The following is a 113,647-nucleotide window of genomic DNA, read 5'->3' on the forward strand; positions in this document are numbered from 1 at the left end:
CGGGCAATTGCCCGGCCGATGTGCTGTTCAGGACTGCGTGACGCCATTCGCCTCGCTTCGATTCCACCGGATCGAGGACCATAGCGCGATCCCGATCAGACCTGCGCCGCCAAGGCCGGTGATCACCTCGGGGATATGCACCAGCGTCTGACAGAACATGATCACCGACAGGATCAGGATGGCATAGAACGCCCCGTGTTCCAGGAAGCGATACTCGGCCAGTGTGCCGCGCTCGACCAGCATGATGGTCATGGAGCGCACATACATCGCGCCGATGCCCAGGCCGATGGCGATGACGAACAGGTTCTGGCTGAGCGCGAAGGCCCCGATCACACCATCGAACGAGAAGCTGGCATCCAGCACCTCCAGATAAAGGAAGGCGCCGAGACCACCTTGCGCCGCCGCTTTGGTGGTTTCCTGGGTCTTGTCGAGAAAGCCGCCAAGAACCTCGACCAGCAGGAAGGTCAGCAGGCCATAGATGGCGGAATAAACGAAGGCCTCTTGCTCTGCCCCTTCCAGCAGGCGCGAGAACCCGAGAATCAGCGCAAGCACGAAGGCGATCTCGACCCCTTTGATCGTGGCGTAGCGCGCCATGCGGCTTTCCAGCCATTCAACCCAGTGAATGTCTTTCTCATGGTCGAAGAAATAGGTCAGCGCGACCATCATCAGGAAGGTGCCCCCGAAGGCCGCAATCGGCAGGTGGGCATCGTGCATGATGCGGGCATATTCTTCGGGCCGGGCCGCGGCCATGATCATCGCATCAATCGGGCCGACATTGGCCGCGATCACCACAATCAGCAGCGGGAACACGATCCGCATGCCGAACACGGCGATGATGATGCCCCAGGTCAGGAAGCGATGCTGCCAGACCGGCGTCATGTCCTTGAGTTTGTTGGCATTCACAATCGCATTGTCAAAGGACAGCGAGATTTCGAGCACGGCAAGAACCGCAACGATGAAGAACACGGTCAGCGTGCCCGACAGGGTGCCGGTGGTTTGCCAGCCCAGGGCGATCCCGAGGGCGAGGCCGATCACGGTCGAGATCAGCGCCCATTTCAGATAGGACATGACGGATTTGGTTTCAGAGACACCGTTCATTGTTTTGCCCCCGATTGCTGGATCACAAGGCAAAAGGCGCGAAAACCGCGCATGGTTCCGTTCAACATGGAAATCACTTCCATCGGCAAGCTTTTGGGGAAGTGCCGACATCGCAAGAGCGCCGTAAACTCTCGCCAGAGGGGCCCGGTCACTGGGTTATACGCAGCAGGCTCAGGTTCGCTGCGTTGCTTCGTCTATGACCACATTTTCAACTTTTTGTCAATTGACACGTGAATACGGTGCGCCCGCCAGGGCGCACCGACAGATCACGCGGCGGCGCGGCGGTTCAACACTGCCGCCATGGTCTGACCGATGACCGAAGGGTTGGGGGCAATGGTGATGCCCGCAGCGGTCAGGATCTCCACCTTTTCCTGTGCGCTTTCGCCAAAGGCCGACACAATCGCCCCGGCATGGCCCATCTGGCGGCCTTTGGGGGCAGAGAGGCCCGCAATATAGGCGACCACTGGCTTTGACATGTGATCGCGCGCCCAGGCTGCGGCCTCGGCCTCTTGCGGGCCACCGATCTCGCCGATCATCACCACGGCATCGGTATCGGGGTCTGCCTCGAACAGGGCGAGGATGTCGCGGAAGCTGGAGCCGTTGATCGGATCGCCGCCAATGCCGACCGAGGTAGAGACGCCGATGCCCAGCGCCTTCATCTGGCTGGCCGCCTCATAGCCCAGCGTGCCAGAGCGCCCGACGATACCCACCCGCCCCGGCATATAGATGTGCGGCGGCATGATCCCCATGAAGCCACGACCGGGAGAGATGATGCCCGCGCAATTCGGGCCGATCAGCCGCATCTTGCGCTCCGACAGATAGCGCCGCAGGAAGCGTTTCACCTGCATCATGTCCTGCGCCGGGATGCCGTCGGTTACGCAGACTGCGGTGCGGATACCCGCGTCCGCCGCCTCCATGATTGCATCGGCGGCAAAGGGCGGCGGCACGAAGACAAGGCTTGCCTCGGCGCCTGTCGCCTCCACCGCCTCGCGCACGGTGTTGAACAGCGGCCGGTCGAGGAAACTTTCGCCACCCTTGCCCGGTGTCACGCCCCCCACAACATTGGTGCCATGCTTGATCATGTCGGCGGCATGGAACTGACCGATCCGGCCCGACATGCCCTGCACGATCACCTTGGTTTTTTCCGTGATGAGAATTGCCATTCTGCCCTCCCCTCAGGCTGCAAGTTTGTGGCGCAGGCTCACCGCCGCTTCGGCGGCTTCGGCCAGCGTATCGGCGGTGATCAGCGGCAGGCCCGAATCCGCCAGGATGCGCTGGCCTTCCTCGACATTGGTGCCCGCAAGCCGGACCACCACCGGAATGGTCATGCCGACTTCGCGGTAGGCTTTCACCACACCTTCGGCCACCCAATCGCAGCGGTTGATACCCGCAAAGATATTGACCAAGATCACGCTGACATTCTTGTCGGTCAGCACAGTGCGGAAGGCGCGCACCACCCGTTCGGGGCTGGCACCGCCGCCGATGTCAAGGAAGTTGGCAGGCTCGCCCCCCGCCAGCTTGATCATATCCATCGTCGCCATGGCGAGACCCGCGCCATTGATGATGCAGCCGATATCGCCATCCAGCCCGACATAGGCCAGCCCGTGATCGCCCGCCATGCTTTCGCGCGGGTCTTCCTGACTGCGGTCGCGCAGCTCTGCGATGTTGGACCGCCGATACAGCGCATTGGTGTCAAAGCTCATCTTGGCATCCAGCGCCACCAGATCGCCCGCGCCATTGATAATCAGCGGGTTGATCTCCACCATGGTGGCATCAAGATCCCGGTACGCGCGATAGCAGGCGGTCAGCACCGTGACCATCTGCGCAATCTGCCCACCCTTCAGCCCCAGCGCAAAGGCCAGTTCACGCGCCTGGAAGGGCGACAGCCCGACCGCCGGGTCCAGCACCATGCGGCGCAACGACCCTGCATCCGTTTCGGCCAGATCCTCGATTTCCATGCCGCCATGGGCCGAGGCGACAATCATGATGCGCTCCGACTTCCGGTCGAGCACGAAGCCTAGATACAGCTCCTGCACGATCTCCGAGGCCGCCTCGACCCAGAGCCGGTAGACGCCCTTGCCATTCGCATCGGTCTGTTTGGTGACAAGCTGCTTGCCGAACAGGGTTTGTGCGTAGTCCTGCACCTCCTCTTCGCTGCGGCACAGCTTTACCCCGCCTGCCGCCCCCCGCCCGCCGGAATGGATCTGCGCCTTGACCACCCAGGCATTGCCGCCCAGTTCCCGCGCGCGGTAGCCCGCCTGTTCCGGGCTATAGGCCAAGCCACCCCGCGGCACCGGCACGCCAAACCGCGCGAGGATTTCCTTGGCCTGATATTCATGAATATCCATCTGGTTTCCTCCTGTCAGTTGCCGGCAATGGCATCGGCCAGCACCAGCACATTGCGCGCCATGCGTTCCGAAGCCGCGTCGATCATCTTGCCATCCAGCGCCGCCGCCCCGCGCCCTTCGGCCTCGGCCTTGCGCAGCTCTTCGATGATGCGGCGGGCCTTGGTCACCTCCGACTCCGGCGGCGAGAACACGTCATTGGCCAGCGTCACCTGCGACGGGTGGATCGCCCATTTGCCATCACAGCCCAAGGCCGCCGCGCGCCGCGCGCCTTCCTTGTATCCTTCGGGATCGCTGAAATCGCCGAACGGGCCATCAATTGCGCGCAGACCATAGGCCCGGCAGGCAATGACCATGCGGCTGATCGCAGAATGCCATTGATCGCCCGGATAATGCGGGTTCAACCCGCCGATATTCGTGGTCCGTGCCCGCATCGAGGCGGCATAATCCGCCACCCCGAAATGCAGCGCCTCAAGCCTGCCGCCGAATTGCGCAATCGCCTCCACATTGGCCATGCCCAGAGCGGTTTCGATCAGCGCCTCCAGCCCGACGCGGGTAGTGAAGCCGCGGCCCTGTTCGATCTGGTTGACCATGGCCTCGACCATATAGAGATCGCCGGGCACGCCGACCTTCGGCACCAGAAGTGTGTGCACACGGTCGCCCGCCTGCTCCATCACATCCACCACATCGCGGTACATGTAATGCGTATCCAGCCCGTTGATACGCACTGAGACCGTCTTGCCGGCCGCCGCCCAGTCAATATCGTTCAGCGCCTGAATGGCATTCTTGCGCGCCTGTTCCTTTTCCGGCGGCGCAACTGCATCCTCCAGATCAAGGAAGATGTAATCGGCGGGGCCGGTTGCGGCCTTGTCGATCATCGTGGGGTTCGACGCCGGGACAGCGAGTTCCGAACGCTGCAGGCGTTGACGCCGCAGCGGGTGCAAAGTGTGGCTCATGGTATCTTCCTGTTGGGTTGGATTATTCGGCAGCGAGGCGCAGTTTGGCTTCCGCCGGGCGCATCACATAAGCTTCCTGTGCTGCGGCCACGCCGGAGCCGAGCTTGATCCGCGCGCCCGCTTCGACCAGCGCCATTTCGGCCAGCGCAATCGCGGTCAGGCACATGCCTTCGTTCAGATCGCCCAGATGGCCGATGCGGAAGGCCTTCCCGCTCAGCGGGCCAAGCCCGGAACCGAGCGAACAGTTGTAGCGATCATAGGCGATGCGGATCACGTCGCGCGCATCGACCCCTTCGGGGGTGCGGATCGCGGTCACGGTATCGGAATACAGCGTCGGATGTTCGGCACAGAGATCCAGCCCCCAGGCGGCCACGGCCCGGCGCACCCCATTGGCCAAGCGCTTGTGGCGCGCATGGATATTGGGCAGCCCCTCGTCCATCATCCGGTTCAGCGCCGCCTTCAGGCCATGCAGCAGCGGCACCGGCGGCGTATAGGGGAACGAGCCCAAATCATGCTGTTTCAGCATATCGGCCAGATCAAAGAACGCCCGGCGCATTTTTGAGGTCTGCGCCGCGCGCAAGGCCTTTTCGCTGATCGCCAACATGCCCATGCCGGCCGGGCTCATCAGCCCTTTCTGGCTGCCCGTCACCGCCAGATCGACGCCCCAGTCATCCATGCGGAACGGAATGGAGCCGATCGACGAGACGCCATCCACAAACAGCAGCGCATCATGCAGCGCCCCGTCCAGCACCGCCCGCACCGCCGCCACATCCGAGGTGACCCCGGTTGCCGTTTCATTGTGGGTTACGAACACGGCCTTGATGTCGCCATGCCGGTCGGCCCCCAGGATCCGCGCGAATTCATTCACCGGAACGCCCGCGCCCCAGGCGACATCCACAACCTGCACGTCCAGGTCCAGCTTTTTCGCCATCTCCACCCAGAGATGCGAAAAATGCCCGTGGCGCGCCATCAGCACCTTGTCGCCCGGATTGAGCGTGTTGGTGATCGCCGCTTCCCAGCAACCGGTGCCCGAGCCGGGAAACAGGGCGACGCGGCCCTTGGTCGTGCCATAAACCGCCTTCAGATCTTCAAAAATGCTGCCGGTCAGCTGATCGAAATCCGACGCGCGGTGATCCTGCATCGGCACATTCATGGCGCGGCGCACAACCTCCGGCACATTCGTCGGGCCGGGAATGTAAAGATGTGCAAGTCCTGTTTTCATGGCAATCCTCCCTCTGTTGCTCAAAAGAAAGGCACAGATTGTCTGGCGTGCAAAATGAATGCGGGTTCTGCTGTAAGTGCGAGAATTTACAGATCTTGTTTTTTGTAATATTGTAAACTTCACCGACCCAATAAAATGTGTGCAACAGTATGCAGAAGACCTTCATCGGCCCGCATCTCCGCCGCTTGCGGCAAGAGCGCGGCGAGACGCAAAGCCAGATGGCCAAGGCTCTGGGGATCAGCGCATCCTATGTCAACCTGTTAGAAAACAACGAAAGATCTGTGTCCGTTGCGATCCTGTTCCGGCTGATGGACACCTATGGCGTCGACTGGCGCGAGATTGCCGAAGACGATGCAAGCGGGCTTCTGCCCGATCTGCGCACCGCGATCCAGGACCCGCTCTTTGCCGAAACCAGGCCTGATCTGACCCAGCTGCGGGCGGCGCTTGTGCACAGCCCGGACCTTGCCCAGGCGTTTCTGCGCCTGCATCGTGCCTATCTTTCCGCCAGCGATCAGCTGATGAGCTTTGCGGCCCTCGATACAAATGCCGAATTTGCCTCGGCGGATTCCGCGGTGCATGACGTGTTTCGCCGCAACCGCAACCACTTCCGCGATCTGGAAGAGGCCGCGCGCGACTTCTGGTCGGGTGAGTCGGTGGAGCGGGATGAGATTTACAGCGCCCTCAAGCAGCGCCTGCGCCAGCGTCTTGGCCTCGGCGTGCGCCTGATGCGGGTGGAAGACATGCCGGACACCCTGCGCGATTATCGCGAAGACCTGCGCGAAATCCGCCTGTCAGAGGCGCTGGATCACACCAACCGCATTTTCCAACTGGTGCATATGTGCGGGCTGCTGGAACAGCGCGAGTTGCTGGAGCAACTGATCGCCCGCTCTGGCCTGACCGATGCGCGCGGTGCCGCGCGTTTGCGGGTGGAGCTTGCGAACTACTTCGCCGCAGCGGTGCTGATGCCCTATGAGGCGTTCCTGTCCGAAGCGCGGTTGACCAAATATGATTTCGACCACCTCGCCACCCGCTTTGGCGTCAGCTTTGAACAGGCCTGCCACCGCGCAACTACGCTGCAACGCGATGGCGCGCAGGGTGTGCCCTTCTTTTTCCTCAGGATCGACAAGGGCGGCAATGTGGCAAAGCGGTTCAATGCCACAAGCTTTCCGCTTGCGGAACATGGCGGCGCCTGCCCCCGGCTGGACGTGCATACCAGCTTTCGCACGCCCGGCCGTATCGTGCCCCAGTTTGTGGAAATGCCGGATCGCAGCCAGTTTTTCGTTTTTGCCCGCACGGTTGATCGCCCGACCTGGGCCCGCCACGCGCAGGACAATCGTTTGGCCGTCGCCATGGGATGTGCTGTCGAGCATGTTGCCGACATCGGCTATGCAGAGCCTTTTGTCCTGTCTGGCACCCCGATGACGCCGGTCGGGATCAACTGTCGTATCTGCCCGCGCACCCATTGCGACCAGCGCGCCCATCAGGCGGTGGTCATGCCGCAACCCGTCAATGCCATGCGCCGCGGGGCGACACGGTTTGAAACCTGACACTCGCGCCCGGCCATTGCCCACACTCATGGAACAGCCGTCTGGGACAGCAATGTGTCCAGCCGCGCACGGGTCGAAATGCTCTGCTCCACCAAAGCCCGCCCTGCGGCCAGCGTCGCCTCTTGTGGGTCTAACGCTGCCTCCGGCGGCAAGAGTTTCGCGACATCGGACCAGGGAGCGACATCTTCGGTCGCCACAACGCCCCAGTTTTCGGCCACACGGCGCGCTGCGCGCGACGCCTCCGCATCGCCCTGATCTGCAAAAATTGCGGCGGCCAGATCCGAATCGCCGATCTGGCGATGTGCTTGCCCCCGCAAAGCTGCGGCCTGCGCCCCCTCCAGCCCGGCCAAGGCCCGTAGCGCCCCGGCGGCATCCCGGGATCTGAGCGCAATTTCCGCCGCCAGAATCCGTTCTTCCGGCGGCGCATCAGCCCCCGGGCGCGCCAGCCACAGCCACGCAGGTTCCGGAAGCCCCAGATCCAGCAAGCGCCGCGCGAGATTCAGTTCGGTGCGGCGCAGCAGGTTCGGGCGGCCTCGATTCGGATCAAGAACGGCATGTGTCAGGATCGCAGACGAAGCGCCTTTTTTTGCCAGCACATCCCAAAGGTCTTGCTCAGCCTCCGGCGCCGATGCAAGTGCTGCAAAGGAGCGATCAAACTGGCCCGAGGCGGCAAAGCCAAGAACCAGCGCCCGCTTCAATTCATTTGCCTGCGGCGCCCCGCGATATTGCTGCGTCAAAGCTTCGAGATTGGCCACAGCTTCCGCTGGAAGCGTGTCGCCAGTCTCCACGGCAAGCTCCACCAGCGCAATCACAGCTTCCGGCTCCGATTGCCCACCATCAGCCGCGATTTCGGCATAGCTCTCCTTGGCTTTTTCCTGTTCACCCTGATGCGCCTCCAGTGCAGCGCCAAGCAGTAATACCTCGGCTTGGGGCAAAACAGGGCCACGCAAAACCGCATCCCGCACTTTCCGTGCAGCCTCCAGATCGCCTTGCTGCAGAAACCTGTCCCCAAGGCTTCCAACAAGGGTCTGGCGCAAATGCAACGGCAGCGCCGAAAATGCCCGGAGGATTGCGCCCGTGTTGATCTTTTCAGAGGGCCGCAAGGATGGCCTTGCCAAAATTGACCAGAGCGCGGCAGCGGTATCACAATTTTCCATCCCTGAGAATATGCCACCGGGATCCACTGTCGAATCAACCAGTTTACCCAAGGATTTTATAATTCTTGACTGCTCCGATTCGGCAGCGCCCATCTGGATTATTTGGCGCGCCTCCTGTCCAAATCCGATATAGATATAAAGACGCGCGGCTTTTTCGATCTGAATCAAATCTGGGTCATCGAATTCACCAAGAAGATTTTCTCTGGCCATACCAATCTGCCTCGCAATTGGAGCCTCCTCCCCCCAGACTTGCACGGCCAGATTCTCATCCGCGAGGCAGCGCGGATCTTCGACAACAAGTCCTTCCAAATATGCGCCGCCCTTTCGGGCGATCATACCAATATCCTCTCCAATGCGAATCTGTGGCAGATTTATATCTGATTGCGGCTTCAGGCTATTTTGCACGAGATCCATCTCGATAACACCGGACGAGGCCGCACGGCCGATCTGCTCAATCAGTGCGCGTTCTGTATCACGCAGCATCTCTGTGCTCCGAACAGGCCCGACTATTTCTGTTGGCGCAGTTACCCGCTGGGGCCGCTCATCCAGCATCGCCTCAAATGAGGAATGTGCCGGCGGCTTTCCGGGTTTCAGATCAACCACAATGATGCCCGGTCGAAACTCAAATGGCATGGCGTGGCAGGCACAGGCCACAGTGATCAGAAGAGTCGATGATTCTGCCACCTGCGTCACGGCGGCGATCCGCGTTTTCGGGATGCGGGTAAAGACCTTCTCAAGATTATAGATCAGACCCTTTTGATCCACCTCCAGCGCATATCCGTCTTTTGTGCGCCCAAAACGCCACTCCGCATTTTCAGGCAGAGTAACAACAAGCCGAGAAAAGCCTGAATGCTCGCCCGAGGTCACCTTTGCCACCTCTGCCATCCCGTTTGTCGCGTGAAACAGACACGCAAGGGCCGCCAGCCAGATCAAAACCCTCATGCCGCCTCCTGCTTCAGCGTGCGCAGCGCATCTTCCAGGTCAGCGAAACTGGGCCTTACAGCGTGTGGGGTATTTTGACGCCCGACTTCGATACAGATATTCGCAGGGTGATTGTGCAGATTGGCGACCAGAACCTCGCGTATCAGTTGATAGAAGTGACCATCCTCTTCAACCACGGCCTTCACACGCGTGGCAAACGGCCCAACAATCCCATATGCGAGAAAGACGCCAAGAAACGTGCCGACCAATGCGCCGCCAATCATTTTACCAAGGATTTCGGGTGGTTGATCAATTGACCCCATGGTCTTGATCACGCCCAGAACGGCCGCAACGATGCCAAGGGCGGGCAAAGCATCTGCCATGGATTGCAAGGCATGGCTGGAGTGCAATGCGTGATGCTGAGCAGTCTCCATCCGCTTGTCCAGAACCTCTTCCACCTGATGCGGATCATCATAATTCATCGAGGCTGCCCGCAACGTGTCGCAGATCAGATCTATCGTCTCGTGATCCTGCTGGATCTTCGGATAACGCTTGAAAATTGTGGATTCTTTTGGCTTTTCGATATGCTCTTCCAACGCCACTGGATTTGCACGCGCAATCCTGATCAGTTCAAAAAGCAGACAAAGCAGATCCCGATAGTCGGAGGGTTTCCACCTTGGCCCTTTGAAGACTTTGCCAATATCCTTCATTGCGTGCTTGACCGAGGCCAGATCATTGGACAAAAAGAAAGCGCCGATGGCCGCCCCACCAATCATGATCATTTCGAACGGCAAGGATTTCAGAATGATGCCAAGCTTGCCTCCGGCGAGCATATAGCCGCCAAACACCATGACAAAAATAACGACGATACCGATAATGCCGATCATGGCGGCCTCCTGCGTTTGCCTGCTGCAACCTTTTCAGGATTCCGTTAAAATTCCCTCACTGCTTTGGAACAGATGCGTTGCGACCTGCCAATAGTACGCTGAGAGCATAAGCCGCATCTGGGCGCATCCCCGACAGGATCGCCGCCGCCGCATCGGGCTGCATCCGCCCCAGAAAGCCAGATGCGAATTGTGGATCCATCGCATCAAACAGCAGTGCTGCATCTTTTGGCTTCATGCGCTGATAAACTTCGGTCAGCCGGGATACATCCTCTTCGGCGGCCCCGTCTGCCAGCGCGAGGGTTGCCTTCAGCCCCTCCTCTGCCTGGGTCAGCTCGGCCAGCCGGGCGGCGATGACCTGTTCGGTCAAGGCAAGCGCCGCGAGGCGTTGACCAAGAGCCGCCTCCTGCACCAGGATTGTTGCTTCGCGCTGCGACAGCGCCTCGGCCAGTGCAGCAGGCGGCGCCGGGCAATTCAAGGGGCCAGATGCTTCGGCTTCGGATGTGTCCGCTTCGGCGGCCAAGGCCTGCCCAAGGTTCGTCCCGATCCGGAGCGCACCGCTTGCCATCAGCAGCAAAGCCAGCAGGAACAGGATGCTGTGACCCGCGCGTTTGCGCTGCCGACTCATTCTGCGGCCTCCAGATCTTCCCGCGCGGACCGCCTGCGCATGAAACGCAGACGCCGATCAGGTTCGACATCGCGGCGCGCATCAGCTCTGGTATCCGGCAGGTCATGCAGTGTGGCCAACATCACCTCCAGCCGCGCGGCGGCCATTTCGGCACGTCCCGTCAGCGCCTCAAGCGTCGCGGCAGATCCCGTTGCCGCCCCCCGCGCCTTGTCGAGGGCTTTTGTCATGTCGTCCACCTGCGCCGACAGCACCGCAATCGCTCCGCCCATGCCGGATTCCAGTGTCGAGAACTTTTTCAGCCGCGCCGCCAGAACATAACAGTAAACGGCGGCCCCGAAGGTGCCCGCCACCATCAAGATATCTGCAATAAGATCCATAGTCCGACCTTTCAGTTGAGCACAAATTCGGTAATCAGCAGATCACGCACGCGTCCCTCGCCCGTGACAACCTGAATGCGGCGCAGCATTTGTGACCGCAGGCGAATCAATGCAGCAGGGTCTTGCAATTGCGCCACCTCAACCGCGCGCAAATAGGCATTCAACACATCCAGAATGCGCGGCATCAACTGCTTGACATCGGCCGCATGGGCCTTGTCCACCTCTACCTGCGAAGTCATGCGCAGATGCTGGTTCTTACCCGCAGCACCCAGAGAAATCACAATTGAATCAATGGGCAAGAACTGAATACCGGCAAGCGCGTCGGCCTCAGGCGATGTGGCGTGTTCCTCTGCGGCGGGGCCGAGGATATATCCGGCAAAAACTGCAAAAAAGCTGCCCGATCCAAGTATTGCCGCAAGCAGAAGCCCTGCCAGAAAAGGCAGTCTGGATTTCTTTTTACGCACCGCCTCCTGCGGCTTTTCAGGCTCTGCCATGAATACCTCCGGCATATCTTTCGTCTGAACTATATCCGCAAGGACACTAACCGATTGTTAAGCCCATTCGTCCAAGACTGGATGAAACGGGGCAGAAGCCTCAGCATCGGAGACGTGCTTTGCAGAACCTCAAATCGCTCTGGGCTCAGTTGGATTTACGCCGCAGGCTGTTGGTGATCGGGGTCACGGTTGCGATGTTCGCCGCCGTGATCGGCATATCACGGCTGGCAAATGCGCCCGACTATGCGCTGCTGTATGCGGGTCTCGACAGTGCGGTGGCCGGAGAGGTGATCGCGGCGCTGGATCAGCGCGGCATCGCCTATGAGGTGCGGGGCGATTCGATCCATGTCGACGCACCGCAGCGGGATGCGGTCCGCATGGCGCTGGCCAGCGAAGGGCTGCCCGCAGCGGGCGCTGGCGGCTACGAATTGCTGGATGGACTGTCCGGCTTTGGCACGACGTCGCAGATGTTCGATGCCGCCTATTGGCGGGCGAAAGAGGGGGAGCTTGCCCGCACCATCCTCGCCACTCCGGGCATCAAATCGGCCCGCGTGCATATTGCGCAGACCACCGCCCAGCCGTTCCGTCAGAAGCAGCGCGCCACGGCCTCGGTCACCGTTGCGGCAACGGGCGGGCTGACCCCGCTGCGCGCCAAGGCGCTGAAACATCTGGTTGCCGGAGCCGTCACCGGCATGCAGCCTGCGGATGTTTCTGTCATTGATACCGTCACGGGTCTGGTTTCAACCGGCGAGGAAGAGGGTCTGCAAGACCCCGCTGGCGCCGACCGGGCCGCAGAGTTGCGCGCCAATATCCAGCGTTTGCTGGAGGCGCGCGTCGGGCCCGGCAATGCGGTGGTCGAGGTCAGCCTGGACCTTGTGACCGAGCGGGAACAGATCACCGAACGCATCTTTGACCCGCAGGGGCGGGTGGCCATTTCCACCGATACGGAAGAAAAGTCAGGCACGTCGCGCGAAGGCAGCGAAGATGTGACCGTCGCGTCGAATCTGCCCGAGGGCGATGCGACGGCAGGCGGCAAGAGCCAGAGCCAAACTGCAGAAACCCGCGAACGGGTGAATTTCGAAGTCTCCGAGACGCAGCGCGAGGTGATCCGCGCGCCCGGCTCCATCCGCAAGATCAGCGTGGCGGTTCTGGTGGACGGGATCCAGAAACCCGGCCCGGATGGCACGCTCGGCTGGGAGGCCAGACCGGAGGAAGAACTGGCGGTGCTGCGCGAACTGGTCAGCTCTGCGGTGGGGTTCGATGCGGCACGCGGTGATGTGCTGACCCTGAAATCCCTGGCCTTCGAGCCGCTGCCCGATGTGGGCACCTTGGCCGAAGCCGGAATGTTTTCGGCTTTGGGTAATATCAACATCATGGCGCTGATCCAACTCGCCGTCCTCACCCTCGTGGCTCTGGTGCTGGGTCTGTTTGTATTACGGCCAATTCTGGCAGGCACCGGAGGAAATGCCGCGCCACTGCTGCCACCTGTCCCACTTGCCCTGCCCGGCACTGGCTCGGCAGCCCTTGAAGCGCGATCGGGCGAGGATGGCTTTCGGGTTGTCAGCGGCGAGATCGACGATATCGGCGATCTGTCCGACATCGCGCTTGTCAGTGCCGAGGCAAGCCACCCGGCCGATGATCCGATGGCCAGGCTACGCAAGCTGATCGAAGAACGTCAGGCCGAATCCGTCGAAATCCTCAGAAGCTGGCTTGAGGCGGATGAGGAGCGGGCGTGATGGCGCTGTTGAAGCTCGAAATCTTTGAAACGGCTGAATCGGTGGCCAAAGAGGCAAATCCCGCCGATGGCTCGGCGTTGGAGGATGTCCGGCTCGCCGCCTATGAACAGGGCTATTCAGCGGGATGGGAGGACGCGAGCGCCGCGCAATCCAGCGAACAGAGCCGTATCCGCAGCGATCTTGCCCGCAATATTCAGGCCTTGGGGTTCACCTTCCACGAGGCGCGTCTGCATATGCTGAAGGCGCTTGCGCCCTTGATGCAGGAAATCGTGTGCCAGCTTCTGCCCGAAGTTGCCCGCACCGCGCTGGCACCCACGGTGCTGCAAACCCTGATGCCGCTGACCGAACAGATAGCGGATGCCCCTGTTTCGCTCGTGCTGAATCCCATGGCGCGCGCGCCGGTCGAGGCGCTTCTGGAACAGGCGACCAGCCTGCCGATCAAAATCGTCGAGGAGCCGAGCCTGAGCGAGGGGCAGGCCTATCTGCGTCTGGGGGATTGCGAGACCCATATTGATCTGGATCGCGCCACTGCAGACCTCACCGCCGCAATACGCGGCTTCTTTGGATTGCCGGAATAGGGAGCCCGAAATGGATCAGAATGCAGAGATGAACCCGTTCAGCCAGGTGCCGATCGAAATCACCATTTCGGTGGGCAAGGCCCGGCCGCAGGTGCGCGAATTGCTGAAATTGCAGCGCGATGCGGTGCTGGCGCTGGACCGCCGCGTCGATGATCCGGTGGAGCTTTACGTTGGCGACCGGCTGATCGCGCGTGGTGAATTGCAAGAGCTGGAGGGGGATCAGGCCGGGCAGCTTGCCGTCCGGCTGACCGAAGTGGCCAATCTGCGCGGCGGGCTTTGATGCGCTGTCTGCCCCTGTGTCTGCTGCTGGCTGTCATCTGGTCATGCCCTGCCCACGCGCAGAATCTTTCGATTGATCTGGGGGATCAGACCTCACTGGGCACCCGTTCGATCCAGCTGATTGCGCTGATCACCGTGCTGAGCCTGGTGCCGGGGCTGGCCGGTGATGGTCACCTGTTTCCCCTTCATCGTCACAGTCTTGTCGATCCTGCGGCAGGCCATCGGGTTACAACAGGCACCACCGAACATGCTGATCATCAGCCTGGCACTGTTTCTGAGCTGGTTTGTTATGGATCCGGTGCTGACCGAGGCGTGGGAGCGTGGGGCAGGCCCTCTGTCGCGCGGCGAGATCGAGTTGAGCGAGGCGATTCCGCTGACACTCGCACCCTTCCGAAGTTTCATGGCCGCCCGGCTGGACTCCGATACCTTCGCTTCGATGCAGGCACTGCGACCGGCGGCAGAGGGGGCGGCGATTGATGCGCCCCTGTCGTTGCTGGTGCCCTCTTTCCTGCTGTCGGAGATACAGCGCGCTTTTGAAATCGGCTTTCTGGTGTTCCTGCCGTTTCTGATCATTGATCTGGTGGTTGCGGCCATACTGATGTCGATGGGCATGATGATGGTGCCGCCTGCCATCGTCTCTTTGCCGTTCAAACTGGCCTTCTTTGTGGTCGCTGATGGATGGAGCCTGCTTTCAGCGGCCTTGGTGCGCAGTTATTTCTGAAGCGCGCGCAGCCAGGGCTGCAACATCGCTCAACCCCGTGTGATGTCACGCAGGCGTGTGTTGCCGCAGCGCAGGGCGCGGCGCAGTTTTCCTGCATGAACAGGGAGATGGATATGCGGATCGGATTGATTGGGCTGGCCGTGCTGCTGGCAACGGGTGCGCAGGCCGCCCCCGAAAAGGCCATTGTGGCAGGTGGCTGCTTCTGGTGTGTGGAATCCGATTTTGAAGCGGTCAAAGGTGTGACCGATGTGGTATCGGGCTACACTGGCGGGCGGGGCGACAATCCGACCTACAAGGATGTCACAAACGGCGGCACGGGGCATTACGAGGCCGTCGAAATCACCTTTGACAATGCGGTGATCAGCTATGCCGATCTGATGGCGAAGTTCCTGCGCTCCATAGATGTGACGGATGCAGGCGGTCAGTTCTGTGACCGTGGTGACAGCTACAGAACCGCAATATTTGCCGCCAGTGCCGAGCAAAAACAGGCGGCCGAAGCGGCCATTTCGGCAGCCGAAAAGACGCTTGGGCAGACCATCGTCACCCCGGTTCTGCCCGCCGCGCCGTTTTGGCCGGCCGAGGCCTATCATCAGGATTATTACAAATCCTCGGACATCGTGCTCACGCGTGGCGGCCCGAAGCAGAAGAAAAATGCCTATAAATTCTACCGCGAAGGCTGCGGTCGCGACGACAGGCTGCGCGCGGTCTGGGGGGCGGAGGCTTTTGTGAAGTAACGCCTTCAGCCCGGTGTGCCGGGGCCGCGTTGCGTAAGGCGCTTCATATTGGAGCGGGTGCGCATCCGCACCGGCTTCAGCGCGGCCATTGCCACACCGGCAGCGCCCTTGCCGCTCAGCATCGCGCGCCCGGCGGCCATGGCCGATTGCGTCATGGCTTCGGTCTTTTCCTGCACCATGCGGCTGTTTTCTTCGGGGGTGACATTCCACAACCCGGCCATGCCCCAAAGGCGCATGGCGATGACCATCTGCGCCTCGGCCAGCATGAGGCCTGTGTGCATTGACAGTTTGACGGCCTGAGTCGGGGTCACGAACATTACGCATTTCCTGATATATATGTCGCGACCATGACAGGCCGACCCGCACATGGGAAGGGCTACGCCGGATCAGGCCGACGAAAGTCTAATCCGTAATACCGATTTTCAGGCCCTCCAGCACCGCCTCTTCGGCGGAACGCGGGGTCAGCGCATCGCCAATCACCTGCACCGGGCCGGTCCAGGGCGCAAGATCCTCGGCCAGCCTGGCATCCGGCAGATGCCCCTGCGCAAGCACAAGTGTATCGGTGCCCTCTGCCAGAATCGGCGCGCCATTGGCCGAATGGGTAAAGTAGACCGTATCCCCATCCGCCCCGAACAGACGGCAATAGGGGCGGATGTCGACGCCAAGCCCATGCAATCGCGCCACCATTTCATCGCGCACATAAAGCGGCAGGCTTTCACCTGCGGCAATCCCCTCGACACAAAGCCGCACGGTGCAGCCGTCGCGGGCCAGCTTTTCCGCCAACCCCATCCCGATCCAGTCGCCGCGCCAATCCGCAATCACCACCCGCGCGCCCGGATTGGCTTCGCCGCGCAAGATCTGCCAGGCATCCAGCACATGCGCGCCGTCACTCTCTATCTCAGGGCGGCGCGGCTGTGCGCCTGTGGCAATAATCACGCGGTCCGGGGCCTCTTGCTGCACCAGATCCAGCGTTACCGGGGTATTCAGGCGTATCGTCACCGCTGCCTGACGCGCCTCATGGGCCAGATTGGTGATCAGACCGCCAAACTCCGCCCGCCCCGGCAAAAGCTGTGCCAGCAAGGCCTGCCCGCCAAGCTGCGCCGCCGCCTCACACAGCGTGACGTGATGGCCGCGCGCCGCAAGGATCGCAGCCGCCTTCAACCCTGCCGGGCCGCCGCCGGCCACCAGAATGCGCTGCGGCTGAGCTGTGGCGATCTTGCCCGCAGCCAGAGTCAGCTCGCGCCCGGTTTCCGGGTATTGGATGCAGGAAATCGGGTAGCCGCGATGAAAATGCCCGATACAGGCCTGATTGCAGCCGATACAGGCGCGAATATCGTCCACGCGATCCGTTCGGGCCTTGGCGGGCATCTCCGGGTCACAGATCATGGCCCGAGTCATGCCGCACAGATGTGCCTGACCACTGCGCAGGATCTGTTCTGCGATTTGCGGCTGATTGATGCGCCCGGTGACGATGACCGGCTTTTGCACCGCCTTTGTGACCTGCGCGGCAAAAGGCGCGGTATAGCCTGCCTCGTAAAACATCGGTGGCACGATATGGATCGCCCCCGCCAGCGAGGCCGAAGTGCCCGCAATCACATGAAACACATCCACGATGCCTGCCGCGTCGATTGTCCGGCAGGCGGTCAGGGTCTCCGAAGGGTCCAGCGCGTCAATATCCCGCTCTTCCCCGCTGACCCGCAGGCTGATGGTGAAATCGGGCGCGGTGGCGACGCGGATCGCTGCTGCCACCTCCATGGTAAAGCGCAGCCGGTTCTCCAGACTGCCGCCATAGGCATCCTGCCGTTTGTTGACCGCCGGGTTGAGGAACTGCGCCGGAAGATAGCCGTGCGAGGCGACAATTTCGCAGCCATCAAAGCCCGCCTGCATCAGCCGCCGCGCCGCCGCGGCATAGCCCTGCACGATCTCTGCAATCATCGCGAGGCTGAGCGGCACCGGCATCACCCGAAAGCGCGAGTTTGGCACCGCCGAGGGCGCATAGGCCACCGCCGCCGTGCCATCCTGGGTTTCCATGATCTCGCGCCCCGGATGGAACAATTGCCCGATGATGCGCGTGCCATGAGCCTTCACCGCCTGCGCCAACCGTGCATAGCCCGGAATCGCGCTGTCTTCGGTCGCCATCAGGATATGCGAGGTGTAGCGCGCCGTTTCATGCACGCCCGAAACCTGCACGATGATCAGCCCGGCCCCGCCTTTGGCCCGCGCCGCGTGATAGGCGACCAAGCGGTCGGTCACATGCCCGTCATGTGCCATCACCGTATCATGCCCGGTCGAGACGATGCGGTTCATCACCTCCATGCCGCCAAGACGGATGGGAGAAAACAGGCTGGGGAAGGACATGCGGCGCTCCGATCTGGCTGGGCGCAGCTTGGGCGCAGGCGGACAGCGCTGCAAGCCGATGGCCGACGCGGCCATGGCCCGGCACCGACATTCAGATCAGCGCGAGCCCGCCTTCCTCTTGCAGAAACGCCACGATCTCATTCACGCCCTGCCCCTGACGCAGGCGCGCCATGACATAGGGCCGCGCGCCGCGCGCCGTTTGTGTATCGGCCTCCAACTGCGTCAGATCCACCCCGACATGGGGCGCAAGGTCGGTCTTGTTGACGACCAGCAGGTCAGAGCGGGTCACACCCGGCCCGCGTTTGCGCGGAATATCCTGCCCCGCAGCCGTGTCGATCACATAGATCGACAGATCCGCCAGCTCTGGCGAAAAGGTTGCAGCCAGATTGTCGCCGCCCGATTCAATCAGGATCAGATCAAGATCGGGGAAGGCTGTCCGCAGATCGGCCACGGCGGCGAGGTTGATACTGGCATCCTCTCGGATCGCGGTATGCGGGCAGCCGCCGGTTTCCACACCGCGAATACGGGCCGCAGGCAGAACCTGCGCGCGCGTCAGGTAATCCGCATCTTCGCGGGTATAAATATCGTTTGTGATCACCGCCATTGAACAGCGATGGGCGAGCGCCTGGCACAGCTTTTCGGTCAGCGTCGTTTTCCCGGCGCCCACCGGGCCACCGATCCCCACGCGCAACGGGCCATTCGGGCTTGTCATGTGCGAAAAATCCTTACGTCCAGTGTTTCGTGGCGCATCGCTGCCATATCCGCACCGGGGGTGAATGTGGCGATGCCATCAAGATCAGTTTTGGCCGCTGCATCGGCAAGGCGGATGATCTGCGGCGCAAGGCGGCTCAGCATCGCCTGCGCAACCGATTGGCCAAGCGGCAAGAACCGGGTCGCCGCCGAGATCATCTGCGCGGCGGCCCCATGCAGGAACAGCTGCAACACCTCGTGCCGCGACACCTGCAGACGGCGCGTCGCAACGCCAATAGCAACCGGATAGGGCCGGATCGGGACTGTTTCGCCGCTGATACTCGTCATCAAGGCGGTGAAGGCGCGACCCTGTTCCATCAGTTCTGTTTCGCGTTCGGCGCAGCTGACATAGGCCAGCAGCAGATCGGACAGCAGCTCCGGGTCTGTGCCCGCATGGGCCTGCGCGCAAAACACCGCATCCATGCGCGGACTGCCATGGTGCAACAAGGCCGTTACCCAGGCCTCAACCTCTGCCGCGGTCCGAATGGTGCCAGTCGCCATAGGCTCTTCCATGCCCTGACTATAGGCAAAGACACCGATCGGAAACGCCGGAGACAGCCATTGCCACAGCAGAAGCCGGTCCTCATCCATGGAAATGGAAGTTCCCGTCACCATGGTCATGCCCCATCGTGCGGCCATGGCCATAGGCCCCCCCCTCGGGGCGGAACGGTGCCTCGGTCACATGCAGCGTTGCCCCCAGTCCTGTCAGCATCTTTTCCATGACGTGATCCCGGCGGATCGTCAGATGTTCGGGCCCGATTTCGCAGGGGGTGTGGCGGTTGCCAATATGCCAGGCAAGGCGCGGCAAATCGCCCCGCACCTGCACCACCGGCTCTTGCGCGGCGATCACCACCACCAGCCGCCCATCCGACAGCTGAAAGGCATCGCCCTGATCCAGGCTCGTCGTCTCTTTCAGATCCACCAGAAAGCTCAGCCCGTCTTCGGCAATCAGCCGTCTGCGGCGCAGGAACCGCGCGTCATACCCCAGCACAACGCGGGTATCGGCGCGCAGCCAGTGGCCAGAGCGCAGGATCGTAGAGGCCGTCAGCATATCCATGATTTGTTAACCTAGCGGGCGCAGAGTGAACGGGCGAGGATCAGAGAGAGACCCGAAATGCCTAGCCCGGAAGAGGAACTTGCAGAAATCCGTCAGGTGCTGCGCCGCCTGCAAGCGCGCGAAGCTGCACTGATGCTGGAGGTGGACCGCGCTCTGCCGCCACAGCCGCCCTTGCGGGTGGGCTGGCCGATCCGTCGACTGGGCGCGGCAGAGCTGCATTAGAACAGGAAATAGCGCTGCGCCAAAGGCAGCTCCCGTGCCGGTTCGCAGGTGATGATCTCGCCATCGGCGCGCACCTCATATGTCTCGGGATTGACCTCGATCTGTGGCGTTGCCGCGTTGTGGATCATGTCGGATTTGCCAATGCGGCGCGTGTTCTCCACCCCGATCAGGGTCTTTTGCAGACCCAGCTCGGCACCAAGCCCCCCGGCAATCGCCGCCCCTGACAGGAAGGTGGCACAGCTCAGATGCCGGGCACGGCCCAGCGCGCCGAACATCGGGCGGGAATACATCGGCTGCACCGGGATCGAGCCATTGGGGTCGCCCATCTGCGCCACAACGATCATGCCGCCCATCAGCACCATATCCGGCTTTGCGCCGAAAAATGCGGGCGACCAGATCACCAGATCGGCGCGTTTGCCCGGCTCGACCGACCCGATATGCCGCGACATACCCTGTGCGATGGCCGGGTTGATGGTGTATTTGGCGATATAGCGACGCACGCGGATATTGTCATTCGCACCGCTTTCCTCGGCCAGCCGCCCGCGTTGCACCTTCATCTTATGCGCGGTCTGCCAGGTGCGCGTGATCACCTCTCCAACTCGGCCCATCGCCTGACTGTCCGATGAAATCACCGAAAACGCGCCCATATCGTGCAGAATATCCTCGGCCGCGATGGTTTCACGCCGGATCCGGCTTTCGGCAAAGGCGACATCCTCGGGGATCGAGCGGTCAAGGTGATGGCACACCATCAGCATGTCCAGATGCTCCTCCACCGTGTTGACGGTGTAGGGCATCGTCGGGTTGGTCGAGGACGGGATCACATTCTGGCTGCTGACCACCTTCATGATATCGGGCGCATGGCCGCCGCCCGCGCCTTCGGTGTGAAAGGCGTGGATCGTGCGGCCCTTGATCGCCGCAAGGGTATTTTCCACAAAGCCCGATTCGTTCAGCGTATCGGTATGGATCATCACCTGCACATCCATGTCGTCAGCCACCGACAGACAGCAATCAATCGCGGCAGGGGTGGTGCCCCAATCCTCGTGCAGTTTCATCGCGCAGGCCCCGGCCTGAATCATCTCGATCAGCGGGCCGGGCAAAGAGGCATTGCCCTTGGCGGCAAGGCCGAAATTCATCGGAATCGCATCCAGCGCCTGCAACATGCGCCCGATATGCCAGGCACCGGGGGTGCAGGTGGTGGCCAGCGTGCCATGCGACGGGCCGGTGCCCCCGCCCAGCATGGTGGTCACCCCCGAATGCAGCGCATCTTCGGCCTGTTGCGGGCAGATGAAATGGATATGCGCATCCATGCCCCCCGCCGTCACAATCCGCCCCTCGCCCGCGATCACATCGGTGGACGGCCCGATGATGATGGTGACATCCGGCTGTGTATCGGGATTGCCCGCCTTGCCAATCGCCGCAATCCGCCCGTCGCGCAACCCGATATCGGCCTTGTAGATGCCGCTGTGATCCACAATCAGCGCATTGGTGATCACCGTATCCGCCGCCCCTCCGGCCCGGCTGATCTGGCTTTGCCCCATGCCGTCGCGGATCACCTTGCCACCGCCGAACTTGACCTCTTCCCCATAGGTGGTCAGATCCCGCTCCACCTCGATGATCAGATCGGTATCGCCCAACCGCAGCCGATCTCCCACCGTGGGGCCATACATGGCCGCATAGGCGGGGCGCGAGATTTTCACCGCCATCAGAGATCTCCCATGACCTGTTGGTTGAAGCCAAACACCCGCCGCAGACCGCGATAGGACACCAGATTCACCTCGCGGCTTTGCCCCGGCTCGAACCGCACCGCCGTGCCCGAGGCGATATCCAGCCGCATGCCGCGCGCCAGCGCGCGATCAAACGCAAGCGCGGCATTGGTTTCCGCAAAGTGGTAGTGTGAGCCGACCTGAATCGGCCTGTCGCCGGTATTTGCCACCATCACCACCACCGAGTCAGAGGCAGCGTTGAGGGTGATCGTGCCTTCAGCGGGGAAAATCTCTCCGGGGATCATGGGCTTACCTCAAGTCATGGCGAGCGCGAGGCCCGCAATCGCCGTGGCCCCACCCAACCCGCGCAGCAGCCCTGTCTGGCTGACCCGCGTCAGGCCAAGACCGATCGCAAGCCCCAGCCCATGCAGCGCCATGGTCGCAAGGCTGAAGCCCAGCGCATACTGCGCGAGGTCCGAAACCGGGCCTTCCGTGCCATGGGCATGGCCATGAAACAGGCCAAACAGCGCGACGGCCAGACCCGACAGCACAAGCCCGGGGTTGAAGGCCAGCGCTGCCGCCACCCCAATCAGGATGACCGAGGCCAGGATCATCGGCTCCACCCCCGGCAATGGCACGCCCCAAGCGCCAAGCAGACCGCCGACCAGCATCGCCGCCACAAAGCTCAGCGGCAAAGCCCAGACCGCCCGCCCGCCAGAGCCTGCCGCCCAAAGCCCGACAGCCACCATCGCCAGAAGGTGATCGGTGCCGCCAACCGGGTGCAGCAGCCCAGCCGCAAACGGCGCAGTGCCGTGATCCCCCGCATGGGCCAACGCCATACCTGGGGTCAGAATAAGCAGAGGAAGAAAACGTTTCATGGAGGCCTCTCAGCGGATCGGGTGGTGAACGGTCACGAGTTTCGTGCCATCGGGAAAGGTGGCCTCAACCTGAACCGCGTGGATCATTTCGGGGATGCCCGTCATACATTGCTCTGCACGGATCACATGCGCGCCCGCCTCCATCAGATCGGCCACGCTGCGCCCGTCGCGCGCGCCTTCAACGACAAAATCGGTAATCAGGGCAATGGCTTCGGGGTGATTGAGCTTGACGCCCCGCGCAAGGCGGTTCCGCGCCACCATCGCCGCCAGACTGACCAGAAGCTTTTCCCGCTCGCGGGGGGTGAGGTTCATGCGATATCTCCGTTCATTTGCCAGACCCGCGGCAAAGGGGTACCGCGCAGCTGTGTCAGGCAGCGCGCCATCTGGCACTTCAAGGGCCAGCTATCCCGGGCCTTAAGCCTGACAACAAGCCGACCATTCCAGGCGCTGAGCGCGGTTTCACATGCCGCAGCGCCAAGCAGCGGCCGCAGCGCCGATGCGGCATCTTCGGCACCTTGCGCGATCAACACGATCACCGCAAAACACCGTGCCATGCCCAGACTGGCGGGCTGATCCCGTATCGCCAGCGCATCCGCGCCGAATTGCAGCGCATCGGCCCAGACCGGCCTGCCCTGCCGCAGGATCATGCGGCGATCCGTCAGCCGGGCCTGCTGTGGTGCCTCGCCCCTCGCCAGCCGCCCGAGAATGATGGTTTCGGCGAACAGGCAGCTTGCCCCCGCCTCAAGCTGAAGACAGGTCTGCCGGTGCAAATGCGCGGATTCAAACAGGATGGTCTCTTGCGGCAGCCAGTCCAGACGCGCTTCCGCGCCGACGCGCAGATCGACCTGCATCCGCGCAGAACCGCCGGGGGCGGCATAGGCACGTTCGGCTGTTTGCGTCGTCGCGGTCATGCGCAGCCCGGCGGGCACCGTCAGATCGAAGTGCAGATGGTCGCCGCTGGTCAATCCGCCGGATGTGTTCAGAAACACCACATCCTCTGCCGCCACACCGCCGCGCGGTAGAAAGGCCTTGGCGGCACCCGACTGATGCAGCTCCGCAATGGCCGCTTTGCCAGAACGGTTGCGCAAGACCACTTTTGCGCATCCCTTGCTGCGCTGAAAAAGCACATCGTGCTGACCATCAAGCATCGCCGCTCCCCTCTCAGGGACGAGAGAGCACCGGCCCTGCGCAGGGGGCAAGACGTGGCGCAGGCGGGCGGTCAGCGCTGCGCGGCTTCGCAGGCATCTGCATAAAATCCATGCGAAACGCCCAAATTATAACCAGAACACGGCTACCTTTACTGCACTAGAAACTCTGCATGCAGCGCACCGGCCGCATTGATGCTTTTCAGGATGTCGATCATGTCATGCGGTGCCACGCCCAGCGCATTCAGCCCGGCCACAACATCGGACAGACTGGTGCCTTCCGAGATTTCGGCCAGACCCTTGCCCGCATCCTTGGCAATTTCTGCCGAACTTCGCGGCACGACCACGGTATCACCTTCGCTGAACGGGTTGGGCTGTACCACAACCGGGGCCTCCTCCACCCGCAGCGTCAGATTGCCCTGCGCCACTGCCACGCGGCTGATGCGCACATCCGACCCCATCACGATCGTGCCGGACCGCTGATCCACCACCACCCGCGCCCGTTGTTCCGGCTCCACCAGCAGGTTTTCCAACCGGCCGATCACATGCGCAGGCGATGCCATCCGGGCACGAGACAGATCCAATGTCACGGTTCCCGCATCTGACATTATCGCAATGTTGCGCCCGAACTCCCGGTTGATCACCGCCTCGATCCGGCCCGCCGTGGTGAAATCCGGCTCGCGCAGGGCAAGCCGGATCGCGTTGATCGTGGTAAAATCGAACTCCACTTCGCGCTCAACCCGCGCGCCTGAGGGAATGACGCCCGCCGTTGGCACACCTTGCACGACGCGGGCCGCATCGCCTTCGGCGGAAACGCCCCCAGCGATGATCGTGCCCTGCGCCACCGCATAGATCTGCCCGTCTGCGCCATTGAGCGGCGTCATCACCAAAGTGCCGCCCAGCAGGCTTTTTGCATCACCAATGGCCGAAACCGTGACATCAATGCGCCCGCCCGAGCGCGCGAAGGCAGGCAATTGCGCCGTCACGAACACGGCTGCAACATTCTTGGGGCGGAACTCTTCGCCCGCGACATTGACCCCCAGCCGCTCCAGGAGATTGGCCATGATCTCTTCGGTGAAGGGCGCGTTGCGGATGCCATCGCCGCTGCCGTTCAGGCCGACGACCAGCCCGTAGCCGACAAGATCATTGCCGCGCACCCCGTCAAACTCCACCAGATCCTTGATTCGGATCGGTGCCGCCGTGGCTGCACCCGCAAGGCAAAGACAGATCAGCAGGATCAGGCGGATCATCGCAGATACTCCATCAAGCTGAGCGAGGACAACCGCGCGGTGACGGCATAGATCATCTCCAGCTGGGTCTGCGCCTCTTTCACCTTGGTTGCCGCTTCAAACGGATCCACTGAAACAATCTTGGCGCGCGCAAGCTCCAGCGCCGTAATTTCGGCACTGTTGCGCGCCTGCGCGGCGGCAATCTGCCCTTCGACCATGCCGGTTGCTGCGGCGAGCCCGGCGCGATGTGGCTGGGCGGCAAGAAGCGCCTCGCCCGCCATGGTGGCCAAAGCGGCGCGCCCGGCGGTCGCCTCGCCCGGCACGCCCCGTCCCATCAGCGCCGCCATCGCCAGACCTTTGAGGGTATCGCGGATGCCAACATCCAGTGCCGTCACCCCGATCGCTGCCTTTTCACCGGGTGCGATGGTGATTTCGGCCATCGCCGCGCTGCCCTGATAGGCTTGCGCCGCATAGCCTGCGGGATCTGTGAACCAGCCGTCCAAGGCGGCCGCCACATCCGCTGCAGTCGCAGCCCCCGCCACCACGGTTTCCAGCGTCGCCAGAAGCGCCTCGCCCTCTGGCAAGGGAGTCTGATGGGTGGCGCTGCCCGCAAACAGCGAGCGATCCCCTACGCGGGTGTTGAAGGCCGCAACCGCCGCCTTGAAACTCTGCTCCGCCTGCGCGCCCAGCGCATCCAGCGTGCTGTCCTGAAGCGCTGCCCCTGCCGACAAAAGCTGCGGCGCGAGATCGGTTGCAAACCCATCCACGGTTTGCAGCGCCGTCTGCATGGCGCCCGAAAACAGCTCCAGTTCTGTGGTTGCGGAATGATAGGCGGCAAGACGTGCCAAGGAGGCCGAGATCGCATTGAGCGGCCCCAGATCCGCCCCGGTGTGGCGCACGGTATCGGCGCTGACGCCTGTGGTCATTTCCTGCGTCAGGATCTGCAATTCGGCCTTCACCTGACCCATATTGCGTCGCATCACGAAAGACTGGGCAAGATCGCCCAAGGAAACAAGGCTCATCTCACAGCTCCATCAAAGTGCTGAGCATGTCATCCACAGCCTGCATGACCCGCGCATTTGCCGAAAAGGTCTGTTCGATCAGCAGCAGTTTCTGCATTTCCTGATCAGTATCGACGCCGTTTTCCAACTCCTGCTGTTGCAGGCCGCTGGCCCGCGCGCTGGCATAGGCCAGATCCTGATCGGCGCTCAGCCGATCACGCGCCATGGCCGAAACCATGTCCGAGGCGAGGCCCGCAAAACTGCGCGCGCCGCCGTCAACCGCGCCGCTGGAGGGCACACGTTCCGCCACCAGCGCCTCTTGCAGTGCCGTCAGCAGGGCAGAGTTTCCGGCCACGCCGGGCACCGCCGCGCCCAGCCCGTCACGCAGCCGCCAGAGTGCGCCGCCCTGTGCGGGATCGACCGCCGCATTCAGCCGAAGCCGTTGCGACAGACCCACCTCGCTTCCTCCGGCGAAGGCTGCGCCCGCATCAGTAAACAGCCCGGGCGCGCCCGGCGCGCGACTGGCATCCAGACCGCTGTCCTCGAACCGTTCGATCAGGTCACGGACAACGGCATCCAGCCTGGCCTGCGCCGCCGGAGCAAGCTCGTCCCGGATGGCGAAATCCGCCGCCAGACTGCCGCCGCCGATCAACCCGCTTTCGGTTGTGGTCACGGCACGGCCATTCAGGGTCAGGCCCGACAGCGCCCCGGAGGCCTGCGTCATATCCGGCGTGATCGCGCGGGTTTGCTCAAATCCGAAGCGGGCGGCCTTCCCATCCAGCAAAGCAGCCCCGGATTGTGCAAACAGCGCGACAACGCCGCCGCCCCGATCCACCTCTTGAATCGGGATGATCCGGGCAATCGCATCAATCTGCTGCTGCCGAAGGTCCATCAAGGCAGATCCGTCCTGACCTGCCGCGGTGGTTGCGCGAATCCGCGTATTCAGGTCTTCCACCCGCGCCAACGCGTTATTGAGTTGCGACACCTGGCCTGCAATCCGGGCATCCGCATCGCTGCGGCTGCGCTGGATCGCCTCTGCCGCCTGGGTGGCATGATCGGTCAACCGCCCCGCCGCCACGAAAACCGCCTTGAGCCGCGACTCGGACTCCGGCCTGCTGGCGGCTTCCAGCAAGGCGCTGTCGAAGGCCGCGATATGACCGCCGAGCGATTCCGCACTGTCCACCGTGCCAATCGCGGTTTCGATGCTGCCCAAAAGACTGGCACGGGCGTGGCGGTTGCCAAGACCAGCCTCGGCCTGCCTGCGCTCGGTCAGCAGATGCAGATCAACATGGCGCAGAATGGCCGAAACGCGCACGCCCTGACCGCCATGGTCCCGCGCAGAAAGCTCCAGCTCGCGCCGCGCATAGCCCGGTGTCATGGCATTGGCCACGTTTGACGACACAAGGGCCGCGGCACGGGCGCTGACCGTCAGCCCGCTGAGGGCGGTGTTCAAGGCGTAGGAAATGCTCATGATGACGTTGCCTTACCGTTTGATATTGGTGGTTTCCTGCAACATTTCGTCCACGGTCTGGATCACCTTGGCGTTGGACGAATAGGCGCGCTGGGTCTGGATCAGGCTGGTAAGCTCGCCCGCGACATCGGTGGTCGATCCTTCGCGGGCATAACCCACAACCGAGCCGGAGGGGCCTTCACCCGCAGTCCACAGAAAGAAGGCGCCGGAATTGGGCGACATTTCATAGGTCTGGTTGTTCAGCGCATTCAACCCGTTGAGGTTCGGCACATCGACCAGCGGGATCTGATACAGGGTCTTGGTAAAGCCGGTGTCATAGGTCGCCTGCAGGAAGCCGTTTTCATCAACCTCAACCTGCATGAGCGTGCCGACCGGCGAACCGTTCTTGGTGATTCCGGTCGGGATGAAATCATCGGACAATTGCGTCAGCCCGCCCGCTTCCCCCGGCTTGCCGATGGTCATGGCAAGCGGGCCGCCCGCCACCTCCAGATCCAGCGTGCCGGTCACCGGATCATAGTCCCCGCCGGACACCGTGGTGACAGAACTGAGCGTGCCGCCGCCATCCCGCGTATCATCAAACACCAGCGTATATTCCCCGATCACCGCACCATCCTGCGCCGAATCGGTGATGACCATGGTCCATTCATTCGAGGATCCCGCCGTGGGAACGGTGGGGGTAAAGCTGATCTCCAGCGTTTCGGAAGTGCCGAGATTGCCGAAATATTCCACCGTCAGCGGCAGTTCGTCCCCTTCGGCCCCTGCCGCCGTCGCCGTTGCAGGCAAGGTGACGCCCAGGGTCATGGTGCTGGTCGGATCGCCTGCCTGCTGGTTTGCGTTGATCACCACGGGTTTCAGCCCCGCTGTGGTGTCACGCGGCATGCTGGGCACGGTGCCATTGCCATCCGCAGGCCAGCCGAGCAGAACCAGACCCGACGCCGTGCGCAGCACACCATTCGCATCGGGACGGAAGGCCCCGGTTGTGGTCATCATCAGGCTTTGATTGCCGCTGGCCGCGTCGGCGGATTTGGCAACCGGCAGCATCCCGCGCCCGGAAACCGCCAGATCCAGCGCGTTGGCGGTCGACACCAGCGCACCGCGTTCGTCGATCAACCGCGAGGACAGCGACCGCACACCGCCCGCCGCATAGGATCCGGCATTGGGCGCATGGGTCAGCACCAGGGATTCAAATTCGGTGGCGGCGCGCTTATATCCGAAGGTGCCGGAGTTCGCGATATTGTCGGAAATCGAGGCAAGCCGCGTGGCATTGGCATTCAGGCCAGCCACCCCGGCATTGAGAGCTGAGGAAATCGTCATATGGGTAAGCGCCTTTCTGAAGGGTCGATTCCTTTATGAAACCGACCCTGCGCCACCCGGCTTAAGATTGGACTAATAGTTCAAATTGCGCCGATCTGCTCATCTGTCGCGCCGCAGCAGAACCACCTCGATCCGGTTGTTGCGGATCGCCATCGGGTCTGCCGTCACGGGTTTGCGGTCGGCATGGCCCGCGATGCGGCGCAAGCGGGCAGAGGGCAGACCGGCCGCCTCCAGCAGGCCGCGCATCGCATCCGCCCGCGCCGCAGACAGATCCCAGACGGGGTTGACGATCAGGGTGATCGGATAGGCGCGCACATGGCCATTGATCGCCAGCCCGTTTTTCGTGATCGGCAAAACCTCTGCCAACATGCCCGCGATTTCCCGCAGCATGGGCTGTGGCGCGGCACTGTCTGGCCCGAACAGCGGCACCTCCGGCAGATCGAAAATCTCGATCACCAGACCTTCATCCGTAACCTTGATGACGACGTGGCGCAGCGCTGCCTCCATCGTCATGCTTTCCCCGCCAAAGGCGGTCAGAGCCTTGTCAATTTCGGCCTTGTGCTGCTGTGCCTCTGCCTCGGACATATCGCCGCCGTCCTGCGCTATGCGCCCACCCGCAACGCCGGTGCCGGATTTGGCCGAGGCATCCTGCGTAAAGGTGCTGTCCCCACTCAGCACGTCTTCACCGCCCGCAGAAGAGCGGGTCAGCGTGATCGCAGGGCTGAAATAATCGGCAACGCCTTTGCGCTGCTTTTCCGTTGTCGCACCCAACAGCCACATCAACAGAAAGAACGCCATCATGGCGGTCACAAAGTCAGCATAGGCCACTTTCCACGCCCCACCGTGGTGCCCGCCGCCTGCAATGATCTTTTTCCGTTTGATGATGACTGGTGCGGCATTTGATTTGCCACCCATCACACACCCATTCCATTTCACCCGGGATCAGAATTAGCTGATCGGGGTGAACGGCGGCTTAAAGGATAAAAAGCGCTGGAAAATTCGTCCGCATCTGCCGGGAGCGGGATTTATTGCAGGGCCAGTAATCCCGGCGATGCCGCATAGCGGGCCTTGAGCGGCGCGGGGGCCGCCGCCTGCAATCTGCGCAATTCGGCCAGAACTTCGGAAATCCCGTGCCGACGCGCCGAAGCGAAGGGGCCGCGCGGAAAGTTCAGCCCCAATTGCAGCGCCGTATCAATGCCCTGTTCGGTGGTACCGCCTTCTGCCAGAAGGCTTGCCGCCTCATTGGCCAGCACCGCCTCGATCCGAAGGGCGATGGCGGCGGTATCCGGCGGCGCGGCGGGCAGAGGGTTGGGGTGCAGAAACCCCCGCCCGGTCTTGCGGCCAAGCTGCCCACTTGCCACCTGCGCACGCAGGGCCGGAAATACATGGTAGCGCGGATGGTTACCCATCGCCTGTGCCAACCCTTCCGTGGCGGCAAGATTTATGTCGGCCCCCACCAGATCCATCAGCGAGAACGGGCCAAGCCGATAGCCTGCCGCCACCATCGCGGCATCAATCTCGCCGGGGCTGTGCCCTTCTTCCATCAACGCCAAGGCCTCGCCGTAATAGGGCCGGGCGCAGCGGTTGACGATGAATCCGGGCCGGTCCGCGCAGGCGATCACGGTCTTGCCCGCCACCTCGGTCCAGCTGCGCGCCTGAGTGATGCGCGCCGCATCCGTGCCGGGCAGCGCGATCAGTTCCACCAGACGCATGACGGGCGCAGGGTTAAAGAAATGCAGGCCCAAAACGCGCGCAGGATCACGCAGCCCCGCCGCGATTTTTGTGACCGACAGAGACGAGGTATTGGTGGCCAGTGTTGCGGTTGAAATCGTCTCTAACTCCGCGAATAGAGACTGTTTGAGGTCCAGCTTTTCGGCAATCGCTTCGATGATCAGGTCACAGGGCGCAAGCGCCTCAAGCGCACCGATCTGGATGCGTGAAAGGATGGCCTCCATCTCTGACGCTGCCATTTTGCCTGAAGCGACACGGGGCTCCATCCCCTGCCGCAGCCGCTGCGCTGCGGCCTCGCGCGCCTCAGGCCAGGCATCTGTTGCCCAGACCTGATGCCCGGCCTGCGCATAGACCTGCGCGATGCCGAGGCCCATGACGCCCAGACCCACCACCCCGATTGTTGCCATGCCACCCTCCGCTTTCACACCATGCTGTGCTTTTGGCGAATCTATTTCAAGCCATAAGTTTCAAGCTTGAAGTAAATGGGCGGTGTCCGAGGGCGTGAAAAGCGGGCCGGGTCTTTACCCGGCCCGTCAGGCTATCACTCAAACAGATCGAAGTTCGTGCTGGTCAGCCGTGCCACGCCAGTCAGTTCGACAATCGCCATCATGCCCCCGGCAGAGCGCCCGTTGGAATCCCAGAACAAGGTGTCATTCGCGGCATTATAGACAAACTGCCCCACCCCGGCAGCGCTGGTCGCCTTCGTGCCATTGACCACACCACTGGTCAGCGTCATGCCATCGAAAGCCCCGACTTCGAAGCCGAGCTTATCTGCACTCGCCCCCGTTGCGGTGAAATCGGTGATCACATCGCCATCCCCGAAATGTTCGGTATCCCACCATTCAAAATAGTCAGACCCCGCGCCACCCGTCATAGTGTCAGATCCGTCGCGGCCAACCATGTAGTTGTCGCCCGCGCCAAAGATGATCCGGTCGTTCAACTCGCTGCCATGCGCCGCTTCGATGCTGATCGCATTTTCAACATTGCCGAAGCCATCATTGCGCACCTGGCCGCTGGCACGGGTGAAATCCACAACCACGCCGCGCGTCATTTCATCGCCGAAAAAGCGGTGGAATTCGACCCGGTCAAACCCTCCTTCACCGCGATAGCTGTCCTTGCCCTCGCCGCCGCTGAAGATGTTGTTGTCGCGGCTGCCGGTGAAACTGTCATTGTAGCGTGTGCCGATCACCCGCTCGATAGAGATGACTGTGTCCCGATTGCCAAATCCGTCGCGAATCTGGCCGCGGGATTGCCCGCCCGAAAAACTGGTTTCCAGGTCGACAACAATGCCGCGGAAACCGCCCTGCCAGTAATCGTTCTGATAGGATGCGGTATCGCGTTCATCACCGCCGTTCAGCGTGTCATTGCCGCGCAAACCTGCAAATTCGTTGCGCTCTGCATTGCCGGTGAACACATCGTTGAAGCGCGATCCTTCAATAGCCTCGATCCCGGTGAACGTATCGGTAAACCCCCAGGCATCCCGAATGCGCCCGGTCACCATATTGGCGTCGATGCCTCCTGTGGCGGATTGGCCCTCATTGAAATGGGTTTCCCGAAAGGTGATGCGGTCAAAGCCGCTGCCGCCCACGATCCGGTCATTGCCGACACTGCCGCCGATCTCGTTATCGCCGCCTTTCATGTCAAAAACATCGTCGCCGGCATTCAGTCCGACAAGGATGCGGAAATCATTGCCATTACTGCCGATAATGGTGTCATCCCCTGCCAGAAGATGCGACATGGCCGCCTTTCCGTCTGAATCCGGGCCTGCATCACCATTGGTGGCGCCCAGCGCATTCGTATAGAACTGCGACAGATCATTGGTCAGCGGGTTGCTGCCAAGATTGGTGATCGACATCACAATCTGGCCCGATCCATTCCGGATGGTCACGCCGGTCATGGTGCCATCGACCGCAACCCCATCGGCATAGGTGAAATTGCGGCCCGTCACTGTGACGGTAAATCCGCTGAACGGATGATCGCCGCCATGGGTAAAGGCAAATGACCCGCCGCGCCGCGCGGTGATGGCGGTATCGTCATCTGCCTCCAGCAAACGGCCGGCCCAGCTTTCAAGGTTTGAATAGTGTTCAGTCAGCACAACACGCGCCATGGCGGTACTCCTGATCGGGGGAAAAAACTGAATATTATGTGAGTCCAGAAAATATCTCTGAACGGCAATAATCAAGAAAATATCGGCGCGGGGTTGAAGCCGGGCCGATGATTCCGGGCATCGCCTGCGGCCCCCACACGTCAGGGCATATTGCGCCTGTAATGCCCTTATCGCAGGTTGAAAACCGGGCCGCCCGCCGCATCGGCATCGCTGGAATCATGGGTGACCAGCAGCACCGGGATCTGCTCTTGCCGCGCGTGGTCAAACACGAAATTGCGGATGTCATCGCGCAGCCCGGCATCGAGCCGCGAAAACGGCTCGTCCAGCAGCAACGCCTGCGGCTTGGCCAGCAGGGTGCGCATCAGCGCCGCGCGGGCGCGCTGGCCGCCCGAAAGCGTGGCGGGATCGCGGGCGTAAAACCCGGCAAGGCCCGCCCGCAACAGCGCCTGTTCGACCGCCGCCCGCCGCGCAGCCTTGCCCTTCACCTCTGCCGCCAGACCGAAGGCAAGGTTGTCCCCCACCGACAGATGCGGAAACAGCAGCGCCTCCTGGAACATCAGCCCGATGCGCCGCGCCTCGGCTGGCAGGCCGATCACCGACCTACCGTTCAGACGCACATCCCCCAGAAGCGTAAACGCTGGCGACAGATGCCCGCCGATCGCATCCAGCAAGGTTGATTTGCCGATCCCCGACGGCCCCATCACCGTGGCCACCTCACCGGCTGCCACGCAGAGCGAGACAGGCGCAAACAGCGGCGCGCCGCCTTGCGGCCGGATGGAAAGCGAGATCAGATCAAGTGTCATGCCGGGGGCTCATATCACGCCGGTTGCGAAAGATCAGGCCGGGCAGGCGCAGGGCCAGACCATAGGCGCACAGCGGCAAGACCGCCAGCAACAGCCCGTAAATGGCCGTCACCCGCCGATCCGCCCCCGAGGCGAGCGTGACGGCCTCGGTTGTCAGGGTGGTCACGCGCCCTGCCCCCATGAACAGCGTCGGCAGATATTGCGTGACCGACACCGCAATACCCAAGGCCGCCGAAGCCAGAACCGGCGCAATCAGCAGCGGCAGCTTTACCGCGACCAAGCGGCGCAACGGCCCGGCCCCCAAGGCGGCAGCGCTGCGCACATGGCGCGGATCAAGGCTGCGCCACGGCTCTGACAGGGCCAGCATCACATAGGGAAACACGAACAGAACCTGCGCCCAGATCACGGCCCAAAGACAGCCGCAAATCCCGAGCTTCAGGAACAGCGCATGCAGCCCATACAGGAACCCGATCTGCGGCAGCAGCAGCGGCAAGACGATCAGACCCGTGGCCCAGCGGGCGCGCGGCAAATGGCCCCGATCCTCCCCCTCCAGCCAGGCAATCGCCAGCATCAGCGACAGCGCCGTGGTGGTCAGGGCAATCTGGAGGGTTGTAACCAGCGGCCCGGCCCAATCGGCCCGCATCCAACCGCGCAGGCTCCAGCTGTCGGGCAGCAGCGCCGGATAGGGCCAGCGCCAGGCAAGGCTCCACACCGCCAACACCAGAAGGGCACAAAGCCCCAGCAGCAGCGCAAAGCGTCCCATCGCCGCCGGAAGCGCCAGCGTGCTGCCAAGCCCCCCGCCCCGCCCGCCGCGCCGCAACCAGAGGCGGCCAAACCGGGCCACAGCGCGTTCTGCCGCCATCCACAGGCCGATACTGCCCCCGGTGAGCGCAACCAGCAGCATGGCCCCGGCACTGGCAGGCAGGATCATTGCCGGATCGGGATCGTTGAACCAGCGGGTCAGCGCCACGGCAAGCGTTGGCGGGTGGCTGGGGCCAAGGATCATCGCCATGTCCACAACCGACAGCGCAAAGGCCAGCACGATGAACAAGGGCAACCGGATCAGCGGATACAACTGCGGCACCACAATCTTGATCCAGACCGAGGCCGGGCCATGCCCCATCGCCTGCCCAAGCGCCATGTGCCGCCGCCACGGGATCTGCCGCACTGCCGCCAGCAGCATCAACAACAGGAACGGCACTTCCTTCACCAGCAGGCCAAAGATCAGCGCCAATCCCATCGGGTCATTGACTGTCGCCACATCCGGTGGCTGCGCCCAACCCAGCAGCGGCGCAAGCCCCCGGCTGATCCAGCCCGAGGGCGACAGCAGAAACGCCAGCCCCAGGGCCAGTGCCGCATGTGGCGTGGCCAGCAGCACCGGCAACAGCCTTGCGGCCCCCGGCCACCGCACCAGAAGGACGATGGCGATGATCAGTGCCAGCAGGGTGGAGCCGATGCCGGTGACCAAAGTCAACCACAGGCTGGTGCCAAGGCCGGGCAGACCGAACAGCATCAAAAAGGCCTGCACAGAGACTGTTCTTGCGCCGATGGCGGGCAGATAGCCCAAACTGGCTGCCAGCGTCAGCCCCAGACCTGCGAGGATCGGCAGGGCCAGCGCCGCCAGAACCGTGATCAGCACGGCCCCGCGCAACATCCGGCCCGGCAGGGTCATTTCGTGTATCTTGCGGCCCAGGCCTCGGTCAGCCGGGTCATCCAGCTGGCATGGGGTTCCAGCAGCGTCGGGCCAAGATCCTGCACCTGTGGCAGGGCGGGTGCCTTGGGCAATGCGGCAAAGGCGGCGGCCTCTGCCGTGCCCAGCTTGGCCGGATCCAGCACCGAAAAGCTGCCCAGAACGCGAATATCCTGCTGATGCGCCTGGGTCGACGGCTCCAGCAGGAAGTTCGCAACGACCTCGGCCCCCGCTTTATGCGCCGCATTATAGGGGATGGCGACAAAGCTCACATTGCCGATACTGCCCGCCTGCGGCACGAACACCCGCGCGGTTTCGGGCAAAAGCCCCTGTTCGATGAAGGCAGCAGTAGAGGCGGGATCAAAGCTCATGGCGATATCCACCTCGCCATCATTCAGCATCTGGTTCTGGATGCTTTCGTTTTCGGGGAAGGCCCCGCCCTCGCGCCAAAGATTGGGGCGCAGCGCGTCATACCAGGCCCAAAGCGGCTCTGATGCTGCCAAAAATGCCGCATCCGTCACGGGTTGCTGCAAGGCGGCGGCATCGGGTGCAAGCTCGATCAAAGCCTGTTTCAGAAAGGTCGCCCCCATGAAGTTCGACGGATCGGGATGCGTCATCCGCCCCGGATGCGCCGCTGCCCAATCGACAAATCCCGCCATCGAATCCGGCAGCTCGGGCGCGCGGGCGCTGTCATGCACAAAGACGAATTTTGCCAGCCGCCACGGGCTTTCCATCCCGTCCACCGGCACGGTGAAATCGACCGCCGCCGGGGCTGTGGCCGACAGATCCAGATATTTTGCATTGGGCAAGCCCGCCACGAACGGGCCATGCAGCAGCCCCTGTTCTTTCATCGCCAGAAAGTTCGGCCCATTAATCCAGATCAGATCAATCGCGCCGCCCGCATCCTGCCCTGCCGTCTTTTCCGACAGAACCCGCGTCACCGCCTCGGCGGTATCGGTCAGTTTGACCTGTTCAACCTTCACACCATAAAGACGCTCGGTTTCCTGCCCGACCCAGGTGATGAAATCATTGGTGCGGCTGTCACCGCCCCAGGCGTTCCAATACACCGTCTGGCCCTTTGCGGCCTCCAGCGTGGCCTGCCAGTCCTCTGCGAGAACGGGGCCTGCGCACAGGGCAGACAGGGCAAGGGCGGATAACAGGCGCATGAGATTCCTCCGGGTGTTTTCAAAGGTGTAGCCCGCAGGTGCCGTGCCGTCACCCGACCCCACGCGAAGGTGATCAGCGTTCGCGCAGGGCTTGCTGTGATTTGTACAGCGGCTTGGTCAGATAGGTCAGGATCGTCTTGCCGCCGGTCTGCAATTCCACATCCGCCAACATGCCGGGGCGGATCTCCAATGCCTGCTGGCGTTCGGTCAGCTGGCTCAGATCCACCTTGACCGTCACCTTGTAATGCGGATCACCATCGGGATTGCGGGCGTGTTCATCCTTGAACGTATCGGCCGAAATGAAATCCACCTTGCCCTGCAACGTGCCATAGATGGTGTAATCATAGGCGGTCAGCTTGATCGTCGCATCCTGATCCTTGCGGACCGAGGCAATATCTTCGGGGCGCACCCGGGCCTCGATATACAGCTCATCTTCCAGCGGGATGATTTGCAGGATCTCTTCGCCGGGCCGCACCACGCCACCGATTGTGGTGATCGACAGCTTGTTCACCACGCCCTTCATCGGCGCCATCAGCACCGTGCGATCCAGTTGGTCTTGCGCGGTTTTCAACTGCTGCCGCAGCGAGGTCAGCTTGCCTAGCGTATCGGAATAGGTGGTGGCGCGATCCAGCTCCATCTGGGTGATCACGTCATTCAGCCGGTTTTCTGCCTCGGATTTCTGTTTGCGCGCCGCCGTCACCTCGATCAGCGGCGCCACTTCCATCGCCAGCATCTTTTCCAGAATATCCAGCTCCTTCTGGGCCTGTTCCAGAACCTGCTCCGCGCCGTCCCGTTTCGAGATGAAGTCGCCCTGCCGCGCCCCCAGCAGTGTGGTTTCCGAGGCGACGATATCCGGCACCCGTGCGGCAAAATCGGGCGGCACGTCAAAATCGACGACGCCCAGCATTTCCGCCTCAAGCCGCAGGCGACGGATTTCCAGCGTTGCAATCTGGTCGCTCAGATCATCCACCGCCGATTGGTATTGCGTGCCATACAGCCGCGCCAGAACCTGCCCGGGCCGCACGATATCGCCTTCTGACACATCCAGCTCGGCCAGAATACCGCCTTCAAGGTTGTTGATGATCTGCGGCCGCGACGATGACACAACGGTGCCCTCGGCATGAACGATCTCGGCCACCCAGGCGATGGCGGCCCAGCCGACAAACACCACCACCGACAGACCGATCATCCAGATCGTCATCGACGGGCGGCGGGTCTTTTCGGAAAAGTCATGGTCGAAGGTTGCGCTGCTCATGCCTTCACTCCCGGCGAACCCTGCGCCTTGGACAGATGCGCCAGAACGGCATCCCGTGGGCCATCCACCGCCATCTTGCCGTTTTGCAGGATAAGCGTGCGGGTGGTCAGTTGCAGGATCGGCACCCGATGCGTGGCAATCACCGCCGTACGGCCTTGCAGCCAGGTTTGCAGGCGGCTGACCAGCGTTGCTTCCAGCGTCTGATCCAGCGCTGCGGTCGGCTCGTCCAGCAGCACCACCGACGGATCCTGCAGCCACAGCCGCGCCCAGCCGATGCTTTGCCGTTGCCCGACCGAAAGCCCCTCGCCCAGTTCGCGGATCTCCAGATCCAGCCCGCGCGGGTGATTGCGCACAAACGGCCCAAGCCCGGCGAAATCCAGCGCCGCGAACATGCGGTCGTCGTCCCGCTCCAGCTGGGTCAGGTTCAGGTTGTCGCGGATCGTGCCGGCGAACAACCGCACCTCCTGCCCAAGATAACCGATGCCCCGGCGCAGATCGCGCGGATGCACCTGCCCCAGATCGACCCCATCAATCAGAACGCGGCCCTGTGTCGGCTCGTAAAGCCCCGCCAGCAGCCGCAGCAGGGTCGATTTGCCCGAGCCATTGGTGCCCAGCACGGCAACATGCTGGCCCTGCGGAATGAGGATGCCTGCAATATCCACCACCGGGCTGGATTTGCTGTCATAGCGGAACTCGACATTGCGCAGCTCATAGGCGCCGCGGATCGTGTCGCGGCGCAGATAGCTGCGGCCCGGCTCTTCCTGTTGCGGGGCCTTGGCAATGGCATTCAGCCCTTCCAGCGCCGCCTTGACATTGGACCAGCGCGCCAGCGTGGCCGAAATCTGTGACAGCGGGCCCAACGTGCGCGAGGTCAGGATGCCGATGGCGATGATGGTGCCCACGGTGAATTCACCGGCAAAAACCATATAGGCCCCGAACACCACCGCCGAAATATAGGTCACCTGCTGCACGCCCTGCGCCCAATAGGTCAGCAAGGCCGCAAGGTTGCGCTGTTCCGAGGATTTCACCGCCGAAAGCGTCGTCAGCTCCGTCCAGATTCGGCGGATGCGGTCTTGGCCGCGCTGGGTGGTGACGGTTTCATGTTCATACACCGCCTCATAGAGCAGCCGCGCCGCCCGGGTAGAGGCCCCCTGTGTGGCCTGTGTCAGCCGGATCATGCGCTTCTGGAACAGGAAACCCGGCGCAACCATCAGGATGCCGCCCGCCACCAGAACCCACACCAGATTGCCCCCGATCGAGGCGACAAGTGCGAAAAAAATGAACAGGAACGGCAGATCCGCCAGCGTGCCGATGGTGGTGGAGGTAAAGAACTCGCGCACCGACGAAAATTCACGCATCGCGGAAAAGGTCTGTGAGGGCGTGCGTTCACCGGGGGCTGCCTTCAGGCCCAGAAGCCGCTCCATCAGCCGCTCCTGCACCGTCAGTTCGATGCGCCGCCCGGTCACATCCATCAGCGCCGAGCGCGCGATCTTGAGAAAGGCCTCAAGCACCACGGCAAGCAAGGCCCCAAGCGCCAGCACCCACAGCGTCGGCTGCGACTGGTGCGGGATCACCCGGTCATAGACCTGAAGCGAGAACAGCGCCACGGCAACGGCGAGAAGATTGGCCACCAGCGAACCGGCGGCAACCTCGCCCAATTGGCGGCGATAGTGACGAAATTCACCCCAGAACCAATGCGGCTGTTCGGTGCTGGGGATATGCCGCTCTTCCAGCACGTCCAGCGGTGGCCGGGCGCGCAAGACCGTACCGCCATAGACAGCCGTAAACTCTGCCATCGGCACGTCGGCGCGTTTGTCGGGCAGCGTTGCGTCATAGATGGTGATGACATCGGCTGTCTGTGACAGCACAAGAACAACCTGCCCCGAGGTCATCTGCACCAGCGCCGGCCACAGTGCCGCAACCGGCTGCGGGGCCACCTCGGACCGCGCCACCAGCCCAAGCGCGGTCATCGCGCGCGCCAGTTCCGTCAGTTCGGGCGACGCGGGATCGGCGCTGGTCAGTTCCAGCAATTCGGTCAGATCGGCCACCGAAACCTCGGCCCCCATCAACGCGAGATAGACCGAGGCCAGCCGCGCCCGGCTTTGCGCCTTCTCGCCATGGCGCGGTGGCACCGGCCCGGCCGAGATCGCGGCGCGTGGGGCCTGCTGCACCGCAACGCGGCTTGCATTCATATCAAAGGCGATGACCCGATTGCTCACAATGCCGCCCCGTTTGCCAGAACACCCCGGTCGCGTGCCATTTCCAGCCGCAACAGTGCCATTTCATATTTCAGCGACGCCTGATCGCGTTCCATCTTGGAGAAGGTCTCGAACATGCCGACCAGCTCCATCAGCGGGCGGCGACCGACCTTGTATTGTTCGGTGAACATGGCAAGGCTGGCCTCGGTCTGGGCCAGAACCCCTGCCCCTTCGGCTTCACGTGCCGCGAGGGTCGCCAGTTCGTGATTCAACATGACAATGCGCCGGTTTGCCTCTTCGGCGCTTTGCGCGATGCGCCGGTCAACCACATCACCGGTGGCATTCAAGGCCGCCATTTCGGCACCGTTGCCAAGACCAAGGCCGTTTTCCACCCCGATCGACAGCCCGCCCAGCAGGCCATCGTCATCGTCCCAATTGCCAACGGCCTTGAGGTTCGGCCCATAACCCGCGCGCAGCAACTGCGCTTCGGCCAGGGTGCGGGCACCATCGCCACGGGCTTTCAGCACCGAAACCGGCTCTGGCCCACCCTGATCCTGCGGCAAGGCCCCAAGGCCCGACAGATGGTTCAGCGGACGGGCGGCCATCGCGTTCAGCTCTGCCATCGCCTGATCTGCGGTGAAGCGGTCATTGGTCATGGTCAGCCGCATTTCGGCAGCCTTCTGTTCGATCACACGCTGTTCCGAACGGTCCGACATGCCACCTTCAACACGCAGCCGCATGATGCGTTCGTATTCCGCCATGCGGCCCACGGCGCGTTCGGCCAACTGCGCCTGTTCGCGCGCACGCTGCGCCCGAATGTAATGGCCCAGCCCTTCGAAAACCCGCTGATTGGCATCCATGGACAGTGTGGCCGCCGCCACTTCAACATCCGCGGCGGCATAGGCCCGTTCTGCCTTGCGCGCACCGCCATCGAAAATCGCCTGCTCGATCAGGATCGACGCGGCGATGGAGCCGAGCGAGGTCAGGTTCACCGACGGCCCGATGGAGGGCAGCCAGTTCTTCGATTTCGCCTCGGCCTTCAGGCGGGCCACGCGCAATTCGGCGCGCGCCACCCCGGCATTGGCCTCGGTCACGGCCTGTGCCACTTCGGCATAGGCTCCACTCGCGGGCAGGATCGACTGCCGCGAGAGGAGATCATCAATAAGGGCAGACCGGCGTTCTGCCTCGGCCCCGGCCCGACGGATTTCGCCATCCTCCGGCGCAAGACCCACCTGATCGGGGCGGTTTCCCGCACCGAAGCCGAACATGGAAACATCCGGCCCGCCACTGCCCATGCAACCCGCCAGCGCGAGCGTGAGCAGCAGGGCCGGGCCGGGGCGAGATGCCCCGGCTCGGACTGGTTGACTGCGACGGCGGGGCATGTGCTGACCCGTCAGATCAGCGTTGTGGTGATGTCGTCATCAATGAGCAGCGTGCCCGCATCATCGCCCAGCGTGTAAACGGTGTAGGTCTGCCCGTCGATCGTCTGGGTTCCGCCTTGGGTAAAGGCCCCCTCCAGCTTCACGTCATCGGCAAGGTCGCCTTTCACGATCAGCGTGTTGTCAGGCCCGGTCAGCCGATCCAGCGCATCTTCGGTGATCGTCATCTGCGCATCCGGTGCCCAGGTCAGATCGACCGCAGCGAAATCGAACTGGCCAAGGCCCGCACGATCCAGATCCACCTCCACCGAATTGGTGGTGTTGACGATCAGCAGCGTGGACGAGGTGTTGCCCGCGTCATCCGCATTGTTGATCACCAGATAGCTGCCATCCGGCACCGTGCTGCCGAAGCGGAACTCGGTTTCCCCGAAGGTCGGGTTTTCCGTGGCCGTTGCCGACAGATGCGTCACAGAACCCGACGCGTCGATCCGGTCGAAGCTGTAGCTATCATCGTTGGTTTCGGTGAACAGCGCCCGCATCCCGATGGCATTACCAAAGGCATCCTTGGTCGGCGTCACCGCCACGATTTCCGGCGAAAGCGGGGCAACCGTGTCGATCAGCAGGGTTTCGGTGAAGAAATCCGTATTGCCGACGCTGTCGGTGGCGCTGACGCGGATATCCGTCTCGATGCCATTGCCGACCGGCAGTTCATGCGATGCGAAGGTCACGCTCCACTTGCCATCTGCCCCGGCCGTGATCGTCTTGCTGATGTTGTTTTCCAGCGCGACAACCACGGTCGAGTTCGGCTCGACAAAGCCTTGCACAACAACGCCTTGCTTGTGTTCGGTCGCGTTGATCACACCATCGCCCGCAATCTCGCCCGTCAGGCCGAGCTGCGAAACCAGCGTATCGATCCGCACGTCCTGGGTCAGCGTCTTGGTGTTGCCGATATGATCGGTCGCGGCCATCGTCAGCGTGGCATTGCTTTCGCCTGCCGGAATTTCCGCCGCCGGAATGGTGGCGCTCCAGTTGCCAGCCGCATCGACCGTGGCATTGTGCCAGCTGCCATCCGCGAATTTCACCACAACGCGCGATCCCGGTTCCACCGTGCCCGACACCACCAGATCATTCACCGACTCGGCACCGTTCACCACGCTGTCCGACGCGCCGCCGAAGTTCTGCACTTCGGTATCCACGGTGACAGTGTGGGTTTCGGTCTGGCTGTTGCCTGCCGCATCCGTGGTCGTCACCGACACTTCGGACGCATAGGTGCCCGCCGTGATTTCGGATCCGGCATAGGTCACCGACCATGTGCCTTCTGCGGTGACAGTCGTGCTGCGCTCGATCCCCTCGAAGGTCACGGTCACGCTGGCCCCCGGCTCGCCGGTGCCGGTGAGCGCGATGCCCGCCGAAGCCGAACGTTCCGCCGCCGACACATAGTTGTCGGTCATCTGAAGCTCGTCGATTGCCAGCGAGATTTCGGTATCGACATTGATCTCGCGGGTGTCGGTCGCCGTATTTCCTGCCGCATCCGTCAGCGTGACCGTCGCGGTCGACGCATAGGTGCCGCCTGCAACAACGCCTGCCGCAAAGCTGACGGTCCAGCTGCCATCGGCGGCCACGGTGGCGGGCAGGCTGGTGCCCATCCATTCCACCACAACCGTCGCGCCAACCTCGCCGGTGCCGCTCAGCACGATGCTGCCACCGGCCTCGGCGGCGTTGATCACGTTGTCGCCGGTCACGGCGGCATCGCTGAACGCAACCGAAGTGATGGTATCGACGACAACCGTTTCCTGGATCACCGTCTGGTTGCCCAGCGGATCGGTGGCGGTGATCGTCGCGCCATAGGAATGTTCGCCTGCCGCGATTTCGGTCGTGGCAAAGGTCACGGTCCAGGTGCCGTCAGCCGCAACCACGGTGCTGTGCGTGGTGCCTTCGATGGTCACGTCAATCGTCGCGCCCACTTCACCTTCACCGGCAATGGTCACGCCATCTTCGTATTCGGCAGCGTTTTCCACATCGCCGACGCTTTCCACGCCCACGGTTGCGGTCACGTCCGGCGGGGTCATGTCGATCAGGAAGTCCGGGCCATCCAGTTCATAGGTGAAGCCGCCGCCGGTGACGGTGACTTCAGAGCTGTAATCGCCGTCCGCCGGGAAGGTTTCGCCCTCGAAGGTCACACCCCAGGTGCCGGTTTCGGTGATCGTGGTGACCTGGGTCTGATTGCCGATCACGACAGTGACGGTATCGCCAGGTTCGCCCGTGCCGGTGACCACAAGACGCGGATCTTCGGTGTTGGTGGTAAGCGTGGAATCTGCGTCCGGGTTATCCACAGTGGGAGTTGCCCGGGTATCGCCGTCGCCATCGCCGTCGCCATCGCCGTCGCCATCGCCATCGCCATCGCCGTCGCCATCGCCATCGCCATCGCCGTCGCCATCGCCATCGCCGTCGCCATCGCCATCGCCATCGCCATCGCCATCGCCATCGCCATCGCCATCGCCGTCGCCATCGCCATCGCCGTCGCCATCGCCATCGCCATCGCCATCGCCGTCGCCATCGCCATCGCCATCGCCATCGCCGTCGCCATCGCCGTCGCCATCGCCGTCGCCATCGCCATCGCCGTCGCCATCGCCATCGCCATCGCCGTCGCCATCGCCGTCGCCATCGCCGTCGCCATCGCCGTCGCCATCGCCGTCGCCGTCGCCATCGCCGTCGCCGTCGCCGTCGCCATCGCCGTCGCCATCGCCGTCGCCATCGCCGTCGCCATCGCCGTCGCCATCGCCATCGCCATCGCCATCGCCGTCGCCATCGCCGTCGCCATCGCCGTCGCCATCGCCGTCGCCATCGCCGTCGCCATCGCCGTCGCCATCGCCGTCGCCATCGCCGTCGCCATCGCCGTCGCCGTCGCCGTCGCCATCGCCATCGCCATCGCCATCGCCGTCGCCGCCGCTACCGCCGCCACCCAGCAGCACCGCGCCACCGATCAGACCTGCGGCCAGAGCACCGGCACCAAGACCCCCTGCCCCCAGAAGGCCGGGCGCCAGATAGCCCATGCCGGCCGGCTCGTCGGAATAGGCTTCGCCGCCCGCCAGGCCATCAGCCTCGGCAAAGCGCAGGTCGTCCACGGTCGAGAATTTGTTCCAGCTGTCGATCGGGCCGTAATTGGCATAGATCACGCCGTCTGCACCGTTGTCCTGCAACAGCACCTCGGTCACGCCACCATCGGAGGACAGGTAAAGTTTGTTCACATGGGCAGGCGACACATCGTAGAAGCCGTCCAGCACGATGGTATTGCCATCTGCCAGCTTGACGATGAGGTTGTCGCCCTTGCGTTCATAACCAAGAACGCTGGCCTGCGACAGGTTCAAGGAAACCTGCTCGCCCGATCCGATCTGAATGATATTGCTGCCTTCGCCGCCTGCCGTGCCTTGCACGACACCGCCCGCAGAATTGCGGACGGCGAAATTAATCGCCTTAACCATGATACTACTCCGCCTCAAAGCCCGGACTTATGCTGACCGGATGTGTTATTGGCCCCATTCATGGGGTCCGATTACGTTAACGAATAGCCTTGATCGGATACAATTTCTAGTCCGTTGTAAGGGGCCTGCCGCATTTTCTCAAATTTTCCCCTCAGTTTAGCCACAATTGACACAGCTGCGCTAAATATAGGGCGACCAATGGCCTCACCCCATATTTAGCGTAAGTCAGCCGAACTTAATACAATCGCTTGCCATCGGCGCCAAAATGGAAGGCGCGGGATTCCTCGGGAGTCAGGAAAACCGCCTCATCCACGCGGTAATCATGTTCGCCAAACAGGCGCACGGTCAGCAGGCCCTGTGTCTCTGTCACCACATAGACCAGCGTTTCACCGCCCAGTTTCTCGACATGGCTGACACGGCCGGGCAGGCGGCCTGCGCTGCGCGACAGAGCCAGGTGTTCCGGGCGGATGCCCAGTGTCTGCGACGTGAGGCCCAGCGCTGCGGCATCCAGCAGGTTCATCTGCGGCGAGCCGATAAAGCCTGCCACGAAGGTATTGGCGGGGTTGTTGTACAGCTCCATCGGTGCGCCGACCTGCTCCACCTTGCCCGCGCGCAGCACAACGATGCGGTCGGCCAGCGTCATCGCCTCGACCTGATCATGGGTCACATAGATCATCGTCGCCCCCAGTTCGCGGTGCAGGCGGGCAATCTCGATTCGCGTTGCCACGCGCAGCGCGGCATCAAGGTTGGACAGCGGTTCGTCAAACAGGAACAGCTTGGGGCGGCGCACGATGGCCCTGCCAATCGCCACACGCTGCCGCTGTCCGCCCGAAAGCTCTGCCGGGCGACGCCCCAGCAGTGCTTCAAGCGACAGCATGCCTGCTGCCTTGGCGATGGCGGCATCCACCTCGGGTTTCGCGACCCCGGCCTGCTTCAGCGCCAGCCCCATATTGTCGCGCACCGTCAGATGCGGGTAGAGCGCGTAGCTCTGGAACACCATGGCGATTTCGCGCTTGGCGGGGGCCAGATCGTTCACCCGCTTGCCCGCGATGGTCACATCGCCAGAGCTGACATCCTCCAGCCCCGCGATCATGCGCAGCAAGGTGGATTTGCCACAGCCCGAAGGCCCGACAAACACGCAGAACTCGCCGTCTTTCACCGTCAAATCGACGCCTTTGATGACATCCGTGCTGCCGAAGGATTTGGTGACAGCGTTGAGGGTCAGGGTATCCACGGGCAGCTCCTACAGTTTCACGGGTTGGCCGGAGCGCACGCTTTCATCTGCGGCAAGGCAGATGGCGAGCGACTGCACGGCGTCGGTCATATGGCGGGTCAGATCAAGGTTCTCGGTGATTGCGCGGGCGACATAGGCCTGTTCGCGATCGCACAGCGCCTGGTGGCCCGGCTCGTCTTCCATGTTCAGATCGGTGTGCCCGAGGCCTGCGCGATGCAGCCGCAGGGTGGCGGTCTGGGTATGGGTATCAATGTCATCCGAACGCGCGGTATCGGGCATCCGGATCGACACCGCCCCCCGAGGACTGACCACATCCTTCACGAAAAACGCGGTATCCGACATCATCGGACCCCAGCCCGCCTCATACCAGCCAAGGCTGCCATCTTCGAAAATCACCTGAAAATGGCCGTAGTTATACATGTCCGGCGCAATTTCGTCCGACAGGCGCAGACCCATGCCGCGCACCTCAACGGGTTTGGCATCGGTGATCTGGCACATCACATCGACGTAATGCACCCCGCAATCCACGATCGGCGGCGTGGTCTGCATCAGCGCCTTGTGCACCTCCCATGTCGGGCCTGTGCTTTGCTGGTTCAGGTTCAGACGGAACACATAAGGCCCGCCCAGATCGCGCGCCTCGGCAATCAGCCGCTGCCAACTGGGGTGATGACGCAGGATATAGCCCACCACCAGCTTGCGGTTCAGCCGGGTTGCGGTCTCCACCACGCGGCGGGCATCGGCCACCGTCGTCGCCAGCGGTTTTTCGACGAACACATGGCAGCCCGCCTCCATCGCCGTGCAGGCATAATCGGCGTGGCTGTCGGAATAAGTGGCAACACAGACCAGATCGGGCGTCAGGTCGGCCAGTGCGGCGGCGTAATCGGTGAACAGCGGATAGGCCTGCAATTCCGGCGGCAGATCGCGGGCAGAGCGGTTCACCAGCCCGACAATCTGAAACGCGGGGTCGTGGTGATAGGCCAGCGCATGGCTGCGCCCCATCGTGCCCAGACCGGCGACGAGAACACGGATCATTTCACGGCTCCTGCGGTGATGCCACGGATCAATTGGCGCGAGAAGATGAGGTAGAGGATCAGCACCGGCACGATGGCCAGCGACAGCGCCGCCAGAACCGCGTTCCAGTTGGTGACGAACTGGCCGATGAACACCTGCGAACCGAGCGTGATGGTTTTCACCTCTTCGGCCGGGGCCAGGATCAAGGGGAACCACAGATCGTTCCAGATCGGGATCATGGTGAACACCGCCACCGTGGCCATGGCCGGGCGCACCAGCGGCAGCACAAGGCGGAAGAAGATGGTGAACTCTGACAGCCCGTCAATCCGCCCGGCATTCTTCAGGTCATTCGACACATTGCGCATGAACTCCGACAGGATGAACACCGCCAGCGGCAAGCCCTGCGCCGTATAGACCAGCACCAGCGCCGTGCGGGTGTTCACCAGCCCGCTTGCCACCATCATTTGCAGGATCGCCACGGTGCCCAGCCGGATCGGGATCATGATGCCCAGCGCCAGATACAGCCCCATCAGCGTATTGCCCTTGAAGCGGTATTCCGACAGCGCAAAGGCCGCCATCGCACCAAACAGCAGCACGAAGGTCAGGCTGCCCACGGTGACGGTCATCGAGTTCAGGAAGTATTGAAAGAAATCCCCCTGCTTCAGCACTGTGGCATAGCCCACCAGATCGAAGGTCTCGGGTGTAGGCAGCGCCAGCGGATCGGCAAAGATCGCCTTGCGGGATTTGAAGCTGTTGACCACGGTCACGAACACCGGGAACAGCGCGATGATGGTATAGGCGATCAGCACGGCATGGGCGGCGATGCTGCGGCCAAGCGTGGAACGGGCTTGCGACATGGTGCTTCCCCTCAGAACTGATAGCGACGCAGCCGCGTCTGGATGGCAAAGAGATAGACACAGACGCCGACCAGAATGATGCCGAACATGGCGGTGGCAATCGTGGCCCCCATATGCGGGTCGCCCAGTTGCAGCTGAAAGCCAAAGAAGGTGCGATAGAGGAAGGTGCCCAGAATATCGGTGGCAAAATCCGGCCCCGCCAAGGCGCCCTGCGCTACATAGATCAGGTCGAAGGCGTTGAAATTGCCGACAAAGGTCAGGATAGAAATGATGCCGATGGAGGGCAGGATCAGCGGCAGCTTGATCTTCCAGAACTGCGACCAGCCGGTCACGCCATCCATTTCGGCGGCCTCGATCACCTCTTCGGGGATCGACAGCAATGCGGCATAGATCAGCATCATCGGGATGCCGACAAACTGCCAGACCGACACCAGCGCCAGCGTGGTCAGCGCATATTCCTCTTTGCCAAGCCAGGGCGCGAACAGGAATTTCAGCCCCACCGCGTCCAGCATCTCCGGCGCGATGCCCCAGATCGGCGAGAGGATCAGCTTCCACACAAAGCCCACGATCACAAAGCTGAGGATCGTAGGGATGAAGATCGCGGTGCGGTAAAACGCCCCCATGCGCAGCCGCGGCGATGACAGCAGCGCCGCCAGCAGCACGCCGATCGGGTTCTGCACCAGCATGTGCACGACAAAGAACCACGCATTGTTGCCCAGCGCGTTCCAGAAGGAATCGGCCCAGCGCGGATCACCGAACAACGTGGCGAAGTTCCGAAGGCCGACGAAGACGCGGTTCTCGCCCGCCAGATTGTAAAGCGACAGGTTCAGCGTCCCGAACAGCGGGATGATCATGATCGCGGTATAGATGAGCACGGCAGGCGCGAGAAATACCGCGATATGCCAGCGGAACGGCTTGCGTTCTGACATCTGATCCTCCTGATTTTCGGGGGTGGGGGTGACCCCGGCCTGAGGCCGGGGTCGGTGCAGATCACTTCTGCGGGTCATACCAGCTGGCAAGGCCATCTTGCAGGCGCTTGGCGGCGTCTTCCGGCGTCTCGGTGCCCTTGATCACATTGGCCGAGGCGTTCCAGGTTTCGTTTTCAAGGTTCGGCGTGCCGCGCGACAGGATCTGATAGGTCGACCGGATCGTCGGCTTGCAGGTTTCGCGCCAGCCCACGAATTCCTTGGCCAGCGGATCGGCCATCTCGACCGGGGTCGCGTTCAGGCTGAAGAAGCCGGGCAGGGCATTGGCATACATCGTGGCAAATTCCGCCGAGCCGACCCATTCAAGGAACTTCTTGGTTTCTTCGGGATGGGCGGTCTTGGCATTCATGCCCAGCGCGATATCGGTGTGATCCGAGATATAGCATTCATCCCCCGCAGCCGCGACCGGCGGTGCAAACGCGCCCATCTTGAAGGTGGCTTGCGTGTTGAACCCCGAGATTTCCCAGCTGCCCGCAGGATAGATTGCAGCGCGGCCCAGGGTGAACAGGTTCTGGCTGTCAGGATAGGTCTGTGCCTCGAACCCGTCGCCCAGATAATCCTTCCACTTTGCCAGTTGCGCAAACGGCGCAACCCATTGCGGATCGGTCAGTTTCTGATCGCCCTTGATGAGCGCAAGACGGCCTTCCTCGCCCTTCCAGTAGTTCGGGCCGATGTTGTTATAGCCCATCGTGGCCGCTTCCCACTGGTCATTGGTGCCCATGGCCAGCGGAATATAGGTGCCATCCGCCTTGATCTTGTCCAGCGCGGTAAAGAACTCGGCTTCGGTTTTGGGAACCTCGATGCCCAGTTCGGCAAAGGCATCGGCATTGTAGATGAAACCATGGATGACCGAGGCCATCGGCACACAGAAGGTGGCCGCGCCATCATCGGTCTGCCAGGCGGATTTTGCCACCGGCGAGAAATTCGCCATCGCGGCAAGGCTGGTCAGATCGGCTAGCTGGCCCTTGTTATACAGCTCCAGCGAGGCATCGAACGGGCGGCAGGTCACCAGATCGCCGGCAGAACCCGCATCCAGCTTGGAGTTCAGCACGGCATTGTATTCCGCAGGGGCGGTGGGCGCGAACACCACCTTGATGCCCGGATTTGCCGCCTCGAACGCCGGGATGATGGTGTCTTGCCAGATCGTCAGGTCATCGTTGCGCCAGCTTTCGATGGTCAGCGTCACATCTTCGGCAAAAGCCGCGCTGGACAGCATCGTGCTGGCCAGAAGTGCATAACGGATGGTTTTCGTCATGGTCGTCTCCCTGTTGCGGGCCTCTGCGGGCCCGGTGGTTGGTTAGCGTGTCAGCGCGGCGGACAGATGCCCGCCGCTTTCGGCCAGCGCAGCTTTCGCCTCTGCGGGCGATTGGCCACGGGCCACGAGAATGGCGGGCTTCACCGCCCCGCCGGTTTGCGCCAGTGCCGCTTCGGCCATCGCCCGCGATACACCGGAAATATCGGCCACGATGCGCGCCGCGCGATCCACCAGCTTGGCATTGTCGGCAATCAGATTGACCATATAGCCATCATGCACATGGCCAAGCCGCACCCCCACCAGCGCCGACAGCAGATTGAGCGCTGCCTTCTGCGCCGTGGCCGCCCCCATGCGGGTCGAGCCGGAGACAACTTCGGCCCCCGTATCCAGCAGCACCGGAATATCGGCCAGGTCCAGCAGGGCAGAGCCTGCAACATTGGCAAAGCCGACAATTGTTGCCCCGCGCGCTGCCGCTTCACGCGCCACGACCAGCGTATAGGGCGTGGTGCCCGAGGCCGAGAGGCACAGGACCACATCGCCCGCGCCAATACCCGCCTGCGCCAGATCGACCCGCGCCAGATCGGGGTCATCCTCCACCGCGCCGGTCAGATGCAGCAGCGCCGCAGCCCCGCCTGCAAACATCAGCGGCGTGCGATCCGGCGCAATGCCGAAGGTGCCCGCCAGCTCTAGACTGTCCGCCAGCGCCATCAGGCCCGAGCTGCCGGCCCCGGCATAGGCCATCTTGCCACCCGCCCGCAGCACATCGACCGAACGGGCCGCAGCCTGCTCCAACGCCGGAAAGGCCGCACGCACAGCGGTGAGGGCAGACATCTGCGCATCCAGCAAGGTCGACAAAGCCTGCGCATCCGTCAGGGCGTGAAATCCTGCCGATGCCGGGTGCCGGGCCTCTGTGCTTTGTGCTGTCATGTGATTCCCCCTGTCGCAATAACAATGCCAAAATAATACCAATTGTAAAGCATGAAGTTTTCGACCGTGAAAAATTGCTGTTTTCGGCCTGAATCAACTTTCCACTTCCCATTTGGTATTGTTTTGGTATTTTCATGGCAAAGGGAGTCGCCATGACGTTGTTTCTGGGCATTGATGGGGGCGGCACGGGGTGCCGGGCGGCTGTGGCCGATACGCAGGGGCATGTTCTGGGGCAGGGCATGGCCGGGCCCGCCAATATTGCCACCGATGTCGAAGGGGCCGCCGCCAATATCCTTGCGGCGACCACTGCCGCCCTTGCGCAGGCCGGAACCGGCACGTTTACGGATCTGCACGCGGTTCTGGGGCTGGCAGGGGCCAATGTCAGCGCCTCGGCGGCGCGGTTGCAAGCGCTGCTGCCGTTTGCCACGACCCGGATCGCAACCGATGCTATGATCTCGGCCAAAGGCGCCTTGCAGGACCATGACGGGATCGTGGCCGCAATGGGCACGGGATCGGTATTCGCGGTGCAGCGGCAGGGCGTGGTGCGCCAATATGGCGGGCGCGGCTTCGTGCTGGGCGATGAAGGCAGCGGCGCCGTGTTGGGCCGGGCCTTGCTGGCCGAGGCGCTGCGTGCCGCCGATGGCTTTACCGAGATGACGCCGCTGTTGCGTGACGTGCTGGACGAGATGGGCGGGATGGAGGCGGTGATCTCTTTCAGTTTCCGCGCCCGCCCGGCAGAATTTGCCGGTCTTGCCCCGAGGATCGTCGCCGGCGCCGATGCCGCAGCCGAGCGCATTTTCGGCGCGGCGGCACAGCAGGTGGCCGATATCCTGACGCATCTGCACGGCAACAGCCCGTTGCCCGTGGTGTTTCTTGGTGGGCTGGGGCCGCATTACGCCGCACGACTGGCAGATCGCTGGCAGATCCGCCCGCCTTTGGGCACCGGGCTGGACGGCGCGCTGTGGTTGGCGCGGCAGGGGGGCAAGTGATGGAGGAGCTGTTTTCAGCGGATGGATTTGACGATGCCGGGGCAGGGCCGCTTTATGTGCAACTGCACCGCCGCATTGCCGAGGCGATTGCCTCAGGTCGCCTGAAGCCCGGCGACAGCCTGCCCGCCGAACGCGACATGGCGGCGATGACCGGGCTGTCGCGGGTGACGGTGCGCAAGGGGGTCGAGGCGCTGGTGACTGCCGGGCAACTGGTGCAGCGACGCGGCTCTGGCACCTTTGTTGCGCCCAAGGTGGAACGACTGGAACAGGCGCTGTCACTGCTGACCTCGTTCACCGAAGACATGGCGCGGCGCGGCCGTGTGGTGCAAAGCGTGTGGATCGCACGCGGGCTGCACGCCCCGGCCCCCGAAGAGGTGATGGCCCTTGGCCTCGGGGCGGGTGATCGCGTGGCGCGGCTGGAACGGGTGCGCAGCAGCGACGGGGTGCCATTGGCGATTGAGCGTGCCTCCTTGCCGGCCAGCATCCTGCCCGATCCCGAACAGGTCACCGGCTCGCTTTACGCCGTTCTGGAGGCGCGCGGCCTGCGCCCGGTCCGTGCCGTGCAGCGCATTTCGGCAGCCAATCTGGGGGCCAAGGATGCCGAACTGCTGGACGTGGCCCCCGGTGTTGCGGGGCTGAAGATCGAACGGGTGTCCTACCTGCCTTCGGGCAAGGTGGTTGAATTCACCCGCTCGCTTTATCGCGGTGATGCCTATGATTTTGCCGTGGAACTCAAACTGGCGCCGGAGACAGTCCGGGCGGCGGGGGAAAGGAATACAGAATGACTGAGAGCCATATGGCACGCGAAGTGGCCGAGATCCCCGAGGCGGCAGCCCGGTTTCTGGACCGCTCGCGCATCGCGGTTGTGGCCGCAGCGGCAGCGCTGAAGCGCAAGGATCCGTCGCTGATCGCTACGGTGGCACGCGGATCCTCGGATCATGCCGCGACCTATCTGAAATATGCGATAGAGCTTCAGGCCGGGGTGCCGGTCGCCTCGGTCGGCCCTTCCATCGCCTCGATCTATCAGCGGCCGCTGAAACTGGGGGCGGCGGCCTGCATCGGCATTTCACAATCGGGCCGCAGCCCGGACATTGTGGAAATGATGCGCGCGGCGGGCGAGGGTGGGGCGCTGTCCATTGCCATCACCAATTTCGCCGACAGCCCGATGGCGCTCGCCTCGGCGCAATGCCTGCCCTTGCAGGCGGGCGAGGAAAAAAGCGTGGCCGCGACCAAGACCTTCGTGACCTCGGTTCTGGCCGGGTTGTCGCTGCTGGCCGAATGGCGCGAGGATGCGGCGTTGCAAGCGGCGGTGGCCGCCCTGCCGGAGGCTTTTGCCAAGGCGATTGCACTGGATTGGTCGCCGCTGTCGGCCCGTTTGTCGCGCGCCTCTTCGGCCTTTGTGCTGGGGCGCGGGCCCGGTTTTGCCATCGCCAATGAAGCTGCGCTGAAATTCAAGGAAACCTGCGGCATCCATGCCGAATCCTATAGCGCGGCAGAGGTTCTGCATGGCCCCTCTGCCATCGTGCAGGCGAATTTTCCGGTGCTGGCGCTTGGCATCGAGGATGCAGCCTTGCCGCAACTGGTGGCCACGGCAGAACGGCTGGCGGCGCAGGGCGCGGATGTATTCCTGACCGGGGCCGAGGTCGCGGGCGCAATCACCCTGCCGTCCGTGTCCGGTCTGCACCCGATGGTGGCACCGCTGGTGACCATCGCCGGTTTCTATGCCTTCATCGAAGGTCTGGCACGGCGGCGCGGCTTTGATCCCGACACGCCGCCGCATCTGCGCAAAGTGACGGAGACGGTATGACGCGGCAAGTGATCACTGGTGCGCGGCTGTTTGACGGCACGCGCTTTCGCACCGGCAGTGCCCTTGTGATCGAAGACGGGCGGATCGTCAGCATCCAGCCCGAAGCCACGGTTGCGGGCGGTGAGCGGCTGCGGCTCAGGGGCACGATCGCGCCGGGGTTTCTGGATCTGCAGATCAATGGCGGCGGCGGGCGGATGGTGGATGCGGTCACCGATCTTGCCACCTTGCGCCATATCTGTGCCGCGCATCTTGCGCTTGGCGCGGTCGGCACGCTGCCGACCCTGATCACCGACCGGCCAGAGGCCACCGCGCAGGTGATCGCGGCAGGAATTGCGGCAGCGCAGGCGCAGGTGCCCGGATTTCTGGGGCTGCATCTGGAGGGGCCACATCTGGACCCCCGCCGCAAAGGCGCCCATGATCCGGCGCTGATCCGGCGGATGGAGGCGGAAGATCTGGCCCGGCTCTGTGATGCCGCCCGCGCGCTGCCTGCGCTGATGGTGACGCTGGCCCCGGAATCCGCCACGCCGGATCAGATTGCCGCCCTTGCGGCGGCAGGGGCCGTGGTCAGCCTTGGCCACAGCGATTGCGGGGTGGACACCGCCCGCCGCGCCATGGCGGCAGGCGCGCGCTGCGCCACCCATCTGTTCAACGCCATGAGCCAGATCGGCAATCGCGAACCGGGGCTGGCCGGGGCTGTGCTGGCCTCGGATTGCGCCGCCGGACTGATTGCCGATGGTATTCACGTGCATACCGATACGATGAAACTGGCGCTGGCGGCGCGGCAGGCCGGTATCTTCCTCGTGTCGGATTGCATGGGCTTTGCCGGCACAGACCTGACCGAGATGACGCTGGGCGGCCGCCGGATGCTGCGCCATGACGGGCGGCTGACCCTGGAGGATGGCACGCTGGCGGGCGCTGACCTGACACTGCCGCAGGCGGTGCGGCTGCTGGTACAGCAGGTCGGTATTGCCGAAGAGCGTGCGCTGGCCATGGCAAGTGCCGTGCCCGCCACCGTGATCGGCATGGCCGACAGGTTCGGCGCGCTGGCCGTCGGTCGGCCCGCGCATCTGGTGCATTTGCAGGATGATTGGGCTTTGGCTGGCGTCTGCTACGCCGGTGAATGGCTTTAACGGCTGGGTTTCAGCAGATCGAGCACGTCCTGCAAACCCATCTCGCGGCGGCCCGACAGGCCGTCGCGCACCGCGCACCACAGCAGCCGGAAAAACGCACCCCGGGTTTCGCCCTGCTTGAAGCCCCGCAGCGCCCATTTCGGCAGCACGATCAGCAAGGCTGGCCAGAACAGCCAGCCCGCCGCGCGCCGGTAAAGGAACAGCAGATTGCGGTGGTAGAAATAGGTTTTCCACACCGGGGTGAACTGCCCACTGGCGCTGAAGGTGGAGCAATCATGTTCAAAGCGCAGATCCGGGAAAAAGCCAATGCGCCCACCAGCACGGGTCAGGCCAAGCGTGTAAAGCCCGTCTTCGGCATAGACGAACAGCCGACCATCCGGGTAGCCGACAAGGGCCACGGCCCGGCGCGACAGGAACAGGCCAACAAAAGACGCCCCATCCACGCTGCGCGGGCCGGGCAGGCTGTAATCGCCATCCGCCAGATGAAAGGCGGCGCGACCGCCCCCCGCAAAGGTGCGCAGGAAGATGCTCGGATGCCAGAACGGGTTCAGCACTGGCCGGTTCATGCCGCAGATCCGGCCATCGGGGTAATAGGCGGCCCCGGCCACCGCATCCCAGCCACTCAGATCCTTGGCCAGAAAGGCCGCAAGCGCGCCGGGTTCGGGCCGCGCATCATCGTCCATCACCACGATCCAGTCGGGGTCATGGCTGGCAACGGCATGCCGCAGGCCCAGCTCGAACCCGCCCGCACCGCCCAGATTTGAATCGGGCAGCAGCAACTCAAGCCGCGGATCGGCAATCGCCGCCAGCAAGTCGCGCGTGCCATCGGACGAGCCATTGTCGATGACGATCAGCCGATCGATGGGTTCGGCCAACAGCCGCTCTACCGTCGGGCCGATCTGCGCGCGGCGGTTGAACGTCACCACCACGGCGCAAAGGCGTACGGGAGTCGCCGCGATCTGGCCCGGTTGCATCAAAGCGGATTCACCGTAAACGCAGGCATCTTTTCACCGGCAGCTTGCGCTGCCAGGAAACGACGACCGCAATCCAGCGCCTCGCGGATGGTCACATCCATATCGAGATAACGATAGGTGCCCAGACGGCCCACGAAGGTCACATTGGCCTCGGCCTCGGCACGATCAACATATTCTTGCAGCAGGGTTTTTTCGGCCACCATGCGGATCGGGTAATAGGGAATATCCTCCGGCCCGCAGGCGCGCGAGAATTCCCGATACAGCACCGATCCTTCATGGCTTTCCCAGGGTGAGAAATGCTTGTGTTCGGTGATGCGCGTATAGGGCACATCCACATCGCCGTAGTTCATCACGGCGCAGCCCTGATAATCGCCCTGATAGTCGAAGCGTTCAAAATCAAGCGTACGATAGCCAAGGCGGCCCAGCTCGTAGCCGAACCAGCCATCAATCGGCCCGGAATAGAACACGTGATCATATTGTGCGGCCTGATCGCGGCTGACCGTGGTTTCCAGCTGCACGGTGATGCCCGGATGATCCAGGATCGCCTCGATCATCGCGGTATAGCCGTTTTCCGGCATCCCTTGGAATTTATGGTAGAAATAGTTGTCGTCATAGTTGAAGCGCACCGGCAGCCGCTTCAGGATCGAGGCGGGCAGGTCGGTCGGCTGACAGCCCCATTGCTTGATCGTGTAGCCCTTGAAGAACGCCTCGTAGAGCTCGGGCCCGACAAAGCGCAGCGCCTGATCCTCAAAGGTCTGCGGATCGGTGATCGAGGTGTCGGCCTTGGATTCCAGAAAGACCCGTGCCTCATCGGGGCGCAGGGTCTGGCCGAAATACTGATTGATCGTGTGCAGATTGACCGGCAGCGAATAAACAGCGCCCTGCGAGGTGGTCTTGACCCGGTTCTTGTAGGGCAGGAAGGTCTCGAACTTGTTCACATAGTCCCACACCTCGGCATCATCGGTGTGAAAGATGTGCGGACCATAGATATGCACCATCACGCCGGTTTCGGCATCCCGTTCGGTGTGGCAATTGCCGCCGACATGCGCACGCGCGTCCACAATGGTGATGCGATGGCCAGCCTCGGCCAGCATTCGCCCGATCACCGCACCGGACAGCCCTGCGCCCACCATCAGGCAATGCTTGCTCATCAGCTCTCTTCCTCTGGTCCATTCCTGTTGGCCTGCCACTATCACACCGCATCCGGAAGTAAAGATAAGCAGGGTCCGGGCAGCGGCTGATTGCCGCCACTGTGGCAGGCAGACCGCCTTGTTCTGCACGGGATGGCGCGCCATATAGGGGCAATCATGGAGGCAGATATGGCGGAAGACAGGTTCCCCGGCTGGCACGGCACGACGATCCTTGCCGTGCGGCGTGGTGGTGAGGTGGTGGTCGCGGGCGATGGGCAGGTGTCCTTGGGCCAGACCGTGATCAAGGGCAGCGCCCGCAAGGTGCGCAGATTGACCCCCGGTGGCCGCGACGTGGTCTGTGGTTTTGCCGGATCAACCGCCGATGCCTTTACCCTGCTGGAGCGGCTGGAGAAAAAGCTGGAAGCGGCCCCCGGCCAATTGGCGCGGGCCTGCGTGGAACTGGCGAAGGATTGGCGCATGGACAAGTATCTGCGCAATCTGGAGGCCATGCTGATTGTCACCGACGGCGCGGATCTGTTCGTGATCACCGGCGCGGGCGACGTGCTGGAACCGGAACATGATGTGGCTGCCATCGGCTCGGGCGGGAATTTCGCCCTGGCGGCGGCGCGCGGCCTGATGGCCACCGATCTGGCCGCCGAAGACATCGCCCGCCGCGCGATGGCGATTGCTGCGGATATCTGCGTTTACACCAATGGCAACCTGACTGTAGAGCGGATCACCACATGACCAACCTGACACCCCGCGAGATCGTCTCGGAGCTGGACCGGTATATCATCGGACAGAATGATGCCAAACGGGCGGTGGCTGTCGCGCTGCGCAACCGCTGGCGGCGCAAGCAGCTTGGCGATGACCTGCGCGACGAGGTTTACCCGAAGAATATCCTGATGATCGGGCCGACCGGCGTCGGCAAGACCGAGATCAGCCGCCGGCTGGCCAAGCTGGCCCGTGCGCCGTTCCTGAAGGTTGAAGCCACCAAATTCACCGAAGTCGGTTATGTAGGCCGCGATGTGGACAGCATCATCCGCGATCTGGTCGATGCCGCGATGATCGAGACGCGCGAGAGGATGCGCGACGATGTCAGGGCAAAGGCCCTGCAAGCCGCCGAGGACCGGGTGATCGAAGCCATCGCCGGCAAGGATGCCCGCGAACAGACGCGCGAGATGTTTCGTGGCAAGCTGAAGCGGGGCGAGCTGGACCAGACCCTGATCGAACTGGATGTGCAGGACAGCCCCACCCCCTTGCCGATGATGGGCGGGCAGGGCATGGAACTGCAGATGCAGGGCCTGCAAGACCTGTTCAAGGCCTTTGGCGGCCGCACCACCCGCAAACGGCTGACCGTGGCCGAAAGCTATGACATCCTGCTGGGGCAAGAGGCCGACAAGCTGCTGGACGACGAGGCGGTGAAAGCGGCGGCTCTGGAAGCCGTGCAGGAAAACGGCATCGTGTTTCTGGACGAAATCGACAAGGTCTGCGCCCGCGCCGATGCACGCGGTGCCGATGTGTCACGCGAAGGGGTGCAGCGCGATCTGCTGCCGCTGATCGAGGGCACCACGGTATCGACCAAATACGGGCCGGTGAAAACCGATCACATCCTGTTCATTGCCTCGGGCGCGTTCCACATTGCCAAACCTTCGGATCTGCTGCCGGAATTGCAGGGACGCCTGCCGATCCGGGTGGAGTTGCAGGCGCTGACCGAAGGGGATTTTGTCCGCATCCTGACCGAAACCGACAATGCGCTGACCCGGCAATATGCGGCGCTGATGGCCACCGAGGCCGTGCAGGTGCGCTTTACCGAGGACGGAATCGCCGCCCTAGCCCGCATCGCGGCAGAGGTAAACGGCAGCGTGGAAAACATCGGCGCGCGCAGGCTTTATACCGTGCTGGAACGGGTATTCGAGGAACTGTCGTTCACCGCGCCCGATCGCGGCGGCGAAGAGGTTCTGGTGGATGCGGCCTTTGTTGAAACAAATGTCGGGGCGTTGGCACGTTCGGCGGATCTGAGCCGATACGTTTTGTGAATCCACTTGGCGGCAGCCAGAAAATCGGCAATTCCTGTGGCAACAGAAGGAATGTGCCTTGTCCCGGTTTGCTCTTGTCCTGTGTCTTGTTGCCGCAGCTGCCTGCACACCACGCGGCGTGTTGACGATTTACCCGCCCGCCGCCGAAGTGGGCGCGGTGCAAGAGATTTTCGTGGGCACCACACGGGCCATCGACCCCGAGACCCGCAGCTTTGGGCGGGGTCGATCCGAAGTCGAACATTTCGCCCGGTTCGAGATTTCAGTTCCGCCAGACCGTGAACTTGGCGAGATCAGCTTTCCCAGACGCCATGGCAAGCCGGATCCGCAGAAAGACTTCCTGACGACCGAGCAAGAGCTGCATGTCAGCGCCAAGGAGTTTCGCAGTGATCTGAGCACCGCCATGCGGGCACTGCCCCGGGGCAAGCGCGATGCGGTGATCTATGTCCATGGCTTCAACAACACCTTCTCCGAAGGGCTGTATCGCATTGCGCAGCTGAGCCATGATCTGGAAATGCCGGGCGTGACGCTGCATTATTCCTGGCCCTCGGCGGGCAATCCGCTGGGCTATGTGGCCGACCGCGATTCATCACTGTTTGCGCGCGACGGGCTGGAACGGCTGATGCAGGAGGTGGTGGCATCGGGGGCCGAGCGGATCGTGCTGGTGGCGCATTCGATGGGGTCCGCCCTGACGATGGAGGCCCTGCGCCAGATCGCCATCCGGGGTGATACCAACCTGATGCGCCGGATGGCGGGCGTGATCCTGATTTCGCCCGATATTGACGTGGACGTGTTCCGCACCCAGGCCCGAACCTATGGCGCACTGCCGCAGCCCTTTCTGATCTTCGGCTCCAGCCGCGACACCTTGCTGGGCCTGTCGGCGCGGCTGACCGGACAGCCCGACCGGCTGGGCAATTTGCAGGACATCTCGAAAGTCGCGGACCTGAATGTGACCTTCCTGAATACCGGCGCTTATTCCGAGGGGGCAGGCCATTTCAATCTGGGTGACAGCCCGGCGTTGCTGCAACTGATGCAGCGCATCGGCGAGGTGGACAGTGCCTTTGGCAGCGATCAGCGCGGCCGTGTCGGCCTGTTGCCCGGTGTGGTGCTGACGGTGCAAAGTGCCACGCAGATCGTTCTGGCCCCGGTGGGCGCCGTGGCGCAGGAGCTTTCGGAGTAACCTCTGCCTACCGCGCCCGGCGCAGATAGACGTAATAGGCGCCGGCGCCGCCATGTTTCAGATGCGCTTCGGTGATTTGCAGGATGCAGGGGCCAAGCGGCGGCATATGGAGCCATTGCGGCACCTGATGTTTCAACACGCCATAGCGCTGCGGGATCGGGCCGAAATCCGGGCCTTGCTTGCCCTTGCCGGTGATGACCAGCACCAGCCGCAACCCGCCGGACCAGCTGTTGAGGATAAAGCGGATCAGTTCGGGGTGGGCTTCGGCCACGGTCATGCCATGCAGATCAAGCCGCGCTTCGGGGGTCAGTTTGCCGCGCGACATGCGGTCATAATTCTTGCGGTCCATCTGCACCGGGGCCGTGGCAAGGCGTTCCGCCAGCGGTGGCAGAATGTCCAGCTGCGGCTTGTGCGTGACATGCTGCCCCACGCGAAACCGGCCATAGCTGGGCACCGGTGCTGTTGGCTGCGGATCAGGGGCAGGCTGGGGAACCGATGGTTCGGCAGATTTGCGATGAAAAGCCGGGGCGTGCATTGGCCGCGCCGTGCGCGCGACGGCATGCCAGAGATCCTGTTCATCGGGGCGGAGCGTGCGGCGGCGGCTCATGGGCGGTCAGCCGTCGGGCATCATGGCATAGGCCTGATCTATCGGCAGCAGAACAACCATACGCCCGCCATCCTTGATCGTGCCCGCCGCCTCGCCTGCGGCATCGCCGGTGCCATAAAAGATGTCAGCCCGTTGCGCCCCCTTGATCGCGCCGCCGGTATCCTGCGCCACCATCAGCCGGTGCATCGGGTCGCGCCCTGCCTTTTCGATCCAGATCGGGGCGCCCAGCGGATTATGGGCCGGATCAACCGCAAGCGAGCGCAGCGTGGTGATGGAGCGTCCCATTGCACCGATCGGCCCCTTATGGGCCGGAAGATCCGGCAGCTTGCGGAAGAACACATAAGACGGGTTGGTTTCCAGCAGCGCATGGCCGGGGCCAGGATTGCTGCGCACCCAATGGCGGATCGTCTGCGCCGAAACCTGATCCGGGGTATGGGTGCCCCGACGCACCATCTCTTGTCCGACCGAGCGGTATGGATGGCCGTTCTTGCCCGCATACCCCACACGCATCACCCGGCCATCCGGCATACGGATCCGGCCAGAGCCCTGGATATGCAGAAAAAACACCTCCACTGGATCTTCCAGCCAGGCCAGTTCCAACCCGCGCCCGCGCAGGATGCCGCCTTCAATCACCGCGCGGGAATGCCACACCGTGCCATTCTGCAATTCCGGCGGCTTGGCATAGATCGGATAGGCAAAGCGCGGCGTGCGGAAGGGTGATCCGTTCAGTTCCGGCTCAAAATAGCCGGTAAACAGCGCAGGCGGATTGCCGATGATGAGCGGGCGGAAGAACAGTTCAAAAAACGCCCGCGCCGATTGCGGGCTGTCGCCTGCATCGGCGGCCAAGGCACAAAGCGGCCCCCATTCGGGGGCCTTGAGCAGGGAACAGGTTTCCTGAAACGCAATCAGCGCCTCGCGCTGATCATCCTCGGCCCAGCCCTCCAGCTCTTCAAAGCTCAGAACCTGCGCAGGCGCGCTCATGGCGCAACAGAGCCAGACAGCCGCCGCGCTGGCACCAAGGCCAAATCTGCGAAGCGCGGCACGCATCACTCCCCTGTGGCGACAAGCTGCCAGTTGGGATCGGCAGCACCCATGACCCGTGCGAAGGTCCAGACATCGCGCTGGCGCTTGCCTTCGGTCGGGCTGCCTTCGATCACATCACCCGCCTTGTTGCGCACGACGGTCGTCAGCTCGCCGGTAAAGCGCACCGAGACTTCGGCCTCGCGCGTGGCGTCATCAAAGGTCGCGTCATGCAGCGCCATTTCGCGGATACCGACAAAATTGGCCTCGACCGTCAGCCCCTGCTCTTCGCGCGCCTGCACCGCAGCGGCAAAGCTGTCATAGACATCCTGCGACAGGAACGGGCGGATGGCAGCAATGTCGCCCCGCTCGAACGCCATCAGGATCATCTCATAGGCACCGCGCGCGCCTTGCAGGAAGGTATTCACCGAAAAATCCGGCTCGACCTGCTTCATCGCGGCCAAGGCCCGGGCAGTGGGGCTGCCATCGGCGGCGTGATCGGTGATGTCACGATCCGGGCCGCCTTCGATCACTTCGAAGCCACGGGGCACGGGTTTCTTGACCTCGTCCGCCAGCGGCGGCTTCTCGAAGCCTTCCCGCGTGCCCAGAACACTGCGCAGCTTGAGAATGAGGAATACAGCGATCCCGGCAAGCACAAGAAGTTGGATCAACGCATTGTTCATTCGGACCTCAGCAGCAAAGATGGGGTTGGTTTCAAGCACCTTTCGTTCCTATGTAGGGAAGGGGTGTGGACAAGTCCACCGCCTGACACAGAGTTGTTGCGGGGGAGAAGCAAAGATGCGGCTGTTTGGCCCGTTTGTTGTATTGATGCTGGTTGAAATTGCACTGTTCATCACGCTGGGCGGATGGATGGGGCTGTGGCTGTCGCTTGCGGTGATTTTCGGCACCGCCTTTCTGGGGGCCGCCCTGCTGCGCGCCCAGAGTCAGCGCATGGCGCTGGATCTCAGGGCCGCGATGGAGCGGATGTCCAGCCCGCTGTCGCCGATGGCGCATCACGCGCTGATCCTGTTTGCCGGGATCCTGCTGATCCTGCCCGGATTTCTGGGCGACACCATCGGGCTTCTGCTGCTGATCCCGCCGTTGCGCCGGGGGCTGATTGCCCTGCTGGCGCGGTATGTGCCGCAGCCGCCGCGCGATGGGTTTGGCACGCATCCGGGGGCGCGGCCCGACGTGGTGATTGATGCCGAATTCATCGAGCTGGACGATACAGCAGCCCCACCCCGCAGCGGCCCCTCGGGCTGGACACGCCATTGAGCGAGGCCTGAACTGCTGCTAGACAGAGGGCAGTAATCTTGGCCAATGCCATTTCAGCAGGAGGAACAGATGACCGAGGCCAATGGCGCAACGCCAACCGCAGCCCCGCAAGTGAAGATGAGCGTTCTTGCGCAATATGTGCGGGATATGTCGTTCGAAAACATGGTCGCCCAGAAAGGGCTGACCTCGGGTGAAGTGCAGCCTGACATTCAGGTTGCCGTCAGCCTCGACGCCCGGAAACGGGCCGTGGAGCATCAATATGAAGTGATCAACAAGTTCCGCATCACATCGAAGAACAAGGCGACGGGCGACACCCTGTTCCTGATGGAAGTGGATTATGGCGGCGTCTTTCATGTGGAAGGCGTGCCGGAAGAGCAACTGCACCCCTTCCTGCTGATCGAATGCCCGCGGATGCTGTTCCCGTTTGTGCGCCGCATCATTTCGGACGTGACGCGCGATGGCGGCTTCCCGCCGCTGAACATCGACACTGTGGATTATCTGGCGCTGTATCGTCAGGAGCTGGCCCGCCGGTCGCAAGTGCAGCCTGCCGCAACCCAGCCCGAAACCGTACAGTGATCAGCCGCGTTTGAGCCAGATCGCGCCGTCGCCCATCTTTGCCACAAAGGCAGCATGGGCGGCGGCTTCTTCCTCAGTCAGACGTGAGGGCAACGGCACCGGGCGCGGACGGGGACGCCAATCTGTTTCGGCCTGCACAGTGCCTTTTTGCGGCTGGGTCTGGGCCGTCGCCAAGGCGAAATCAGGCTGACGACCGCCGATCAGCTCCAGATACACCTCCGCCAGAATTTCACTGTCCAGCAAGGCACCGTGTTTTTCGCGCGCCGAATTGTCGACGCCAAACCGGCGGCACAAGGCATCGAGCGAGGCCGGAGAACCGGGGAACTTCTTGCGCGCGATCATCACCGTATCAATCGCGCGGTCATTGGGCAGCGTGGGAAAGCCCGCCACGCGCAGTTCCCAGTTGAGGAACTTCATGTCGAATGCCGCATTGTGGATAACCAGCTTGGCATCGCCGATGAAATCCAAAAAGTCCTGGGCGCAGGCCTTGAACAGCGGCTTGTCACGCAGAAAATCATCGCCCAGCCCGTGCACCGCGAAGGCTTCTTTCGGCATGGTACGCTCGGGGTTGAGATATTGGTGATAGGTGCGGCCGGTGGGCATGTGGTTCAGCAGCTCCACCGCGCCAATTTCGACGATCCGGTGCCCTTCCGAGGGTTCAAAGCCGGTGGTTTCGGTGTCGAGGACGATTTCACGCATCACGGATCTCACGGATATAGGCGATCAAAGCCTGCACTGCGGCTTCGACAGAGGCAAGGCTCAGGGTTTCGATGATATGGGTTGCACGGGCGCGCTTTTCCGCATCCGGCATCTGGCGCGACAGGATCAACCGGAACTGCGCCTCGGTCATGCCCGCGCGTGACAGCACGCGCGTGCGTTGCAGGGCGGGTGGTGCCGTGACCAGCAGCGTGGCATCCATATCGGCCTCTGTGCCCTTTTCGAACAGCAGCGGAATGTCAAATACCACAATATCTGCCGTCTGCTGGGTCAGAAAACTGGCGCGATCCTGGGCTACCAAAGGGTGCACAATCGTCTCTAATGTGGCCAAAAGCGTGGGATCCTGCGCCAGCGCCCGCTTCAATGCTTCACGTGAAACACCGCCCGCCTCGATCGCATCGGGCAAGATCGCCGCGATGGGGGCAACAGCCGGGCCATCCGGCGCATAGAGCCGATGCACCGCAGCATCGGCATCCCAGACCGGCACGCCTTGCGCCCGAAAGAACCCCGCCGTGGTCGATTTTCCCATACCGATGGATCCCGTCAGACCAAGACGAAACGGCATCATGCGCCGAGCACCGCTTTGCGCGTGGCCTCGTCCACCTCGGGGCGCTGGCCGAACCAGCGTTCAAAACCGGGGGCGGCCTGATGCAGCAACATGCCCAAACCATCCACCACGACGGCACCCGCCTCTTCGGCTTCGATCAGGAATTGGGTTTTGAGCGGGGTATAGACAAGATCCGTCGCCAACGCGCCGCGTTCCAGCGCATCCAGCGGGATGCGGAAATCCGGCTTGCCTGTCATGCCCAGGGCGGTGGTGTTGATGACCGTCGCCGCGCCCTCCAGCATATTGCCCGCCTGAACCCAATCCCAGACCGAGACCTTTGCGCCAAAATCGGTGCGGAAGGCCTCGGCCCGCAGGCGAGTCCGGTTGGCGATGCGCACTTCGGGAACACCGACCTCGATCAGAGCCGCGACCACCGCCCGTGCAGCGCCGCCCGCGCCAAACACAGCCGCAGGGCCGGCAGCGGGATTCCACTGCGGCGCGTTCTGCCGCAGATTGGCGATGAAGCCCGACCCATCGGTGTTGTCAGCATGAATCCGACCATCCTTGCGGAAGATCAGCGTATTGGCGGCACCGATCAGCGCCGCCCGGTCTGACACGATATCGGCAAGGCCCAAAATCGTCTCTTTATGCGGAATAGTGACGTTCAGCCCAACAAACCCCAGCTTTGGCAGGGTGCGCAAAGCCTCGGCAAGATCGGCCTGCGCGATGTCCATCGGAATGTAATGGCCCTTGATGCCGTATTTCTTCAGCCAATAGCCGTGCAGCACGGGCGAGCGGCTGTGCGCGACAGGCGATCCGATGACGCCGGCAAGCGGAATGCGCGGATGATCTATCATGTGTCGATGAACTTTCGTGTTTCCAGATAGGTCAGCAGGGGCAAGAGCGGCAGCCCGAGAACGGTAAAGTAATCGCCTTCGATGGCGCTGAACAGCCGGATACCTTCCTCTTCGAGCTTGTAGGCCCCGACAGAGTGGCGAATACTGTCCCAGTTGCGGGCAAGATACCCAGCAAGCCAGTCATCCGAAAAGACTCGCATCGTCAGATCAACCCGCCCGACATGGCGCCAGATCGGCTGGCCCGCATCATAAAGCACAAGTGCCGACAGCAACCGATGCGTCTGACCGCGCAGCTTTTGCAGTTGCGCCCGCGCTTCCTCGGGCGTCTCTGCCTTGCCCCAGGCCTTGCGGTCAAATTCCAGAACCTGATCGCAGCCAAGCACCAGATCGGCAGGATTGCGGTCGGCGATCTTGCGCGCCTTCATCTCTGCCAGCGCATCGGCAATGTCGCGCGGATGCGCGCCTTCGGCCTCCAGCGCGGCGCGCACGGTTTCTTCGTCAATCCGGGGCGATTGCGACGTGACCGACAAACCCGCCGCACGCAGCATGGTGAGGCGGGTTTCCGAGGAGGAGGCGAGAAGCAGGGGGCGTGGCATCAGCTGGGGGCCAATCTGTGGAAAAGCTCAATTTGTTCCTGACGCCGTTTTCTGGACAAAACAGCCTTTCCGTGATTGGTGCCGGTCATGCCCCCGGGTTGTCAAGTCACTGTCCAAGATTGTCCACCTGTGGGAAGCGTTCCACGCCAAGCCGGGAAAAGCCACACATCCACAGTGCGCGGATAAGTTTTCCACATTACCGAGACAGGCTTATAATTTTCTCATGCTATTGTAATTGTTAGGAAATAACCAAAACTTTCAAGATTGTCGACCCTCAGACGGAGCGGCTTATCCCGAGGATCTTGCTTGTGGACAAACGCGGGGAACTCTTCCGAAATTCGCTTATCCCCTGTCCCTACATCATCATTCCTTTTCTCTTTTCTTTCTTTAAGAAGAAGTAAGTAAAGAAGGGCACATGATGATCGACATACTTCCTGACGCATATCTTTGGGTGAAAGTCCTACATGTCATCTCGGTGATCAGCTGGATGGCAGGTTTGTTCTACCTGCCACGACTGTTCGTCTATCACGCAGAACAGGTGGACGCGGGAACTGCGACGGATCGCATGTTCCAGACCATGGAACGGCGGCTGCTGCGCGCCATCATGGCACCTGCTATGCTGACGACCTGGCTGTTTGGTCTGGCACTGGTCGTGACCCCCGGCATTGTCGACTGGTCGATGATCTGGCCCTGGAGCAAGGCCGCAGCGGTGCTGGGCATGACCTGGTTTCACATGTGGCTGGGCCGACAGCGCAAGGCCTTCGCGCAGGGCGACAACAGGCTCAGCGGACGGCGCTACCGCCTGATGAACGAGGTTCCGACGGTTTTGATGATCGTGATCGTCGCATCGGTCATCGTGAAATTCTGATCTGATTGACTTTTTGCAGCGCATCCGGTAAGCGGTCGGCAAGCATGGCCGTCCGGCCGGATGCGTTTCCCTTGATGATACAGCATTGGCAGCCCCTCTGACGGGGTGGAGCCACAGATGAACGGTTATTTATGACTTCCGAACGCTTGAACCTTGCAGACCTCAAAGCCAAGACACCGGCAGATCTTTTGTCGATGGCCGAGGAGTGGGAAATCGAGAACGCGCCTTCCATGCGGAAGGGCGAGATGATGTTCTCGATCCTCAAGGAACATGCGGAAGAAGGCTGGGAAATCGGCGGCGACGGCGTTCTGGAAGTGCTGCAGGACGGCTTTGGCTTTCTCCGCAGCCCGGAGGCCAACTATCTGTCCGGACCGGATGATATCTATGTCAGCCCGGAAATGATCCGCCAGTTCTCGCTGCGCACAGGTGACACGATCGAGGGTGTGATTCAGGCACCGCGCGACAATGAGCGCTATTTCAGCCTGGTGAAGGCGACGCGGATCAACTTTGATGATCCCGAACGGGCGCGCCACAAGGTTCACTTTGACAACCTGACGCCGCTTTACCCGGATGAGCGGCTGAAGATGGAGATCGAGGATCCGACGGTGAAGGATCGTTCGGCCCGGATCATTGATCTCGTCTCGCCCATCGGCAAAGGCCAGCGTGCGCTGATCGTGGCACCGCCGCGGACGGGTAAAACTGTTCTGCTTCAGAATATTGCACATTCCATCGCGATCAATCACCCGGAATGTTACCTGATCGTCCTGCTGATCGACGAGCGGCCCGAAGAGGTCACTGACATGCAGCGGTCGGTGAAGGGTGAGGTTGTGTCCTCGACTTTTGACGAGCCGGCAACGCGGCACGTCGCTGTGGCTGAAATGGTGATCGAGAAGGCGAAGCGCCTTGTCGAACACAAGCGCGATGTTGTCATCCTGCTCGATTCGATCACGCGTCTGGGCCGGGCTTTCAACACGGTTGTGCCGTCGAGCGGCAAGGTTTTGACCGGGGGTGTGGATGCCAATGCGCTGCAACGTCCGAAGCGCTTCTTTGGTGCGGCGCGGAACATTGAAGAGGGTGGATCGCTGACCATCATCGCGACGGCGCTGATTGATACCGGATCGCGCATGGACGAGGTCATCTTTGAAGAATTCAAAGGCACCGGTAATAGCGAGATCGTGCTGGACCGCAAGGTCGCCGACAAGCGTGTGTTCCCGGCGATGGATATTCTGAAATCCGGCACCCGGAAAGAAGACCTGCTGGTCGAGAAATCGGATCTGCAAAAGACCTATGTCCTGCGCCGCATCCTGAACCCGATGGGCACGACCGATGCCATCGAATTCCTGATTTCCAAACTGAAACAGACGAAATCGAATTCGGAGTTCTTCGATTCGATGAATACCTGAGTCGGGCGCCGGGTCAGGCAGGCGCAGGAGTGCAGCATGGAGACGATTTACGCACTGGCCACGGCCAGAGGCAGGGCGGGTGTTTCTGTCATCCGCATTTCCGGCCCTCTGGCGCATGATACGGCTTTTCTGCTGACCGGGCGTGCCTTGCCGAAGCCTCGGCAGGCAGCGCTGCGTCGGATCCTGCACAAGGGCGAGCTGCTAGACGAAGGGCTGTTGCTGCTGTTTGGCGCAGATGCCAGCTTTACAGGTGAGGCTGTTGTCGAGCTTCAGCTGCATGGCTCTGTTGCGGTGGTGTCTGCTGTGTTGCGCGCGCTGTCAGAGATGCCGGGGCTGCGGATGGCCGAAGCGGGCGAGTTTACGCGGCGCGCGCTTGAAAACGGTCGGTTGGACCTTTCGCAAGTCGAAGGGCTTGCCGATCTGATTGACGCAGAAACCGAAGAGCAACGCCGCCAGGCGCAGCGCGTTTTGTCCGGCTATGTGGGCAAGACTGTTGAAGGTTGGCGGCAGAACATGCTGCGGGCGGCGGCACTTCTGGAAGCGACGATTGATTTTGTCGATGAGGACGTTCCGGTCGACGTGACGCCGGAAGTTTCCGGATTGTTGAGCCGGATGCTGGTGGAAATGCGTGCTCAGGTTGCGGGCTCTGCGATGGCAGAACGCATTCGTGACGGATTTGAGGTTGCCATCATCGGGGCGCCGAATGTCGGAAAATCCACCCTCCTGAATGCTTTGGCGGGCCGGGATGCGGCGATCACATCAGAAATCGCGGGCACCACGCGGGACGTGATCGAAGTGAGGATGGAACTCGCGGGCCTTCCGGTGACGTTGCTGGATACGGCGGGTATCCGCGATACTGCAGATTCAGTCGAGGCGATCGGAATTTCTCGGGCAATTGAGCGGGCGCAGCAGGCTGATTTGCGACTGGTGATCCTGGATGATGCAGCGGATGATATACCCGTTGCGCTAAAGGATGGTGATATTGTGGTGCTCGGCAAAGCTGACATCTATCCGGATCGCCCTCATCGCCAGATATCGGGCCGAACAGGTTTGGGCATGGATATGCTGGTGCGCGATATTGGCCAGATCTTGTCACAGCGCAGTGCCGGGGCGTCGGGGCTGATCCGCGAACGTCATCGCATTGCGGTGAGCCAAGCCATTGAGGCTTTGGAATTGGCGCAGGCTGAGGTAAAGCTTGGGGCGGATAGAATCGAGCTTGCGGCCGAGCACATTCGTCAAGCCATGCGGGCGCTTGATGTTCTGATCGGTCGCATTGGCGTTGAAGACGTGCTTGGAGAGATCTTCTCCAGTTTCTGTATCGGAAAATAAGGATGTTTCACGTGAAACATTTCGATGTTGTGGTTATTGGCGGTGGCCATGCCGGATGTGAAGCCGCTGCGGCGGCAGCCCGCATGGGCGTAAAGACTGCGCTTGTCACGCTCAATCGAAAAGACATTGGCACGATGTCCTGCAATCCGGCTATTGGTGGCTTGGGCAAGGGGCATCTTGTACGCGAAATTGATGCCCTTGATGGCGTCATGAGTGGCGTAGCCGATGAGGCTGGGATTCAGTTCCGCCTGCTGAATCGCCGCAAAGGCCCGGCAGTGCAGGGGCCACGCGCGCAAGCAGATCGGGCGTTGTATCGGGCCGCGATGCAGGCTGCCTTGGCAAAGTATGCCTTTCTCGAGATTGTCGAAGGCGAGGTTTGCGATCTTCTGCTTGAAGGAGACCGTGTCGTTGGCGTCACATTGGCGGATGGCAGCGAGATCAGGTCAGCCAGCACGATTCTGACGGCAGGCACTTTCTTGAACGGTATCATCCATATCGGGGATGTTCGGAAAAGCGCTGGTCGCATGGGCGACAAGCCGTCGATTGCCTTGGCAGAACGGTTGGCAACCTTTGATCTGGCGCGCGGGCGGCTCAAGACCGGCACCCCGCCACGTCTGGATGGCCGCACGATCAATTGGGAAAAGCTTGAACAGCAAGACGGGGACAAGGATCCGGTGCTGTTCTCTTTCCTGAACAAAAAGCCGATTGCGCGGCAGATCGCTTGCGGCATTACACATACGAATGAGCGGACCCACGACATCATCCGCGAAAACCTGTCGCGCTCTGCGATGTATGGCGGCCATATCGAAGGGGTCGGCCCGCGTTACTGCCCGTCGATCGAAGACAAGGTGGTTCGCTTTTCTGACAAAACCAGCCATCAGGTGTTTCTGGAACCAGAAGGTCTGGATGATCACACGGTCTATCCGAATGGCATTTCGAGCTCCCTGCCCATCGAGGTTCAGGAAGCCTATGTGCATTCGATAGAAGGGCTGGAGCAGGCGAAGATCCTGCAACCGGCCTATGCCATCGAGTATGACTATTTCGATCCGCGTAATCTGCGTGAGACGCTGGAAAGCAAAACTATTCCAGGGCTGTATTTTGCCGGCCAGATCAATGGTACCACAGGATATGAAGAAGCGGCAGCCCAAGGGCTTGTGGCGGGCCTGAATGCTGCCTGCGCCGCGCGGAATCAGGATGCTGTGCTGTTCAGCCGGACATCGAGCTATATCGGTGTGATGGTGGATGATCTGCTCAGCTATGGTGTTACCGAACCCTATCGCATGTTCACCTCGCGCGCAGAGTTTCGCCTTTCCATCCGTGCCGATAATGCGGATCAAAGGTTGACGCCGCTTGGTATGGACATTGGCTGCGTTTCGTCATCGCGGGCCGCATATTTCGCTGAGAAGATGGAGATGGTCGTCAAAGGCAAAGCTGCTCTTGGTGCGGTGAAGCTGACACCGAAAGAGGCTGGTGAGATCGGTATCCCTGTCAGCCAGGATGGTGGTCGCCGGACGGCCTTGGAATTGCTCGCCTTCCCGACAGCGGTTCCCGAGATGTTTGCGGCAGTTTGTGAAGATTTTGCTGTTTTGGACACTGATGTGCAGCAGCAGATCCGCAATGATGTGCTTTATGCGCAATTTGAGTTGCGCCAATCGGCAGATGCGCTTGCCCTGAAACGGGATGAGGCGATGATTATTCCGGCTGATTTCGATTATGGCTCGCTCTCGGGTCTTTCTGGTGAGCTGACCCAAAAACTGCTGCGTATCAAGCCGACGAATATCGCACAGGCCAGCCGCATCGAAGGCATGACGCCTGCCGCACTGATCCTGATCCTGTCTCGGCTTCGTAAAGCGCAAGCGCTGCGGGCAGCATCATGACGCATCTGCAAGTGGCGGGGCTGGATGTTTCACGTGAAACATCCGAAAAGCTCGATTCATATGTTGCGCTGATCCAGAAGTGGAACAAGGCTATCAACCTGATTTCCCGGTCCTCTGAAGCGGATATTTGGCAGCGGCATATTGCTGATAGCGCTCAGTTGGCACAGCACCTGCCAAGTGGGCCCAGGCTCTGGCTTGATCTTGGTAGCGGCGCGGGTCTTCCGGGGATCGTTCTTGCGATCATCGCGGCAGAGGTAGCGCCATCTCTGCGCTTTGAACTTGTCGAGGTTGATCAACGCAAAGCGACCTTCCTGCGGCAGGTGTCCCGCGAGCTTGGTCTCAATGTCACGGTTCTGACGGAACGGATTGAGGCGCTGACCCCAAGATTGGCGGATGTGGTTTCCGCGCGCGCCCTGGCATCCTTGTCGGATCTGTGCAATTTCGCTGAGCGCCATCTTGATGCAGACGGAATTGCCGTATTTTTGAAAGGCACGGGCGCTGAAGCCGAGATTGAAGTCGCCCGGAGGAAATGGTCATTCAATCTGGAAAGCTTCCCGAGTAAGACAAGTGTAGACGCGCTCGTTTTGAAATTGAAGAAGATCCGCCATGTCTGACCTGTCTCGTCCCCGTCAACCGAAAATCATCGCGGTCGCGAACCAGAAGGGGGGCGTGGGTAAAACGACGACAGCCATAAATCTTGCGGCAGGGCTTGCGGAACTCGGCGGCAAGGTGCTGTTGGTCGATCTTGATCCGCAAGGCAACGCGTCGACCGGGCTGGGTGTGAATGTCGCGCAACGGCAGATGACCAGCTATGACGTGCTTCTGGAGGATGTTTCGATATCCGAGGCTGTGATTCCAACGAATATCGAGAACCTTTTGATCTGTCCTGCAAATGCCGATTTGGCTTCGGCGGATATCGAACTGGTTTCAAACGAAAAGCGCAGCTTTTTGCTGCATGATGCCCTGCGCCAGAAAGATATCGACACCTTGGCGCTGGATTACATCCTGCTCGATTGCCCGCCTTCCCTGAGCCTGCTGACGGTGAATGCGCTCTGTGCCTGCCATTCCGTTCTGATCCCGCTTCAAAGCGAATTCTTTGCGCTTGAGGGCCTGTCGCAGTTGATGCTCACCATTCGGACTGTGCGCGAAGGTGCAAACCCGCAGTTGCGGATCGAAGGTGTGGTCCTGACCATGTATGACAGCCGCAACAACCTGTCGCAGCAGGTTGAAAATGATGTGCGTGAAACTCTGGGCGACCTCGTGTTTGGCACGATCATCCCGCGCAATGTGCGTGTCAGCGAAGCGCCGTCCTATGCCATGCCGGTCTTGACTTATGATTCCAGTTCGAAGGGCAGTGAAGCCTATCGGGCCTTGGCATTGGAAATCGCGGCGCGACACGGTATCCTCGGCGGGCATAAAGGGAAGATCTGATCATGGAGAAGAAAATGGAGCGCAGGGGCCTTGGACGCGGATTGTCGGCATTGATGGCTGACATCAATCTGGCACCGAATACGCAGACTGCTCCAGATCAGCCGATTGCCCGTAAACCCGATATTCTGCCGGTTGAGAGGCTTCAGCCAAACCCGAACCAGCCGCGGCGGAGCTTTTCGCCCGAAAGCCTGGAGGATCTGGCGAAATCGCTGAGTCAGAAGGGCGTTCTTCAGCCGCTGATCGTCCGCCCGCTGGCGGATTCAACCCAATATGAGATCGTTGCTGGCGAACGTCGCTGGCGTGCTGCACAGATCGCGCGGTTGCATGAGGTTCCGGTTCTCATCAGAGAGTTTGATGACACGGAGGTTCTGGAAGTTGCAATCATCGAGAATATCCAGCGCTCAGATCTGAATTCGATCGAAGAGGCGCTTGCCTTCCGGCAACTGATGGACCGCTTCGGCCATACGCAGGAGCGCCTTGCCGAGGCGCTGTCCAAGAGCCGCAGCTATATTGCCAATCTTCTGCGGTTGCTGAGCCTGCCGGAAGATGTTCAGGCCTTGGTCAAGGATGGCAAACTCTCTGCTGGCCATGCTCGCGCGCTGATCACCACGCCAAATCCGTCAGAGCTTGCACGGCAGGTTGTCGAGAACGGCCTTTCGGTACGTGAAACCGAAGACCTTGTGAGAAAACCAGCGGCTCCAGGGACTGCAACTCCCGGCCGCAAAGGAAAGTCCTCTGGGTTCGAAAAGGATCCTGATACGCGGGCTTTGGAAGCAGATCTTTCGGCGAACCTGAAGATGGGGGTGTCGATCAACCATGAACCGGGTGGTGAGCGCGGCGTGCTTTCCGTGCGCTATAACTCGCTGGATGATCTTGATCTTCTGTGCCGGGTGCTGTCGCTTACACCGAGGGACGGCTCCATATAAAGGCTGCGGCGCAGGTCAGCACCACCGCCTGTATTCCCAGAAGCCAAACAGGCACGTTGAGTAGCCACGAGATCGCCAGAACGGCAATCATCGAGACTGTAGACAGTTTCTTTGCCATGGTGCTGATTGCGCCATGGGCTTCCCAGTTGCGAATCGGCGGTCCAAGCCTTGGATGCTCCATCAGCCAAGTGTGCAGCCGTGTCGAGGATTTTGAAAAGCTGAACGCGGCCAAAAGCAAGAATGGCACTGTGGGGAGCAGGGGGGTCACGATGCCGATCACGGCAAGAATGACTGCGCAAAACCCCAATGCGCCCCACAAAAATTGCATCACAGCGCCTCGGTGAGCTTTTTCAGAATCTGGTTCAACAAGGGGCGACCTTTGTCAGTCACCTGCAATTGCCCGGTACTGTGCTGTATCATGCCAAGATCCTGCAGTTCATTCAGCACAGATGGTTTCAGGTCGCGCTGTAGCATGGCCGACAACCTCTGAGTGCTGATTCCATCTGACAATCTGAGGCCCATCAGCAGATATTCAAGGCCTCGATCTTCCGAGGACAGGCTGCCGTCAAAGTCCTGAACACCGCCGTCGCTGATTGCAGAAGCGAGCCAGAGCGCGGGATTTTTCTCGGCGCTTGTCGCAACGCGTTGATCCAGCGTCAATCGCCCATGTGCGCCAGGCCCGACACCTGCATAATCGCCTGCCTGCCAATAGATCAGATTGTGGCGCGATTCCTGCCCCGGTTTTGCGTGGTTTGAGATTTCGTAGGCTGGTAGCCCGGCTTCGCCACAAAGATCCTGAGTCAGATCGTAAAAATCTGCTCCAAGATCTTCGTTTGGCAGCCCCTTTAGCAGGCCACGGGCATGGCGCTCGCCGAACACGGTGCCATCTTCAATCGTCAACTGATAGAGCGACAGGTGGCCGACAGACATGGCCAGCGCGCCCTGAAGCTCTTTCCGCCAGGCTTGCAGACTTTGATCCTGCCGGGCGTAGATAAGGTCAAAGCTGACCCGATCAAACAAAGACGTCGCTGTCTCAAACGCTGTTGTGGCCTCTGCCGCACTGTGCATCCGCCCCAACCGGCGCAGATCCTCGTCATTCAGCGCCTGAACACCAAGCGAGATGCGGTTCACCCCGGCATCTTTGTATCCTTGAAAGCGCCCCGCCTCGACTGAGGTCGGGTTCGCTTCCAGTGTGATTTCAATGTCATTGGAGCGTGACCAAGCGGTGGATGCAGCCTGAATGACTGCAGCGACGGTTTCTGGTGCCATCAGGGATGGTGTACCGCCGCCGAAGTAGATGGTTTTCAGGCTGCGGCCCGGCACAAGGGCGGCGATGCGATTGATCTCGCGGATATAGGCATCAGCCCAGGCCTTTTGATCTATCGCCGCAGCAACATGGCTGTTGAAGTCGCAATAGGGGCATTTGGATTGGCAAAATGGCCAGTGGACGTAAAGCCCAAATCCCGCGTTCTGCCAATCGTCCATGCCGTCACCCCTTGCCATGTTTCACGTGAAACATTCATCCACCAGTTTGCGGAACGCCGCCGCCCGGTGGCTGATCTTGTTCTTTTCCCAACGATCCATTTCGCCGAAGGTCTGCTGATAGCCGTCGGGCTGAAAAATTGGGTCGTAGCCATGTCCCTGCGTTCCGCGCCCGGGCCAGATGATCTGCCCGGCCATCTTGCCCTCGAACACTTCATCATGTCCGTCGGGCCAGGCGAGGACGAGAGTGCAGCAGAATTGGCCACGGCGAGGGAAGGGGGCCTGAATGGCTTCCAGCTCCATCCATGTCTTGTGCATCGCCATATCAAAGTCTCTACCTGTAGGCGTTTCTGCCCAATTTGCGGTATAGACCCCCGGCGCGCCGCCCAAAGCATCAACCATCAGGCCGGAATCATCCGCAAGGCAGGGCAGACCCGTCGCAGCCGTGGCCGCATGGGCCTTGATCCGTGCATTGCCCACAAAACTCGTCTCGGTCTCGGTCGGCTCATCCAGACCCAGCGCCCCCGCAGAGGTCACCGAGATCTGGAACGGCGCAAGCAAGGCTGAAATTTCTTCCAGCTTGCCTGCATTATGCGTGGCAACAACCAACTGTGCTTCGCGGAACTTGCGCATCTCAGGCCAGCGCCGCTTTCTGCGCGGCAACCAGGGCCGCGACGCCCTCTTCCGCCAGATCCAGAAGCTCGATCATTTCAGCGCGCGAGAAGGTGGCCCCCTCGGCCGACATCTGCACTTCGATCAGCCGCTTTGCCCCAGTCAGGATAAAGTTCGCATCGGTGCCCGCCGCAGAATCCTCTGCATAGTCGAGGTCCAGAACCGGCTGGCCCGCATAGATGCCGCAAGAAACTGCCGCAACATGATCCAGCATCGGGTCCGAACTGATGACGCCTGCCTTGAGCAGACGATTGACTGCAAGGCGCAGCGCCACCCAGCCGCCGGTGATTGCCGCACAGCGGGTGCCGCCATCGGCTTGGATCACATCGCAGTCCACGACGATCTGCCGTTCGCCCAAGGCCGAGCGGTCAACGCCTGCGCGCAGGGCTCGCCCGATCAGGCGCTGAATTTCCTGCGTGCGACCGCTTTGTTTGCCCGCAGCCGCCTCGCGCCGGGTGCGGCTGTTGGTGGCGCGCGGCAGCATGCCATATTCCGCCGTCACCCAACCCAGCCCGGTGTTCTTCAGAAAGGGCGGTGCCTTGTCCTCAATGGTCGCGGTGCACAGCACATGCGTGTCGCCTATCTTGATCAGGCAAGAGCCTTCCGCATGTTTGGTGATGCCGGTTTCGATGCTGACTGCGCGCAGTTGATTGAGTGTCCGTCCAGAGGGCCGCATGTGAGTATCCTTGTGTATAACTTTCTGCCAGATACCCATCGCAGACGGAATGATGCAACCCTCATTGACGCTGCACCCCTCTGGCCCTTAATTTGCCAGACTGCAATTTCGGGTGAACAGCATGTCAGACGGCCCAAAGATCCTGTCGGAACTGAATGACCGCTCGCGCGAAGTGTTTCGACGCGTTGTCGAAGGGTATCTCGCCTCGGGCGATCCGGTGGGTTCACGCACACTGACGCGGGATTTCAACGAAAAGATCAGTGCGGCGACCATCCGCAATGTGATGCAGGATCTGGAATATCTCGGGCTGCTGGACAGCCCGCATGTGTCGGCCGGCCGGGTGCCGACGCAGCTGGGGCTGCGCATGTTTGTGGATGGCCTGCTTGAGGTCGGATCGGTCACAACCGCTGACCGGGAAATGCTGGATGCCACCCTGGGCGACAATGCGCCCGATGTGGCCACGTTGCTGGACAAGGTTGGCGCGGCGCTTTCGGGGATCACGCGGGGCGCGAGTCTGGTTCTGGCGCCAAAACACGAAGAAGCCGCGATCCGGCATATCGAATTCGTCAACCTCGCGCCGCAAAGCGCGCTTGTGGTGCTGGTCTTTGCCGATGGTCATGTGGAAAACCGTCTGTTTACCCCGCCGCCGGGCCTGACGCCTTCGGCCATGCGCGAGGCGGCGAATTTCCTGAATGCGCTGGCGGGTGGAAAAACCCTGTCGGATCTGCGTGGCAGTGTGCGCACCGATATTGCCCGCCGCCGTCAGGAAATTGATTCGCTGGCCCGTGCGCTGGTGGATAGCGGTCTTGCCGTCTGGGAAAATGCCGATGAGCAAACCGAACGGCTGATTGTGCGTGGCAGGGCCAATCTGTTGGAAGGCACGTCTGAAGCCGATGACCTGAACCGCATCCGGCGGCTGTTCGACGATCTTGAACGCACGCGCGACATTGCCGAGTTTCTGGAGCTGACCGATGAGGGCGAAGGGGTGCGTATCTTTATTGGCTCAGAGAACAAGCTTTTCTCACTTTCGGGTTCCTCTTTGGTGGTCTCTCCCTATATGAACGCGGATCGGAAGATCATCGGTGCTGTGGGTGTCATCGGTCCGACGCGACTCAACTATGGGCGTGTCGTGCCAATTGTCGATTACACGGCGCAGCTTGTCGGTCGGATGGTGTCTGACCGCGGCAGGGGATGAAGGCGAAGAAACGAGGATGACGAAGATGGCGCAGGATCAGGCAGGGCCAGGCGATCTCAAGCTGGAAGATTTTGAAGAGTTCATTGAGGCCGATGAACTGGAGGCGCTGCGCGCCGAACGCGACGAGCTGCGCGACAAATTCATGCGCGCATTGGCCGATGCGGAAAACTCGCGCAAGCGGGGCGAGCGGGATCGGCGCGAGGCCGAGCAATATGGCGGCTCCAAGCTCGCCCGCGACATGCTGCCGGTCTATGACAACTTGCGCCGCGCCCTGAATGCCGCCACGGATGAGCATCGCGCGCAGGCTGCCGCTCTGATCGAGGGCGTGGAGCTGACGCTGCGCGAGCTGCTGTCGGTGTTGACCAAACATGGCGTGACGCCGATCATGCCGGAAATCGGCGATGTTTTTGATCCGCAACAACATCAGGCGATGTTCGAGGCTCCATTGCCGGGCACCAAGGCCGGGCAAATCATTCAGGTGATGACGGAAGGCTTCCTTCTGCATGACCGTCTGCTGCGCCCGGCGCAGGTGGGCGTGTCGTCAAACACCCAAGGCTGATCCCAGCCTGCAAAGACCCCGAACAGGCGCTGGTCAGTCCAGCGCCTGTTTCAGTTCATAGATCAGGTTCAGCGCCTCGATCGGGCTCAGCGCATCGGGATGCACCTCGCGCAGGCGCAGTTCCACCGCCGAGGCTTTGCTGGCCGCCGGTTTGGCCACCGGGGCAGGGGCGGCGCGGAACAGCGGCAGATCGTCGATCAGCGCCTTGGCTTTGCTGCCACCGCTCCGCTCGCCCGCTTCCAGCGCCTCCAGCACCACCTTCGCGCGGTCGATGACACTCGATGGCAGACCGGCCAGACGGGCCACCTGCACGCCATAGCTGCGGTCTGCGGCGCCCTTTTTCACCTCATGCAGAAAGATCACCTCGCCGTCCCATTCCTTCACGGTGACGGTGGCATTTTCCACGCCGCTGAGCTTGGCGGAAAGCGCGGTCATCTCGTGATAATGCGTGGCAAACAGCGCCCGGCAGCGGTTCACGTCATGCAGATGTTCCAGCGTGGCCCAGGCGATGGACAGGCCGTCATAGGTGGCGGTGCCGCGCCCGATCTCGTCCAGGATCACCAGCGCCCGCGCATCGGCCTGATTGAGGATCGCCGCCGTCTCGACCATTTCGACCATGAAGGTGGAGCGGCCGCGCGCAAGATCGTCCGAGGCCCCGACCCGGCTGAACAACTGGCTGACAAGCCCGATATGCGCGGCACGGGCGGGCACATAGCCGCCCGCCTGTGCGATCAGGGCGATCAGCGCGTTCTGTCGCAGGAAGGTGGATTTACCCGCCATGTTCGGGCCGGTCAGCAGCCAGATCGCCGGGGTGCCGGTTTCGGTCAATGCGCAGTCATTGGCGACAAAGGGAGTGCCGCCCTGACGCCGCAATGCGCGCTCCACCACCGGATGCCGCCCGCCTTCGATGTGGAAGGCGTGGCTGTCATCCACGCGCGGGCGGATCCAGTCTTCGGCCAGCGCCAGATCGGCAAAGCTGCCCGCCACATCCAGCTCCGCCAACCCCTGTGACGCCACCCCGATCGGTCCCGCCTGATCCAGCACGGCTTGGCGCAGCACGGCGAAGTGGCGCTTCTCAAGTTCCAATGCGTGATTGCCGGCGTTCAGGATACGTGTCTCGATCTCGCTCAGCGGCAGGGTGGTGAACCGCACTTGGTTCGCCGTGGTCTGCCGGTGGATGAAGGTTTCGTTCAGCGGCGAGGCTTGCATCTTTTCGGCATGGGTCGAGGTCGTCTCGATGAAATAACCCAGCACATTATTATGTTTGATCTTCAGGCTCTGTATGCCGCTTTGTGCGATGTAGTCGGCCTGCATGGCAGCCACCACGCCACGGCCCTCGTCGCGCAGACGCCGTGTCTCGTCCAGATCGCCGTCATAACCGGGGGCGATGAAGCCGCCATCGCGCACCAGAAGCGGAGGTTCGGCGACAAGAGACTGATCCAAAAGGGAAATCAGTTCGTCATGCCCGCGCAGGCCCGTGGCGGCTGTTGTCAGAAGTCCTGGCTCCACGCCAGACATCAGCGTGGCAATCAATGCCGCATTTTCCAGCCCGTTGCGGATCGCGGCCAGGTCGCGCGGGCCGCCCCGGTCCAGCGCGAGCCGTGACAGCGCGCGGTCCATGTCCGGCACCCGGCGCAGCGCGGCGCGCAGGTCGTCACGCAGGCGGGTGGCATCAAGCAGATGTGCCACGGCATCATGGCGTGCGGTGATCTGCACCAGATCGCGCGAGGGGCTGGATAGGCGCCGTTCCAACAGCCGCGCACCGCCCGCAGTCACGCTGCGGTCAACCGCATCCAGCAAGGATCCGGCGCGGCCACCGGACAGCGCGGCCGTGATCTCCAGATTGCGGCGAGTGGCGGCGTCGATCTGCATCGCGCCGCCCAAAGCCTCGCGCTGCGGCGCGCGCAGCAGCGGCAGTTTGCCCCTTTGCGTCAGATCAAGGTAGTCGACCAAGGCGCCCAGTGCGGCCAGTTCGGCGCGGTCAAACGCGCCAAAGGCATCCAGCGTTGTGACCTGAAACAGGGCACAGAGCCGCTTTTCCGCGCCGGTGCTGTCAAAGCTCGCCCGCGCCATCGGCGTGATCGCTGCGCCAATCTCGGTGACGATCAGGGCCAGATCGGCGCCATGGTCCTCGGCTACCAGCACTTCGCGCGGCGCAAGCCGGGCCAGTTCGGGGGGCAGGCGGGCGGGGGGGCAGGGCATCACCCGCAACTCGCCGGTGGAAATATCGGTCCAGGCCAAAGCCGCCTCGTCGCGCACCTCGGCAAAGGCGCAAAGGTAATTGTGCCGCCGCGCCTCCAGCAGGCTGTCTTCGGTCAGGGTGCCCGGTGTGACCAGCCGCACCACATCGCGCCGCACCACGGATTTGGAGCCGCGCTTCTTGGCCTCGGCGGGATCTTCCATCTGCTCGGCAATCGCCACGCGAAAGCCCTTGCGGATCAGCGCCAGCAGATACCCTTCGGCGGCATGAACCGGCACGCCGCACATGGCGATATCTTCGCCCAGATGCTTGCCGCGTTTGGTCAGCGCAATATCCAGCGCCTCAGATGCGGCCACCGCATCGTCAAAGAACATCTCGTAGAAATCGCCCATCCGGTAGAACAGGATCGCATCCCGATACTGCGCCTTGATCTCCAGATATTGTGCCATCATCGGCGTTACGCTGTCATCACTCACGCGGTTCTTCCCCCAAAGCAGCCTGGCGACCCTACAAAACCCCCCCGCCGGGGAAAAGCGCCAAGTGCGGCGTTGGCAGGCGCGGGCAGGGGCGTTATGACGGCTGGGATATCAATGCAGGATGGCCCCCTGATGACCAAGACCAAGATCACCCCGGAAGAGGCGCTCGCCTATCATCTGGAACCGAAACCCGGCAAATATGAAATTGTCGCAACCACGCCGATGGCAACCCAGCGCGACCTGTCGCTGGCCTATAGCCCCGGTGTTGCGGTCCCGGTGCAGGCCATCGCCGACCGGCCCGAAACGGCCTATGACTATACGGTCAAAGGCAACATGGTTGCGGTGATCTCCAATGGCACGGCCATTCTGGGCATGGGCAATCTTGGTGCGTTGGCCTCCAAGCCGGTGATGGAAGGCAAGGCGGTGCTGTTCAAGCGTTTTGCCGACGTGAACGCCATCGACATCGAACTGGATACCGAAGATCCGGAAGAGATCATCAAAGCCGTCTCGCTGATGGGGCCGACCTTCGGGGGTATCAACCTTGAAGACATCAAGGCGCCGGAATGTTTCATCATCGAACAGCGCCTGAAAGAGATCATGGACATTCCGGTGTTCCATGACGATCAGCACGGCACCGCCGTGATCTGCGCGGCCGGTCTGATCAACGCGCTGGAGATCAGCGGGAAGAAGATCGAAGACTGCCGGATCGTGCTGAATGGCGCAGGCGCAGCCGGGATCGCCTGTCTGGAGCTGATCAAGGCGATGGGTGCCAAGCATGACAATTGCATCATGTGCGACACCAAGGGCGTGATCTATCAGGGCCGCACCGAAGGCATGAACCAGTGGAAGTCGGCCCATGCCGCGCGCACCGATGCCCGCACGCTGGAAGAGGCGATGACCGGGGCCGATGTGTTCCTTGGCGTATCGGCCAAGGGGGCGGTGACGCCGGAAATGATCGCCTCGATGAACGACAATCCGGTGATCTTCGCCATGGCGAACCCCGACCCGGAAATCACCCCGGAAGAGGCCCATGCCGTGCGCGCCGATGCCATCGTGGCCACCGGGCGCAGTGATTACCCCAACCAGGTGAACAACGTCCTCGGCTTCCCCTATCTGTTCCGGGGCGCGCTGGACATTCACGCCCGCGCCATCAATGACGAGATGAAGATTGCCTGCGCCAAGGCGCTTGCGGCGCTTGCGCGCGAGGATGTGCCGGATGAAGTGGCGATGGCCTATGGCCGCAAGCTCAGCTTCGGGCGCGATTACATCATTCCCACCCCGTTTGATCCGCGGCTGATCTACGTCATCCCGCCGGCGGTGGCGAAGGCGGGCATGGATACCGGCGTGGCGCGCCGCCCGATCATCGACCTGCATGCCTATGAGCTGAGCCTGAAGTCGCGGATGGATCCGACGGCCTCCATCCTGCAAGGCGTCCATGCCCGGGCCAAGGCGGCACAGGCGCGCATGATCTTTGCCGAAGGCGATGATCCGCGCGTTCTGCGCGCGGCTGTGGCCTATCAGCGGGCCGGTCTGGGCCGGGCGCTGGTGGTGGGGCGCGAGGCGGATGTGCGCGAAAAGCTCGATTCGGTCGGCCTGCATGATGCCGTGCGCGAACTGGAGATCGTGAACGCCGCCAATACCCGCCACCTCGATCAATACAAGGACTTCCTGTATCAGCGCCTGCAACGCGAAGGTTTTGACCGCCACGACATTCACCGCCTTGCCGCGCGGGACCGGCATGTGTTTTCGGCCCTGATGCTGCAACACGGCCATGGTGACGGGCTGGTGACCGGGGCCACCCGCAAATCCGCGCATGTGCTGAGCCTGATCAACCATGTGTTCGATGCCAAGGCGGCAGATGGCGCGGTGGGGGTGACGGCACTTTTGCACAAGGGGCGCATCGTGCTGATCGCCGATACGCTGGTGCATGAATGGCCGAATGAACAGGATCTGGCGGTGATCGCGACCAAGGCCGCCGGCGTGGCGCGCAGCCTCGGGCTGGAACCGCGCGTGGCCTTTGTCAGCTTCTCCACCTTCGGTTATCCGGTGTCGGAACGGGCCACCAAGATGCACATGGCGGCCAAGGTGCTGGACGATATGAAGGTGGATTTTGAATACGAAGGCGAAATGACGGTGGACGTGGCGCTGAATGCGCAGGCCATGATGCAATACCCGTTCTGCCGCCTGTCGGGCCCCGCCAATATCCTTGTGGTGCCGGCGCGGCATTCGGCCTCCATCTCGGTCAAGCTGATGCAGGAAATGGCGGGGGCCACGGTGATCGGCCCGATCCTGACCGGGGTCAGGAAGCCGATCCAGATCTGCTCGACCAATTCCACGGTGAATGACATTCTGAACATGGCGGTCATGGCTGCCTGCAAGATCGGCTAAGGGGGAAGCGGCATGGCGATCTACAATCTCGGTTCGATCAATATCGACCATGTGTATCACGTGCCGCACCTGCCTTTGCCGGGGGAAACCCTGTCGGCAGAGGGCTATACGATGGGCCTGGGCGGCAAGGGCGCGAACCAGTCGGTCGCAGCTGCCCGTGCCGGGGCCGTTTGTTTTCATATCGGGGCGCTGGGGCCGGGCAGTGACTGGGTGCTGGCGGACATGACCGGGTATGGCGTTGATCTGCGGCATGTCACGCGCGGCGATGTGCCGACGGGCCATGCCATCATCTATGTGGATCCGGCGGCTGAAAACAACATCGTGCTGTTTCCGGGGGCAAATCGCAGCCTGACCGCTGCGATGATTGACGCCGCTTTGGCCGAGGCCGGGCCGCAGGATACGCTGATGATGCAGAATGAAACGGCGATGCAGGCCGAAGCTGCCCGCATCGCGGCTGCCAAGGGGATGCGGGTGATCTATTCCGCCGCTCCGTTCGACATTGCTGCCGTGCGCGCCGTCTTGCCGCATGTCAGCCTTCTGGTGATGAACGAGGTGGAGGCCGCCCAACTGCGCGCCGCAGAAGGGCAATTGCCGCCGATGGATGTGATCATCACCAAAGGGGCCGAAGGCGCAGAGTGGATTTCCGCAGCCACAGAGCCGCTTTTTGTGCCCGCGTTCAAGGTGACCCCGGTTGATACGACCGGCGCAGGCGATACGTTTATCGGCACTTTGGCGGCAGGCCTCGATCTGGGGTTGGACCGTGCTGCGGCCATGCGGCGCGCGTCAGCCACATCTGCCGTGCAGGTCACACGTGCTGGGGCCGCGCAGGCCATCCCCGCAGCTTCCGAGGTGGATGATTTCCTACGCGCCCAGAGCCGCGCTATCCCACCCGCATAAGCCGGGCGGCCCGCGTCCACAGGATGGCGGTGTCGATGCGTTTACCCGGATAGATTTGCTGCAACGCCACGCGATAGGCCGCCATCTGGCGCAGCAATCCGTCGGGCACATCCTCGGGCCGATCCGGCACCAGCAGGTTGGATTTGTAATCCACTGCCAGCACATGATCCGGGTGCAGGATCAGCCGGTCAATGGTGCCAAACATGCGCTGACCATCCAATTCAGCAGTCACAGACACTTCTGTCAGCGCCGCAGGGGTGAAAATCCCGGCCAGTTCTGGTGCCGACATCACCGATGTGGCCTCGGCCAGCAGGCTCTCCCGCAGATCCGCCTCGGGCACCAGCGATGCGGCAAGGGCGGGCCAATGCGCCGGATCATGCGAGGGCAGATATTCCAGCAGCAGATGCAGCAGGGTACCACGCTGTCGGGCGGCATCACCTTCGCCGTCGCTTTCACCCGGCAGAACCTTCGCCCCGCCCAGATCAGAGGGCCGCAGCATCTGCGCCGGGCGGTCAGGGGCTGCGGCAGGGTAGGTGGCCCAGTCCGGCAAGGCCGGGCTGGCTGGCAGGGGGGCCGGGGCGATGGCGGAACCCACCGCCTCTGGCCAGGCGCCCAAGCTATAGACAAGCCCGCCATCGCGCGCGGCCTCGGCCCCCAGACGTGCCGCCCCTGCGGTGATCAGATCATACCAAGCGGGGTCGCGCTCTTCATCCGATTTGGCCTTCTTGTCACTTTGCGAGCCAAGCTGGCCCGCCGCCGCGACGATCAGCCAGCTTTGCGCGCGGGTCAGCGCGACATAAAGCAGACGCATGGATTCCGCCCGCGCCCGATCCCGCCGCTCCCGGCGGATTTCGGCAATTGCGGTGGGGCTGTCACTGGCTGGAGTGCGCCAGACCATGGCGCCGGAGCCAAGCCGATAGAGCTCGTCCCGGTCATTGGGCCGGTGATCGGCAGTATCGGGCAGGATGACGATCGGCGCCTCCAGCCCCTTTGCCCCATGCACCGTCATCACCCGGATCTTCTGCCCTGCGCTGTCCATCTGCCGCTTCACCTGCACCTCGTCGCTTTGCAACCAGGTCAGAAAGCCGGTCAGGCTGGGCACATCGTTGCGTTCATAGGCCAGCGCCTGCGACAGCAGCTCGTCAATGCCGTCTTCCGCCTCGGCCCCAAGGCGGGCCAGCAGCTTGCGGCGGCCATCATGGCGGGTCAGCGCACGTTCGATCAGATCGAAGGGCCGCAGGTAATCGGCCTGATCGCGCAGATCCTGAAGCATGGCAAAGGTGTCGGGGTAATCCGCCGCCGACTCGCGCAGCGCTGCCCAGAGATAGCCGCTGCGCGGTTGGGCCACCCGATAAAGCTGCGCCTCGCTCCAGCCGAACAGGGGCGAGCGCAGCACCTCGGCCAATGCCAGATCATCCTCGGGCGTGGTCAGAAACGCCAGCAGGGCGGTGATGTCCTTCACTGCCATTTCGCCGCCCAGATGCAGCCGGTCTGCCCCGGCAATCGGCAGGCCCGCGGCTTTGCAGGCGCGGATCACCTCGGAAAACAGCGGCGAGCGCCGCCGCACCAGAATCAGGAAATCCCCGGCATGAACCGGGCGGGGGCCATGCTCGCCCGGGATCATCGTGCCTGCTGAGAGAATTTCGGCAATACGCGTGGCCACCTTGCGGCCCAGCTCTGCCGCGTGATGCTCGCCACTGATCAGATCCACCGGATCGGCCCAATCCTCGTCTTCCGGGTTGGCGGAAGGGGCGATGGGTGGCCAGATCTCCACCCGGCCCGGCATCGCATCCTTGAACGCGATATGGCTGGAGGCCCCCCCCAGATCCTGATGCAGATGCGGGGCAAAGGTTTCATCCACCAGCCGCAAGATCGCCTGCGACGAGCGGAACGAATACTCCAGTTCCAGCGCCTGAAACGGCGCAGCAATATCGGTCAACCGGGCGCAGAACGTCTCGCGCATCCGGGCAAAGGCCGAGACATCGGCCCCCTGAAACGAATAGATCGACTGCTTCTGATCGCCCACCACAAAGATCGTGCGCGCCACGTCGCGCGCGCCGGCCCCCGAGGTGAACTCCTGCGCCAGCAACTCGATCACCTTCCACTGATCGGGCGAGGTGTCCTGCGCCTCGTCCACCAGAATATGGTCGATGCCACCGTCCAGCCGGAACAGCACCCATTGCGCCACGGCGGGATCGGTCAGCAGAGCCTTCGCCCGCCCGATCAGATCATCGAAATCCAGCGCGCCGCGCAGCATCTTGCGTCTGGCATAGAGCGGCAGGAACACGGCGGCAAAGCCATGCAGCGCGGCGGTGCGTTCGGCGGCTGTCAGCGCGATGCGGCGCAGGCGCGCGGTTTCCACCCGGCTCATCAGATCGGCAAGTTTGTCGCCCAGCGGGCCAAGGGCGGCGCGGCTTGCCTTGGTCGGCAGGCTGTCGGTTTTTGCGGCAAAGGGGGCCTTGGTCTTTTCGCCGTAAAGAAACAGATCCTCCATCGCGGCCAGCAGGCCAAGCCCCGGCACCGTCAGATCCAGCGCGGAAAGCCGTTGGGCGGTTTTCACATCGGTGCTGCTGCCCCGGGCAATCAGGGCAATCGCATCGGGCAGCCAATCCGCCTCGTCGCCCAGCAGCACATCGGCCAGAATGCCCTCGGCCGTTTCGCCTTCGGGCACCTCGAACAGCGCATGGCAGTCTGCAAGGCTCAGGGGCGGCGTAAAATGCGCGGCGTTGCTCGCCACTTCGCGGGCCAACTGGCCGAAATCCTCGCCGGTATAAAGCCGGGCCAAGGCGCGCACCGCCTCGGGTGCCAGCGTTTCGGCCATTTCTTCGATGATCTCGTCGCGCAGCAGATTGGCGGCGCGGTCGTCCATCTCGGTGAATTGTGGGGATACCCCGGCCTCCAGCGGAAAGCGGCGCAGCAGGCTGGCGCAGAAACTGTGGATCGTCTGGATGCGCAAACCGCCTGGCGTCTCGATTGCGCGGGCAAACAGGCGGCGCGCGTCGGACAATGTTTCACGGGAAACACCGCTTTCCACGCCCAGTTCTTCCAGCGCCTTGTGCAGATCGCCGTCAGGTTTCATCGCCCATTCGCCAAGCCGCTTGAACAGGCGGTTCTGCATCTCGGATGCCGCGGCTTTGGTATAGGTCAGGCACAGGATGCGCGCCGGTTCCACCCCGGCCAGCAGCAACCGCGCCACCCGATCCGTCAGAACGCGTGTCTTGCCCGATCCGGCATTGGCCGCGAGCCAGGTGGATTGGCCCGGATGCGCGGCCTGCACCTGGCGCTCGCTGGCATCATTGCGGATCATGCCACATCCTCCGGGCGGGTGCGGTCGGTCATTTCCCATTCGCCAAAGCGGGCGAGATGGTCATAATCGCCGGGGAAGCGGCTGTCGAACACCGCACGACGGGCGGCATAGCCGGTCTCTTCGCTCAGATAGCGGGTGATCAGCCGGTTCAGATCCTGCCACACCTTGCCGGTGATCTCGGGCGTGATCTCGGTTGCCACCAGTTTCGGCGTGGTGCCAAGCCCGACATAGCTGATCCGCGCCACATCCGCGAAGCCCAGTTCGGCAAAGCCGCCACGTTCCGCCATCGCGGCGGCCAGCAGCAGCTGCTTGTCGAATTGCTCCTGCTGTTTTGGTGTGGGCGGCGTACCGGTCTTGTAATCGAGGATGTGCAGCCGCCCATCCGGCAAAAGGTCGATCCGGTCCGGCGTGCCATAGAGGGCAAAATCCAGCGGTGTCAGAGCCACTTCTCCGGTTTTTTCGATGCCCACCGGGGTTCCGCCGTCGATGCCGTCATGGTCGAGGAAAAAATCTGCGGCCCGCTCCATCCGGCTGAGCCAGAGCGTGCGCGCAGCGGGCCAGGGCACCTGCGCCTGCAACACGGTTTCAGCGATGCGCAGCAGGCGAGCCCGTGCCTCGGGGCGGCTTTCGGGCTGGCGCTGTTTGACAAAGGTTTCCAGAATTTCGTGCAGCAACGATCCGCGCAGCCGGGCATCTGCCGTGCGGTGCAAAGGGTCGAGCTTCTTCAGCCGCAGGATATAGCGGGCATAGATCGCATAAGGATCGCGGATCAGCGTGGTGATCCGGGTCAGTGCCAGCTTGCGTGGACGATGCGCCAGCGGCGGGCGGGGTGCCGGGCGCGGGGCCGACGGGGTGAGGGCCATGGGCCGTTCCAGCGCATCCGCCAGATCAAGCCAGTGCTGCCCGCGCGCCTTCATCGCGGCCAGTGCCGCAGGCCCGTTCCGGGCAGAAAGCCCGCCCAGAAGATTGGTCAGCCGGTTCAGCCAGCGCGAGGGCACGGTTTCCGCCTCGGCATCGCGGCGGGCGCGGCTCAGCACCACTTCCGGCGCGCCGATGGCCTGTTGATAGTCATGCGCGGCCAGTCCGATCCGCCGTTCCGGCAATAACAGACCCGCATCCTTGCGCATCTTGCGATTCAGCCAAGGGTCCGGCGCAGGGATCTGCGGCCAGATCCCGTCATTCAACCCGCCGAGGATCACCAGATCCGCGCCCTGAACCCGGGCTTCCAGCGTGCCCCAGATCATCAGCCGGGGATGGCCCAGGGCCTCTTCGCGGACTTCGCCCCGGTTCAGGATGGCATCAAACAGGTTGCGGTAATCCTGCACGGTGAACAGGCCGGCCGCCGCCGCCTCGGCCTGCAATCCGGCAATGGCGCTGCGGGCGGCCTCACCGGCGGTTTGCAGCCACAATTCGCCGGTGCCCGTGCCCGAGGGGCCGCGTGCCAAAGTCTCTGTGATGGCCAAATGCTGATCCAGCAGCAGGGTCAGCGGCTGTGGCCCCATGCCCTCCAGATCGGCGGTCGCCGCGATGATCCACTCCACCCATGGTCCTGCGGCGTCGTCCTTGCGGGCCTCGGCCCAGGCGCGCAGCGCCTCGGGTTCAGGGAAGGGCGGCCCATACTTGCGCAGCTTCAGCTCCAACTCGCGCGTCAGCCGCAGATGCGTGCCGCGTTCGCTGTCCGATGCGGTGAGCGGATGTTTCAACAGCGTCAGCAGCGCTTCGGAGGTCAGCCGCCGCCCCATCAGCCCCGACACATGCCGCAGCAGCCGCCCCGGTGCCGAAAGCGCCAGCGGTTTGCCGGCGGAATCGTCGGGCACGATGCCCCAACGGTCCAGCGCCGCAGTCACCTGCCGGGTCAGCCCGCGATCCGGGGTGATGAGCGCGGTCACCTTGCCCAGATCCGCCGCCTCGCGCAGGATCAGCGCAATCGCCAGCGCCTCGTCGCGCGGGCTGTCGGCCTCGATCAGTGTCATCGCCGCTGTGGCTTCGGCCAGGTCCGTCAGGTGCTGGCCCTCGGTCAGCCATTGATCGGTCACGGGCGCGGGGCGCAGCGACAGCGACACCAGCCGGTTGCGCGCCGGGCAGGGGGCGGGCCGCCCGCTCCAATGCGTGACACCGGCATGGCCGTGGCCAAGCTGATCAAGCAGGCGGCGAAAGCGGTATTGCGGATGGTCTTCGGCGGTCATGGCATCGCCCATGCCATCCCAGACCGCGCCGGGCAGATCGAAATCGAAACCCGGCAGGATCAGCGCGCCCTGTGGCAGCGCCGCGACCGCCTGCATGAAACGCAGCGTCGTGCCGCGTGAGGCGGTGGAGCCCGCCACGATGATCGGCCCTTGCGGCGGCGCGGCCTGCCAGCGCGCGGCCAGGGCCTCGACCACCCGCCGTTGCCGTGCCTCCGGGTCCGGCGCATCATCGGTGCCGAAAAACGGCTGCACGATCTGCATGAAGCTTTGCGTGCGCGTCCAATGCGCCGAATGGTTCGAGACATCGAGTGCGGCAATCACATCGGGCGTCACGCCCTCGCCCTGCATCTCGTCCATCAGCGTCGCCAGACTGTCGGCCAGATCATAAAGCGCTGTGCGGGGGGCCAGATCGGGCTGCGCATCCAGCAGGCGCGCGACAAGCTGGGTCAGTTCCAGCCGCCGCCGCAAGGGCGGAATTGCGGCGGGGATGCCTTCAATGGCCGCCTCGACCCCCAGATCCGTGATCAGCCGGATGCGGGGCAGAAAGCTTGCCCCCTCGGCGCTGAACAGATCAATGATGCGGCGGCGCATCCGTTGCGTGTTCACGAACACCTGCACCTGCGCCATGGCTTCGGGCGGGGCTTCGGCCAGCCGGGCCTTCAGCCCGCGCACCAGTTCGGCCGGAAAATCGGCGCCGGGGGGCAGGGCGAACAGGCGGGGTTGGTCCGGGTCAAACATCATCATTCGCCAGCAGCGCCTCTGCCATGGCGATGCCGCCCGGGTGGCCGACATCGCACCAGCCGCCCTGATGCACATGGCCAAAGGCTCGGCCTTCGGCAATCGCCATGTCCCACAGCCGGTTCAGCGAAAACACCCGGTCGGGAATTTCTGCCAGCCGATCGGTGCGCAGGATCTGCGCGCCCAGATAGGCCAACCCCGGCGCGCCTTTGGCCCGCGCAATGCGCCCCTCGCCATCCAGCACGAAGTCGCCCGTCCCGGCAAAGCCTTTGGCCTGTGGGGCGGGCAGCAGCAGCAGCAGCGCATCCATGCGCGCCGGATCCCAGGCAGACAGCAACTGCGCCAGAGGGTTTTGCCCGGCCCAGACCGCATCGGTGTTCAGGGTGAACACCGGCCCCGGCCCCAGCAGCGGCAGTGCCGCGCGCAAGCCACCGCCGGTCTCCAGAATCTCGTCCGGCTCTGCGGCGAAGCGGATATCGGCGCGCCCCGCCAGATGCGCCCGGATCTGATCGGGCAGGTAATGCAGATTGACCACGATCCGCCGCAGCGCCAGCGGCTCTGCCTGCAGCAGCGCATGATCAATCAGCGCACGCCCCGCCACCTCGATCAGAGGTTTCGGGCGATGGGCGGTCAGCGCCCCCATCCGGGTGCCGAAGCCGGCGGCAAACAGCATCAGGGCGCCGGGGCGGTCGGGCATTTGGAAGAGATCCTTGCAAGGGCTTCGGGGGTGGGGTCTGGCAACAGGCGGGCGCAAAGCGGGGCCAGCGGGGCCAGAGCCGGATGCGCCAGATTGCGCCGCAACTGCTGCCACACCCGCGGGATCAGACGCAGATAACCGGGTTTGCCTCCATGCAGGCACAGCCGGGCAAAGATGCCCAGAATCCGCAGCGCCCGCTGGGTGCCCAGAACCGCATACGCGGCGCTGAATTCGGCCTCGGTCTGGCCGGTGGCAGTGCGGAAGCGGGCGCAGATCGAGGTCTCTGTCTCGATCGCCACATCGCGCCGCGCATCCTGTAACAGCGATACAAGATCATAGGCGGGTTGCCCCATCTGGGCGAGCTGGAAATCGAGCAAGCCGACCCGCGCCAGCCCTTGCCTCTCTGGCAGCCAGAGCAGGTTTTCGGCGTGATAGTCACGCAAGATCACGATGCGCGGGCCGTCGGCATGGCAGGCCAGCAGATCGCGCAGGCAGGCGATGAAATCGCGGCTGTCGATCCGTTCGTCCGTGATGCCCCAGCGATACCAGTCCAGCACAAAGGCCGCCGCTTCGGCCCAATCCTGCGCCGAAAGATCGGGGAGACCATGGGGGGGCGGGGCGCTGTGAAGATGCAACAGCACGTCGCAGGCGGCGGCATAGAGCGGCTGTTCCAGCAAGGGATCCTGCGCGATGACGCGGGCAAAGATGCCATCCCCCAGATCCTCCAGCAGCAAGAATCCCTGCTCCAAATCTTCGGCCAGAATGGCGGGGGCAGACAGGCCCAGCCCGGTCAGGTGCCGCGCCATGGCGACGAAATCGGCAGGATCATCGCCCTTTCCGGGCGGCGCATCCATCAGAACGGCACTCTGTCCGCCTTGCCGCAGCCTGTCATAACTGCGGTCCGAGGCATCGCCCGCCAGAAAGCTGCGCTGGGCGCTGCCCCATCCGGCACGGGCCAAAAACGTCTCTGACAAGGCGCGACGGTCAGTCATCGGTGCCCCAGTCGCGCCTTGCGTCTGCGATCAGTTCGGGGTGTTGCGGCGCCGTCACCTCCACGCGCCGCCCCTCGCCCTCAGGCGCAAAGGCCAGCCGGATGGCATGGGGCGGGGTCAGGCGGCCAAGCCGGTCCGGCCATTCGACCAGACAGATCGCAGTGGCAAAGGCCGCGTCCAGCCCCAGTTCGATCACCTCGTCGGAATGGCCCAGACGGTAGAGATCGGTGTGCCAGATGTCGCCCGCCGGATCGTCATAGGTTTGCACCAAGGTGAAGGTGGGCGATGGAATATCAAGCGCCTCGCCCAGACGCGCCCGGATCAGCGCGCGGGCGAAATGGGTTTTCCCCGCACCGATACCGCCCTCCAGCAGCAGAACCATGCCGGGATGCAGCCTTGCGGCCCACCACTGGCCAAAGCGGGTGGTGGCTTCCTCATCGGCCAGGTGGATCGAAAGATGGGACGCGTGGATCATCCGGGCAGTTTTACCGCCCAGCCCCAAAGCTGCAACCCCGCTCAGGCCTGCTTGAGTGCGCGAGCCGTGGCAAAGGCCGGGCTTGGCCCTTCGGGATAGGCGGCGCATTTGAACCGCGCGAGCGTTGATCCGCCCGGCAAGCCGGTGAACCGACATTCGATCAGCCGCCCATCCAGCAGGCGTGCTTCGCCCAGAACCGGATCACGCTCGCCGTTTTCGCTGGCAAACCGTTCGGCCTCGGCCCAGAGCGCGGTGGGTCCGGTGCGGTCGCGCCAATGTGCGCAGAGGGACTTCAGGCAGGAATCCGACAGGCGTTCTGCCGGATCATGGCCCCACAATGCGGCATAGGCGGCATTTGTCATCACCAGGATCCCTGCGGGCGAAAACACCGCCAAGGCCTGATCCACCGCATCCACCACCGCCTGCGACATTTCTAGATCGGCGCGATAGCGGCGGATGCGCGAAATCTCGGTCGAGATATCCTCGATCATCAGGGCCAGCGCGCCATTCGGATGCGGCCGCCCGACCACCTTGTAGGTCTGCCCCGAAGGCAGGCTCCAGGTTTCTTCGAACAGGCCCGAGGACGCGGCCTTTTCAAGCTCGGTCATCTGTTTGCGCCAGGTGCGGTAATCCTTGGGTTCCGGGATCATGTTGCGGTCGCGCATCGCATCCAGAAACGCAAAAAGCGTGGGCCGCATCGACAGGAAATCCACCGGCAGGCCAGACAGGTCGAGCAGGGCCGGATTGAACATGGTCAGTTGCCGCTGCTTGTCAAAGATCGCAAGGGCAATGGGCAGATGGGCAAAGGTCTTGGTCAGCGTCTGGGTAAAATCGCGCAAGGCGCTTTCGGCATGCACGGCAGCATCGGCAGGCAAGGCGAACAGCAAGCGGCCGTCGCCTTCGGTGAACATGATCAGATCGAACCAATGGTCGCGCCCCGGACCCTGCGCCAGCTTCTGCCGCTGGCCCTTCACGCCCTGCGCGGTTGCGGTTTTTTCAAACAGGCGCGGCAGTGGCCAGCTCAGATCCTGCCCCGGTTCCAGATGATGTGCGGCCTGAAGCAGATAGGCGGCATTGGCCCAGATCACCTCTCCCTCCGCCGCCTCGCGCCAGATCATCAAAGGGGCCTGCGACAGGGTGCTGCGCAATTGGGCCAGTTCATCCTGAATGGCGCGATGCGTCAGCGGATCGGTCCCCGCAGGCCCGGCCTGTTCATCCGGGTCCAGCAGGCTGATCCGCGTCAGGCCGCCCCGTGCCTCTGCCCGCAGGGTAAAGGGTGCGGGCCCCGCGGATGTCAGGATCAGCCGCCCGTCACGGTGGAGATTGACGACCTGCGCGTTGAAATCGGGAAAACGCGGCGAAAGATAGGCCACAAGCCGCACCCAGGGGCTGCCCTTTGCCGCGCTGAGCGAGAGCAGCGCGCGGGCGCTGGGCGTCGCGTCCACCAGCAATTCGCCATCAAACAGAAAACTCGTGCCGCCCGCACTGTCAGAAAAGATTACGCATTGCGCCGTCGCTGCCCGGCTTTGCAATGCCGCAAGGGCCAGAACACCCCCGAGTGCGGCAAGGCCCGACGTCACCACCAGCGCCACAGCCAGCGTCCAGTCGATCTGCATTTTGTTTTCCCCAAAGAGCTGCGCCTTTTCAACAGCCTTGGGGCGAGAAGGTTAAAGCAGTGTTAAACACGGAATTGTGAACGGCAAAATATTATCCAATTTACCAAGGTCCGATGCGAAATCGCATCAGGTATTGAGGTCGTTCTCGCCCAATGCACCGCGCGGCGCTTCGATCCGCGCCATCGGCCAGATCACTTCGACAATCGCGCCGCAGCGTTCCACCTGATTCTCGGTGGTGGGCGGCGATACCGTGCCATTGGCAAATGTCAGCTCGGCCCCGGTCCGCTCCAGCAAGGTCTTGGCGATGAACAGGCCCAGCCCCATGCCTTCATACTCCGGGCGCTGCGCCGGTGCCTTGCGACTGCGCATGAACGGATCGCCAATCCGCCCGATCACATGCGAGGGATAGCCGGCGCCATCATCAACAATACGGATCAGAACCTGATCCCGGCCCCATTCGCCTTCGACCCAGACCTGATGCTGCGCAAAATCAACCGCATTCTGGATCAGATTGCGCAGGCCGTGGATCACTTCGGGCTGGCGCAGGATGATGGGTTCCCGCGCGGCATCGCCTTCGGGGGGGAGCAGGTCAAAATGCACCTGCTTGCCACGATTGACATGCGGCTCTGCCGCTTCGCGGATCACGGTGCTGAGCGGGGCCTGACGCAGATGTTTGTCATCCTTGCCGATGCGGCCCATCGAGCGCAGAATATCGCGGCAGCGATCCGCCTGATCGCGGATCAGCTGCGCATCGGCATGCAGATCCGGCTGGTCATCCAACTCGTCCATCAATTCGCTGCTGACCAGCTTGATTGTGGCCAGCGGCGTGCCCAACTCATGCGCCGCAGCTGCCACCACGCCACCCAGATCGGTCAGCTTCTGTTCGCGCGCCAAGGCCATCTGTGTGGCCAGCAGCGCATCCTGCATCGAATGGATCTCTCCGGCGACGCGATGTGCATAAATGCCCAGAAACACGATGCCGATCACGATCGACAGCCAGAAGCCAAAGCCGAACAGCTGCGGCACCGCAAAGGTCGATCCGTCATGCAGGGTCATCGGCAGGCTGAACAGCGCCAGGATGGTGACAAAGCTGATCGCCATGCCGCCCAGAACCAGCGTGGCGCGCCCTTCCAGCGCTGTGGCCGAAATGGTGACAGGCGCAAGGATCAGCAAGGCGAAGGGGTTGGTCAGCCCGCCGGTCAGGAACAGCAGCGCCGCCAATTGCGCCAGATCGAACAGCAGGGTCAGAAACACCTGCCGTTCCGTCAGCCGGGTATTCTGCGGAAAGACCGAGGCGGAGACCAGGTTGGCAATGACCGAGGCCCCGACAACCAGATAACACAGGCCCAATGGCAACTGGATGTCATACCAGGTCCAGGCCATCACGATGGCGATGATCTGCCCGGCGATGGCGGCCCAACGCAGCAGGATAAGCGTGCGCAGGCGCAAAAAATCGCTGCGCGTTTCGCGGGATGGCATGGCAATCTGTGAAAAGCGCATCGGGTGGCCCATGCTGTCGCAGGCAGTTATTTTGCCATTGTTAAGAGCCGCCGCTTGCGGGATCAATGCGCGATGGCACGGAAGGGAAATGCGATGTCTAAGCTTTATGCCGGTCTGGCGGTGGCAGCAGTGGTTGGTCTGATCGGCGGCTCTGCGCTTTGGGTGTTCAACGCGCGGTCCGAGGATCCCTTTGCGGTGTGCCGCGCAGGGCAGGTGGGCGGCGGGGCGATTGGCGGCCCGTTCACGCTTGTGGACGAGGCGGGGGCCACGGTCACCGATGCGCAGGTTCTGACGAAACCTTCGCTGGTGTATTTCGGCTATACCTTCTGCCCGGATGTCTGCCCGATGGACAATGCGCGCAATGCCGAGGCCGTCGATATTCTGGAAGAGCGCGGCTATGACGTGACGCCGGTGTTCATTTCCATCGACCCGGCCCGTGATACGCCCGCCGTTCTGACAGATTTCACCGAAAACCTGCATCCGCGCATGGTCGGCCTGACCGGCAGCCCGGAACAGGTGAAGGTGGCCTCACAGGCCTATAAAACCTATTACAAGGCGCAGCCTGCCGAAGATGACTTCTATCTGGTGGATCATTCGACCTTTACCTATCTGATGTTGCCCGGAACCGGCTTTGCCGAATTCTACAAACGCGAGTCGACGGCCGAAGAAATGGCGCAAAGCGTTGGCTGTTTTGTCGATGCCGCAAAATCACTTGCCGAAAATTGACCTCCACTGAAAAGCGGCCTAGGTTCGCGGCATATATACAGGACAGGGAACATCACGATGATTGAAGATCTGAGTGCCGAACTCGGGGCGGATCGGTCCCTTCTGCTTGTTGATGATGATGAGCCCTTCGTGAAGCGGCTTGCCAAGGCGATGGAGAAGCGGGGCTTCATCCCGGAAACCGCAGAAAGCGTGGCGGCTGGCAAGGCAATTGCACAGGCCCGCCCGCCTGCCTATGCCGTTGTCGATTTGCGTCTGGAAGATGGCAATGGGCTGGATGTGGTCGAGGTTCTGCGCGAACGGCGGCCCGATTGCCGGATCGTGGTGCTGACCGGATATGGCGCGATTGCCACGGCGGTTGCGGCGGTAAAGATCGGCGCCACCGATTACCTGTCAAAACCCGCCGATGCCAATGAGGTGACGCGGGCACTGCTGTCGCGCACGGATGCTTTGCCCACCCCGCCGGAAAATCCGATGTCGGCAGACCGGGTGCGGTGGGAGCATATTCAGCGCGTCTATGAAATGTGCGACCGCAATGTTTCGGAAACTGCGCGCCGTCTGAATATGCACCGCCGCACGCTTCAGCGTATTCTGGCCAAGCGCAGTCCTAAATAGTTGCCGATCTCGGCTGATTTCGTTATAAGCCGGGCAAAGTTGCCGGTTTTAATGATTACAGAAACCAAACGCGATCCGACGAAACACAGGTTTCGCGATGATCAGCCGGAAGAGGACGGACTTTGATGGACATCAATGCACTTTCGTTGAAAGAGCTGAAAGACCTTCAATCGCAGATTGCCAAGGCAATTGTGTCATATGAAGATCGCAAGAAAAAAGAAGCACTTGCCGAACTTGAAGACCGGGCACGCGCCATGGGCTTTACGCTGGCAGAACTGACCGGAACGCCGGTGACGCGCAAGCGCGCGCCCGCTTCGGCCAAATATGCGAACCCCGATAATACGTCGGAAACCTGGTCTGGCCGTGGCCGCAAGCCGCGCTGGTTTGATGCCGCGCTGAAAGCGGGCAAGTCGGTCGACGATCTGGCGATTTAACTGTCCATCTCTGCCAACAATGCCATGTGGCGGGCGGTGAAATCCGCCCGCACCTCGACAGGCGGGCGCAGGTGCAGGGTCAGGCCCGCCAAAAGGGCATCCTGCGGTTTGCCAAACAGGCGGTTCGCCTCCGTGATGGTAAAACCGGCAATCTGCACTGCCTCCAGCCAGGCCGATACCTTGTCCGCCGCCTTGATTGCCGTCTTGATCGGCGCGGGCAACGTGGCGGGCAGGCCAAAGCGGATGTGAATGGCGGCGGTCAGCCGCAGATCAAGCTCGCCATAATCCGGCCCGATGGCGGCTTTCACCGGGCTGATCATATCGCCGATGACATATTCCGGTGCATCATGCAGCAAGGCGGCCAGACGCCAGCGCGCGGCGATGCCGGGGTTTTGCCGGGCGAAGATCTCCGTCACCAGAACCGAATGTTCTGCCACCGAATAGGGCCAGTCGCCCAGCGTCTGCCCGTTCCAGCGCGCCACGAAGGCGAGGCCATGCGCGATGTCCTCGATCTCGATATCCATCGGGGTCGGGTCGAGCAGATCGAGCCTGCGCCCCGACAGCATCCTTTGCCACGCGCGGGGCTGTTTTCCACGATTGTTTCCTGATTCTGCCATAATTCGACCAATCTGCCTTGAACATTGTCCGTCGCGCGACGGGGTGCTATCTCAGCCGCAATTGTCATTGCAAGGAGTGCGGCGCATGCCGAAGGATTACATCGTCAAGGATATCGCTCTGGCCGCGTTCGGCCGCAAGGAGCTTGATATTGCCGAAACGGAAATGCCGGGGCTGATGGCGCTGCGCGAAGAATTTGGCGCAAGCCAGCCGCTGAAAGGGGCGCGTATCGCCGGGTCGCTGCATATGACGATCCAGACTGCCGTCCTGATCGAAACGCTGGCGGCGCTGGGCGCAGATGTGCGCTGGGCCTCGTGCAACATTTTCTCGACCCAGGATCACGCGGCCGCCGCCATTGCCGCCACCGGCACGCCGGTCTTTGCGATCAAGGGCGAAACCCTTGAAGAATATTGGGAATATACCGACAAGATCTTCCAGTTCCCGGAAGGCACCTGCAACATGATCCTAGATGATGGCGGCGACGCGACGCTGTATATCCTGATCGGCGCACGGGTCGAAGCCGGGGAAACCGGCCTAATCGACGTACCCACCAGCGAAGAAGAGATCTGCCTGTTCAACCAGATCAAGAAACGTCTGGCGGCAAGCCCCGGCTGGTTCACCGCACAGCGCGCCGCGATCAAGGGCGTGTCGGAAGAAACCACCACCGGCGTGCATCGCCTGTATGATCTGCACAAGAAGGGCCAGTTGCCCTTCCCGGCGATCAACGTCAATGACAGCGTGACCAAGTCGAAGTTCGACAACAAATACGGCTGCAAGGAAAGCCTGGTGGACGGCATCCGCCGCGCCACCGATACGATGATGGCGGGCAAGGTTGCCGTGGTCTGCGGTTACGGCGACGTGGGCAAAGGCTCTGCCGCCTCGCTGCGCGGTGCGGGTGCCCGGGTAAAAGTGACCGAGGTCGACCCGATCTGCGCGCTGCAAGCCGCGATGGACGGGTTCGAGGTCGTGGTGCTGGAAGATGTGGTGCATGACGCCGATATCTTCATCACCACTACCGGCAACAAGGACGTGATCCGCATCGAGCATGTGCGCGAGATGAAGGATATGGCAATCGTCGGCAATATCGGCCATTTCGACAATGAAATTCAGGTCGCCGCGCTGAAAAACCACAAATGGACCAATATCAAGGAACAGGTGGACATGATCGAAATGCCCTCGGGCAATCGGATCATCCTGCTGTCCGAGGGCCGTCTGCTGAACCTCGGCAATGCCACCGGCCATCCGTCTTTCGTGATGTCGGCCAGCTTCACCAATCAGGTTCTGGCGCAGATCGAACTGTGGACCAAGGGCGAGGACTATGCACCGGGCGTTTATATCCTGCCGAAAGCGCTGGATGAAAAGGTGGCCCGCCTGCACCTGAAAAAGATCGGGGTCAAACTGACCGAACTGCGCGCCGATCAGGCCGAGTATATCGGCGTGAAGGTCGAAGGCCCGTTCAAATCGGATCACTACCGCTACTGAGACTGCGGCGGAACTGCATCAGGAAAGGCCCCGCCGGTTCACCGCCGGGGCCTTTTATTTGCAACAAAACTTTCGCCGGTATTAATATCGAGAGAAAAAAGGCACCCCCGGTGCCGGATCGTTTGGGATGTTGGTGATGGAAGAATCCAAAAGAGACAAGCTGCGCGCCAAAATGCTGGCGGGGCTGCCAAAGGGCGCCCGCGTGGCGGAAATCGGCGTCTGGGAAGGCGCGTTCAGCAAGCGTATCATTGAAATCTGCGCGCCAGCCGAACTGCACCTGATCGACCCGTGGCTGTATCAGCCAGAGTTCGCCAATACCGGCTTTGGCCGCAAGAAAAACGAAACCCTGATGGATGTGAAATATCAGGATGTCGTGGCGGCCTTCAGCGATGACCCCCGCGTCAAGATTCATCGCGCGACCTCGGATGTGGCTTTGGCGGCGCTGCCGGATGCCTCGCTGGATTGGGTCTATATCGACGGCAACCATAACGAGCCGTTCATCGGCAATGACCTTGCGCTGTGCCTGCAGAAGGTCAAGCACGATGGCATCATCGCGGGCGATGATTTCAACTGGCAGTCCGACTCTAACGGCGCGCCGGTGAAACGCGCGGTCGAGGCGATGCTGGCCGATCTGGGCGATCAGGCAGAGCTGATGCTGATGGCCAACCAATATGTCATCCAGCTCAAACGGCCTGCGCCTGGGGCCTGAGCTGCGGGGAAGATGCGGCGATAATTCCCTTTGTCGCTTTTCCGCCTTGCCCTAAGCTTTGGCGGCAAGGCGGGCAACGACCCTGCTTTCAGGACAGTGACAGAGGAGAATGGTATGAGCAAAAGAGACGATCTGATCGCCAAATATGCGGATGACCTGCTGAACAAATGCAAGATGCAGCCGGATATGGATCTGCTGACCAAGGTGACCATCGGCTGTGGCCCGGCCATCTATGATGCCGACAGCGAAACTGTCGCCGGCAGTTCGGCGTCAGAGCTGGAGACGGTGAAGAAGAACTTCCTGATCAAGAAGCTGGGTCTGGAAGACAGCCCGAAGCTGATGGAAGCAATCAACGCGGTGATCGACATCTATGGCCGGTCAGAGCGCAACAAATACCGTGCGGTCGTCTATTACATGCTGACCAAGCATTTTGGCAAAGAGGCGGTCTACGCCAAGTAAGACCCCGATCAGATCCGCATCGCGCCCGCAACCCTGCGGGCGTTTTGCTTTTTCAGGCCCGGCATAACCGTTTGATTTGACATAAATTAGAAGCGCATTGCTTTTGCGCGCCACAGCCTTTCGGGCTATGGTCAGATCAACGGCAGGATGCCCGAGACCTTTTCAGAACACGTGTGGTGCTAAGGGAGCACGTGGGGTGGATGGAGGGTCTCGTGGGGTCGGGGCCCTCCATTTCCCATCATGTGTCATACAGCCCGCCAAGACGGCAGATGATCGCCCATTCCTCTGGCGTCACCGGCTGCACCGACAGCCGCATGTTCGTGACCAGCGCCATCTTCTCCAGCCCCGGTTCCTGCTTGCAGGTGTCCAGCGTCACCGGGCGCAGCAGCGGCTTCACGGCGCGGATATGCACGCAATCCCAGCGCGGATCATCGGTGGTGCTGTCAGGTGCGCTTGTGGCGCTGACCTCGACAATCCCCACGATCTCTTTCCCGATGTTGGAGTGGTAAAAGAAACCCCGCTCGCCGATCTGCATCGCGCGCATGTTGTTGCGGGCCTGATAATTGCGCACGCCGCCCCATTCTTCGCCCGCATCGCCCTTGGCGACCTGCTGATCCCAGCTCCAGGCGTCGGGTTCGGATTTGAACAGCCAATAGGCCATCAGCCGATGACCTTCTTCCATTCGGAAATCGTGACAGATTCGAACAACCCTGCCAGCGCATAGGGATCGGCGGCGGCCCAGGCTTCGGCCTCCGCCAGAGTGTCGACCGACAGCACCACCAGCGAGCCGGTCATCTGGCCTTCGGGCGACAGGAACGGCCCGGCCATTTCCACCACGCCCGAGGTTTCGATATGCGCCAGATGCGCGGCGCGGGTGTCGAGCCGGGTTTGCAGGGCGCCGGGTTTGTCTTTGCAGATCAGGGCTACACGCATGGTCATTCCTGTTTCAAGGGACGGGTCAGAAGGCTTTGGATCGCGGCACCCAGCGTGACAGTCCCGTCAACAAGGGCGGCAACCATGGTTGAAATCGGCATGTCGATACCGTCTTTCGCGGCAATCTGCGCAACGGCCTTGGCGGTGGCAACCCCTTCGACAGTCTGCGAGGCATCAAAGGGCGTCGCGGCGCCAAGCGCCTGGCCAAAACGGAAGTTGCGCGACAGTTGCGAGGTGCAGGTCAGCACAAGATCACCAAAGCCCGACAGACCGGCCAGCGTTTCTGGCCGGGCCCCGCGTGCCAAGGCGAAGCGCTGCATCTCGGCATAGCCCCGCGTCATCAGCGCGGCGCGGGCAGAATCGCCCAGGCCCGCGCCGATCACAACGCCGGCGGCGATGGCGACAATGTTCTTCAGCGCGCCGCCCAGCTCTGCCCCGATCACATCCGTGCTGCGATAAAGCCGCAAGACCGGGGTGGACAGCGCGTGCTGAAGCTGCGCGCCAAGCGTCTCGTCGGTGCAGGCCAGCGTCAGCGCAGTGGGCAGGCCGCGCGCGATGTCTGCCGCAAAACTCGGGCCGGTCAGCACAGCGGGGGCACGGCCCCCCTCCAGCTGCGCCAGTAGCTCAACCGGGCCAAGTCCGGTGCGCAGATCAACCCCCTTGCAGCAGGCCACCAGCGCCTTGCCGCGCAACAAGGTCGCATGGTCGGCGCTGAACGCTGAAAGCGCCTGCATTGGCAGCGCCAGCAGAACGGCGTCTGCCGGGGCGATGGCAGCAAGATCGGGCGTGACGCTGACCGCCTCTGGCAGGGTGATGCCCGGCAGGCGGGCAATCTGCCGCCCCTCCAATCCGCGCCCCCACAGCGTCACAGGCCGTTCGCGCCCAAGTGCGACGGCAAGCGCACCGCCAAAGGCCCCGGCCCCCAGAATGGCGATCTTCATGCCTTGGCCCCCTTTTTGCCCGAGCCGAGCAGCGCGGGGCTTTTCTGATCCAGTGGCCAGCGCGGGCGGGCCGACAGCGTCAGGTCATCCGCGCCGCGCTGGCGGAACTGTTCGATCCCGGCCCAGGCGATCATCGCGGCATTGTCGGTGCAAAGCGCCAGCGGCGGCGCGAGGAAGCTGACACCCAGCCCCTCGCACAGCGCCAGAAGGCGGCTGCGGATTTCGGTATTGGCCGCCACGCCGCCCGCCACGGCAAAATGCGCAACGCCGCTGTCCAGCAGCGCACGGCGGGATTTTTCGGTCAGCACATCGGCCACCGCACGTTGAAACCCGGCACAAAGGTCGGCGCGGTCTTGCTGACGCAGCCCGCCAAGCCCGGCCATCAGACCGTCGCGCGCGCGCAGAACGGCGGTTTTCAACCCCGAGAAGGACATATCGCAGCCGGGCCGGTCCAGCAGGGGGCGGGGCAGCGGGATGCGCCTGGCATCGCCCTGCGCGGCCTCGGCCTGCACCGCTGGCCCGCCGGGTTGCGGCAGGCCAAGGATCTTCGCCACCTTGTCAAATGCCTCGCCCGGCGCATCGTCGATCGACCCGCCCAGCCGGGTGAAGTCTGCGGGGCCGTCCACCCGCAGAAACTGGCAATGCCCGCCCGAAACCAGCAGCATGATATAGGGGAAATCCACCATATCGGTCAGCCGTGGGGTCAGCGCATGGCCTGCCAGATGATTGACCCCGATCAGCGGCAGGCCTGTTGCGGCGGCCAGCCCCTTGGCACACATCACCCCGGACAGAACCCCGCCGATCAAGCCCGGCCCCGCCGTGACCGCGATGCCGTCCAGCGCGGTCAAGGGCAGACCGGCCTGCGCCAGCGCCGCCTCGATGCAATGGTCGATCCGTTCGGCATGGGCGCGGGCGGCAATCTCGGGCACCACGCCGCCAAACGCCGCATGCAGCGCGGTTTGCCCCTCGACCACCGAGGCGAGGATCTGCGGTGCGGCACCGGGAACGTGCCGCACGACGGCGGCGGCAGTGTCATCGCAACTGCTTTCGATGCCAAGAAGGGTCAGGCTGTGCATGGGTTGCCGTTGAAACAAGGGTCATGCCGAGGTAACACCGCTGGCATGGCCAAGCAATCCCGCCCTTCCGTGGTGATCCTGACCCGGCCCGCCGCGCAGGCCGCCCGGTTTGCTCAGGCGGTGACGGCGCGGTTTGATCCGGTCGGCGTGATCTCATCGCCGCTTCTGGCCCCACGTTTTCTGTGCCCCGATCTGCCGCCCCGCCCCTTTTCGGCGCTGATTTTCACCTCGGAAACCGCTGTCGAGGCCTGTCGGCGATTCTCTGCCGCACAGCGGGCCTTGTTGCCGCAGCGCGCCTATTGTGTCGGGCGGCGCACGGCACAGGCGGCGCAGGGCTTGGGTTTTGCGGCGCAATCGGCGGATGGCGATGCCGATGCGCTGGTGGCGGCGATCCTGCGCGATGCGCCCTCTGCGCCTTTGCTGCATCTGCATGGTGCCGAAACGCGGGGCGATGTGGCGGGGCGGCTGACGGCGGCGGGGCTGGAGACGCTGTCGGTTGAAACCTATCAGCAGGTGGCGCAACCCCTTGATAAACAGGCGCTTGCGGCGCTTCAGGCGGATGCGGCGATTGTGCTGCCGGTCTTTTCCCCCCGCACGGCGCAGATCCTGGCTGAGGCCCTGATCCGGGCAGCCCCGCGCGCGCCGCTGCATTTTGTTGCGATTTCGGATGCAACCGCAGCGCCGCTGCGGCGTTTGCCCTTTGCATCGCTGTCGGTGGCGGCCCAGCCTGACGCCGAGGCGATGTTGCAGAGGATGGCCCCGCTCTTTGCCGCAGACGCGCGCCTTGAGCCGTGAGCCATGAGCGACTAGCTTGCATCAAGACGCAAGTAATTGAGGGGAGACGGCTTATGGCAGATCAGGACACCCCGGCGGCAGCCCCCGTCACATTGGAAGGTCCGGCCGTGTTTGCAGCTCAGCCAGATCCGGCTCCTGACGCCAAGCCACCTGTGACCGAACGGCCCACCACGACCGAGGTGCCGCCTGCCAGACCCGCGTCGGACATCCAGCCGGAACCCCGCAGCGGCGGCTTTGGACGGTTTGTCGGCTTTGTGCTGGGCGGTGCGGTTGCGGCGGGTCTTGGCTTTGGCCTTGCAGCCTATGGTGTCCGCGAAGGCTGGCCGATGCTGGCCCCGCCTGTCACGGGTGTTGCCGAGGATGTGGCCGCCCTGCGCGCGGAACTGGCGCAGCTCGCATCGCAATCCCCAGATGACAGCCGCCTTGCCGCGGTGGAACAGAAGCTGGCCGATCTTCCCGCCCCGGCCACAGATACCGCGCAGATCACCGCATTGGAGCAACGCATCGCCGCACTCGAGGCCCTGCCGCCCGGCGCAGGCGCAGCACCTGCCGCGCTGTCAGAGATGCAGGCGCAGATCAGCAGCCTGAATGCCCGGCTGGTGGAACAACAGGGCGCGGCGGCGCAGATCAGTGCCGAAATCGAAGCGCAGGTGCAGGACCGGCTGAAATCGGCAGAAACCGAGGCGGATGCCATGCGCGTCGAGGCCGAGGCCTTGCGCAAGTCCGTCGAAACCCGCGCTGCGGTGCTGGGCCTACAATCGGCGCTGGACACCGGGGCCGGGGCGGAAAGCGCGGCTTTGGCGGTGCAACAGCTTGGCCTGACCATGCCCGATGCCCTGTCTGCGCTGATTGCCGCGCCGATCAGCCTGCCGCAATTGCAAGACAGCTTTGCCCCTGCCGCCCGTGCGGCCCTTGCCGCGTCGTTGCAGGCGCAGATGGGCGAGACGATGGGTGAACGTCTGTCGACCTTCCTGTTTGCCCAGACCGGCGCGCGGTCCCTGACCCCCCGCGACGGCAGCGACCCCGACGCGGTTTTGTCACGGATCGAAGATCGGCTGCGCGCCGGGGATGTGGCCGCCGCGCGGGCGCAGATTGCAGAGCTGCCCGAACCGGGGCAGCAGGCCCTGGCCGAATGGGCGACAGAGGCCGACCGCTACAGCGCCGGGCAGGCGGCCCTCGCTGACCTGCTGACAACCGCACAATAAGAGGAGACGGCGCATGATCTGGTCGCTTGTAAAGGTTCTTCTCTTCATCGGCGCGATTGCCGGCATCACCTATGGTGCAAGCCTGCTGCTGGAAACGGGCGAGGGCCTGCGTATTGCGGCGGCTGGCTATGAATTTACCCTGGGCCCGTTTCAGGCAGTCATGGGTCTGCTGTTGGCCCTGTTGGCGCTGTGGCTCTTGCTGCTGCTGATCGGCCTGCTGACCGCCACGCTGCGTTTCATCAATGGCGATGAAACCGCGATCACCCGGTATTTTGACCGCAACCGTGAGCGCAAGGGTTATCAGGCGCTGTCGGATGGTCTGGTGGCGCTGGCCTCGGGCGAAAACCGGGTGGCGCTGTCGCGTGCCGTGAAGGCCGAAAAGCTTTTGGGAAAGCCGGAGCTGACCACGCTTCTGGTGGCGCAGGCCTCCGAGGCGGCAGGCGATACAAGGCGCGCCACCGAAGCCTATAAACAGTTGCTTCAGCATGAGCGCACCCGTTTTGTCGGCATCCGGGGGCTGCTGGCGCAAAAGGCCGCCGAGGGCGATACCGAAACGGCGTTGAAACTGGCGGAAAAGGCCTTTGCGTTGAAGCCCAAGCATATGGAAACGCAAGATATTCTGTTGAAGTTGCAGGCCAATACCCAAGATTGGAAAGGTGCGCGCGCCACCTTGGATGCCAAGATGCGCAGCGGCGGGCTGAGCAAAGATATCTTCCGCCGCCGCGATGCCGTTCTGGCCCTGCAAGAGGCGCGCAGCATCATGGATGAAACCGCCTCGATCGAAGCGCGCGAGGCGGCCATTCAGGCCAACAAACTGTCGCCTGATCTTATTCCTGCGGCGGCGATGGCCGCGCGCAGCCTGATCACGGCGGGCGATGCCAAGGGCGCGACCCGCATTCTCAAGAAGGCATGGGAGGCGCATCCGCATCCCGATCTGGCCGCCGCCTTTGCCGAAATTGCGCCCGACGAATCTGCGGAGGCCCGGCTCAAGCGGTTCCACGCGCTGACAGCGCTGCATCCCGATCATCCCGAAACGCGGATGTTGCAGGCCGAATTGCAGATTGCCGCCGAAGATTTCCCGGCGGCCCGCCGCGCTCTTGGCGATCTGATCGACAGCAAACCGACCGGGCGCGCGCTGGCGCTGATGGCGGCGATTGAGCGCGGCGAAGGGGCCGAGGAATCCGTGGTGCGGGCATGGCTTGCCAAGGCCCTGTCGGCGCCGCGCGGGCCGCAATGGTGCTGCGACAAATGTCAGGCGATCCATGCAAGCTGGGGGCCGATCTGCGACAATTGCGGTGGCTTCGATACGCTGAGCTGGCGTGAGCCGCCGCAGGTTGCCACGCCCAGCCCGACGGGATCGGATCTGTTGCCGCTACTGGTCAACCCGCCTGCCAAACCTGAACCGGAACCCGCCGCAGAGCCGGAAGAGGCCGAAGTAATTGATCTGGCGGCCATCGCCCGCCGCGCGGTCTGATGCAAGCATGGCCCTGCGGCACCCCGCAGGGCCATCTGTCAAATCACGCTGCCACCAGCCGGATATCCTCGGGGCGCCAGCCCACATGCACGGTATCGCCCTTGCGGAACGCAGCACCCGTCGGCGGCAGGATTGCGAAAATCTCGCCCGCCGCACTCGCCATCGTGTATTGGATATGGTTGCCAAGATAGGCGGCATAGGTGATCTCGGCGGCAATCGAGCCTGCGCGCGGGGCCGGGTGCAATTGCACCTGATGCGGGCGCAGCACCAGTTTTGCGGGGCCCATCCTGTCACTTTGCAAGGGCAGATCATGGTCATGGCCCAGCAGGCGCACCCGGGTTTCTGCCCCGGTGGCGGTGACTTCGGCATCCAGCAGGTTCGCATCACCGATGAAATCCGCGATAAAGGCCGAAGCGGGCCGTTCATACAGATCCTGCGGCGTGCCCGACTGTGCGATCTCGGCGTTTTTCATCACGATGATCCGGTCCGAGACGGCCATTGCCTCTTCCTGATCATGGGTGACATAGACCGCCGTCAGGCCAAGGCGCTGCTGGATCTGGCGGATTTCCTCGCGCACATGGCGGCGCAGTTTGGCGTCAAGGTTCGACAGCGGTTCATCCAGCAGCAGCACCTCGGGCTCCAGAACGATGGCGCGTGCCACCGCCACGCGCTGTTGCTGCCCGCCCGACAGCTCTGATGGCAACCGCGCGCCAAATCCCTTCAGCCCCACCATCTCCAGCCCGGCTTCGGCGCGGGCGGTGGCTTCGGCCTTGGGCATCCGCTTGACCGACAGGCCATAGGCCACATTCTCGGCCACGGTCATATGCGGGAACAGCGCATAGCTCTGGAACACCATCGACACCCGGCGATAGGTGGCCGACAGATGTGTGACATCCTGCCCGCCGATCAGGATGCGGCCCTCGCTGGCGCTTTCCAGCCCGGCAATCAGGCGCAGCGTCGTGGTCTTGCCGCAGCCCGACGGCCCCAGCAGCGTGCAGAGCGTGCCCGGCTGAATATCGAGTGTCAGCGGTTTCAGCGCCATCACCTCGCCATACCGCTTGGTGACATTTTCGAAGCGGACAGAACCCTTGGTCATATCGGAACCTTTCATGTCACACCGCCACCCGGTCAGTCCGGCGCAGGCGGCGGCGGCCAATGATGGCCTGAAGAGAGAGAATGGCGACCAGCATGGTCACGATCAGCACGGTCGAATAGGCGATGGCGATGCCGTATTCGTTGTTTTCAACCCGCCCGACGATAAAGCTGGTGGCCATGTTGTGCCGGGCAGAGACGAGGAAGATCACGGCAGACACCGAGGTGATCGCCCGCACGAAGCTGTAGGTAACGGCGGCGAGGATCGCAGGGCCCATCAATGGCAGGATCACCCGGCGCAAGGTGGTAAAGCTGTTCGCCCCCAGCATGATCGAGGCTTCGTCCAGCGATTTGTCCAGTTGGCTCATCGCCGCGATGCCGCCGCGCACACCCACCGGCATGTTGCGGAACACAAACACCAGAATCAGGATGATCGCGGTTCCGGTCAGCTCGATCGGGGGGAAGTTGAAGGCCATGACATAGGCCACCCCGATCACCGTTCCGGGAATGGCGAAGGACAGCATGGTCGAAAACTCGAACGCGTCCTTGCCCGCGAATTTCTGCCGCACCAGCAGGTAAGCGGTGGCAAGACCGACTGCCGCCGTCAGCGGGGCCGAAATCGCGGCGATGGTCAGCGTGCTGAAATAACTGTCCCAGGCCGAGCCGGTGAAATGCACGCCATTGCGCAGCACCAGACCGAAGGCCTGTTTGTAATGCTGCAAGGTAAAGCTGTGATCATAGCCCCAGAGTTTGACAAAGCTGCCAAAGACGATCAGCAGATACACCACCAGCGTGAAGGCCGCCCAGGGCAGTGCAGTGGCATAACAGGCCCATTTCAGGCCGGGGTTCAGGCTGGCATGTTGGCCATTGTCGGCCTTGCCGGTGACGGTGGCATAGCTTTTCTTGCCCAGCCATGTGCGCTGCGCCACAAAGGCACCCAGCGTCATCGCCAGCAGGATCATCGACAGGATGGCAGCTTTGGCCGGATCGGCCACGGTGCCGACGATGGCAAAATAGATCTCGGTCGACAGCACGTTGAAATTGCCGCCCAGCACCAGCGGATTGCCGAAATCGGCCAGACTTTCGATGAAGCCCAGCAGAAAGGCATTGGCAAGGCCGGGCCGCATCAGCGGCAAGGACACCCGGCGGAAGGTCTGCCAGCGGTTCGCGTCAAGCGTCTGGCTCGCCTCTTCCATCGACGGGCTGATGCCTTCCACCACGCCGATCAGCACCAGAAAGGCGATGGGGGTAAAGGACAGCATCTGCGCCAGCCACACGCCCCAGAAACCATAGAGCCAGCGGGTTTTCTCCCAGCCGAAGGCATCCGAAAAGAACTCGGTCACGGTGCCCGCCCGGCCAAACAGCAGGATCAGCGCCAACCCGATCACGAAGGGCGGGGTGATGATCGGCAGGATGGTCAGCACGCGCAGCAGCGGCTTGGCGCGAAAATCGGTGCGGGTGAAGATCAGCGCGAAAGACAGCCCGAGCGTGGTGGTGCCCAGCCCGGTCAGCACCGCCAGCACCAGCGAGTTCACCGCAGGGCCGCAATAGCCGCGCCCGGTCAGGCAGGCGAAGGACCAGGTTTCAGAGGCAAAAAACCGCGGCACGACTTCGCTGAGGCCGAACCCCGCGCCGCCCTTCAGCTCGAACGCCTGCGCCAGCACGAAGGCCATCGGGTAGAACACAAAGACGCCGACAAGGCTGACGATCAGTCCGACAAGGCCGGTCACGAAGGCATCGCCCCGGCCCCGGCCAAGCGCCGAGATGCCGGTGGTCAGCACGAACAGCAGCGCGATGGCCACGACAAAGGCCCCGGCACCCATGCCGGGCTGCGAAACCTCGCCCAGGGCGGTCAGACGTGGTCCATTGCCGAGGATCAGCAGCCCTTGCCCGGCCAGCAAGACAAGCCCGCAGGCACCGGCCAGCAGCCAGCCGCGCGCCTGCGTCACTGGCGAAAGACGCAGACTGGCGAGTGCCAGCGCGGCCAGCGCCGCCAGTCCCGGTCCCAGCAGCCAGATCCGGCCACCAAGCGCCTGCACAAAGGCCGAGGCACCCTGCCCGGACAGATCCCCTAACCAGCCGAAGGACCAAAAGCCCCCCGGCACCATATACCAGGGCAGCAGGAAAAACCCTGCCAACCCCACCAAGCTCCAGAGCCGTGCGGTGCGCGTCATCGTGATGTTCCCGAAATGAAGCGGCCCGCGCAGCAGTGGCGCGGGCCGGAGAGGATTACTCCTCGATGGCGCCGCCTGCGCCCTTGACGTCTTTTTCCCAGCGCGCCAGCAGGCGTTCGCGGGTATCCGATGCGCCATAGGTGGCGAAATCATAGTCGATCAGCTTGATTGCCGCCATTTCGGGGGCCTCGGGGTCGGTTGCCGCCCCCGGGTTCGACGGGATGTTGTAGACACCCACTTCAAGCCCCGGCGATTGGCCCTCTGCCGAAATCACATATTCGACCCATTTCTTCGCAGCTTCCATGTTGGGTGCCCCCTCCACGACCGAAACCGCGCCCAGCTCGTATCCGGTGCCTTCACAGGGGGCGACCAGTTCCACCGGGAAGCCCTCTTTCTTCAGCTTCACCATGTCATGCATGAAGCCGATGCCGATGGTGGTCTCACCGCGGGCAGTCGCCTTGACCGGGGCAGAGCCCGATTTGGTATATTGGTTCACATTACCGCCGATCTCGGCCAGCAGTTTGAACGCTTCATCCTCGCCGAACAATTGCACCAGCGTCGCCAGTTCGGTGTAGGCCGTGCCCGAGGAATTCGGGTTCGCCACCTGAATTTCGCCCTTGTATTCGGGTTTGGCCAGATCGCGCCAGCACGCCGGGGCGGGCAGGCCCTTTTCGGCCAGAACCTCGCTGTTGTAGATGAACCCAAGCAGACCGACATGCACGCCGATGGCGCGGCCTTCGGTCATCTCGGTCATGTTCTGGGCCCAGCCGAGCAGGCCCGACACATCAACCCCGGTTGCCGCCGTCAGCCCTTCGTTGGCAGCGATGATATGCGGATCGCCCGTGCCCCCCCACCAGACATCCACCTTGGGATTGCCCTTTTCGGCGCGCAGCTGCGCCAGAACCTCGCCGGTGGATTTGCGCACGATGGCCACATCGACGCCGGTGTCGATCTTGAAATTCTGCGCCATCAGATCGCACCAGGTCTGTTCATTGGAACAGACAACGTTCAATTCCTCGGCCTGTGCAGCAGATGCCGACATGGCAGCAGACAGCGCCAATGCGCTGATCAGTGTCTTTTTCATATGATCCTCCCGTTGGCCCGGCCTGCCACTCTCCCTGTGGCTTTACCGGATTGATTGCAGGGTGACATGGCCGGCCTGTCACAGGCGACCCCTGCCAAGATGAACAGGACTGCGCGCAGGGGCGTATTTGATGAACAGTGTTACAAGCCGCGCAGAGGACAGTCACAAATGAAATCCGAAAGCCCTTCCCCATGGCGGGCGCTGCACGGCATCATGGCGCTGTTGGCCGGGAGGGGCCGACGAGAGGGGGAACGCATGTCCATTGCAGGGCCAGTGCAGGGTCCGGTTGTCGCCATTGTGGATGACGACCCGGATCTGCGTGCGACGCTTGCCGCACTTCTGACCGAGAACGGGTTTCGCCCGGTGCCGGTTGCGGACAGTGCGGGATTTTTTGCTGCCGTCGCCGTCGCCCCCGTCGATCTTGCCGTGATCGATTTGCGGTTGGCGGGGGAAAGCGGGCTGACCCTGGCCATCCGTATCCGCGAACGCATGGGCCTGCCCATCGTGATGCTGACCGGGCGGGGCGACGAGACGGACAAGATCATCGGGCTGGAAACCGGTGCGGATGACTACATCCTGAAACCCTTCAACCCGCGCGAGCTGGTGGCGCGGCTGCGCGCCGTGCTGCGCCGCAGTGGCCATCCTGATCTGGCATTGCCAGACCGCAGCCACAGCCAGATCCGCAGCTTTGGCCAGATGCGGCTGGATCAGACCCGGCGCGAACTTCTGGGCGCAGATGGCACCGAAATTCCGCTGACCAATGCCGAATACCGGCTGCTGGACTATTTTCTGCGCCACCGCGACTGCATCATTCCGCGCACCGATCTGCTGCGCGAACTGGGCAATGACCTGTCGCTTTATATGGATCGCACCATTGACGTGCTGATCCTGCGCCTGCGCCGCAAGATCGAGCCGGTGCCCTCGAAACCCGTGCATCTGCAAACCCGGCGGGGGCAGGGTTATATCTTTGTCACGACGCCATGAGCGGCAGCCGCCCCACCGTTCGCGCCCGATTGCTGCTGGCCTTGATTGCGCTGGCCACGGCAACGCTGATCGTCGGGGCGACCAGCTGGATGACATTGCGGCAGGCCACCGGGCGGCTGGACCGGCTGCATGACGACACGCTGGCAGCGGTGGATCAGGCGCTTGGCCTGTCGCGGCAGGCCACGGATCTGGCGACGCGCGGCCCCTATCTGCTGACCATCGAAAGCCCGTTCCGCCTTGGGCAAGAGGCGGATGCCGCCCGCGCGCTGGTTGCCGGGATCATGGCCAGTCTGGGGCCACAGGATAGTCTGGGGCCGCAGGATACAGTGATTGCCGATACGCTGCGCGGCATGGATGACAGCATCCGCGATCTGGTCACGGCGGCGCTGGCCCGTGTGGCGCTGACCGATCAGATCCTGCGCCGCAATGCCCGGATCACGGCGTTGGAGCGGCGGTTTTCCAACCTTGCCGGAACCCTGCGCGCCACATTGCCCGAAGGGCGCGACTGGCTGACCCTGCAACGCATCGCCCGGGCCTTGCAGGGCGCGGGGCGAACCGACAACCTTGTCACCGTGGGCGAGTTTCAGCGCGAGTTCCATGGCCTTGTGCGCGGCATGGAAGCGCGGAGCAATGCG

The 113,647-nt window shown here is 62.6% G+C and carries 106 protein-coding genes and 1 pseudogene (1 of these 107 running past the window's edge); 38 read left to right on the forward strand and 69 right to left on the reverse strand.

Annotation, left to right across the window (positions count from 1 at the left end; genetic code table 11):
* Positions 1-27 precede the first annotated feature (27 nt).
* The 5 genes from KM031_RS08955 to KM031_RS08975 form a co-directional block, all read right to left on the reverse strand.
* Entirely contained in the window at positions 28-1,098 is a 1,071-nt protein-coding gene (locus tag KM031_RS08955) for a DUF475 domain-containing protein (protein ID WP_215505975.1), read from the reverse strand.
* Between the two features lie 266 nt (positions 1,099-1,364).
* Positions 1,365-2,261, reverse strand: coding sequence for a succinate--CoA ligase subunit alpha (sucD, locus tag KM031_RS08960; protein WP_215505974.1), 897 nt, complete (start codon positions 2,259-2,261; stop codon positions 1,365-1,367).
* A 12-nt stretch (positions 2,262-2,273) separates the two neighbouring features.
* Complete coding sequence (locus KM031_RS08965) at positions 2,274-3,446, reverse strand: malate--CoA ligase subunit beta (protein WP_215505973.1); 1,173 nt, start codon at positions 3,444-3,446, stop codon at positions 2,274-2,276.
* Positions 3,447-3,460: 14 nt separating this feature from the next.
* A complete protein-coding gene (locus KM031_RS08970; RefSeq protein ID WP_215505972.1) occupies positions 3,461-4,399 on the reverse strand; it encodes an HpcH/HpaI aldolase/citrate lyase family protein in 939 nt (312 codons plus the stop codon).
* Positions 4,400-4,421: 22 nt separating this feature from the next.
* Complete coding sequence (locus KM031_RS08975) at positions 4,422-5,621, reverse strand: pyridoxal-phosphate-dependent aminotransferase family protein (protein WP_215505971.1); 1,200 nt, start codon at positions 5,619-5,621, stop codon at positions 4,422-4,424.
* 149 nt (positions 5,622-5,770) lie between these two features.
* Here KM031_RS08975 and KM031_RS08980 point away from each other — a divergent pair, with 149 nt between their 5' ends.
* Entirely contained in the window at positions 5,771-7,168 is a 1,398-nt protein-coding gene (locus tag KM031_RS08980) for a helix-turn-helix domain-containing protein (protein ID WP_215505970.1), read from the forward strand.
* Positions 7,169-7,194: 26 nt separating this feature from the next.
* Here KM031_RS08980 and KM031_RS08985 read toward each other — a convergent pair whose 3' ends face one another.
* The 5 genes from KM031_RS08985 to KM031_RS09005 are packed head-to-tail and all read right to left on the reverse strand — an operon-like array spanning position 7,195 to position 11,629.
* Positions 7,195-9,267, reverse strand: coding sequence for a tetratricopeptide repeat protein (locus KM031_RS08985; RefSeq protein ID WP_215505969.1), 2,073 nt, complete (start codon positions 9,265-9,267; stop codon positions 7,195-7,197).
* A complete protein-coding gene (motA, locus tag KM031_RS08990; RefSeq protein ID WP_215505968.1) occupies positions 9,264-10,133 on the reverse strand; it encodes a flagellar motor stator protein MotA in 870 nt (289 codons plus the stop codon). Before motA ends, KM031_RS08985 begins: the two co-directional genes overlap by 4 nt.
* A 55-nt stretch (positions 10,134-10,188) precedes the next feature.
* Positions 10,189-10,758: a MotE family protein gene (locus KM031_RS08995; RefSeq protein WP_215505967.1), complete on the reverse strand. Its 570-nt coding sequence runs from the start codon at positions 10,756-10,758 to the stop codon at positions 10,189-10,191.
* Positions 10,755-11,135 carry a hypothetical protein gene (locus KM031_RS09000; RefSeq protein WP_215505966.1) on the reverse strand — a complete coding sequence of 127 codons (381 nt, stop codon included), beginning with the start codon at positions 11,133-11,135 and terminating at the stop codon, positions 10,755-10,757. Before KM031_RS09000 ends, KM031_RS08995 begins: the two co-directional genes overlap by 4 nt.
* 11 nt (positions 11,136-11,146) lie before the next feature.
* Complete coding sequence (locus KM031_RS09005) at positions 11,147-11,629, reverse strand: flagellar basal body-associated FliL family protein (protein ID WP_215505965.1); 483 nt, start codon at positions 11,627-11,629, stop codon at positions 11,147-11,149.
* Positions 11,630-11,706: 77 nt separating this feature from the next.
* Between KM031_RS09005 and fliF the strand changes: the two genes are divergently transcribed.
* The 5 genes and pseudogenes from fliF to msrA all read left to right on the forward strand — a co-directional run bounded on the left by fliF (position 11,707) and on the right by msrA (position 15,677).
* Positions 11,707-13,365, forward strand: a complete 1,659-nt coding sequence (gene fliF / locus KM031_RS09010) for a flagellar basal-body MS-ring/collar protein FliF (protein WP_371879013.1) — start codon at positions 11,707-11,709, stop codon at positions 13,363-13,365.
* The gene (locus tag KM031_RS09015; protein ID WP_215505963.1) at positions 13,365-13,943 is read left to right on the forward strand and encodes a FliH/SctL family protein; all 579 of its coding nucleotides are present in this window, start codon (positions 13,365-13,367) and stop codon (positions 13,941-13,943) included. The genes fliF and KM031_RS09015 overlap by 1 nt, the downstream gene beginning before the upstream one ends.
* A 10-nt stretch (positions 13,944-13,953) precedes the next feature.
* The gene (locus KM031_RS09020; protein WP_215505962.1) at positions 13,954-14,223 is read left to right on the forward strand and encodes a FliM/FliN family flagellar motor switch protein; all 270 of its coding nucleotides are present in this window, start codon (positions 13,954-13,956) and stop codon (positions 14,221-14,223) included.
* A pseudogene (gene fliP, locus KM031_RS09025) lies at positions 14,223-14,943 on the forward strand (flagellar type III secretion system pore protein FliP). Before KM031_RS09020 ends, fliP begins: the two are co-directional and overlap by 1 nt.
* A 95-nt stretch (positions 14,944-15,038) precedes the next feature.
* Positions 15,039-15,677, forward strand: a complete 639-nt coding sequence (gene msrA / locus KM031_RS09030; protein WP_260692137.1) for a peptide-methionine (S)-S-oxide reductase MsrA — start codon at positions 15,039-15,041, stop codon at positions 15,675-15,677.
* A gap of 5 nt (positions 15,678-15,682) precedes the next feature.
* Here the strand turns inward: msrA and KM031_RS09035 are convergent, their stop codons facing one another.
* The 5 genes from KM031_RS09035 to KM031_RS09055 form a co-directional block, all read right to left on the reverse strand.
* Positions 15,683-15,994, reverse strand: coding sequence for an antifreeze protein (locus tag KM031_RS09035; protein ID WP_215505960.1), 312 nt, complete (start codon positions 15,992-15,994; stop codon positions 15,683-15,685).
* 85 nt (positions 15,995-16,079) lie between these two features.
* The gene (locus KM031_RS09040) at positions 16,080-18,035 is read right to left on the reverse strand and encodes an oxidoreductase (RefSeq protein ID WP_215505959.1); all 1,956 of its coding nucleotides are present in this window, start codon (positions 18,033-18,035) and stop codon (positions 16,080-16,082) included.
* Between the two features lie 91 nt (positions 18,036-18,126).
* The gene (ureG, locus tag KM031_RS09045; protein WP_215505958.1) at positions 18,127-18,747 is read right to left on the reverse strand and encodes an urease accessory protein UreG; all 621 of its coding nucleotides are present in this window, start codon (positions 18,745-18,747) and stop codon (positions 18,127-18,129) included.
* Complete coding sequence (locus KM031_RS09050) at positions 18,744-19,430, reverse strand: urease accessory protein UreF (protein ID WP_246567136.1); 687 nt, start codon at positions 19,428-19,430, stop codon at positions 18,744-18,746. The genes ureG and KM031_RS09050 overlap by 4 nt, the downstream gene beginning before the upstream one ends.
* Positions 19,369-19,845 (reverse strand): urease accessory protein UreE, encoded by a 477-nt coding sequence (locus KM031_RS09055; RefSeq protein WP_371879014.1) that lies wholly within the window; start codon positions 19,843-19,845, stop codon positions 19,369-19,371. The genes KM031_RS09050 and KM031_RS09055 overlap by 62 nt, the downstream gene beginning before the upstream one ends.
* A 54-nt stretch (positions 19,846-19,899) precedes the next feature.
* Between KM031_RS09055 and KM031_RS09060 the strand changes: the two genes are divergently transcribed.
* Complete coding sequence (locus KM031_RS09060) at positions 19,900-20,064, forward strand: hypothetical protein (protein ID WP_215505956.1); 165 nt, start codon at positions 19,900-19,902, stop codon at positions 20,062-20,064.
* Here the strand turns inward: KM031_RS09060 and ureC are convergent.
* The 25 genes from ureC to KM031_RS09185 all read right to left on the reverse strand — a co-directional run bounded on the left by ureC (position 20,061) and on the right by KM031_RS09185 (position 50,886).
* Positions 20,061-21,767, reverse strand: a complete 1,707-nt coding sequence (ureC, locus tag KM031_RS09065; protein ID WP_215505955.1) for an urease subunit alpha — start codon at positions 21,765-21,767, stop codon at positions 20,061-20,063. The two genes, KM031_RS09060 and ureC, sit on opposite strands and share 4 nt — an antisense overlap.
* Positions 21,767-22,072 carry an urease subunit beta gene (locus tag KM031_RS09070; protein WP_215505954.1) on the reverse strand — a complete coding sequence of 102 codons (306 nt, stop codon included), beginning with the start codon at positions 22,070-22,072 and terminating at the stop codon, positions 21,767-21,769. The genes ureC and KM031_RS09070 overlap by 1 nt, the downstream gene beginning before the upstream one ends.
* A gap of 9 nt (positions 22,073-22,081) precedes the next feature.
* A complete protein-coding gene (locus KM031_RS09075) occupies positions 22,082-22,645 on the reverse strand; it encodes a HupE/UreJ family protein (RefSeq protein ID WP_215505953.1) in 564 nt (187 codons plus the stop codon).
* A 9-nt stretch (positions 22,646-22,654) separates the two neighbouring features.
* Complete coding sequence (locus KM031_RS09080) at positions 22,655-22,957, reverse strand: urease subunit gamma (protein WP_215505952.1); 303 nt, start codon at positions 22,955-22,957, stop codon at positions 22,655-22,657.
* Positions 22,954-23,793 (reverse strand): urease accessory protein UreD, encoded by an 840-nt coding sequence (locus KM031_RS09085; RefSeq protein WP_501162182.1) that lies wholly within the window; start codon positions 23,791-23,793, stop codon positions 22,954-22,956. The genes KM031_RS09080 and KM031_RS09085 overlap by 4 nt, the downstream gene beginning before the upstream one ends.
* Positions 23,794-23,942: 149 nt before the next feature.
* Entirely contained in the window at positions 23,943-25,040 is a 1,098-nt protein-coding gene (locus KM031_RS09090) for a flagellar basal body P-ring protein FlgI (RefSeq protein WP_215505950.1), read from the reverse strand.
* A complete protein-coding gene (locus KM031_RS09095; protein WP_215505949.1) occupies positions 25,037-26,041 on the reverse strand; it encodes a flagellin in 1,005 nt (334 codons plus the stop codon). Before KM031_RS09095 ends, KM031_RS09090 begins: the two co-directional genes overlap by 4 nt.
* A 1-nt stretch (position 26,042) precedes the next feature.
* Positions 26,043-27,491, reverse strand: coding sequence for a flagellar hook-associated protein FlgK (gene flgK, locus KM031_RS09100; protein WP_215505948.1), 1,449 nt, complete (start codon positions 27,489-27,491; stop codon positions 26,043-26,045).
* A 12-nt stretch (positions 27,492-27,503) separates the two neighbouring features.
* Positions 27,504-28,805 (reverse strand): flagellar hook protein FlgE, encoded by a 1,302-nt coding sequence (locus KM031_RS09105; protein ID WP_215505947.1) that lies wholly within the window; start codon positions 28,803-28,805, stop codon positions 27,504-27,506.
* A 99-nt stretch (positions 28,806-28,904) separates the two neighbouring features.
* The gene (locus tag KM031_RS09110) at positions 28,905-29,720 is read right to left on the reverse strand and encodes a flagellar motor protein MotB (RefSeq protein WP_215505946.1); all 816 of its coding nucleotides are present in this window, start codon (positions 29,718-29,720) and stop codon (positions 28,905-28,907) included.
* Positions 29,721-29,830: 110 nt separating this feature from the next.
* Positions 29,831-30,943 carry a 3-hydroxyacyl-CoA dehydrogenase gene (locus KM031_RS09115; RefSeq protein WP_215505945.1) on the reverse strand — a complete coding sequence of 371 codons (1,113 nt, stop codon included), beginning with the start codon at positions 30,941-30,943 and terminating at the stop codon, positions 29,831-29,833.
* Between the two features lie 134 nt (positions 30,944-31,077).
* Entirely contained in the window at positions 31,078-32,643 is a 1,566-nt protein-coding gene (locus tag KM031_RS09120; RefSeq protein ID WP_215505944.1) for a hypothetical protein, read from the reverse strand.
* 167 nt (positions 32,644-32,810) lie between these two features.
* Positions 32,811-33,446 (reverse strand): ATP-binding cassette domain-containing protein, encoded by a 636-nt coding sequence (locus KM031_RS09125; RefSeq protein ID WP_215505943.1) that lies wholly within the window; start codon positions 33,444-33,446, stop codon positions 32,811-32,813.
* Positions 33,436-35,118, reverse strand: a complete 1,683-nt coding sequence (locus tag KM031_RS09130) for an ABC transporter permease (protein WP_215505942.1) — start codon at positions 35,116-35,118, stop codon at positions 33,436-33,438. Before KM031_RS09130 ends, KM031_RS09125 begins: the two co-directional genes overlap by 11 nt.
* Complete coding sequence (locus KM031_RS09135; RefSeq protein ID WP_215505941.1) at positions 35,115-36,302, reverse strand: ABC transporter substrate-binding protein; 1,188 nt, start codon at positions 36,300-36,302, stop codon at positions 35,115-35,117. Before KM031_RS09135 ends, KM031_RS09130 begins: the two co-directional genes overlap by 4 nt.
* Positions 36,303-36,375: 73 nt before the next feature.
* Entirely contained in the window at positions 36,376-37,557 is a 1,182-nt protein-coding gene (locus KM031_RS09140; RefSeq protein ID WP_215505940.1) for a beta-barrel domain-containing protein, read from the reverse strand.
* On the reverse strand, positions 37,554-39,749 hold the full coding sequence (locus KM031_RS09145; protein ID WP_215505994.1) for an ATP-binding cassette domain-containing protein: 2,196 nt from the start codon (positions 39,747-39,749) through the stop codon (positions 37,554-37,556). The genes KM031_RS09140 and KM031_RS09145 overlap by 4 nt, the downstream gene beginning before the upstream one ends.
* 23 nt (positions 39,750-39,772) lie before the next feature.
* Complete coding sequence (locus KM031_RS09150; RefSeq protein WP_215505939.1) at positions 39,773-41,023, reverse strand: TolC family protein; 1,251 nt, start codon at positions 41,021-41,023, stop codon at positions 39,773-39,775.
* Between the two features lie 125 nt (positions 41,024-41,148).
* A complete protein-coding gene (locus KM031_RS09155; protein WP_260691894.1) occupies positions 41,149-44,616 on the reverse strand; it encodes an Ig-like domain-containing protein in 3,468 nt (1,155 codons plus the stop codon).
* Between the two features lie 235 nt (positions 44,617-44,851).
* Positions 44,852-45,850 (reverse strand): ABC transporter ATP-binding protein, encoded by a 999-nt coding sequence (locus tag KM031_RS09160; protein WP_215505937.1) that lies wholly within the window; start codon positions 45,848-45,850, stop codon positions 44,852-44,854.
* Positions 45,851-45,859: 9 nt separating this feature from the next.
* A complete protein-coding gene (locus KM031_RS09165; RefSeq protein WP_215505936.1) occupies positions 45,860-46,882 on the reverse strand; it encodes a Gfo/Idh/MocA family protein in 1,023 nt (340 codons plus the stop codon).
* Positions 46,879-47,718 (reverse strand): carbohydrate ABC transporter permease, encoded by an 840-nt coding sequence (locus KM031_RS09170; protein ID WP_215505935.1) that lies wholly within the window; start codon positions 47,716-47,718, stop codon positions 46,879-46,881. The genes KM031_RS09165 and KM031_RS09170 overlap by 4 nt, the downstream gene beginning before the upstream one ends.
* Before the next feature lie 11 nt (positions 47,719-47,729).
* Positions 47,730-48,647 carry a carbohydrate ABC transporter permease gene (locus KM031_RS09175; protein WP_215505934.1) on the reverse strand — a complete coding sequence of 306 codons (918 nt, stop codon included), beginning with the start codon at positions 48,645-48,647 and terminating at the stop codon, positions 47,730-47,732.
* A 61-nt stretch (positions 48,648-48,708) separates the two neighbouring features.
* A complete protein-coding gene (locus tag KM031_RS09180) occupies positions 48,709-49,959 on the reverse strand; it encodes an ABC transporter substrate-binding protein (protein ID WP_215505933.1) in 1,251 nt (416 codons plus the stop codon).
* A 42-nt stretch (positions 49,960-50,001) separates the two neighbouring features.
* On the reverse strand, positions 50,002-50,886 hold the full coding sequence (locus tag KM031_RS09185; RefSeq protein WP_215505932.1) for an N-acetylmuramic acid 6-phosphate etherase: 885 nt from the start codon (positions 50,884-50,886) through the stop codon (positions 50,002-50,004).
* 152 nt (positions 50,887-51,038) lie between these two features.
* Here KM031_RS09185 and KM031_RS09190 point away from each other — a divergent pair, with 152 nt between their 5' ends.
* From KM031_RS09190 to nagA, 4 genes are read left to right on the forward strand one after another with little or no spacing between them, the layout of a single operon-like run.
* A complete protein-coding gene (locus tag KM031_RS09190) occupies positions 51,039-51,875 on the forward strand; it encodes a glucosamine kinase nucleotide-binding domain-containing protein (RefSeq protein ID WP_215505931.1) in 837 nt (278 codons plus the stop codon).
* On the forward strand, positions 51,875-52,660 hold the full coding sequence (locus KM031_RS09195) for a GntR family transcriptional regulator (protein WP_215505930.1): 786 nt from the start codon (positions 51,875-51,877) through the stop codon (positions 52,658-52,660). The genes KM031_RS09190 and KM031_RS09195 overlap by 1 nt, the downstream gene beginning before the upstream one ends.
* Positions 52,657-53,682, forward strand: coding sequence for an SIS domain-containing protein (locus KM031_RS09200; RefSeq protein ID WP_215505929.1), 1,026 nt, complete (start codon positions 52,657-52,659; stop codon positions 53,680-53,682). Before KM031_RS09195 ends, KM031_RS09200 begins: the two co-directional genes overlap by 4 nt.
* The gene (gene nagA, locus KM031_RS09205) at positions 53,679-54,812 is read left to right on the forward strand and encodes an N-acetylglucosamine-6-phosphate deacetylase (RefSeq protein ID WP_215505928.1); all 1,134 of its coding nucleotides are present in this window, start codon (positions 53,679-53,681) and stop codon (positions 54,810-54,812) included. The genes KM031_RS09200 and nagA overlap by 4 nt, the downstream gene beginning before the upstream one ends.
* Here nagA and KM031_RS09210 read toward each other — a convergent pair.
* Positions 54,809-55,786, reverse strand: coding sequence for a glycosyltransferase (locus KM031_RS09210; protein WP_215505927.1), 978 nt, complete (start codon positions 55,784-55,786; stop codon positions 54,809-54,811). The two genes, nagA and KM031_RS09210, sit on opposite strands and share 4 nt — an antisense overlap.
* The gene (gene glf / locus KM031_RS09215) at positions 55,786-56,937 is read right to left on the reverse strand and encodes a UDP-galactopyranose mutase (protein WP_281417289.1); all 1,152 of its coding nucleotides are present in this window, start codon (positions 56,935-56,937) and stop codon (positions 55,786-55,788) included. The genes KM031_RS09210 and glf overlap by 1 nt, the downstream gene beginning before the upstream one ends.
* A 168-nt stretch (positions 56,938-57,105) precedes the next feature.
* Here glf and hslV point away from each other — a divergent pair, with 168 nt between their 5' ends.
* The 3 genes from hslV to KM031_RS09230 all read left to right on the forward strand — a co-directional run bounded on the left by hslV (position 57,106) and on the right by KM031_RS09230 (position 60,132).
* On the forward strand, positions 57,106-57,663 hold the full coding sequence (gene hslV / locus KM031_RS09220; protein ID WP_215505926.1) for an ATP-dependent protease subunit HslV: 558 nt from the start codon (positions 57,106-57,108) through the stop codon (positions 57,661-57,663).
* Positions 57,660-58,955, forward strand: a complete 1,296-nt coding sequence (hslU, locus tag KM031_RS09225) for an ATP-dependent protease ATPase subunit HslU (RefSeq protein ID WP_215505925.1) — start codon at positions 57,660-57,662, stop codon at positions 58,953-58,955. Before hslV ends, hslU begins: the two co-directional genes overlap by 4 nt.
* A gap of 118 nt (positions 58,956-59,073) precedes the next feature.
* Complete coding sequence (locus KM031_RS09230) at positions 59,074-60,132, forward strand: alpha/beta hydrolase (RefSeq protein WP_260692139.1); 1,059 nt, start codon at positions 59,074-59,076, stop codon at positions 60,130-60,132.
* A 7-nt stretch (positions 60,133-60,139) separates the two neighbouring features.
* Here KM031_RS09230 and KM031_RS09235 read toward each other — a convergent pair whose 3' ends face one another.
* From KM031_RS09235 to KM031_RS09245, 3 genes are read right to left on the reverse strand one after another with little or no spacing between them, the layout of a single operon-like run.
* Positions 60,140-60,739, reverse strand: coding sequence for a Smr/MutS family protein (locus KM031_RS09235; protein ID WP_215505923.1), 600 nt, complete (start codon positions 60,737-60,739; stop codon positions 60,140-60,142).
* Positions 60,740-60,745: 6 nt separating this feature from the next.
* Positions 60,746-61,786 carry a murein transglycosylase A gene (gene mltA, locus KM031_RS09240; protein ID WP_215505922.1) on the reverse strand — a complete coding sequence of 347 codons (1,041 nt, stop codon included), beginning with the start codon at positions 61,784-61,786 and terminating at the stop codon, positions 60,746-60,748.
* The gene (locus KM031_RS09245) at positions 61,786-62,442 is read right to left on the reverse strand and encodes a Tim44/TimA family putative adaptor protein (RefSeq protein WP_215505921.1); all 657 of its coding nucleotides are present in this window, start codon (positions 62,440-62,442) and stop codon (positions 61,786-61,788) included. The genes mltA and KM031_RS09245 overlap by 1 nt, the downstream gene beginning before the upstream one ends.
* Positions 62,443-62,557: 115 nt before the next feature.
* On the opposite strand from KM031_RS09245, the gene KM031_RS09250 reads away from it, so the two are divergent.
* Both KM031_RS09250 and secB read left to right on the forward strand, forming a co-directional pair.
* Entirely contained in the window at positions 62,558-63,034 is a 477-nt protein-coding gene (locus tag KM031_RS09250) for an FxsA family protein (RefSeq protein ID WP_215505920.1), read from the forward strand.
* Between the two features lie 69 nt (positions 63,035-63,103).
* Positions 63,104-63,610 (forward strand): protein-export chaperone SecB, encoded by a 507-nt coding sequence (secB, locus tag KM031_RS09255; RefSeq protein WP_215505919.1) that lies wholly within the window; start codon positions 63,104-63,106, stop codon positions 63,608-63,610.
* On the opposite strand, the gene dnaQ is transcribed toward secB, so the two are convergent.
* Genes dnaQ through KM031_RS09275 form a run of 4 tightly spaced genes read right to left on the reverse strand, consistent with a single transcriptional unit; the run spans position 63,611 to position 66,327 of the window.
* Positions 63,611-64,309, reverse strand: a complete 699-nt coding sequence (gene dnaQ, locus KM031_RS09260; protein ID WP_215505918.1) for a DNA polymerase III subunit epsilon — start codon at positions 64,307-64,309, stop codon at positions 63,611-63,613.
* Complete coding sequence (gene coaE / locus KM031_RS09265) at positions 64,302-64,895, reverse strand: dephospho-CoA kinase (protein ID WP_215505917.1); 594 nt, start codon at positions 64,893-64,895, stop codon at positions 64,302-64,304. Before coaE ends, dnaQ begins: the two co-directional genes overlap by 8 nt.
* Positions 64,892-65,731, reverse strand: a complete 840-nt coding sequence (locus tag KM031_RS09270; RefSeq protein WP_215505916.1) for a shikimate dehydrogenase — start codon at positions 65,729-65,731, stop codon at positions 64,892-64,894. Before KM031_RS09270 ends, coaE begins: the two co-directional genes overlap by 4 nt.
* Positions 65,728-66,327, reverse strand: coding sequence for a Maf family protein (locus tag KM031_RS09275; protein WP_215505915.1), 600 nt, complete (start codon positions 66,325-66,327; stop codon positions 65,728-65,730). The genes KM031_RS09270 and KM031_RS09275 overlap by 4 nt, the downstream gene beginning before the upstream one ends.
* A gap of 418 nt (positions 66,328-66,745) precedes the next feature.
* Between KM031_RS09275 and hemJ the strand changes: the two genes are divergently transcribed.
* From hemJ to KM031_RS09310, 7 genes are all read left to right on the forward strand, one after another.
* A complete protein-coding gene (gene hemJ, locus KM031_RS09280) occupies positions 66,746-67,195 on the forward strand; it encodes a protoporphyrinogen oxidase HemJ (RefSeq protein ID WP_215505992.1) in 450 nt (149 codons plus the stop codon).
* Between the two features lie 131 nt (positions 67,196-67,326).
* The gene (rho, locus tag KM031_RS09285; protein WP_215505914.1) at positions 67,327-68,598 is read left to right on the forward strand and encodes a transcription termination factor Rho; all 1,272 of its coding nucleotides are present in this window, start codon (positions 67,327-67,329) and stop codon (positions 68,596-68,598) included.
* Positions 68,599-68,634: 36 nt separating this feature from the next.
* A complete protein-coding gene (mnmE, locus tag KM031_RS09290) occupies positions 68,635-69,927 on the forward strand; it encodes a tRNA uridine-5-carboxymethylaminomethyl(34) synthesis GTPase MnmE (protein WP_215505913.1) in 1,293 nt (430 codons plus the stop codon).
* Positions 69,928-69,938: 11 nt separating this feature from the next.
* Complete coding sequence (gene mnmG, locus KM031_RS09295; protein ID WP_215505912.1) at positions 69,939-71,804, forward strand: tRNA uridine-5-carboxymethylaminomethyl(34) synthesis enzyme MnmG; 1,866 nt, start codon at positions 69,939-69,941, stop codon at positions 71,802-71,804.
* Positions 71,798-72,418 (forward strand): 16S rRNA (guanine(527)-N(7))-methyltransferase RsmG, encoded by a 621-nt coding sequence (rsmG, locus tag KM031_RS09300; RefSeq protein WP_371879015.1) that lies wholly within the window; start codon positions 71,798-71,800, stop codon positions 72,416-72,418. Before mnmG ends, rsmG begins: the two co-directional genes overlap by 7 nt.
* Positions 72,411-73,235: a ParA family protein gene (locus KM031_RS09305; RefSeq protein ID WP_215505910.1), complete on the forward strand. Its 825-nt coding sequence runs from the start codon at positions 72,411-72,413 to the stop codon at positions 73,233-73,235. The genes rsmG and KM031_RS09305 overlap by 8 nt, the downstream gene beginning before the upstream one ends.
* A gap of 2 nt (positions 73,236-73,237) precedes the next feature.
* Entirely contained in the window at positions 73,238-74,161 is a 924-nt protein-coding gene (locus tag KM031_RS09310) for a ParB/RepB/Spo0J family partition protein (RefSeq protein ID WP_215505909.1), read from the forward strand.
* On the opposite strand, the gene KM031_RS09315 is transcribed toward KM031_RS09310, so the two are convergent.
* From KM031_RS09315 to rph, 4 genes are read right to left on the reverse strand one after another with little or no spacing between them, the layout of a single operon-like run.
* Positions 74,136-74,489: a YbaN family protein gene (locus tag KM031_RS09315; RefSeq protein WP_215505908.1), complete on the reverse strand. Its 354-nt coding sequence runs from the start codon at positions 74,487-74,489 to the stop codon at positions 74,136-74,138. The genes KM031_RS09310 and KM031_RS09315 overlap by 26 nt on opposite strands.
* Entirely contained in the window at positions 74,489-75,646 is a 1,158-nt protein-coding gene (gene hemW, locus KM031_RS09320) for a radical SAM family heme chaperone HemW (protein ID WP_215505907.1), read from the reverse strand. Before hemW ends, KM031_RS09315 begins: the two co-directional genes overlap by 1 nt.
* A 21-nt stretch (positions 75,647-75,667) precedes the next feature.
* Positions 75,668-76,276, reverse strand: coding sequence for an RdgB/HAM1 family non-canonical purine NTP pyrophosphatase (gene rdgB / locus KM031_RS09325; RefSeq protein WP_215505906.1), 609 nt, complete (start codon positions 76,274-76,276; stop codon positions 75,668-75,670).
* Between the two features lies 1 nt (position 76,277).
* The gene (gene rph / locus KM031_RS09330; protein WP_215505905.1) at positions 76,278-76,991 is read right to left on the reverse strand and encodes a ribonuclease PH; all 714 of its coding nucleotides are present in this window, start codon (positions 76,989-76,991) and stop codon (positions 76,278-76,280) included.
* Positions 76,992-77,112: 121 nt separating this feature from the next.
* Between rph and hrcA the strand changes: the two genes are divergently transcribed.
* Positions 77,113-78,186, forward strand: a complete 1,074-nt coding sequence (gene hrcA / locus KM031_RS09335; RefSeq protein ID WP_215505904.1) for a heat-inducible transcriptional repressor HrcA — start codon at positions 77,113-77,115, stop codon at positions 78,184-78,186.
* A gap of 25 nt (positions 78,187-78,211) precedes the next feature.
* Positions 78,212-78,745, forward strand: coding sequence for a nucleotide exchange factor GrpE (locus tag KM031_RS09340; protein WP_215505991.1), 534 nt, complete (start codon positions 78,212-78,214; stop codon positions 78,743-78,745).
* A gap of 33 nt (positions 78,746-78,778) precedes the next feature.
* On the opposite strand, the gene mutS is transcribed toward KM031_RS09340, so the two are convergent.
* Entirely contained in the window at positions 78,779-81,421 is a 2,643-nt protein-coding gene (gene mutS, locus KM031_RS09345; protein ID WP_260691895.1) for a DNA mismatch repair protein MutS, read from the reverse strand.
* A 132-nt stretch (positions 81,422-81,553) separates the two neighbouring features.
* Here mutS and KM031_RS09350 point away from each other — a divergent pair, with 132 nt between their 5' ends.
* Positions 81,554-83,809, forward strand: a complete 2,256-nt coding sequence (locus KM031_RS09350) for an NADP-dependent malic enzyme (protein ID WP_215505903.1) — start codon at positions 81,554-81,556, stop codon at positions 83,807-83,809.
* Between the two features lie 12 nt (positions 83,810-83,821).
* Positions 83,822-84,706, forward strand: coding sequence for a ribokinase (locus tag KM031_RS09355; RefSeq protein ID WP_215505902.1), 885 nt, complete (start codon positions 83,822-83,824; stop codon positions 84,704-84,706).
* Here KM031_RS09355 and addA read toward each other — a convergent pair.
* The 7 genes from addA to regB all read right to left on the reverse strand — a co-directional run bounded on the left by addA (position 84,690) and on the right by regB (position 96,196).
* A complete protein-coding gene (addA, locus tag KM031_RS09360; protein WP_215505901.1) occupies positions 84,690-88,013 on the reverse strand; it encodes a double-strand break repair helicase AddA in 3,324 nt (1,107 codons plus the stop codon). The two genes, KM031_RS09355 and addA, sit on opposite strands and share 17 nt — an antisense overlap.
* Positions 88,010-90,937 carry a double-strand break repair protein AddB gene (gene addB, locus KM031_RS09365; RefSeq protein WP_215505989.1) on the reverse strand — a complete coding sequence of 976 codons (2,928 nt, stop codon included), beginning with the start codon at positions 90,935-90,937 and terminating at the stop codon, positions 88,010-88,012. Before addB ends, addA begins: the two co-directional genes overlap by 4 nt.
* Complete coding sequence (locus KM031_RS09370) at positions 90,930-91,634, reverse strand: nucleotidyltransferase family protein (protein ID WP_215505900.1); 705 nt, start codon at positions 91,632-91,634, stop codon at positions 90,930-90,932. Before KM031_RS09370 ends, addB begins: the two co-directional genes overlap by 8 nt.
* The gene (locus tag KM031_RS09375; protein ID WP_215505899.1) at positions 91,610-92,626 is read right to left on the reverse strand and encodes an aminoglycoside phosphotransferase family protein; all 1,017 of its coding nucleotides are present in this window, start codon (positions 92,624-92,626) and stop codon (positions 91,610-91,612) included. The genes KM031_RS09370 and KM031_RS09375 overlap by 25 nt, the downstream gene beginning before the upstream one ends.
* Positions 92,619-93,101 carry a tRNA (adenosine(37)-N6)-threonylcarbamoyltransferase complex ATPase subunit type 1 TsaE gene (gene tsaE, locus KM031_RS09380; protein WP_215505898.1) on the reverse strand — a complete coding sequence of 161 codons (483 nt, stop codon included), beginning with the start codon at positions 93,099-93,101 and terminating at the stop codon, positions 92,619-92,621. The genes KM031_RS09375 and tsaE overlap by 8 nt, the downstream gene beginning before the upstream one ends.
* Before the next feature lie 41 nt (positions 93,102-93,142).
* Positions 93,143-94,717 carry a PAS-domain containing protein gene (locus KM031_RS09385; RefSeq protein WP_215505897.1) on the reverse strand — a complete coding sequence of 525 codons (1,575 nt, stop codon included), beginning with the start codon at positions 94,715-94,717 and terminating at the stop codon, positions 93,143-93,145.
* Between the two features lie 126 nt (positions 94,718-94,843).
* Positions 94,844-96,196 carry a sensor histidine kinase RegB gene (regB, locus tag KM031_RS09390; RefSeq protein ID WP_246567133.1) on the reverse strand — a complete coding sequence of 451 codons (1,353 nt, stop codon included), beginning with the start codon at positions 96,194-96,196 and terminating at the stop codon, positions 94,844-94,846.
* Between the two features lie 114 nt (positions 96,197-96,310).
* On the opposite strand from regB, the gene KM031_RS09395 reads away from it, so the two are divergent.
* The 3 genes from KM031_RS09395 (at position 96,311) to KM031_RS09405 (ending at position 97,989) form a co-directional block, all read left to right on the forward strand.
* Positions 96,311-96,943: an SCO family protein gene (locus KM031_RS09395; protein ID WP_215505895.1), complete on the forward strand. Its 633-nt coding sequence runs from the start codon at positions 96,311-96,313 to the stop codon at positions 96,941-96,943.
* Between the two features lie 57 nt (positions 96,944-97,000).
* Complete coding sequence (locus tag KM031_RS09400; RefSeq protein ID WP_215505894.1) at positions 97,001-97,555, forward strand: ActR/PrrA/RegA family redox response regulator transcription factor; 555 nt, start codon at positions 97,001-97,003, stop codon at positions 97,553-97,555.
* A gap of 125 nt (positions 97,556-97,680) precedes the next feature.
* Positions 97,681-97,989 (forward strand): H-NS histone family protein, encoded by a 309-nt coding sequence (locus tag KM031_RS09405; protein ID WP_215505893.1) that lies wholly within the window; start codon positions 97,681-97,683, stop codon positions 97,987-97,989.
* Here KM031_RS09405 and KM031_RS09410 read toward each other — a convergent pair.
* Positions 97,986-98,606 carry an HD domain-containing protein gene (locus tag KM031_RS09410; RefSeq protein ID WP_215505892.1) on the reverse strand — a complete coding sequence of 207 codons (621 nt, stop codon included), beginning with the start codon at positions 98,604-98,606 and terminating at the stop codon, positions 97,986-97,988. The genes KM031_RS09405 and KM031_RS09410 overlap by 4 nt on opposite strands.
* A gap of 85 nt (positions 98,607-98,691) precedes the next feature.
* On the opposite strand from KM031_RS09410, the gene ahcY reads away from it, so the two are divergent.
* The 3 genes from ahcY to KM031_RS09425 all read left to right on the forward strand — a co-directional run bounded on the left by ahcY (position 98,692) and on the right by KM031_RS09425 (position 101,254).
* Positions 98,692-100,086: an adenosylhomocysteinase gene (gene ahcY, locus KM031_RS09415; RefSeq protein WP_215505891.1), complete on the forward strand. Its 1,395-nt coding sequence runs from the start codon at positions 98,692-98,694 to the stop codon at positions 100,084-100,086.
* Positions 100,087-100,222: 136 nt separating this feature from the next.
* Complete coding sequence (locus KM031_RS09420; RefSeq protein WP_215505890.1) at positions 100,223-100,795, forward strand: class I SAM-dependent methyltransferase; 573 nt, start codon at positions 100,223-100,225, stop codon at positions 100,793-100,795.
* Positions 100,796-100,909: 114 nt separating this feature from the next.
* Positions 100,910-101,254 (forward strand): DUF2853 family protein, encoded by a 345-nt coding sequence (locus KM031_RS09425; protein WP_215505889.1) that lies wholly within the window; start codon positions 100,910-100,912, stop codon positions 101,252-101,254.
* A 238-nt stretch (positions 101,255-101,492) separates the two neighbouring features.
* On the opposite strand, the gene KM031_RS09430 is transcribed toward KM031_RS09425, so the two are convergent.
* The 4 genes from KM031_RS09430 to tsaD are packed head-to-tail and all read right to left on the reverse strand — an operon-like array spanning position 101,493 to position 104,204.
* On the reverse strand, positions 101,493-101,915 hold the full coding sequence (locus KM031_RS09430; protein WP_215505988.1) for an EVE domain-containing protein: 423 nt from the start codon (positions 101,913-101,915) through the stop codon (positions 101,493-101,495).
* A complete protein-coding gene (locus tag KM031_RS09435; RefSeq protein WP_215505987.1) occupies positions 101,915-102,187 on the reverse strand; it encodes a YciI family protein in 273 nt (90 codons plus the stop codon). The genes KM031_RS09430 and KM031_RS09435 overlap by 1 nt, the downstream gene beginning before the upstream one ends.
* 2 nt (positions 102,188-102,189) lie before the next feature.
* Positions 102,190-103,128: an NAD(P)H-dependent glycerol-3-phosphate dehydrogenase gene (locus KM031_RS09440; RefSeq protein WP_215505888.1), complete on the reverse strand. Its 939-nt coding sequence runs from the start codon at positions 103,126-103,128 to the stop codon at positions 102,190-102,192.
* Positions 103,125-104,204, reverse strand: a complete 1,080-nt coding sequence (gene tsaD, locus KM031_RS09445) for a tRNA (adenosine(37)-N6)-threonylcarbamoyltransferase complex transferase subunit TsaD (RefSeq protein WP_215505887.1) — start codon at positions 104,202-104,204, stop codon at positions 103,125-103,127. The genes KM031_RS09440 and tsaD overlap by 4 nt, the downstream gene beginning before the upstream one ends.
* 45 nt (positions 104,205-104,249) lie before the next feature.
* Between tsaD and KM031_RS09450 the strand changes: the two genes are divergently transcribed.
* From KM031_RS09450 to KM031_RS09460, 3 genes are read left to right on the forward strand one after another with little or no spacing between them, the layout of a single operon-like run.
* A complete protein-coding gene (locus tag KM031_RS09450; protein WP_215505886.1) occupies positions 104,250-104,999 on the forward strand; it encodes a uroporphyrinogen-III synthase in 750 nt (249 codons plus the stop codon).
* 53 nt (positions 105,000-105,052) lie between these two features.
* Positions 105,053-106,204: a COG4223 family protein gene (locus tag KM031_RS09455; protein WP_215505885.1), complete on the forward strand. Its 1,152-nt coding sequence runs from the start codon at positions 105,053-105,055 to the stop codon at positions 106,202-106,204.
* Positions 106,205-106,217: 13 nt separating this feature from the next.
* Positions 106,218-107,678 carry a heme biosynthesis protein HemY gene (locus KM031_RS09460; RefSeq protein WP_215505884.1) on the forward strand — a complete coding sequence of 487 codons (1,461 nt, stop codon included), beginning with the start codon at positions 106,218-106,220 and terminating at the stop codon, positions 107,676-107,678.
* A 43-nt stretch (positions 107,679-107,721) separates the two neighbouring features.
* Here KM031_RS09460 and KM031_RS09465 read toward each other — a convergent pair whose 3' ends face one another.
* From KM031_RS09465 to KM031_RS09475, 3 genes are read right to left on the reverse strand one after another with little or no spacing between them, the layout of a single operon-like run.
* Positions 107,722-108,789, reverse strand: a complete 1,068-nt coding sequence (locus tag KM031_RS09465) for an ABC transporter ATP-binding protein (protein WP_215505883.1) — start codon at positions 108,787-108,789, stop codon at positions 107,722-107,724.
* 1 nt (position 108,790) lies between these two features.
* A complete protein-coding gene (locus tag KM031_RS09470) occupies positions 108,791-110,944 on the reverse strand; it encodes an ABC transporter permease (protein WP_215505882.1) in 2,154 nt (717 codons plus the stop codon).
* Between the two features lie 55 nt (positions 110,945-110,999).
* Positions 111,000-112,028: an ABC transporter substrate-binding protein gene (locus KM031_RS09475; RefSeq protein ID WP_215505881.1), complete on the reverse strand. Its 1,029-nt coding sequence runs from the start codon at positions 112,026-112,028 to the stop codon at positions 111,000-111,002.
* Between the two features lie 255 nt (positions 112,029-112,283).
* On the opposite strand from KM031_RS09475, the gene KM031_RS09480 reads away from it, so the two are divergent.
* Positions 112,284-113,012 carry a response regulator gene (locus KM031_RS09480; protein WP_215505880.1) on the forward strand — a complete coding sequence of 243 codons (729 nt, stop codon included), beginning with the start codon at positions 112,284-112,286 and terminating at the stop codon, positions 113,010-113,012.
* Positions 113,009-113,647, forward strand: partial view of an ATP-binding protein gene (locus KM031_RS09485; protein ID WP_215505879.1) — the beginning only. The gene runs 1,854 nt beyond the window's last position; 639 of the gene's 2,493 nt are visible here — the first part of the coding sequence; it begins with the start codon at positions 113,009-113,011; its stop codon lies off the right edge, out of view. The genes KM031_RS09480 and KM031_RS09485 overlap by 4 nt, the downstream gene beginning before the upstream one ends.

The sequence above is a fragment of the Gemmobacter fulvus genome (assembly GCF_018798885.1).
GTDB lineage: Bacteria > Pseudomonadota > Alphaproteobacteria > Rhodobacterales > Rhodobacteraceae > Gemmobacter > Gemmobacter fulvus.

What these genes read in the sequence shown, in the direction of transcription:
- KM031_RS08955 (WP_215505975.1), bottom strand. Translation starts at nt 1,098, where the DNA reads ATGAACGGTGTCTCTGAAACCAAATCCGTCATGTCCTATCTGAAATGG.
- sucD (WP_215505974.1), bottom strand. Translation starts at nt 2,261, where the DNA reads ATGGCAATTCTCATCACGGAAAAAACCAAGGTGATCGTGCAGGGCATG.
- KM031_RS08965 (WP_215505973.1), bottom strand. Translation starts at nt 3,446, where the DNA reads ATGGATATTCATGAATATCAGGCCAAGGAAATCCTCGCGCGGTTTGGC.
- KM031_RS08970 (WP_215505972.1), bottom strand. Translation starts at nt 4,399, where the DNA reads ATGAGCCACACTTTGCACCCGCTGCGGCGTCAACGCCTGCAGCGTTCG.
- KM031_RS08975 (WP_215505971.1), bottom strand. Translation starts at nt 5,621, where the DNA reads ATGAAAACAGGACTTGCACATCTTTACATTCCCGGCCCGACGAATGTG.
- KM031_RS08980 (WP_215505970.1), top strand. Translation starts at nt 5,771, where the DNA reads ATGCAGAAGACCTTCATCGGCCCGCATCTCCGCCGCTTGCGGCAAGAG.
- KM031_RS08985 (WP_215505969.1), bottom strand. Translation starts at nt 9,267, where the DNA reads ATGAGGGTTTTGATCTGGCTGGCGGCCCTTGCGTGTCTGTTTCACGCG.
- motA (WP_215505968.1), bottom strand. Translation starts at nt 10,133, where the DNA reads ATGATCGGCATTATCGGTATCGTCGTTATTTTTGTCATGGTGTTTGGC.
- KM031_RS08995 (WP_215505967.1), bottom strand. Translation starts at nt 10,758, where the DNA reads ATGAGTCGGCAGCGCAAACGCGCGGGTCACAGCATCCTGTTCCTGCTG.
- KM031_RS09000 (WP_215505966.1), bottom strand. Translation starts at nt 11,135, where the DNA reads ATGGATCTTATTGCAGATATCTTGATGGTGGCGGGCACCTTCGGGGCC.
- KM031_RS09005 (WP_215505965.1), bottom strand. Translation starts at nt 11,629, where the DNA reads ATGGCAGAGCCTGAAAAGCCGCAGGAGGCGGTGCGTAAAAAGAAATCC.
- KM031_RS09015 (WP_215505963.1), top strand. Translation starts at nt 13,365, where the DNA reads ATGGCGCTGTTGAAGCTCGAAATCTTTGAAACGGCTGAATCGGTGGCC.
- KM031_RS09020 (WP_215505962.1), top strand. Translation starts at nt 13,954, where the DNA reads ATGGATCAGAATGCAGAGATGAACCCGTTCAGCCAGGTGCCGATCGAA.
- msrA (WP_260692137.1), top strand. Translation starts at nt 15,039, where the DNA reads ATGAACAGGGAGATGGATATGCGGATCGGATTGATTGGGCTGGCCGTG.
- KM031_RS09035 (WP_215505960.1), bottom strand. Translation starts at nt 15,994, where the DNA reads ATGTTCGTGACCCCGACTCAGGCCGTCAAACTGTCAATGCACACAGGC.
- KM031_RS09040 (WP_215505959.1), bottom strand. Translation starts at nt 18,035, where the DNA reads ATGTCCTTCCCCAGCCTGTTTTCTCCCATCCGTCTTGGCGGCATGGAG.
- ureG (WP_215505958.1), bottom strand. Translation starts at nt 18,747, where the DNA reads ATGACAAGCCCGAATGGCCCGTTGCGCGTGGGGATCGGTGGCCCGGTG.
- KM031_RS09050 (WP_246567136.1), bottom strand. Translation starts at nt 19,430, where the DNA reads ATGGCCATGGCCGCACGATGGGGCATGACCATGGTGACGGGAACTTCC.
- KM031_RS09060 (WP_215505956.1), top strand. Translation starts at nt 19,900, where the DNA reads ATGCCTAGCCCGGAAGAGGAACTTGCAGAAATCCGTCAGGTGCTGCGC.
- ureC (WP_215505955.1), bottom strand. Translation starts at nt 21,767, where the DNA reads ATGGCGGTGAAAATCTCGCGCCCCGCCTATGCGGCCATGTATGGCCCC.
- KM031_RS09070 (WP_215505954.1), bottom strand. Translation starts at nt 22,072, where the DNA reads ATGATCCCCGGAGAGATTTTCCCCGCTGAAGGCACGATCACCCTCAAC.
- KM031_RS09075 (WP_215505953.1), bottom strand. Translation starts at nt 22,645, where the DNA reads ATGAAACGTTTTCTTCCTCTGCTTATTCTGACCCCAGGTATGGCGTTG.
- KM031_RS09080 (WP_215505952.1), bottom strand. Translation starts at nt 22,957, where the DNA reads ATGAACCTCACCCCCCGCGAGCGGGAAAAGCTTCTGGTCAGTCTGGCG.
- KM031_RS09085 (WP_501162182.1), bottom strand. Translation starts at nt 23,793, where the DNA reads ATGCTTGATGGTCAGCACGATGTGCTTTTTCAGCGCAGCAAGGGATGC.
- KM031_RS09090 (WP_215505950.1), bottom strand. Translation starts at nt 25,040, where the DNA reads ATGATCCGCCTGATCCTGCTGATCTGTCTTTGCCTTGCGGGTGCAGCC.
- KM031_RS09095 (WP_215505949.1), bottom strand. Translation starts at nt 26,041, where the DNA reads ATGAGCCTTGTTTCCTTGGGCGATCTTGCCCAGTCTTTCGTGATGCGA.
- flgK (WP_215505948.1), bottom strand. Translation starts at nt 27,491, where the DNA reads ATGAGCATTTCCTACGCCTTGAACACCGCCCTCAGCGGGCTGACGGTC.
- KM031_RS09105 (WP_215505947.1), bottom strand. Translation starts at nt 28,805, where the DNA reads ATGACGATTTCCTCAGCTCTCAATGCCGGGGTGGCTGGCCTGAATGCC.
- KM031_RS09110 (WP_215505946.1), bottom strand. Translation starts at nt 29,720, where the DNA reads ATGGGTGGCAAATCAAATGCCGCACCAGTCATCATCAAACGGAAAAAG.
- KM031_RS09115 (WP_215505945.1), bottom strand. Translation starts at nt 30,943, where the DNA reads ATGGCAACAATCGGGGTGGTGGGTCTGGGCGTCATGGGCCTCGGCATC.
- KM031_RS09120 (WP_215505944.1), bottom strand. Translation starts at nt 32,643, where the DNA reads ATGGCGCGTGTTGTGCTGACTGAACACTATTCAAACCTTGAAAGCTGG.
- KM031_RS09125 (WP_215505943.1), bottom strand. Translation starts at nt 33,446, where the DNA reads ATGACACTTGATCTGATCTCGCTTTCCATCCGGCCGCAAGGCGGCGCG.
- KM031_RS09130 (WP_215505942.1), bottom strand. Translation starts at nt 35,118, where the DNA reads ATGACCCTGCCGGGCCGGATGTTGCGCGGGGCCGTGCTGATCACGGTT.
- KM031_RS09135 (WP_215505941.1), bottom strand. Translation starts at nt 36,302, where the DNA reads ATGCGCCTGTTATCCGCCCTTGCCCTGTCTGCCCTGTGCGCAGGCCCC.
- KM031_RS09140 (WP_215505940.1), bottom strand. Translation starts at nt 37,557, where the DNA reads ATGAGCAGCGCAACCTTCGACCATGACTTTTCCGAAAAGACCCGCCGC.
- KM031_RS09145 (WP_215505994.1), bottom strand. Translation starts at nt 39,749, where the DNA reads ATGAATGCAAGCCGCGTTGCGGTGCAGCAGGCCCCACGCGCCGCGATC.
- KM031_RS09150 (WP_215505939.1), bottom strand. Translation starts at nt 41,023, where the DNA reads ATGTTCGGCTTCGGTGCGGGAAACCGCCCCGATCAGGTGGGTCTTGCG.
- KM031_RS09155 (WP_260691894.1), bottom strand. Translation starts at nt 44,616, where the DNA reads ATGGTTAAGGCGATTAATTTCGCCGTCCGCAATTCTGCGGGCGGTGTC.
- KM031_RS09165 (WP_215505936.1), bottom strand. Translation starts at nt 46,882, where the DNA reads ATGATCCGTGTTCTCGTCGCCGGTCTGGGCACGATGGGGCGCAGCCAT.
- KM031_RS09170 (WP_215505935.1), bottom strand. Translation starts at nt 47,718, where the DNA reads ATGTCGCAAGCCCGTTCCACGCTTGGCCGCAGCATCGCCGCCCATGCC.
- KM031_RS09175 (WP_215505934.1), bottom strand. Translation starts at nt 48,647, where the DNA reads ATGTCAGAACGCAAGCCGTTCCGCTGGCATATCGCGGTATTTCTCGCG.
- KM031_RS09180 (WP_215505933.1), bottom strand. Translation starts at nt 49,959, where the DNA reads ATGACGAAAACCATCCGTTATGCACTTCTGGCCAGCACGATGCTGTCC.
- KM031_RS09185 (WP_215505932.1), bottom strand. Translation starts at nt 50,886, where the DNA reads ATGACAGCACAAAGCACAGAGGCCCGGCACCCGGCATCGGCAGGATTT.
- KM031_RS09190 (WP_215505931.1), top strand. Translation starts at nt 51,039, where the DNA reads ATGACGTTGTTTCTGGGCATTGATGGGGGCGGCACGGGGTGCCGGGCG.
- KM031_RS09195 (WP_215505930.1), top strand. Translation starts at nt 51,875, where the DNA reads ATGGAGGAGCTGTTTTCAGCGGATGGATTTGACGATGCCGGGGCAGGG.
- KM031_RS09200 (WP_215505929.1), top strand. Translation starts at nt 52,657, where the DNA reads ATGACTGAGAGCCATATGGCACGCGAAGTGGCCGAGATCCCCGAGGCG.
- nagA (WP_215505928.1), top strand. Translation starts at nt 53,679, where the DNA reads ATGACGCGGCAAGTGATCACTGGTGCGCGGCTGTTTGACGGCACGCGC.
- KM031_RS09210 (WP_215505927.1), bottom strand. Translation starts at nt 55,786, where the DNA reads ATGCAACCGGGCCAGATCGCGGCGACTCCCGTACGCCTTTGCGCCGTG.
- glf (WP_281417289.1), bottom strand. Translation starts at nt 56,937, where the DNA reads ATGAGCAAGCATTGCCTGATGGTGGGCGCAGGGCTGTCCGGTGCGGTG.
- hslV (WP_215505926.1), top strand. Translation starts at nt 57,106, where the DNA reads ATGGCGGAAGACAGGTTCCCCGGCTGGCACGGCACGACGATCCTTGCC.
- hslU (WP_215505925.1), top strand. Translation starts at nt 57,660, where the DNA reads ATGACCAACCTGACACCCCGCGAGATCGTCTCGGAGCTGGACCGGTAT.
- KM031_RS09235 (WP_215505923.1), bottom strand. Translation starts at nt 60,739, where the DNA reads ATGAGCCGCCGCCGCACGCTCCGCCCCGATGAACAGGATCTCTGGCAT.
- mltA (WP_215505922.1), bottom strand. Translation starts at nt 61,786, where the DNA reads ATGCGTGCCGCGCTTCGCAGATTTGGCCTTGGTGCCAGCGCGGCGGCT.
- KM031_RS09245 (WP_215505921.1), bottom strand. Translation starts at nt 62,442, where the DNA reads ATGAACAATGCGTTGATCCAACTTCTTGTGCTTGCCGGGATCGCTGTA.
- KM031_RS09250 (WP_215505920.1), top strand. Translation starts at nt 62,558, where the DNA reads ATGCGGCTGTTTGGCCCGTTTGTTGTATTGATGCTGGTTGAAATTGCA.
- secB (WP_215505919.1), top strand. Translation starts at nt 63,104, where the DNA reads ATGACCGAGGCCAATGGCGCAACGCCAACCGCAGCCCCGCAAGTGAAG.
- dnaQ (WP_215505918.1), bottom strand. Translation starts at nt 64,309, where the DNA reads ATGCGTGAAATCGTCCTCGACACCGAAACCACCGGCTTTGAACCCTCG.
- coaE (WP_215505917.1), bottom strand. Translation starts at nt 64,895, where the DNA reads ATGATGCCGTTTCGTCTTGGTCTGACGGGATCCATCGGTATGGGAAAA.
- KM031_RS09270 (WP_215505916.1), bottom strand. Translation starts at nt 65,731, where the DNA reads ATGATAGATCATCCGCGCATTCCGCTTGCCGGCGTCATCGGATCGCCT.
- KM031_RS09275 (WP_215505915.1), bottom strand. Translation starts at nt 66,327, where the DNA reads ATGCCACGCCCCCTGCTTCTCGCCTCCTCCTCGGAAACCCGCCTCACC.
- hemJ (WP_215505992.1), top strand. Translation starts at nt 66,746, where the DNA reads ATGATCGACATACTTCCTGACGCATATCTTTGGGTGAAAGTCCTACAT.
- rho (WP_215505914.1), top strand. Translation starts at nt 67,327, where the DNA reads ATGACTTCCGAACGCTTGAACCTTGCAGACCTCAAAGCCAAGACACCG.
- mnmE (WP_215505913.1), top strand. Translation starts at nt 68,635, where the DNA reads ATGGAGACGATTTACGCACTGGCCACGGCCAGAGGCAGGGCGGGTGTT.
- KM031_RS09305 (WP_215505910.1), top strand. Translation starts at nt 72,411, where the DNA reads ATGTCTGACCTGTCTCGTCCCCGTCAACCGAAAATCATCGCGGTCGCG.
- KM031_RS09310 (WP_215505909.1), top strand. Translation starts at nt 73,238, where the DNA reads ATGGAGAAGAAAATGGAGCGCAGGGGCCTTGGACGCGGATTGTCGGCA.
- KM031_RS09315 (WP_215505908.1), bottom strand. Translation starts at nt 74,489, where the DNA reads ATGCAATTTTTGTGGGGCGCATTGGGGTTTTGCGCAGTCATTCTTGCC.
- hemW (WP_215505907.1), bottom strand. Translation starts at nt 75,646, where the DNA reads ATGGACGATTGGCAGAACGCGGGATTTGGGCTTTACGTCCACTGGCCA.
- rdgB (WP_215505906.1), bottom strand. Translation starts at nt 76,276, where the DNA reads ATGCGCAAGTTCCGCGAAGCACAGTTGGTTGTTGCCACGCATAATGCA.
- rph (WP_215505905.1), bottom strand. Translation starts at nt 76,991, where the DNA reads ATGCGGCCCTCTGGACGGACACTCAATCAACTGCGCGCAGTCAGCATC.
- hrcA (WP_215505904.1), top strand. Translation starts at nt 77,113, where the DNA reads ATGTCAGACGGCCCAAAGATCCTGTCGGAACTGAATGACCGCTCGCGC.
- KM031_RS09340 (WP_215505991.1), top strand. Translation starts at nt 78,212, where the DNA reads ATGGCGCAGGATCAGGCAGGGCCAGGCGATCTCAAGCTGGAAGATTTT.
- KM031_RS09350 (WP_215505903.1), top strand. Translation starts at nt 81,554, where the DNA reads ATGACCAAGACCAAGATCACCCCGGAAGAGGCGCTCGCCTATCATCTG.
- KM031_RS09355 (WP_215505902.1), top strand. Translation starts at nt 83,822, where the DNA reads ATGGCGATCTACAATCTCGGTTCGATCAATATCGACCATGTGTATCAC.
- addA (WP_215505901.1), bottom strand. Translation starts at nt 88,013, where the DNA reads ATGATCCGCAATGATGCCAGCGAGCGCCAGGTGCAGGCCGCGCATCCG.
- addB (WP_215505989.1), bottom strand. Translation starts at nt 90,937, where the DNA reads ATGTTTGACCCGGACCAACCCCGCCTGTTCGCCCTGCCCCCCGGCGCC.
- KM031_RS09370 (WP_215505900.1), bottom strand. Translation starts at nt 91,634, where the DNA reads ATGCCCGACCGCCCCGGCGCCCTGATGCTGTTTGCCGCCGGCTTCGGC.
- KM031_RS09375 (WP_215505899.1), bottom strand. Translation starts at nt 92,626, where the DNA reads ATGACTGACCGTCGCGCCTTGTCAGAGACGTTTTTGGCCCGTGCCGGA.
- tsaE (WP_215505898.1), bottom strand. Translation starts at nt 93,101, where the DNA reads ATGATCCACGCGTCCCATCTTTCGATCCACCTGGCCGATGAGGAAGCC.
- KM031_RS09385 (WP_215505897.1), bottom strand. Translation starts at nt 94,717, where the DNA reads ATGCAGATCGACTGGACGCTGGCTGTGGCGCTGGTGGTGACGTCGGGC.
- regB (WP_246567133.1), bottom strand. Translation starts at nt 96,196, where the DNA reads ATGCCATCCCGCGAAACGCGCAGCGATTTTTTGCGCCTGCGCACGCTT.
- KM031_RS09395 (WP_215505895.1), top strand. Translation starts at nt 96,311, where the DNA reads ATGTCTAAGCTTTATGCCGGTCTGGCGGTGGCAGCAGTGGTTGGTCTG.
- KM031_RS09400 (WP_215505894.1), top strand. Translation starts at nt 97,001, where the DNA reads ATGATTGAAGATCTGAGTGCCGAACTCGGGGCGGATCGGTCCCTTCTG.
- KM031_RS09405 (WP_215505893.1), top strand. Translation starts at nt 97,681, where the DNA reads ATGGACATCAATGCACTTTCGTTGAAAGAGCTGAAAGACCTTCAATCG.
- KM031_RS09410 (WP_215505892.1), bottom strand. Translation starts at nt 98,606, where the DNA reads ATGGCAGAATCAGGAAACAATCGTGGAAAACAGCCCCGCGCGTGGCAA.
- ahcY (WP_215505891.1), top strand. Translation starts at nt 98,692, where the DNA reads ATGCCGAAGGATTACATCGTCAAGGATATCGCTCTGGCCGCGTTCGGC.
- KM031_RS09420 (WP_215505890.1), top strand. Translation starts at nt 100,223, where the DNA reads ATGGAAGAATCCAAAAGAGACAAGCTGCGCGCCAAAATGCTGGCGGGG.
- KM031_RS09425 (WP_215505889.1), top strand. Translation starts at nt 100,910, where the DNA reads ATGAGCAAAAGAGACGATCTGATCGCCAAATATGCGGATGACCTGCTG.
- KM031_RS09430 (WP_215505988.1), bottom strand. Translation starts at nt 101,915, where the DNA reads ATGGCCTATTGGCTGTTCAAATCCGAACCCGACGCCTGGAGCTGGGAT.
- KM031_RS09435 (WP_215505987.1), bottom strand. Translation starts at nt 102,187, where the DNA reads ATGCGTGTAGCCCTGATCTGCAAAGACAAACCCGGCGCCCTGCAAACC.
- KM031_RS09440 (WP_215505888.1), bottom strand. Translation starts at nt 103,128, where the DNA reads ATGAAGATCGCCATTCTGGGGGCCGGGGCCTTTGGCGGTGCGCTTGCC.
- tsaD (WP_215505887.1), bottom strand. Translation starts at nt 104,204, where the DNA reads ATGCACAGCCTGACCCTTCTTGGCATCGAAAGCAGTTGCGATGACACT.
- KM031_RS09450 (WP_215505886.1), top strand. Translation starts at nt 104,250, where the DNA reads ATGGCCAAGCAATCCCGCCCTTCCGTGGTGATCCTGACCCGGCCCGCC.
- KM031_RS09455 (WP_215505885.1), top strand. Translation starts at nt 105,053, where the DNA reads ATGGCAGATCAGGACACCCCGGCGGCAGCCCCCGTCACATTGGAAGGT.
- KM031_RS09460 (WP_215505884.1), top strand. Translation starts at nt 106,218, where the DNA reads ATGATCTGGTCGCTTGTAAAGGTTCTTCTCTTCATCGGCGCGATTGCC.
- KM031_RS09465 (WP_215505883.1), bottom strand. Translation starts at nt 108,789, where the DNA reads ATGAAAGGTTCCGATATGACCAAGGGTTCTGTCCGCTTCGAAAATGTC.
- KM031_RS09470 (WP_215505882.1), bottom strand. Translation starts at nt 110,944, where the DNA reads ATGACGCGCACCGCACGGCTCTGGAGCTTGGTGGGGTTGGCAGGGTTT.
- KM031_RS09475 (WP_215505881.1), bottom strand. Translation starts at nt 112,028, where the DNA reads ATGAAAAAGACACTGATCAGCGCATTGGCGCTGTCTGCTGCCATGTCG.
- KM031_RS09480 (WP_215505880.1), top strand. Translation starts at nt 112,284, where the DNA reads ATGTCCATTGCAGGGCCAGTGCAGGGTCCGGTTGTCGCCATTGTGGAT.